Annotated in this window: 93 protein-coding genes, 3 tRNA genes and 1 pseudogene (1 of these 97 only partly in view); 30 read left to right on the plus strand and 67 right to left on the minus strand. The window is 65.9% G+C overall.

The genetic code is table 11. The features are described from left to right. On the minus strand, positions 1-2,017 hold the 5' portion of the coding sequence (locus G568_RS0107135) for a penicillin-binding protein 1A (protein WP_026757385.1). It extends 515 nt beyond the left edge of the window; only the first 2,017 of its 2,532 coding nucleotides appear in the window; the start codon lies at positions 2,015-2,017; the stop codon falls past the left edge of the window. 341 nt (positions 2,018-2,358) lie between these two features. Continuing rightward, on the minus strand, positions 2,359-3,588 hold the full coding sequence (locus tag G568_RS0107140) for an N-acetylmuramoyl-L-alanine amidase (protein WP_026757386.1): 1,230 nt from the start codon (positions 3,586-3,588) through the stop codon (positions 2,359-2,361). A gap of 194 nt (positions 3,589-3,782) precedes the next feature. Here G568_RS0107140 and G568_RS0107145 point away from each other — a divergent pair, with 194 nt between their 5' ends. Genes G568_RS0107145 through G568_RS0107155 form a run of 3 tightly spaced genes read left to right on the plus strand, consistent with a single transcriptional unit; the run spans position 3,783 to position 6,420 of the window. After that, positions 3,783-5,123 (plus strand): M48 family metalloprotease, encoded by a 1,341-nt coding sequence (locus tag G568_RS0107145; protein ID WP_026757387.1) that lies wholly within the window; start codon positions 3,783-3,785, stop codon positions 5,121-5,123. A 3-nt stretch (positions 5,124-5,126) separates the two neighbouring features. Beyond that, positions 5,127-5,876 (plus strand): DsbA family protein, encoded by a 750-nt coding sequence (locus G568_RS0107150; protein WP_026757388.1) that lies wholly within the window; start codon positions 5,127-5,129, stop codon positions 5,874-5,876. 4 nt (positions 5,877-5,880) lie between these two features. Then, positions 5,881-6,420 (plus strand): YbbN family protein, encoded by a 540-nt coding sequence (locus G568_RS0107155; protein ID WP_245582897.1) that lies wholly within the window; start codon positions 5,881-5,883, stop codon positions 6,418-6,420. A 174-nt stretch (positions 6,421-6,594) separates the two neighbouring features. Here the strand turns inward: G568_RS0107155 and ispG are convergent, their stop codons facing one another. From ispG to hemA, 3 genes are all read right to left on the minus strand, one after another. Next, positions 6,595-7,725: a flavodoxin-dependent (E)-4-hydroxy-3-methylbut-2-enyl-diphosphate synthase gene (gene ispG / locus G568_RS0107160; protein ID WP_026757390.1), complete on the minus strand. Its 1,131-nt coding sequence runs from the start codon at positions 7,723-7,725 to the stop codon at positions 6,595-6,597. Positions 7,726-7,806: 81 nt separating this feature from the next. Beyond that, entirely contained in the window at positions 7,807-9,063 is a 1,257-nt protein-coding gene (locus tag G568_RS0107165) for a helix-turn-helix domain-containing protein (protein WP_026757391.1), read from the minus strand. Positions 9,064-9,176: 113 nt separating this feature from the next. After that, on the minus strand, positions 9,177-10,400 hold the full coding sequence (gene hemA / locus G568_RS0107170) for a 5-aminolevulinate synthase (RefSeq protein WP_026757392.1): 1,224 nt from the start codon (positions 10,398-10,400) through the stop codon (positions 9,177-9,179). Positions 10,401-10,638: 238 nt separating this feature from the next. Between hemA and G568_RS0107180 the strand changes: the two genes are divergently transcribed. Then, positions 10,639-12,012: a M20/M25/M40 family metallo-hydrolase gene (locus G568_RS0107180; RefSeq protein ID WP_026757393.1), complete on the plus strand. Its 1,374-nt coding sequence runs from the start codon at positions 10,639-10,641 to the stop codon at positions 12,010-12,012. Next, entirely contained in the window at positions 12,009-12,893 is an 885-nt protein-coding gene (locus tag G568_RS0107185) for an alpha/beta fold hydrolase (protein WP_026757394.1), read from the plus strand. The genes G568_RS0107180 and G568_RS0107185 overlap by 4 nt, the downstream gene beginning before the upstream one ends. A gap of 244 nt (positions 12,894-13,137) precedes the next feature. Here G568_RS0107185 and G568_RS0107190 read toward each other — a convergent pair whose 3' ends face one another. The 12 genes from G568_RS0107190 to G568_RS0107245 form a co-directional block, all read right to left on the minus strand. Further along, positions 13,138-13,356 (minus strand): hypothetical protein, encoded by a 219-nt coding sequence (locus G568_RS0107190; RefSeq protein WP_026757395.1) that lies wholly within the window; start codon positions 13,354-13,356, stop codon positions 13,138-13,140. 31 nt (positions 13,357-13,387) lie between these two features. Beyond that, a tRNA-Asp gene (locus G568_RS0107195) sits at positions 13,388-13,464 on the minus strand. 261 nt (positions 13,465-13,725) lie between these two features. Beyond that, positions 13,726-13,802 (minus strand) — tRNA-Asp (locus tag G568_RS0107200). Between the two features lie 240 nt (positions 13,803-14,042). Further along, entirely contained in the window at positions 14,043-15,230 is a 1,188-nt protein-coding gene (locus tag G568_RS0107205) for a c-type cytochrome (protein WP_026757396.1), read from the minus strand. Next, positions 15,214-16,485, minus strand: coding sequence for a sulfite dehydrogenase (soxC, locus tag G568_RS0107210; protein WP_026757397.1), 1,272 nt, complete (start codon positions 16,483-16,485; stop codon positions 15,214-15,216). Before soxC ends, G568_RS0107205 begins: the two co-directional genes overlap by 17 nt. Before the next feature lie 122 nt (positions 16,486-16,607). Beyond that, on the minus strand, positions 16,608-18,305 hold the full coding sequence (soxB, locus tag G568_RS0107215) for a thiosulfohydrolase SoxB (protein WP_026757398.1): 1,698 nt from the start codon (positions 18,303-18,305) through the stop codon (positions 16,608-16,610). Between the two features lie 147 nt (positions 18,306-18,452). Next, complete coding sequence (soxA, locus tag G568_RS0107220; protein ID WP_026757399.1) at positions 18,453-19,304, minus strand: sulfur oxidation c-type cytochrome SoxA; 852 nt, start codon at positions 19,302-19,304, stop codon at positions 18,453-18,455. Between the two features lie 72 nt (positions 19,305-19,376). Further along, positions 19,377-19,706 (minus strand): thiosulfate oxidation carrier complex protein SoxZ, encoded by a 330-nt coding sequence (soxZ, locus tag G568_RS0107225; protein WP_026757400.1) that lies wholly within the window; start codon positions 19,704-19,706, stop codon positions 19,377-19,379. 16 nt (positions 19,707-19,722) lie between these two features. Continuing rightward, entirely contained in the window at positions 19,723-20,139 is a 417-nt protein-coding gene (gene soxY / locus G568_RS0107230; RefSeq protein WP_026757401.1) for a thiosulfate oxidation carrier protein SoxY, read from the minus strand. Positions 20,140-20,167: 28 nt separating this feature from the next. Beyond that, positions 20,168-20,644, minus strand: coding sequence for a sulfur oxidation c-type cytochrome SoxX (gene soxX / locus G568_RS0107235; protein ID WP_026757402.1), 477 nt, complete (start codon positions 20,642-20,644; stop codon positions 20,168-20,170). A 133-nt stretch (positions 20,645-20,777) separates the two neighbouring features. Continuing rightward, complete coding sequence (locus tag G568_RS0107240) at positions 20,778-21,335, minus strand: thioredoxin family protein (RefSeq protein WP_026757403.1); 558 nt, start codon at positions 21,333-21,335, stop codon at positions 20,778-20,780. A 34-nt stretch (positions 21,336-21,369) separates the two neighbouring features. Continuing rightward, positions 21,370-22,104, minus strand: a complete 735-nt coding sequence (locus tag G568_RS0107245; protein WP_026757404.1) for a cytochrome c biogenesis CcdA family protein — start codon at positions 22,102-22,104, stop codon at positions 21,370-21,372. 59 nt (positions 22,105-22,163) lie between these two features. Here G568_RS0107245 and G568_RS0107250 point away from each other — a divergent pair, with 59 nt between their 5' ends. The 3 genes from G568_RS0107250 (at position 22,164) to G568_RS0107260 (ending at position 24,204) form a co-directional block, all read left to right on the plus strand. Beyond that, positions 22,164-22,565: a thioredoxin domain-containing protein gene (locus G568_RS0107250; protein WP_037373823.1), complete on the plus strand. Its 402-nt coding sequence runs from the start codon at positions 22,164-22,166 to the stop codon at positions 22,563-22,565. Between the two features lie 175 nt (positions 22,566-22,740). Further along, the gene (locus G568_RS0107255; RefSeq protein ID WP_405050564.1) at positions 22,741-23,064 is read left to right on the plus strand and encodes an ArsR/SmtB family transcription factor; all 324 of its coding nucleotides are present in this window, start codon (positions 22,741-22,743) and stop codon (positions 23,062-23,064) included. An 81-nt stretch (positions 23,065-23,145) separates the two neighbouring features. Continuing rightward, positions 23,146-24,204, plus strand: a complete 1,059-nt coding sequence (locus G568_RS0107260; protein WP_026757407.1) for a YeeE/YedE family protein — start codon at positions 23,146-23,148, stop codon at positions 24,202-24,204. Between the two features lie 46 nt (positions 24,205-24,250). Here the strand turns inward: G568_RS0107260 and G568_RS0107265 are convergent, their stop codons facing one another. Continuing rightward, a complete protein-coding gene (locus G568_RS0107265; RefSeq protein WP_026757408.1) occupies positions 24,251-25,486 on the minus strand; it encodes an acyl-CoA dehydrogenase family protein in 1,236 nt (411 codons plus the stop codon). 221 nt (positions 25,487-25,707) lie between these two features. Here G568_RS0107265 and G568_RS0107270 point away from each other — a divergent pair, with 221 nt between their 5' ends. Both G568_RS0107270 and G568_RS18450 read left to right on the plus strand, forming a co-directional pair. Further along, positions 25,708-26,121 (plus strand): VOC family protein, encoded by a 414-nt coding sequence (locus G568_RS0107270; RefSeq protein WP_026757409.1) that lies wholly within the window; start codon positions 25,708-25,710, stop codon positions 26,119-26,121. A gap of 19 nt (positions 26,122-26,140) precedes the next feature. Continuing rightward, positions 26,141-26,782, plus strand: a complete 642-nt coding sequence (locus G568_RS18450) for a methyltransferase domain-containing protein (RefSeq protein ID WP_051202824.1) — start codon at positions 26,141-26,143, stop codon at positions 26,780-26,782. On the opposite strand, the gene G568_RS18455 is transcribed toward G568_RS18450, so the two are convergent. Continuing rightward, positions 26,768-27,223: a hypothetical protein gene (locus G568_RS18455; protein WP_051202826.1), complete on the minus strand. Its 456-nt coding sequence runs from the start codon at positions 27,221-27,223 to the stop codon at positions 26,768-26,770. The two genes, G568_RS18450 and G568_RS18455, sit on opposite strands and share 15 nt — an antisense overlap. Before the next feature lie 114 nt (positions 27,224-27,337). Between G568_RS18455 and moaA the strand changes: the two genes are divergently transcribed. The 5 genes from moaA to gyrA all read left to right on the plus strand — a co-directional run bounded on the left by moaA (position 27,338) and on the right by gyrA (position 33,928). Further along, positions 27,338-28,345: a GTP 3',8-cyclase MoaA gene (moaA, locus tag G568_RS0107285; protein ID WP_026757410.1), complete on the plus strand. Its 1,008-nt coding sequence runs from the start codon at positions 27,338-27,340 to the stop codon at positions 28,343-28,345. 46 nt (positions 28,346-28,391) lie between these two features. After that, complete coding sequence (locus G568_RS0107290; RefSeq protein WP_026757411.1) at positions 28,392-29,327, plus strand: aldo/keto reductase; 936 nt, start codon at positions 28,392-28,394, stop codon at positions 29,325-29,327. Then, positions 29,324-30,400, plus strand: a complete 1,077-nt coding sequence (locus G568_RS0107295) for an NAD(P)/FAD-dependent oxidoreductase (RefSeq protein ID WP_026757412.1) — start codon at positions 29,324-29,326, stop codon at positions 30,398-30,400. The genes G568_RS0107290 and G568_RS0107295 overlap by 4 nt, the downstream gene beginning before the upstream one ends. Position 30,401: 1 nt before the next feature. Further along, positions 30,402-31,061 carry a DUF938 domain-containing protein gene (locus tag G568_RS0107300; RefSeq protein WP_026757413.1) on the plus strand — a complete coding sequence of 220 codons (660 nt, stop codon included), beginning with the start codon at positions 30,402-30,404 and terminating at the stop codon, positions 31,059-31,061. Positions 31,062-31,171: 110 nt separating this feature from the next. Continuing rightward, positions 31,172-33,928 carry a DNA gyrase subunit A gene (gene gyrA, locus G568_RS18460; RefSeq protein WP_245582898.1) on the plus strand — a complete coding sequence of 919 codons (2,757 nt, stop codon included), beginning with the start codon at positions 31,172-31,174 and terminating at the stop codon, positions 33,926-33,928. A gap of 73 nt (positions 33,929-34,001) precedes the next feature. Here the strand turns inward: gyrA and G568_RS0107310 are convergent, their stop codons facing one another. From G568_RS0107310 to G568_RS0107325, 4 genes are all read right to left on the minus strand, one after another. Further along, the gene (locus G568_RS0107310; protein ID WP_026757414.1) at positions 34,002-35,486 is read right to left on the minus strand and encodes a carboxypeptidase M32; all 1,485 of its coding nucleotides are present in this window, start codon (positions 35,484-35,486) and stop codon (positions 34,002-34,004) included. Continuing rightward, positions 35,483-36,634, minus strand: a complete 1,152-nt coding sequence (gene ctaA / locus G568_RS0107315) for a heme A synthase (RefSeq protein ID WP_026757415.1) — start codon at positions 36,632-36,634, stop codon at positions 35,483-35,485. The genes G568_RS0107310 and ctaA overlap by 4 nt, the downstream gene beginning before the upstream one ends. A gap of 71 nt (positions 36,635-36,705) precedes the next feature. After that, positions 36,706-37,449: an RNA methyltransferase gene (locus G568_RS0107320; protein ID WP_026757416.1), complete on the minus strand. Its 744-nt coding sequence runs from the start codon at positions 37,447-37,449 to the stop codon at positions 36,706-36,708. Between the two features lie 90 nt (positions 37,450-37,539). Further along, positions 37,540-38,658: a DUF6456 domain-containing protein gene (locus G568_RS0107325; protein ID WP_051202830.1), complete on the minus strand. Its 1,119-nt coding sequence runs from the start codon at positions 38,656-38,658 to the stop codon at positions 37,540-37,542. A gap of 241 nt (positions 38,659-38,899) precedes the next feature. Between G568_RS0107325 and G568_RS0107330 the strand changes: the two genes are divergently transcribed. Further along, on the plus strand, positions 38,900-39,211 hold the full coding sequence (locus G568_RS0107330; RefSeq protein ID WP_026757418.1) for a DUF6477 family protein: 312 nt from the start codon (positions 38,900-38,902) through the stop codon (positions 39,209-39,211). Between the two features lie 57 nt (positions 39,212-39,268). Here the strand turns inward: G568_RS0107330 and G568_RS0107335 are convergent, their stop codons facing one another. Further along, the gene (locus G568_RS0107335; RefSeq protein WP_026757419.1) at positions 39,269-40,828 is read right to left on the minus strand and encodes a trimethylamine methyltransferase family protein; all 1,560 of its coding nucleotides are present in this window, start codon (positions 40,826-40,828) and stop codon (positions 39,269-39,271) included. A gap of 196 nt (positions 40,829-41,024) precedes the next feature. Here G568_RS0107335 and guaA point away from each other — a divergent pair, with 196 nt between their 5' ends. After that, positions 41,025-42,590, plus strand: a complete 1,566-nt coding sequence (guaA, locus tag G568_RS0107340) for a glutamine-hydrolyzing GMP synthase (protein WP_026757420.1) — start codon at positions 41,025-41,027, stop codon at positions 42,588-42,590. 137 nt (positions 42,591-42,727) lie between these two features. Here guaA and G568_RS0107345 read toward each other — a convergent pair whose 3' ends face one another. After that, positions 42,728-43,393, minus strand: coding sequence for an alpha/beta hydrolase (locus tag G568_RS0107345; protein WP_026757421.1), 666 nt, complete (start codon positions 43,391-43,393; stop codon positions 42,728-42,730). Further along, on the minus strand, positions 43,390-44,034 hold the full coding sequence (locus G568_RS0107350) for a DNA-3-methyladenine glycosylase family protein (protein ID WP_026757422.1): 645 nt from the start codon (positions 44,032-44,034) through the stop codon (positions 43,390-43,392). The genes G568_RS0107345 and G568_RS0107350 overlap by 4 nt, the downstream gene beginning before the upstream one ends. A 149-nt stretch (positions 44,035-44,183) precedes the next feature. Between G568_RS0107350 and G568_RS0107355 the strand changes: the two genes are divergently transcribed. Continuing rightward, positions 44,184-45,413: an MFS transporter gene (locus G568_RS0107355; RefSeq protein WP_026757423.1), complete on the plus strand. Its 1,230-nt coding sequence runs from the start codon at positions 44,184-44,186 to the stop codon at positions 45,411-45,413. A 7-nt stretch (positions 45,414-45,420) separates the two neighbouring features. On the opposite strand, the gene G568_RS0107360 is transcribed toward G568_RS0107355, so the two are convergent. The 8 genes from G568_RS0107360 to G568_RS0107395 form a co-directional block, all read right to left on the minus strand. Next, positions 45,421-46,242, minus strand: coding sequence for a squalene/phytoene synthase family protein (locus G568_RS0107360; RefSeq protein WP_051202832.1), 822 nt, complete (start codon positions 46,240-46,242; stop codon positions 45,421-45,423). Beyond that, positions 46,193-47,191, minus strand: coding sequence for an alpha/beta hydrolase (locus G568_RS0107365; protein ID WP_211222244.1), 999 nt, complete (start codon positions 47,189-47,191; stop codon positions 46,193-46,195). Before G568_RS0107365 ends, G568_RS0107360 begins: the two co-directional genes overlap by 50 nt. Before the next feature lies 1 nt (position 47,192). Further along, the gene (cimA, locus tag G568_RS0107370; RefSeq protein WP_026757426.1) at positions 47,193-48,812 is read right to left on the minus strand and encodes a citramalate synthase; all 1,620 of its coding nucleotides are present in this window, start codon (positions 48,810-48,812) and stop codon (positions 47,193-47,195) included. 265 nt (positions 48,813-49,077) lie between these two features. After that, the gene (cysS, locus tag G568_RS0107375) at positions 49,078-50,508 is read right to left on the minus strand and encodes a cysteine--tRNA ligase (RefSeq protein WP_026757427.1); all 1,431 of its coding nucleotides are present in this window, start codon (positions 50,506-50,508) and stop codon (positions 49,078-49,080) included. A gap of 388 nt (positions 50,509-50,896) precedes the next feature. Then, positions 50,897-51,895 carry a DUF3179 domain-containing protein gene (locus tag G568_RS0107380; RefSeq protein ID WP_037373846.1) on the minus strand — a complete coding sequence of 333 codons (999 nt, stop codon included), beginning with the start codon at positions 51,893-51,895 and terminating at the stop codon, positions 50,897-50,899. Positions 51,896-51,989: 94 nt separating this feature from the next. Continuing rightward, positions 51,990-52,727 (minus strand): DUF4336 domain-containing protein, encoded by a 738-nt coding sequence (locus tag G568_RS0107385; protein ID WP_026757429.1) that lies wholly within the window; start codon positions 52,725-52,727, stop codon positions 51,990-51,992. A gap of 4 nt (positions 52,728-52,731) precedes the next feature. Next, positions 52,732-53,301, minus strand: coding sequence for a peptidylprolyl isomerase (locus tag G568_RS0107390; RefSeq protein WP_037373827.1), 570 nt, complete (start codon positions 53,299-53,301; stop codon positions 52,732-52,734). After that, complete coding sequence (locus G568_RS0107395) at positions 53,294-53,800, minus strand: peptidylprolyl isomerase (RefSeq protein WP_026757431.1); 507 nt, start codon at positions 53,798-53,800, stop codon at positions 53,294-53,296. Before G568_RS0107395 ends, G568_RS0107390 begins: the two co-directional genes overlap by 8 nt. Positions 53,801-53,978: 178 nt before the next feature. Here G568_RS0107395 and G568_RS0107400 point away from each other — a divergent pair, with 178 nt between their 5' ends. Continuing rightward, positions 53,979-55,163: a phosphoglycerate kinase gene (locus tag G568_RS0107400; RefSeq protein ID WP_026757432.1), complete on the plus strand. Its 1,185-nt coding sequence runs from the start codon at positions 53,979-53,981 to the stop codon at positions 55,161-55,163. A gap of 217 nt (positions 55,164-55,380) precedes the next feature. Continuing rightward, positions 55,381-56,310, plus strand: a complete 930-nt coding sequence (locus tag G568_RS0107405; RefSeq protein WP_026757433.1) for a class I fructose-bisphosphate aldolase — start codon at positions 55,381-55,383, stop codon at positions 56,308-56,310. A gap of 162 nt (positions 56,311-56,472) precedes the next feature. On the opposite strand, the gene G568_RS0107410 is transcribed toward G568_RS0107405, so the two are convergent. Continuing rightward, on the minus strand, positions 56,473-58,122 hold the full coding sequence (locus tag G568_RS0107410) for an acyl-CoA dehydrogenase family protein (protein ID WP_026757434.1): 1,650 nt from the start codon (positions 58,120-58,122) through the stop codon (positions 56,473-56,475). Between the two features lie 160 nt (positions 58,123-58,282). On the opposite strand from G568_RS0107410, the gene G568_RS0107415 reads away from it, so the two are divergent. From G568_RS0107415 to G568_RS0107430, 4 genes are all read left to right on the plus strand, one after another. Next, positions 58,283-58,582: an FtsB family cell division protein gene (locus tag G568_RS0107415; RefSeq protein WP_026757435.1), complete on the plus strand. Its 300-nt coding sequence runs from the start codon at positions 58,283-58,285 to the stop codon at positions 58,580-58,582. A 138-nt stretch (positions 58,583-58,720) separates the two neighbouring features. Continuing rightward, on the plus strand, positions 58,721-59,731 hold the full coding sequence (gene pdhA, locus G568_RS0107420) for a pyruvate dehydrogenase (acetyl-transferring) E1 component subunit alpha (protein WP_026757436.1): 1,011 nt from the start codon (positions 58,721-58,723) through the stop codon (positions 59,729-59,731). A 14-nt stretch (positions 59,732-59,745) separates the two neighbouring features. Beyond that, a complete protein-coding gene (locus tag G568_RS0107425; RefSeq protein WP_026757437.1) occupies positions 59,746-61,152 on the plus strand; it encodes a pyruvate dehydrogenase complex E1 component subunit beta in 1,407 nt (468 codons plus the stop codon). 13 nt (positions 61,153-61,165) lie between these two features. Beyond that, positions 61,166-62,533 (plus strand): pyruvate dehydrogenase complex dihydrolipoamide acetyltransferase, encoded by a 1,368-nt coding sequence (locus G568_RS0107430; RefSeq protein ID WP_026757438.1) that lies wholly within the window; start codon positions 61,166-61,168, stop codon positions 62,531-62,533. A 48-nt stretch (positions 62,534-62,581) separates the two neighbouring features. On the opposite strand, the gene cysE is transcribed toward G568_RS0107430, so the two are convergent. The 20 genes and pseudogenes from cysE to lipA form a co-directional block, all read right to left on the minus strand. Further along, the gene (gene cysE / locus G568_RS0107435; RefSeq protein ID WP_026757439.1) at positions 62,582-63,391 is read right to left on the minus strand and encodes a serine O-acetyltransferase; all 810 of its coding nucleotides are present in this window, start codon (positions 63,389-63,391) and stop codon (positions 62,582-62,584) included. A gap of 259 nt (positions 63,392-63,650) precedes the next feature. After that, the gene (locus tag G568_RS0107445; protein WP_026757440.1) at positions 63,651-67,589 is read right to left on the minus strand and encodes a baseplate multidomain protein megatron; all 3,939 of its coding nucleotides are present in this window, start codon (positions 67,587-67,589) and stop codon (positions 63,651-63,653) included. Next, positions 67,589-68,032, minus strand: coding sequence for a C40 family peptidase (locus tag G568_RS0107450; protein ID WP_026757441.1), 444 nt, complete (start codon positions 68,030-68,032; stop codon positions 67,589-67,591). Before G568_RS0107450 ends, G568_RS0107445 begins: the two co-directional genes overlap by 1 nt. After that, a complete protein-coding gene (locus G568_RS0107455; RefSeq protein WP_026757442.1) occupies positions 68,029-68,910 on the minus strand; it encodes a DUF2163 domain-containing protein in 882 nt (293 codons plus the stop codon). Before G568_RS0107455 ends, G568_RS0107450 begins: the two co-directional genes overlap by 4 nt. Beyond that, the gene (locus tag G568_RS0107460; protein WP_026757443.1) at positions 68,907-69,539 is read right to left on the minus strand and encodes a DUF2460 domain-containing protein; all 633 of its coding nucleotides are present in this window, start codon (positions 69,537-69,539) and stop codon (positions 68,907-68,909) included. Before G568_RS0107460 ends, G568_RS0107455 begins: the two co-directional genes overlap by 4 nt. 153 nt (positions 69,540-69,692) lie before the next feature. After that, the gene (locus G568_RS0107465; RefSeq protein ID WP_026757444.1) at positions 69,693-70,358 is read right to left on the minus strand and encodes a phage tail tape measure protein; all 666 of its coding nucleotides are present in this window, start codon (positions 70,356-70,358) and stop codon (positions 69,693-69,695) included. Further along, a complete protein-coding gene (locus G568_RS0107470; protein WP_026757445.1) occupies positions 70,351-70,572 on the minus strand; it encodes a rcc01693 family protein in 222 nt (73 codons plus the stop codon). Before G568_RS0107470 ends, G568_RS0107465 begins: the two co-directional genes overlap by 8 nt. Further along, complete coding sequence (locus G568_RS0107475; protein WP_026757446.1) at positions 70,569-70,895, minus strand: gene transfer agent family protein; 327 nt, start codon at positions 70,893-70,895, stop codon at positions 70,569-70,571. The genes G568_RS0107470 and G568_RS0107475 overlap by 4 nt, the downstream gene beginning before the upstream one ends. Before the next feature lie 2 nt (positions 70,896-70,897). Continuing rightward, a complete protein-coding gene (locus tag G568_RS0107480; RefSeq protein WP_026757447.1) occupies positions 70,898-71,311 on the minus strand; it encodes a phage major tail protein, TP901-1 family in 414 nt (137 codons plus the stop codon). Between the two features lie 23 nt (positions 71,312-71,334). Beyond that, on the minus strand, positions 71,335-71,745 hold the full coding sequence (locus G568_RS0107485) for a DUF3168 domain-containing protein (protein WP_026757448.1): 411 nt from the start codon (positions 71,743-71,745) through the stop codon (positions 71,335-71,337). Continuing rightward, positions 71,742-72,002: a head-tail adaptor protein gene (locus G568_RS18465; RefSeq protein WP_051202834.1), complete on the minus strand. Its 261-nt coding sequence runs from the start codon at positions 72,000-72,002 to the stop codon at positions 71,742-71,744. The genes G568_RS0107485 and G568_RS18465 overlap by 4 nt, the downstream gene beginning before the upstream one ends. Beyond that, a pseudogene (locus G568_RS18470) lies at positions 71,999-72,597 on the minus strand (head-tail connector protein). Before G568_RS18470 ends, G568_RS18465 begins: the two are co-directional and overlap by 4 nt. Before the next feature lie 104 nt (positions 72,598-72,701). After that, on the minus strand, positions 72,702-73,889 hold the full coding sequence (locus G568_RS0107500; protein WP_026757449.1) for a phage major capsid protein: 1,188 nt from the start codon (positions 73,887-73,889) through the stop codon (positions 72,702-72,704). A 38-nt stretch (positions 73,890-73,927) separates the two neighbouring features. Continuing rightward, positions 73,928-74,482 carry an HK97 family phage prohead protease gene (locus tag G568_RS0107505; RefSeq protein WP_026757450.1) on the minus strand — a complete coding sequence of 185 codons (555 nt, stop codon included), beginning with the start codon at positions 74,480-74,482 and terminating at the stop codon, positions 73,928-73,930. A 26-nt stretch (positions 74,483-74,508) separates the two neighbouring features. Beyond that, positions 74,509-74,748 (minus strand): GTA head formation protein, RCAP_rcc01685 family, encoded by a 240-nt coding sequence (locus tag G568_RS0107510; protein ID WP_026757451.1) that lies wholly within the window; start codon positions 74,746-74,748, stop codon positions 74,509-74,511. Further along, positions 74,741-75,982: a phage portal protein gene (locus G568_RS0107515; RefSeq protein WP_026757452.1), complete on the minus strand. Its 1,242-nt coding sequence runs from the start codon at positions 75,980-75,982 to the stop codon at positions 74,741-74,743. Before G568_RS0107515 ends, G568_RS0107510 begins: the two co-directional genes overlap by 8 nt. A 91-nt stretch (positions 75,983-76,073) precedes the next feature. Further along, complete coding sequence (locus G568_RS0107520) at positions 76,074-77,429, minus strand: terminase large subunit domain-containing protein (RefSeq protein ID WP_084627357.1); 1,356 nt, start codon at positions 77,427-77,429, stop codon at positions 76,074-76,076. Then, a complete protein-coding gene (locus G568_RS20665) occupies positions 77,356-77,724 on the minus strand; it encodes an SGNH/GDSL hydrolase family protein (protein WP_245582899.1) in 369 nt (122 codons plus the stop codon). The genes G568_RS0107520 and G568_RS20665 overlap by 74 nt, the downstream gene beginning before the upstream one ends. 502 nt (positions 77,725-78,226) lie before the next feature. Further along, positions 78,227-79,024 carry a crotonase/enoyl-CoA hydratase family protein gene (locus G568_RS0107530; RefSeq protein ID WP_026757455.1) on the minus strand — a complete coding sequence of 266 codons (798 nt, stop codon included), beginning with the start codon at positions 79,022-79,024 and terminating at the stop codon, positions 78,227-78,229. A 44-nt stretch (positions 79,025-79,068) separates the two neighbouring features. Next, positions 79,069-80,019 (minus strand): lipoyl synthase, encoded by a 951-nt coding sequence (lipA, locus tag G568_RS0107535; RefSeq protein WP_037373829.1) that lies wholly within the window; start codon positions 80,017-80,019, stop codon positions 79,069-79,071. A gap of 188 nt (positions 80,020-80,207) precedes the next feature. Here lipA and G568_RS0107540 point away from each other — a divergent pair, with 188 nt between their 5' ends. Next, the gene (locus G568_RS0107540) at positions 80,208-80,846 is read left to right on the plus strand and encodes a thiamine phosphate synthase (RefSeq protein WP_026757457.1); all 639 of its coding nucleotides are present in this window, start codon (positions 80,208-80,210) and stop codon (positions 80,844-80,846) included. A 308-nt stretch (positions 80,847-81,154) separates the two neighbouring features. Here the strand turns inward: G568_RS0107540 and G568_RS0107545 are convergent, their stop codons facing one another. Next, positions 81,155-81,859, minus strand: a complete 705-nt coding sequence (locus G568_RS0107545; RefSeq protein ID WP_026757458.1) for a helix-turn-helix transcriptional regulator — start codon at positions 81,857-81,859, stop codon at positions 81,155-81,157. Positions 81,860-81,949: 90 nt separating this feature from the next. Between G568_RS0107545 and G568_RS0107550 the strand changes: the two genes are divergently transcribed. Beyond that, positions 81,950-82,360, plus strand: a complete 411-nt coding sequence (locus G568_RS0107550) for a GFA family protein (protein ID WP_026757459.1) — start codon at positions 81,950-81,952, stop codon at positions 82,358-82,360. Positions 82,361-82,483: 123 nt separating this feature from the next. After that, a complete protein-coding gene (locus G568_RS18475) occupies positions 82,484-82,819 on the plus strand; it encodes a DUF2867 domain-containing protein (RefSeq protein ID WP_037373831.1) in 336 nt (111 codons plus the stop codon). A 71-nt stretch (positions 82,820-82,890) separates the two neighbouring features. Here G568_RS18475 and olsA read toward each other — a convergent pair whose 3' ends face one another. From olsA to G568_RS0107570, 3 genes are all read right to left on the minus strand, one after another. Then, the gene (gene olsA / locus G568_RS0107560; RefSeq protein WP_051202838.1) at positions 82,891-83,730 is read right to left on the minus strand and encodes a lyso-ornithine lipid O-acyltransferase; all 840 of its coding nucleotides are present in this window, start codon (positions 83,728-83,730) and stop codon (positions 82,891-82,893) included. Beyond that, positions 83,730-84,506 (minus strand): L-ornithine N(alpha)-acyltransferase, encoded by a 777-nt coding sequence (gene olsB, locus G568_RS0107565; protein WP_026757461.1) that lies wholly within the window; start codon positions 84,504-84,506, stop codon positions 83,730-83,732. The genes olsA and olsB overlap by 1 nt, the downstream gene beginning before the upstream one ends. Before the next feature lie 123 nt (positions 84,507-84,629). Further along, positions 84,630-84,812 (minus strand): DUF3553 domain-containing protein, encoded by a 183-nt coding sequence (locus G568_RS0107570; RefSeq protein ID WP_026757462.1) that lies wholly within the window; start codon positions 84,810-84,812, stop codon positions 84,630-84,632. A gap of 59 nt (positions 84,813-84,871) precedes the next feature. On the opposite strand from G568_RS0107570, the gene G568_RS0107575 reads away from it, so the two are divergent. Then, positions 84,872-85,450, plus strand: coding sequence for a histidine phosphotransferase family protein (locus G568_RS0107575; RefSeq protein ID WP_037373848.1), 579 nt, complete (start codon positions 84,872-84,874; stop codon positions 85,448-85,450). A gap of 28 nt (positions 85,451-85,478) precedes the next feature. Here G568_RS0107575 and G568_RS0107580 read toward each other — a convergent pair whose 3' ends face one another. The 8 genes from G568_RS0107580 to G568_RS0107620 all read right to left on the minus strand — a co-directional run bounded on the left by G568_RS0107580 (position 85,479) and on the right by G568_RS0107620 (position 92,942). After that, a complete protein-coding gene (locus G568_RS0107580) occupies positions 85,479-86,747 on the minus strand; it encodes a glutamate-5-semialdehyde dehydrogenase (protein WP_026757464.1) in 1,269 nt (422 codons plus the stop codon). Positions 86,748-86,781: 34 nt separating this feature from the next. Next, entirely contained in the window at positions 86,782-87,936 is a 1,155-nt protein-coding gene (locus tag G568_RS0107585) for an iron-containing alcohol dehydrogenase (RefSeq protein WP_037373833.1), read from the minus strand. A 35-nt stretch (positions 87,937-87,971) separates the two neighbouring features. After that, the gene (proB, locus tag G568_RS0107590) at positions 87,972-89,078 is read right to left on the minus strand and encodes a glutamate 5-kinase (RefSeq protein WP_026757466.1); all 1,107 of its coding nucleotides are present in this window, start codon (positions 89,076-89,078) and stop codon (positions 87,972-87,974) included. After that, complete coding sequence (obgE, locus tag G568_RS0107595; RefSeq protein WP_026757467.1) at positions 89,066-90,103, minus strand: GTPase ObgE; 1,038 nt, start codon at positions 90,101-90,103, stop codon at positions 89,066-89,068. The genes proB and obgE overlap by 13 nt, the downstream gene beginning before the upstream one ends. Positions 90,104-90,148: 45 nt before the next feature. Beyond that, positions 90,149-90,688: a GNAT family N-acetyltransferase gene (locus G568_RS0107600; RefSeq protein WP_026757468.1), complete on the minus strand. Its 540-nt coding sequence runs from the start codon at positions 90,686-90,688 to the stop codon at positions 90,149-90,151. Positions 90,689-90,953: 265 nt separating this feature from the next. Beyond that, positions 90,954-91,223, minus strand: coding sequence for a 50S ribosomal protein L27 (gene rpmA / locus G568_RS0107610; protein WP_026757469.1), 270 nt, complete (start codon positions 91,221-91,223; stop codon positions 90,954-90,956). Positions 91,224-91,248: 25 nt separating this feature from the next. Next, positions 91,249-91,878 carry a 50S ribosomal protein L21 gene (locus G568_RS0107615; RefSeq protein WP_026757470.1) on the minus strand — a complete coding sequence of 210 codons (630 nt, stop codon included), beginning with the start codon at positions 91,876-91,878 and terminating at the stop codon, positions 91,249-91,251. A 200-nt stretch (positions 91,879-92,078) separates the two neighbouring features. After that, a complete protein-coding gene (locus G568_RS0107620; RefSeq protein WP_157084324.1) occupies positions 92,079-92,942 on the minus strand; it encodes a hypothetical protein in 864 nt (287 codons plus the stop codon). A gap of 132 nt (positions 92,943-93,074) precedes the next feature. Between G568_RS0107620 and G568_RS0107625 the strand changes: the two genes are divergently transcribed. Further along, positions 93,075-93,164, plus strand: a tRNA-Ser gene (locus G568_RS0107625). Positions 93,165-93,317: 153 nt separating this feature from the next. After that, positions 93,318-94,589: a DUF6538 domain-containing protein gene (locus tag G568_RS0107630; protein WP_026757472.1), complete on the plus strand. Its 1,272-nt coding sequence runs from the start codon at positions 93,318-93,320 to the stop codon at positions 94,587-94,589. Positions 94,590-94,681 lie beyond the last annotated feature (92 nt).

Genomic DNA, 94,681 nt, shown 5'->3' on the forward strand with positions numbered 1-94,681 from the left:
TGGCGCCGGCGGCGGTGCCGCGATCAACCACGCCCTTCATCATCGAGGTTAGCTGATAGGCGGTGATGGCGTTCATCACGCGCTCGCGGGTGGAGATCACGCGCGGGGGCTGTCCGGGGGGCAGATCGGGGTCGTCGCAATCGACGCAGGCGCGGCGATCGTGGCGGTAGACGGTGTTGCCGTAGCGGTCCTGCACGCGGTCCACCAGCGTGGGTTCGACCCGCTCGCCGCCATTGGCGAACATGGCGTAGGCCGCGACCATGTTATAAAGCGTCGTCTCTTCCGAGCCGAGCGCGTTGGCAAGGTAGGTATCCATGTCCTGGTAGACGCCGAACCGTTCGGCGTAATCGGCGATCACGTCCATGCCCACCTCTTGCGCGAGGCGGATCGTCATCAGGTTGCGCGAGTGCTCGATCCCGGTGCGCAGGGGCGTGGGGCCGTAGTACTTGTTGGACGAGTTGCGCGGCCGCCAGACACCATCGGGGGTATCGATCTCGATCGGGGCGTCGACGACGATGGTCGCGGGGGAATAGCCGCTATCGAGGGCCGAGGCGTAGACAAATGGCTTGAAGCTGGAACCGGGCTGCCGGCGGGCCTGCGTGGCGCGGTTGAACACCGAATCCTGGTAGCTGAAGCCGCCTTGCATGGCGATCACGCGGCCGGTGTTGACGTCCATCGCCATGAACCCGCCCTGCGCCTCGGGCACCTGCCGCACGGACCAGTTGGCGAAATTGCCCTCGTCGTCGGTGACGCGGCGCACATGCACGACCTCGCCCACCTCGAAGGTTTCAAAGAAATCGCCGGGCAGCCACGCGATATCCTTGCGCGGGATGACATGCGGCGTATCGGCGTCGGGCGCGACGCCCTCGATGCCGATGCGCATCTGCTGATCGGCGATGTCGAGGATGACGGCCGGGTACCATGTGCCGTCCAGGTCGATGTCGCGGGCCACGTCCGTCTCCGACAGCGCTGCGCGCCACGCCTCTTCGTCCTTTAGCGCCTCTTGCGGGATGGATTTGCCGGTGCCGCGCCATTTGCCCTTGTTGCGGTCGTATTCCTCAAGCCGGCTGCGCAGGGCATGGGTCGCGATGGTCTGCATCTCTGGATCCACGGTCGCGCGCACGCTCAGCCCGCCCGAGAAAAACTCTTCCTCGCCGAAATCGCGGCTCAGTTGGCGGCGGATCTCGTCGGTGAAATAGTCGCGCGGCGGCAGCTCGGCCTGGTAGCTTTGGAAATCGCCCTGCTGGACCGAGCGAACGGGCAGATCGGCCTCGGCCTTGTAGGTGGCCTCGGAGATATAGCCGTTCTCGTACATCTCGCGCAGGACGAAATTGCGCCGGTCGCGCAGGCGGGTCTTTTCGCGCACCGGGTGATAATCCGACGGAGCCTTGGGCATGGCGGCAAGGAAGGCCGCCTCGTGCGGGGCAAGCTCCGGCAGGGTCTTGTTGAAATAGGTCTGCGCGGCGGCGGTGACGCCGTACGAGTTCTGCCCGAGGAAAATCTCGTTGAGATACAGCTCGAGGATATCTTCCTTGCTCAGGGTTTCCTCGATGCGGGTGGCAAGGATGATTTCCTTGATCTTGCGCTCGATCCGGCGGTCGCCGCTGAGCAGGAAGTTCTTCATCACCTGCTGCGTGATGGTCGAGGCCCCGCGCACATTGCGCCCGCGCGAGCGGACGGCCTCGAATACGGCGCTGGCTATGCCGCGCGCGTCATAGCCGCTATGGGTGTAGAAATTCTTGTCCTCGGCCGAGATGAACGCCTGCTTGACCAGGTCGGGGATATCCTCGGCCGGGGTGAACAGGCGGCGTTCGCGGGCGAACTCGTCGATGATGCGGCCGCGGGCCGAATAGATGCGACTGATCGTTGGCGGGGTATATTGCGCAAGGCTCTGGTGGCTGGGCAGGTCACGCCCGTAAACCCAGAACACCGCGCCGATGCTGAGCGCGATGACAAGCACCGACAGCGTGATCAGCGTGAAGAGACCGCCGAAGAAAGAGAAAATGAATCGCAGCACCGATCGCCCCATACTGTTGCGCCCCTCATATAGGCCCCCAAGGCGGCAGCGTCAAAACAAGACGCGCGCAGGTATGGGCGGGATGTTGCTGTGGGTGGTCGTTGCGCAGCCGACCAAGGAGCCGCGCAGTGCCGGGCCGCGGTGCGGCGATCCTACGCCAGTGCGGGGCATTTTATGCCTGCCAAACCCGAAGAACCTTGGAGCGTTGCGCAGGTGTCAGCCAAATCGCCATGCCGCCACGCCGAAAGCGTGCCGATGATGGACGGCGCCCCTTTGGGGCGACGGGCGGCCCGGCGATGCGCGGCGGCCTCCGGCCGCTATTTCGCGCGCCTCTTGGGCCGCTACTGGCGCAAGGCAGCATCCTCGATCCGCCAGGCATCAAGTGCTGCGCGAATGCCGCTGGCCAGATCCGCGCGCCATGCCGCGTCGCGCAGGTTCTCGATATCGCGGTCACTGGTCAGAAACCCCATTTCCAGCAGCACCGAGGGGATGTCGGCGGCCTTGAGCACGGAAAACGCCGCGCGCCGGATCGGGTGCGCGTTGAGCGCGCCAACGCTCTCGCCCATCCCGTCCACCATCGCCTGCGCCAGCCGCCGCGCGCGCGGCCGCGTCTCCCGGCGCGCAAGGTCCAGCAAGATACCCGCCACCTGGTCATCCTGCCCGGTCAGGTCCACCCCGGCGAGGATATCATCGCGGTCGTGCCGCTCGGCCAAACGGGCGCTGGCGGCGTCGCTGGCGCTAGCTGACAACAGGTAGACGGCGGCGCCATGCGCCTGCCCCTGCACCAGCGTATCGGCATGCAGCGAGATGAACAGATCGGCCTGCATCTCATGCGCCAGCGCCACCCGCCGCTCAAGCGCGACGAAACGATCATCGCTGCGCGTCATCAGCACCTCGTAGCCGCCCGCGCGAACCAACTCCTCCTTCAGCTCACGCGCGAAGGTCAGGGTCAGGTTCTTTTCGCTGAGCCCGTCCCGCTCGGCGCCGGGATCTATGCCGCCATGACCGGGGTCCAGCATCACCCGAAGGGGACCCGCGCCCGAGCCCTCAGGCGCGCGCGCGGCGCGGGCGCGCACCGGCGGCATATCCCAGCGGGGATCGCGCGGGGCACCGGCACGCGCGGCGAACTCCTCACTGGTGGCGCTGCGCATCTCGGCGCGCAAGCGTGCCTTTCCCGTCTCGACATCGACGCGCATCGCCACCGTGTCGATCACCATCGGCGCGGCAAGATCCACCACCATCCGCGACCAACCGGGGCGAAACCCGCCAAAGCGCAGATCGCGCGCCCCATCGGCGTTCAGCATCACGGTGCGGTCCACGCCGGTCCAGTCCACCTCGCGGAAATCAAGCACAAGGCGGGGCGGCGCGGCCAGCGTGTAGGCACGGTACGGCACCCCCTGCGACAGCGCCAGATCAAGCCGTAGCCCGCCACCGCGCGTATCGGTCACCAGGCTGCCGGCCGGATCGACCCGCGCCAGCCCGCCAAGCCCCTGCTGCGCGCCCCCGCGCGGCACAAACGCCGCGCAGACCAATGCAAATGCCACAAATGCCAGTATCGGTGCCCTGCTCATGTCCTGCCCGTTCGTTGCAAGCAATGTTTCGGCGACAGTATCGCAAGCGGCGGGGCAATGCACGCCTCCCGCGCCATCGGCGGGAGATTGCCATCACAATCACGCCAACGGCGCAGGGCCTGCTTGAAGCGGGCCTTGGTTTGTTCCTATGCTGCGCGGGACGTTGCGATTTCCTGACCGCGAGGCCCCCTGCGATGCGCGCAATTCCAAGGCTCTGTGCCACGACCCTTGTCGCGGTGGCGCTGGCGTGGCCGGCGCAGGTTGCGCACGCGGTGACCCTGATCCGCGACGCAGGGATGGAACATGCCCTATCGAAGCTGGCGCGCCCGGTCCTCAACGCGGCAGGGCTGGCGCCGGGGCAGGTGCGGGTGCTGGTGATCCGCGATTCCTCGCTCAACGCGTTCGTGCTGGATAACCAGCATATCTTCATCCATTCGGGCATGCTGTTGCGGATGAAGGACGCTGCGATGCTGCAATCGGTGATCGCGCACGAGGCGGCGCATATCGCCAACGGCCACATCCTGCGGCGTGGCGTCAACGCGGGCATGGCCAGCACCGTAACCGGCCTTGGCATCGCGCTGGCGGCGGTGGCGGCGGCCTCCGGCGCGGCGGGCAGCGCGGCGGCGGGCCTTGGCATGGGCATGGCCGGATCGGCCGAGCGGGTGTTCATGTCGCACACCCGCGCCGAGGAAAGCGCCGCCGACACCTCGGGCCTGCGCTACATGTCCCGCGCGGGCGTCCCGCCCGAAGGGTTCACCCGCGTGATGGACCTGTTTCGCGGCCAGGAGGTGCTCAGCCAGGGGCGCCAGGATCCGTACGCGCGCACCCACCCCCTGACCCGCGACCGGCAGCGCGCGATCAAGGCACAGATCGCCGCGCTGGAGGGGCAAACCGCCACGCCCGACGACAGCGCCGAGTACTGGTTCGCGCGCGCCACCGGCAAGCTGTCGGCGTATCTGCGCGCGCCGGGCTGGACCCTGCCGCGCGTGGAGGGCAGCCGAACGCGCGACATCGCGTTGATGCGCAAGGCGGTCGCCTATCACCAGATGCCCGACACCGTGCGCGCCATCGCGGCGGCGGATGAATTGGCCGCGATGCGCCCGCAAGACCCGTTCGTACATGAATTGCGCGGCCAGATCCTGTTGGAAAGCCGCCGCATGGCCCCGGCGGTGCGCGCGTATGAACGTGCCGTCGAATTGGCGCCGGAAAACGCCATGGTGATGGCCGGGCTGGGCCGGGCGCTGTTGGCGGCGGACCGCCCCGATGAGGCGCGCGAGATCCTCGAGCGCGCCCGGCGGCGCGATTTCCGCAACCCGCGGATGCTGCGCGACCTGGCCACCGCCTATGCGCGCCTAAATCAGACCGGCATGGCATCGCTGGTCACCGCCGAGCGTTACGCCCTCGTGGGGCGGTTCAAGGATGCCGAGCTTAACGCCAGCCGCGCCGAAGGCCTACTGCCGCGCGGCTCCTCTGCTTGGCTTCGGGCGCAGGATGTGATCTCTGCGGCTGAGGCCGAACTTGATAAACGGAGATAACCCATGAAAGCCCTTTTAGCCGCAGCAGCCGCCGCGATCGCGCTTGCCGGTCCGGCCAGTGCCCTTGACCTGACCGACATGAACCAGAGCGAGCGCAGCGCGCTCCGCGAGGAAATCCGCGCCTACCTCCTGGACAACCCCGAGGTGATCATGGAGGCCGTCGCAATCCTTGAGCAGCGCCAGAACGCGCAAAAGGCGCAAAGCGACGCGCAGATGATCGCAACCAACGCCGAGGCCCTCTTTGAGGACGACGCGTCATGGGTGGGCGGCAACCCCGATGGCGATCTGACCCTGGTCGAGTTCATGGATTACCGCTGCGGCTACTGCCGCAAGGCGGCGCCCGAGGTGAGCGAGTTGATCGAAAGCGACGGCAACATCCGCATCATCGTCAAGGAATTCCCGATCCTGGGCGATCAATCGGTGATCGCCTCGCGCTTTGCGATCGCGGTGCTGCAGCTTGAAGGCGACGCGGCCTACGAGAAGGCGCATGACACCCTGATCAAGTTCAAGGGCGAGATCGGGCGCGATGCACTGACCCGTATCGCGGGCGACCTGGGGCTGGAGGCCGCGCCGATCCTGGAACGGATGGACAGTGACGCGGTGACCGAGGTGATCTCGCGCAACCACCAACTGGCCAGCCGGCTGCAGATCACCGGCACACCGACCTTCGTGATGGGCGAGCAGATGCTGCGCGGTTACGTGCCACTGGACAAGATGCGCCAGATCGCGGCGCAGATCCGAAAGGACCAGTAAGGCAATGCACGCGGGCGGCAAAACGTGCCGCGGCGCGGCGGCGGCGATGTGCCTGCTGGCCGCGCCTGCCGCCACGGCCGGTGCGCTCGATGACGCGTCACGCGAAATCCTGGGCGCCGAGATCGCGAAAGTGCTGACCGCTGAGCCCGAGATCGTCGCGCGTGCCCTGAACGCGCCGCCCGCCCCGGCAGACATCTACCGCGACGCGGTGGCGCGCGATCTCGATACCATCGCGGGGCTGTCCGCCCGGCTCTTTGCCCCCACGCAACAGGGCTTTGGCCCCGCCGGGCAACGCGCGACGATCGCGCTGTTCACGCGCGGCGGCTGCGCGCCCTGCAAGCAAGCCGAGGCAGAGCTGCGCAAGCTGACCAGCAAGACCGGGGTACGAGTGGCGCTCTTTGACATGGACGAACATGCCGAGCTGGCAGCAAAGCTCGGCCTCGACAGCGCGCCCTCCTACGTGATGCGCGACCGGATGCTGCGCGGGCACATGCCGGCGATCGTGCTCAAGCGCTACATCCGCGAGGCGCGCGCACAGGACTAACCCCTTGCGCATAGGCCCATAGGCCGGGAGCCTCCGGCGGGAGTATTTCGGGCAAGATGAAGCGCAAAGCGGCCTGCATGCATCTTCTGGCCTTAAATATCCCGGGGGAGGCGCCGCAGGCGACGGGGGCAGCGCCCCCAATCAACGCGTCCTGCGTGGCGCAGCCACTCCGCTTTATTCGGCGGCTTTCGGGGCGGCCTCGCCTGCCTCGATCTCGGCGGCGCGCTTCTCGACCTGCTCGACGATGTGGTCGATCATCTGATCGTTGGACATCTTGTGGCTTTGCGCGCCCGCGAGGTAGACCATGCCGGCCCCTGCCCCGCCGCCGGTAAAGCCGACATCGGTCATCAGGGCCTCGCCCGGCCCGTTCACGACGCAGCCGATGATCGACAGGCTCATCGGGGTCTTGATGTGCTCAAGCCGCTGTTCAAGGGTCTCGACCGTCTTGATCACGTCGAACCCCTGCCGCGCGCAGGACGGGCACGAGATGATGTTGACGCCGCGGTGGCGCAGCCCGAGGGATTTCAGGATCTCGTAACCAACCTTGACCTCCTCCACCGGATCGGCGCTGAGGCTGACGCGGACGGTATCGCCGATCCCCATCCACAGCAGGTTGCCCAGACCGATCGCGCTCTTGATCGTGCCGGAGGTCAGGCCGCCCGCCTCGGTGATGCCAAGGTGAATGGGGGCATCCGTGGCCTCGGCCAACCCCTGGTAGGCGGCGGCGGCCATGAACACATCCGACGCCTTGACCGAGATCTTGAACTCGTGAAAGTCGTTATCCTGCAGGATGCGAATATGCTCAAGCCCGGATTCGATCATCGCGTCGGGGCAAGGTTCACCATATTTTTCAAGAAGATGACGCTCAAGGCTGCCGGCGTTGACACCGATGCGGATCGAACAGCCGTGATCGCGGGCGGCGGATATCACCTCGCGCACGCGGTCGGGGCTGCCGATATTGCCGGGGTTGATCCGCAGGCAGGCGGCGCCAGCCTCGGCCGCCTCGATCCCGCGTCTGTAGTGAAAGTGGATGTCGGCGACGATGGGCACCGGGCTTTCGCGCACGATGTCCTTCAGGGCGCGGGCGCTGGCCTCATCCGGGACCGAGACGCGCACGATATCCGCCCCCACATCCGCGGCGGCCTGCACCTGCGCCACGGTTGCGGCCACGTCGCGGGTGTCGGTGTTGGTCATGGTCTGCACCGAGATCGGCGCATCCCCCCCCACGGGCACGTTGCCGACCTGGATCTGGCGGCTTTTACGGCGGTAGATGTTGCGCCACGGGCGCACCGGATTGAGCGACATGGGTGTTCCCTTCGCGTGAAAACTGGCAACTGTCAGGGGAACAGATAGACCTCTGCGCAGGTGCCCGCAACGGGGGTGCGATCACTCTTGCGCGGGGGCGGCGTCGTCTTCCGCGCGCAGCTCGGCCACCATGCGGGCAAGATCGCGGTCCTGCGCGGGGTCCGCGCGATCATAGCGGTCCGTCAGGGTGTCTGCGGCCAGCGCCAGGTTCTTGGTGATGGTGCCGCTTTCGCCGGCGGGGCCGTAGTGCTCGCCGTTCACGGCGAAGTAAATCGCGCCGGATTCGCCGACCCTGAGGCTGGGCGCCTGTTCGGTCGCGGGCACGGTGTAGCGGTCGCCGGCGTTCATGATGCCCTCGAAGACAACCGTGCCATCGCTGGAGCGCACCCTGACCCAGGCGGGGCGAACGGCGACCATTTCGATCTTCGGCGCCGGATCTTCGACGACCTTGGGGCTGGGCGGCTGGCCCGCGCCGGGGGCAATGTCGGCCTTTTTCAGGGCCTCGGCGACGGCAAGCTGCATCCGCGCCGGGTCCGAGGCGGGCCCGGACTCGAGTTGTGTGAAGTTGCCGCGCGCGCCGGGCTCCAGCGTGGCGATGGGGCCATCGCGCGCCACCATCACCGGCACATCAAGCGCCTGCGGCCGGTACAGCCGATCAAGCGCCTCGTCCTTGTCCGAGCGACCGCTATCGGCCATCTTCTTCATGTCCGGCTGCGCGGGACCGGCGGTATCCTGCTGCTCTTGCAGCGGGTCGAGATCGGCCAGAACCTCGGGGCTGTTTTCGACCGGTTCGATCTGGACGCGCTGAACCTCTTGCACGACGCTCCAGCCGCCATAGCCAAGCGTGGCGATCAGGCCGACCAGCACCAGCAGGGAGCCGATCGCGCGCGGCTCGATCCGGCCGATCATCGAATCGCTGACATGGGCGAAAGGCGTGGCGCCATCGGCGAAGGGGTCACGCTCAGCCGCCAAACGGGTCGAGATCGGCGCCTTGCGCACGGTCGATGCCTCGGACGACATGCCATGCGCGGTGGTGAACCCGCTTTCGGCGCAGAACGCGTCAAAAGCCCGTTCCGGATCCATTTCCAGGTAGCGCGCATAAGAGCGCACGTAGCCTGCGATAAACCCGGGCGTATCAAAAGCGGAAGGGTCGGCGTTCTCGATCGCGGCGATATAGGCGGCCTTGATCCGCAATTCGCGTTGGACATCCAGCAGCGATTTACCCATCGTGGCGCGTTCGCCGCGCATGACGTCCCCGAGGCGAAGTTCGAATGCGTCGAAGCCTTTAGGCTCAACGAAATCTTCCTGCGTCTTGCGGGAAAACCTTCGACGGATCATGCTCGCTGCCCCATTCTGCCCTAAGACGCGCCAATTCAACGAAGATTCGCTACGTCCCGTGATTTGTTGTCAGATTAACACAGCGTAATTTTTTTTCACAGCCCCCTAAAGGCTTAGCCGGCCAATTCGGCACGATTCAGCGCACATTGGCCCCAAAGTTCATCCATAGCGCGTACGAGCTTGTCCATCTCGTTGGGCCCATGCACCGGCGAGGGCGTGAAGCGCAGCCGCTCGGTTCCGCGCGGGACGGTGGGGTAGTTGATGGGCTGCACGTAGATGCCGTAATCGTCCAAGAGCATATCCGACAACTGCTTGGTATGGACCGGATTTCCGACGATCACCGGCACGATATGCGAGCCGTGATCGATGATCGGAAGGCCCATCCCCTTGAGCCGTGTCTTGAGGATCTTCGCCTGCGTCTGGTGCTGATCGCGGCGATCCTGGTCGCGCTTGAGATGCGCAACACTGGCCGCGGCCCCGGCGGCGACGGCCGGCGGGATCGACGTGGTAAAGATGAAGCCTGGCGCATAAGACCTTATGGCGTCGCACATTTTCGCGCTGGCCGCTATGTAGCCGCCATGCACGCCATAGGCCTTGGCAAGGGTGCCGTTGATGATGTCGATCCGGTGCGCAAGGCGGTCGCGTTCCGTCACACCGCCGCCGCGCGGGCCGTACATGCCCACGGCGTGCACCTCGTCGATATAGGTCAGCGCGCCAAACTCGTCGGCCAGATCGCAAATTTGCTCGATGGGGCCGAAATCGCCATCCATGGAATAGACGGATTCGAACGCGATCAGCTTCGGCGCGTCGGGATCGTCGGCGGCCAACAGCTCGCGCAGGTGCTCCACGTCGTTGTGGCGGAAGATCCGCTTGGCCCCACCATTGCGGCGCACCCCTTCGATCATCGACGCGTGGTTGAGCGCGTCGGAATAGATGATCAGCCCCGGAAACAGCTTGGGCAGGGTCGAGAGGGTGGCATCGTTGGCGATATAGGCCGAGGTGAACAGCAGCGCCGCCTCCTTGCCATGCAGATCGGCCAACTCGGCCTCAAGCTGCTTGTGATAGATCGTGGTGCCGGAGATATTGCGCGTGCCGCCCGACCCTGCGCCGGTGGCCTCCAGCGCGGCATGCATCGCCTCAAGGACGACCGGATGCTGCCCCATGCCGAGGTAGTCGTTGCCGCACCACACGGTGATCTGCCGCTCACCGCCATCGGGGTGCAGCCAACGGGCATGCGGGTAGCTGCCATTGCGGCGCTCGATATCGATAAAGGTGCGATAGCGCCCTTCTTCATGAAGCTGGTCGATCGCTTGGTCCAGCTTGGCCGAATAGTCCATGCGCGTATCCTTTTCCTCTCTTCCCGCAGTCGTTTCTACACCAAACAACCCCCACGCGGAAACACCTTCAGGTGCATACATTCAAATTTTTACGGATATACGTTTCATATCCAATATATACCACGTTACAAATTGCCGCTGCCGCTGACCTTGACCCATGTCAACATCGCGACGGCGGGCTGGACAGTGGCGGCGGCACTGCTACGCTTGGGGGGAAACATTGAAAAGGAATCCCGCCTTGTCACTCGACGACGTTCTTGCCCGAATCGATGCAGATCTGCCCGACGCGACCGACCGGTTGATGGAGTTGCTGCGCATCCCGTCGGTATCGACCGATCCCGCCTACAAGGCGGATTGCGATGCCGCGGCCGACTGGTTGGTGAAAGACCTGCAAACCCTTGGGATCAAAGCGGAAAAGCGCCCTACCCCAGGTCACCCCATGGTGGTGGGACATATCGATGGCGACGGGCCGCACGTCCTGTTCTATGGGCATTACGACGTGCAGCCGGTCGATCCGCTGGAGCTGTGGGATCGCGACCCGTTCGATCCGGCGGTGGAAGAGACCGACAAGGGCCGCGTGATCCGCGGGCGCGGCGCGTCGGACGACAAGGGGCAGTTGATGACCTTTGTCGAGGCCTGCCGCGCGTGGCAAGCGGTGCATGGCACCCTGCCCTGCCGGATCACGTTCTTCCTTGAGGGCGAGGAGGAATCGGGCTCGCCTTCGCTGGTGCCGTTCATGCGCGAAAACGCGGAAGAGTTGAAATCGGATATCGCGCTGATCTGTGACACGGGCCTTTATGATCACAACACGCCGTCGATCGCGACTCAGTTGCGGGGGCTGCTGGCCGAGGAAATCGTCATCACCGGCCCCAGCAAGGATTTGCACTCGGGCCTCTATGGCGGGCTGGCGATGAACCCGATCCGTGTCCTGTCTAGGATCATCACGGGGCTGCATGACGTCACCGGCCGCATCACCCTGCCGGGGTTCTACGACGATGTGCCCGAGCTGCCCGAGGAAGTGCGCGCACAGTGGGACGGCCTGGGATTCAACCACGCCGAATTCCTGGGCGCTGTCGGGCTGAGCCTGCCGGCGGGCGAACAGGCCCGCACGCCGCTGGAAATGCTTTGGTCGCGCCCGACCTGCGATGTCAACGGCATCTGGGGCGGCTATACCGGCGACGGGTTCAAGACGGTCCTGCCCTCGCAGGCCTCCGCCAAGATCAGCTTTCGCTTGGTAGGACAGCAAGACCCCGACAAGATCCACCGCACCTTCGTGGACTACGTGCACTCACAGCTGCCGGACGATTGCACTGTCGAATTCCCCAACGGCAAGGGATCGCCAGCCAGCCAGATGTCGATCGACCACCCCGCGTTCGAGCAGGCTCGCCAGGCGCTGAGCGCGGAATGGCCCAACGAGGCGGTGTTCGCCGGCATGGGCGGATCAATCCCGATCGCGGGGTATTTCAAGGACATCCTGGGCACCGACGCATTGCTGATCGGCTTCGGCAAGGATGATGACCAGATCCATTCGCCGAACGAGAAATACGACATGCGCAGCTTTCACAAGGGCATCCGAAGCTGGGCGCGCATCCTGGACGCGATCACCGGATGATCGACGGGTTCACCCACGGCGTCGCGCGCCCGGTGGGCGGCGATGTGGCCTATAGCATCGCCGGCACCGGGCCGCCCGTCCTGCTGCTGCACGGGTTCCCGCAAACCCGCGCGATGTGGGCCCGGATCGCGCCGGCGCTGCTGGCGGCGGGGCGCACCGTGGTGTGCGCCGATCTGCGCGGCTACGGCGCATCGTGGAAGCCAAGCGCAGTCGCCGATTACAGCTTTCGCCGGATGGGCGAGGAAATGCTGACGCTGATGCGTGATCTGGGGTTCGAGCGGTTCGACCTGGTCGGCCACGATCGCGGTGCCCGCTGCTCGCACCGGATGGCGCTGGATGCGCCGGGGCGGGTGCGCACCCTCACGGTGATGGATATCGTGCCCACGCACCTGCTGCTGTCGGACCTGACGCAGGAGGTGGCAACCGCCTATTACCACTGGTTTTTCCTGGCCCAGCCAGAGCCGTTTCCCGAAACCCTGATCGCGGCGGACCCGGATTATTTCTACGAATCCTGCCTGCTGGGTTGGGGCGCGGCGGCGCTGTCGGATTTCGATCCGCGTCAGCTGTCGGCTTACCGCGCGGCATGGCGCGACCGGGATACGATCCGGGGCATGTGCAACGATTACCGCGCGGCGCTGGTGCATGACATGGCCGACGACGGCGCCGACCTCAAGGCAAAGGTGCACTGCCCGGCGCTGGCGCTTTACGGCGCGGACGGGGTGATGGCGCGGGCCTACGACATGAACGCGACATGGGCCGAGCGATGCACGGACGTGCGCACGCAGGCGATCCCGGGCGGCCATTTCTTCCCCGACAGCGCGCCCGAGGAAACAACGGCCGCGCTTCTGGATTTCCTGGGCGGGCAGTCGTCCGCCGCATGAGGCACATAACGCCCGCTGGCGATCTGGCCTGTTGCTACCGTTGAAGGAGCCGCGCATCGCCGGGGCGTGGTGCGGCGATCTCACGCTGGTGTGGGGCATTTTATGCCTGCCAAACCCGAACAACCTCGGCGCATAGCGCAGGTGTCAACCAAATCGCCGCGCCGGTCGGGCGGCCCGGCGATGCGCGGCGGCCTGCGGCCTTGATTCCGCGCGCGGCGCTATATGAGATAACCGCTCAACACCATCACCCGCGCCACGTCCGCACGCCCTTGGCCGCCAAAAGGGCAAAGGGCGCAGCGTGCAGGACCAAATCGAAAACGTCGATCGCACGGCGCAACTCGCCGCCAATCAGCATCCCCAGCTTTTCCCAGATATGCGGAGCCGGCACGAACGGCGCGAGGCCAAGCGTCGCGCAAAGCAGCAGCACGATCAGCCATGGAATATCGTCCAGCGCCTTGCCCATCTGTCACCCTTGGACATTGTCGGAAAGTGAATGGCGCGGTTGACGGGGCTCGAACCCGCGACCTCCGGCGTGACAGGCCGGCACTCTAACCAGCTGAGCTACAACCGCGTACCGCGCCTCTTAAGCCAGCCCGCGCATGCCGTCAATCGAGAAATGGCAAGGGCTTGCCCCCGCCCCAGGCCCCCACCGCGCGGTGCGTTCATCCCGCGCGGGGCCAGATCGGGCACCGACGCGATACCGACGCTATACCGCCGTAGGGCCGATATCGAATAAGTCAACGAATCCCGACCGTTAACCCGCGATTCGCACGTTGGAACGTATCCGGTGGATTTCATGGGGTTTTGTCAGTGGATTTTGTCTGTGCAGCGATGGCGCGGTTGACGGGGCTCGAACCCGCGACCTCCGGCGTGACAGGCCGGCACTCTAACCAACTGAGCTACAACCGCCCGCTGCACGAACCGGGTCGCCCCGGCCGTGAAGGGTGTTTAGGCGCGCGGCGGGACGCCGTCAAGCACAGGATCGGGCAAAACGACACCGCCCGGGAACTTTTTTCGATGCATCGGATCGGACCTGCGGGCACGGCGAAAACAAAGGGGCGCACCGGCCATGCGGCGCGCCCCGGGGTACTGGTTTTTAAGGCCAGTGTCGCGCGGGAGGCCGGTTTCCCCGGCCCCGCCGCCTTTGGTTTATTGCGAAAACGACTTGAGGTACTCGGTCACGGCCGCGATGTCGTCGTCCTTGCGCAGGCCGGGGAAGGCCATCTTGGTGCCCTTCACGTAATCGCGCGGCTTGGCGAGGAAGGCGGCGAGCGCCTCTTCATCCCAGGCTTGGCCGGCCTCGCCCATGTCCTCCAGCGTCGCGGAGTAGCGGAACCCATCGACCGCAGCCATCTGCCGCCCCATCACGCCATTGAGCTGCGGGCCGGTGCGGTTCTTGGCGCCCTCGCCGACCATGTGGCAGGCCTTGCACTTGCGGAACACCTTCTCGCCCTCGGCGACCAGGTCGGGGTCGAGCGCGGCCTCCTCAGCAGGGGCCTCGTCTGCGGCATCCGTCTCCGCGGCGGCCTCGTCCGTGGCCTCGTCCGTGGCGGGTGCGGTGGCCTCTTCCTCGCTCGTGGCGCCCTCTTCTTCGGGGGTCACGTCCAGAACCGCGGCGCGCATGGTTATCTCGACCTCGTCCTTGCAGTTTTCCATGCAAGGCTCCTCCGAGAAACGCCCGTATTCCGTCTCGGGGCGGTCATCGATGATGAAGCCGTCGGCATTGGGCATCTCGACCTCGAGGAAGTTCTCGTTCGACAGAACGAAGTCGTCCTCGACGATGTAGTTCGAGTAGAGGATGTAGGCGACGATGGCATAGACCTCGTCCGTCTCCAGCGACTGCGCGTTTCCATAGGGCATCGAGCGATGCACATAATCCCACGCGGTGGACAGGTGCGGCCAGTAAGAGCCGACTGTTTTCACCGGGTCCTTGTCGGCCAGCGTCCCTTCGCCCCCGGCAAGCGCGGGCCAGTTGCCGACACCTTCGGCGAAATCGCCATGGCAGACCGCGCAGTTTTCGACGAACAATTCCTCGCCGGTCATCACGTCGCCCGACCCTTCGGGAAGGCCGGTGCCATCGGGGCTGACATCAAGGTTCCATGCCGCGATCTCTTCAGGGAGCGCGGGACGGCCCAGGCCGAACGCACCATCAGCCTTGGCATCGCTGGCATGGGCCGCAGCGATCAGCATCGAGTCGATGTTCCCCTCGGCCTGCACCAGGGTGTCGGCGCCTTCGGGCATGGGAACGACGTTGCGATCGGCGAAGTTGTAGGCGCCGGTCAGCATGGCCACCGCCGCGACGGTGAGCGTGCCGTATAGCTTAAGAGATTTCGACATTTTCGGCCTCCCCGTCGGACTTGACCCACCAGGTCTGAATGCAGTTGTTGTGATAGATCGAGTTTTCGCCGCGCACGTCGCGCAGGGCGTCCTTGGTCGGCTGAACGTAGCCGGTTTCATCCATAGCGCGCGACTGGAGCAGCATTTCCTCGCCATTCCAGACGTGGTCGAGGTAGAAACGCGTCACCGCCTTGTCCTGCGGATCGGCGGCAAGGCGCGCCTGCTGCCAGGTCTTGCCGCCATCGACGGTCACGTCGACGCGGGTGATCTTTCCGTGGCCGGACCAGGCCAGCCCGGTGATCACCAGCGGCCCGTGGCCGTGCGTGATGGGCGATTGCGGCGAGGGCGAGGTGACGACCGATTTGGCGTCCATCACCCATGTCCACTTGCGCGAGGTGCCATCGGCCAGGGTGTCGGTGTACTTGCTGGTTTCCTCGCGGCTTTCCACGGGGCCATCGGTAACCTCGACCCGGCGGAGCCACTTGACCCACATGTTGCCTTCCCAGCCCGGCACGACCAGGCGCACGGGGTATCCGTGTTCCTTGCGCAGGGCCTCGCCGTTGGCCTTGAACGCCACGAGCACGTCTTCCATCGCCTTTTCCAGCGGGATCGAGCGCCCGTTCGACGACGCATCGGCGCCCTCGACATAGACCCATTTGCCCTCGGTCTGAACGCCGGCCTCTTTCAGCAGGGTGCCAAGGGGGACGCCGGAATATTCCATGTTGTGGATCATTCCGTGGGTGAACTGCGCGCCGTTAAGCTGCGCGCCGGCCCATTCCATGCCGGTGTTGGCCGCGCATTCGCAGAAATGCACGCGGTTGACGCGCGGGAACCGCTCCAGGTCCTCGTAGGTAAAGACCAGCGGCGTATCGACCAGCCCGTTGATCATCAGGCGGTAATCTTCCTTGCGTAGCTCGATCGCGCCGGAGTGGTGCCGTTCGAACGCGCAGCCCTGCGGCGTGATGGTGCCATCAAGCGCGTGGATCGGCGTGAAGTTGATCGAGCTGATCGTGTCGGCGGTGAGCCATTCCACGTTGCGCCGCACCACGTCCGATTCAAACCGGATCGGCAGGCCGTAGGGCGTGGCATCCACCCCCTCGCCCAGGCCCTGCGCCCAGGGCTGCGTTTGCGTAATCAGCGGATCGGGGCCCGCGGCCCGTGCCATGGTGGCCCCGGCCACCGCGCCCCCCGCTGCCAGCGCCCCCTTGAGCACGGCGCGCCGCGAGGGCTTTTTGCCATTGAAGCTGACCGTCATCTGTCTTTGCCTCCTATCAGATCATCAAATTCGTTTACATGAATTTGATGGGTCGAGCAATTCCCATCCGGACCAGAGCACAAGGCCCCTTACCGGGGTTCAAAACGGGCGGCCGCCCGCGATTACGTGCCTGACACCTTGACACTGTCGTTCGGTGCGACCGAAACGGTACCCTGCTTGCGGATATGGCTTTCGACCACATCCCAGATCTGCGGCCCTTCGGTGCCTTCATTGACGCTGGCCCAGCCGGCGACGACGTAGTTCTTCGACGGGTCGATCTGTTCACCGGTGCTCAGCAGGGTCAGGTCGCTGATGCGCTCTCCCTGCTTTTTGGAAATGTCGATCCGGTAGCCCAGACCGCCGACGCGCACCATATCGCCGCCCTGCTGGTAGTAGGGGTCGGGGTTGAACAGGTTGTCGCCCACGTCCTCGAGCACGACCTTGATGAATTCGCCGGTCATCTCGGTGCGGTACGCCTTGCCGTAGGTCATCGAGGTGACGTTGAAGATATCCTCGCGGGTGATGTCCTGCCCCGGCAGGATGCTGGGGCCCCAACGGACGCCGGGGGACATGGCGATATCCGCCTCGCGCTCGGAAATCAGGGCATCACAGATCAGGTCATCCCAGGTGCCGTTGAAGTTGCCCCTGCGGTACAGAAGGCTGTCGGTCTTGCCGATCACCTCTTCCAGTTCGGCCTTGAAGGGTGCGCGCTGTGCGTCGATCACGGCGGTGACGTCCTTGTCCGGCTCGATCACGTCCGAGAAGATCGGGATCAGCTTGTGGCGGAAGCCCATCATCTGCCCGTCGCGCACGTCCAGATCGACGCGGCTGACGAATTTGCCGTTGGAGCCGCTGGCGACGATGATGGTGTCGCCCACCAGCACCGGCTCGGGCAGGGCATCGTGGGTGTGGCCGGACAGGATCACGTCGATGCCGGACACGATACCGGCCATCTTCTTGTCCACGTCAAAGCCGTTATGGCTAAGGCACACGACCAGCTCTGCGCCCTTTGAGCGGACCTCGTCCACGATCGCTTGCATGTTCTCGTCGCGGATGCCGAAACTGTAGTCGGGGAACATCCAGCCGGGATTGGCGATCGGCATGTAGGGAAACGCCTGCCCGATCACGGCGATCTTGGTGCCGCCGCGTTCAAAGAACTTGTAGGGGGGGAACTCGGCCGCGGGCTCGTCCCACATCTTGTCAAAGATGTTCTGGCCAAGCGCGGCGAAAGGCAGGTCGGCCACGATGTCGCGCACGCGGTCCTGCCCGAGGGTGAACTCCCAATGGAAGGTCATCGCGTCTGGCTTGAGCGCGTTCATCACGTTGACCATGTCCTGCCCTTCGGTCTTGTAGCAGGTATAGGAGCCGTGCCAGGTATCGCCACCATCCAGCAGCAGCGCATCGGGGCGGTCTGCGCGGATCGCGTTGATCACGGTCGCCACGCGGTCCAGCCCGCCAACCCGGCCATATTCGCGCGCCAGGGCGGTGAAGTCATTGTAGGTCAGCGCGTAATGCGAGGGGCTGCCGTCGTCGATACCGTAGAGCCGGCGGAAATCGGCGCCGGTGACGTGGGGCACTTCGCCCTTGTTGGGGCCGACACCGAGGTTGATCTCGGGCTCGCGGAAATAGATCGGCTTGAGCTGCGCGTGGATGTCGGTGATGTGGATCAGCGAGACATTTCCGAAGGTATCGAAATCCAGCAATTGATCCTGCGTCAGCTTCTGTTGCGCGGCCAAGCGCCCCCACTGGCCGAACCCGGAGGCGCCATAAAGGGCGGAAGCCGCCATGCTGACCTGAAGAAAATCGCGGCGTGAGATCATGTCTCGTGCTCCAACTAGTATAGCAGATTATCGACAGTCCCTGCCCCGGCGTCACATCGCGGCGCCTTGGAAGGGCTTTTGTAACGCCGCGCGCCACGTTGCGCCGGCGGAATGCCGGGGGCAGCGACCCGCCCCCAGCGAATGGTATCAGTTACGCACCGACGGCCCTTCGACCGACAGGCCGTTGCCGCGGCTTGCGACATAAAGCTCAAGCGCGACGAACTCGTCGCTGCCGGGTTTGAAGGTTTCCGCCCGCGTGTCGCGCACGCAGCCCTTGAAACGCGCATGAACGGTGTTCAGCTTGGCGTTCTTGAGGCGGTAGGTCGGGAAGCCGTTGATCTGCCCCTGGCTGAGGTGGTCGGCGCGGATCATGTTGCCATAGTTCTGCTCGTGGCAGTTGGCGCAGGACAGCTCGAGCTGACCGGTCCGGGTATAATAGAGCTCTTTGCCCTTTTCCCAGGTTTCGCGCGCCGGGCCATCGATGGCCACGTCCACGGGCATGCCGCGCGATTGCACGGCGATCAAGGCCTCCATGTTCGCCATCTTGCCGCTGGTATAGCCATACGGCTCGGCGCCCATGTTGTTTTCACGGCAATCGTTGATCTGCATCGCGAGGGTCTGCACTTCGCCGGCGTCCTCGTCCCACTTGGGATAGGAGGCGCGCACGCCTTTCATGCTGGACGGATCTTCGTGGCAGGTGGCACAGGATTTTTCCTCGGAGCCTTCGACCGTATTCCATTGGGCCATGCCTTCATCGACGAAGATCATGCCGGAATTGTCGAAATCGTCCATCTGCAGCGCCTGGGTTTCGTCCGAGCGAAAGTGCCAGCCCGACATGATCTCGGGCAGCGCGCCGTCCAAATGGGCGGGCGGCTCGGCCTTGGTGGTCATCTCGATCTCGCCATTGATGACGAGGTTGTCATCATCAGGATCAGCAGCCACCAACCCGGGAACCGAGAAAAGCACTGCGGCTATTGCCGTCATTGCATTGAATTTCATTTAGTTTCCTCCCTTGGGTCGCCCGGCCCCGCAGAGATACGGGGCACGGGTGCCTTGTGATTATATACCCGATCAGGCCATCGCCACGGACTTGGTCTCGGTGTAGACATCGCCGTCGTCGTCATACCAGGTAAAGACCATGTCACCCGCTTCGGGGATCTTTGCTTCGAACTCGAAGTAGGGGTTGGTCGAAATCGCCGGCTGCATTTCAACGTCGATGACGCTGGTGCCGTTGAATTCGCAGGTAAAGCGATGGATGATCGAGCGCGGGATGACGTTGCCGTCGCTATCCTTGCGCTGTCCCGATTCCATCTTGTGGCTGATCAGCGTCTTGATGGTCACCACTTCGCCGGCTTCTGCCGAGCGGGGCGCCTTGACGCGGGGTCGAACTCCAGATGCCATTTGGTATCTCCTTTGATTAGCCGCCGCAGCCGCCGATTGTCACTTTCACTTCCGAGCTGGCACGCGCGAAGCTGCCATCGGCCATCTTGGCGATTGCAACGACTTCCTGGGTGCCGGCAAGGCGGATGCGGGTCGATGCGGTTTGCGAGCCGGCCAGTTCACCGAAGTTGAACGTGGCAACGCCCGGCGTCGGGTTGCCCATTGCCAGAACCATGATCGCGCTTGCGCCTTCCGCGCCGACCGAGATCGGAACGGTGTTACCGTTCTCGGCGATCTCGGGCGCAGTCAGATCTACGCCGCCCTCGGTCACGTCTGCACCGCCGGTGAAGGCCGTGATTGCATCGTCGGACGCCGCGTTGACCCGGAAAGGCAGCACGGTCATCGCCGCAGCCCCCAGCCCAAGCGCCAGCGTGTCGCGTCTTGAGAATTCCATATTCGTCTCCTTGCTCATGTTGGTCGGATCACTCTTCCTTGAGCGTTGTCAGGAAGGCGACCACATCCTCGATCTGCTGCGCCGAAAGCAGCGGGTCCAGCGGCCCATCGGGCGCCTTGCCGGTGTAGGCATTGCCGGGGCGAACGAAGCCTTCGGTCTTGTAGTAGGCCGGCATCACGGTACCCGGATAGGTTTTCTTGGCGTTGCTCACGATGCCGCGCAGCTCTGCCTTGTTCCAGCGATCGCCGACGCCATCGAGGGTCGGGCCCACTTCGCCATGGAAGGGCGCGTCGTTGAGGGCCGTCACCTTGTGGCACGAAATGCAGTTGCCCAGTGATTTGGTCTTCATGATCTTGGCGCCGTTCTCGGGATCGCCCGGCTGGCCGGACAGAGATTGCGTCACCGCGCCGTAATCATCGAATGTCACATCTGCGGGCGCAACCGGGTTGGCCAGCGCCGCGCCGGCAACGACAGTCGCTGCCAGTGTCAGTGTTGAAAGCTTCATGTTTCCTCCCATGGCTAACGTTTCTTGCTGTGGTTAGCTTTGTATACAGTAGTTCACGGTGGCTCGTTAACGCAACAACAAATTCACGTAAATGAATTTCAAAATCCGTCAGCGCCCCGTCGGCGAGGCCGCGCTATTCGGTCACCATCCGCGCGACATATTTCTGAAACGGCTCATCCCCCTCATATCGCTTCTCTTTTACCCAACGCAGCATGGCCATGGTGGTGCCCTGTCCGAAGGCGCCCGGCATCACGGCGACGGCCGCGTCGGCGGCGGTCTGGCCCTCTTCAACCTCTTCGGGGAAGAACATGAAGGTGGGCGTGAACATCAGGGACCACTTCCGCGCCATCTGTTTTTCGGGCAGGGATTCGCCATCGAAATCGGTGACCTCCACGTCGCCGAACATGTTCATTTGTACCACGAAAAAATTCTCGCGGATATAGGCGTCGATCTCGGGTTCGGGGAACACCTCCTGGTGCATCTTGCGGCAGTAGATGCAGCCGCGCTGCTCGACGATGATCGCCAGGCGCTTGCCCTCGGCGTTGGCCTCGGCCAGGTCCTCGCGCAGGTCCTTGAAGGTGTTGCGCATCCAATCGGTCTTGTGCAGGCCATCGTCGCCCAACGTGGCCTCGGCCGCCGCCGGCAGCGCCAGCGTCATCAACATGGCAATCGCTGCAACCAGTCGTTTCATGTCTTGATCCTCCCTTTGTCTTGAATGTCTTTCGTCAAATTGCGCTGAATGCCGGGAACGTCTCCAACAGCCAGTAGGCGATCTCATTGACGCGGTTCGTGACCAGCAGGACGGCGAACACGATCAGCAACAGCCCCATTGCCTTTTCGACCTTGGGCAAATGCCGCCGGAACCGCGAGACAAAGCGCATGAACGGCTTGATGAACACCGCCGCCACCACGAAAGGCAGCGTCAGCCCCACCCCGAACACCAGCAACAGGCCAAGTCCCTGCATCGCCGTTTCCTCAAAACTGGCGGTCATCACCACCGCGGTTAGCACCCCGCCGACACAGGGCGTCCACCCCGCGGCAAAGGCCAGCCCCACCACGTAGGAGCCGAGCACCGACATGTTGGCGGTATCGCCCGCCTCCATCTGGAACTGCCGGTTGAGAAACCCGAGGCGGATCACCCCAAGGAAATGCAGCCCCATCAGCGCGATAATCGCCGCCGCGGCAAGGCGGAACTCGTCCTGGTAGGCGCGGAACGCCTGGCTGACGGAAAACGCCGCCGCCCCCAAGAGCACGAAGACGGTTATGATACCCAGCGAGAACATCACCGCCGAAAGCACCGCGCGGCGCCGGATGTCGGCGGGTAACTCGCCCGCCTCATTGAGCGCGGCCATGCCCGACCCGGCCATGTAGCTTAGGTAGAATGGCACGATCGGCAGGATGCAGGGTGAAAAGAACACGATCAGCCCCCCGGCGAACGCACTCCAGAGTGATACGTCCATTCAGCTCTCCTTGAAACATTAACATATTCATATTAGGTTTTGCGAAAGTGATACGTCAAATGGAATCCCGGATGAAAGCAAGCGCCTCACTCCGCCGCGTTGCCGCGGCCTTGGTCATCGGTCTTGGCCTGCTGGCGCTGCCTCGCATGGCGCAGGCCGTGGAATTGATCATGGTCGAGCAGCAAGGATGCCAGTATTGCATCGCGTGGAAGGAAAAGCTTGGCCCGATCTACCCCAAGACGGAGGCCGGCAAGTTCGCGCCGCTGACAATGGTGGATATAACCGAGGGCGCCCCCGAGGGGGTCTCCTTTGACGGGCCGGTGGTCTACACGCCGACCTTCATCCTGATCGAGGGGGGCCAAGAGCTGGCCCGTATAGAGGGATACCCCGGCGAGGATTTCTTCTGGGCACTGCTGGAAAAGATGTTGACCGAAAAAGCCGGGTTTCCCGGCGCGAGCTGAGATGCGAAAGGTTCCACCTTACATTTCTTGATATTTTCGCGCTATAACCCGCTGAACGGATCGAAAGAACAGCTTCACCGTCCATGCGAGTGGACCGGAAGAAGCGAGCGATTGCAAGACGGGGAAAGCGCCAGTGACACTGCCGGTATTCACTGAATCCATAACGTCCGAAGAAATGGACAAGATCGTTGACAACGCAACGACGGCATCCAATTTCCTCAAGGCGGTCAGCCACGAAGGCCGGCTGATGATCCTGTGCCACCTGATCACCGGCGAGAAATCCGTGACCGAGCTGGAAGAGCTGCTATCGGCGCGCCAGGCCGCTGTCAGCCAGCAATTGTCGCGGCTGCGCCTGGAGGGGCTGGTGATCCCCCGGCGCGAAGGCAAGACGATCTATTACCGTTTGGCCGACGACCGCCCCAAGCGTATACTGGAGCTGGTCTACGACCTGTTTTGCACCGAGGCACAGGGGCATGAACAGATGGAGACACGAAACTGACCGCGCGGGGCCGCAAGATACTAACCGCGCGGGGCCGCAAGATACTAACCGCGCGGGGCCGCGCGACGGGGGGAGAGTGCGATGTTTGACTGGATTGGCGACAACACGCTGGTGGCTCTGATCGGACTGCTGAGCGGCATGGCCCTGGGGCTGGCCGCGCGTCTGGGGCGCTTCTGCACCATGGGTGCGATCGAAGATATGCTTTACGGCAACTCGGACATCCGGATGCGCATGTGGATTCTGGCGATCGGCCTGTCGGTGATCGGGGCGTTCTCCCTGATGGCGACGGGGCTGCTGGAGCCGGAAATGTCGTTCTACCTGTCGATCCGGTGGATGCCGCTGGTGTCGATCATCGGCGGCCTGATGTTCGGCTATGGCATGGCGCTGGCGGGCAATTGCGGGCTGGGCCATATCGCACGGTTGGGCGGGGGCGACATGCGCTCGTTCGTGATCGTTCTGGTGATGGGCGTGGCGGCCTATTTCGTCATGTCGGGCCCGCTGGCCGCGTTGCGCGCAACGCTGATCGTACAGCAGGACGTGATCAACGAAACGCCGCCGGGTTTCGCCCACATGATCGCGGATTTCACGGGCGGCTCGGTGCCGATGATCGGCATCGTGCTGGGGGCACTTATCACGATTGGCGCGCTGGCATCGCGCGGTCTGCTGGCGCAGCCGGGCGCGATTGCGTGGTCGGCGGTGGTGGCGCTTGGCATCACGACAGGCTGGGCCGGGAGCTACTGGGTGGCGACGACCGGATTTACCGAGATGCCCGTCGTCTCGCACAGCTTCTCCGCCCCAGTGGGCGAGTCGCTGCTTTACCTGATGACCGGGTCGGCGCGTGAGCCGTCATTCGCGGTGGGATCGGTCGTCGGGGTCGCGTTCGGGGCGTTCGTCGGCTCGTTGTTCAAGGGCCATTTCCGGTGGGAAGCCTGCGAAGACCCGCGCGAATTGCGCCGGCAGATCAGCGGCGCGGCCCTGATGGGCGTGGGCGCGGTCCTCGCGCTTGGCTGCACCATCGGGCAGGGCGTGAGCGCGTTCTCGGTGCTGGCGTTCTCGGCGCCCGTGACGTTCGTCGCGATCGTTGTGGGGGCGGCATTCGGGCTGCGCCAATTGATCGAAGGCTTCCAACCGGCGGAATGACCCGGGCCATGTGCGGCCCGGCGAGATCCGCCGGGCCATCCAAGGCTCAGACCTTCATCTGCGTGTGCTTCTTCAACTCGGTGCGCGCGACCTGCCGGCGGTGCACCGCATCGGGGCCATCGGCAAGGCGCAGGGTGCGCACGTGCGTCCATTTCTGCGCCAGCGGGGTATCTTGGCTGATCCCCTGCCCGCCGAACATTTGCACGGCCTCGTCGATCACCTTGAGCGCGACGCGCGGCGCGACCACCTTGATCTGGCTGATCCACGGCGCGGCGGCGCGGGCATCGCCCTGATCCATCATCCACGCGGCCTTGAGGCACAGAAGGCGGGCCTGCTCGATCTCCATCCGGCATTCGGCTATGATGTCATAGTTGGCGCCAAGCTGCGCCAGCGGCTTGCCGAACGCCTCGCGCTCAAGGCTGCGCTTGCACATCAGGTCGAGCGCGGATTCGGCCTGTCCGATGGCGCGCATGCAGTGGTGAATGCGGCCGGGCCCAAGGCGCCCTTGCGCGATCTCAAACCCGCGCCCCTCGCCCAGCAGTAGGTTCCCGGCCGGCACTCGCACGTCCGAGAAGCGGATATGCATATGCCCATGCGGCGCGTCATCATGGCCGTACACCTCCATCGGGCGCAGCACCTCGATGCCGGGGGTTTCGGCGGGCACCACGATCATCGAATGGCGCTGGTGCTTTGGCATGTCGTCGTCGCCGGTTTTGACCATCACGACATACACCTTGCAGCGCGGATCCCCTGCCCCGCTGGCCCACCATTTCTCGCCGTTGAGCACGTAGTCGTCGCCGTCGCGCACGCAGGACATCGACACGTTGGTCGCGTCCGACGAGGCCACGTCGGGTTCGGTCATGAGGTAGGCCGACCGGATCTGCCCATCGAGCAACGGCATGAGCCACTCATCCTTGAGCTTTTGCGTGCCGTAGCGCTCGAACACCTCCATGTTGCCGGTATCGGGCGCGGAGCAGTTGAATACCTCGGCGCCAAGGGGCGTCTTGCCCATTTCCTCGGCCAGGTAGGCGTATTCAACGGTGGTCAGGCCAAAGCCCTTGTCGCTGTCGGTCAGCCAGAAATTCCACAGCCCCTCGGCCTTGGCGCGGGCCTTGAGCCCCTCGAGGATCTCGGTCTGCCGATCGGTGTATTGCCAGCGGTCGCCGGTGGCTATCTCTGCCGCGTATTCCTCTTCCAGCGGCATGATCTCGTCGCGCACCATCGCCGCCACCCGCGCCAGCAGCTTGCGGTTTTCCTCGCGCATTCCGAAGTTCATGTCCATGGGATCTTTCCTCTGTGCGAAATTACATTCCACAGATATAACAGCACGTCGGCGCAGCGATGAAAAGCCACGAATCCGAATTCGGACGAGATGACACGTACGCGAACTGCACTGCGAAATCCAAAGGGGGCCGCTCCGTCGGCGCGCTGCCGTGCCAGGACCCGCCGCACCGCGCATTCAGGGGGCTGGAGATCAGGGCCATTTGCAGGCATCATCGGGGTATGCCGGAACCTACAGGAATACTCGAAACCGTTCTTTATACCGACGACCTGGATCGCGCCAAGACGTTCTACGAGGCGGTCATGGGCCTTTCGCCGGTGTTTTCCGATGCGCGGATGGCGGCCTTTGACGTCGCAGCGCGCGGGATGCTGCTGATATTCCGGCGCGGCGAAACGCTTGCACCGGTCGAGACCCCCTTCGGGGTGATCCCCCCGCATGACGGGACCGGGCCGCTGCATATCGCGTTCTCGATCGCCAAGGCCGATCTGGAGACGTGGCGCGAAACGCTGGCGGCGCATGGGATCGAGATCGAGTCGGTGGTGAACTGGCCGCGCGGGGGGCAGTCGCTTTATTTCCGGGACCCGGACGGGCATTGCCTGGAACTGGCGACGCCCGGCCTGTGGCCGGGGCACTAAGCATGCCCCGCGCCCGCGCATGACCAGTTGGCTGCACGAGGAACGCTTGCAGGCGGTCGAAGCGGCGCTGCGCGATTGCGGCGCGCGCCGGGTGCTTGATCTGGGCTGCGGCGAGGGCGATCTGTTCGTGCGGCTGGCGCGGCAAGAGCGCTTTGACACGCTGATCGGCATAGACATCTGCGCGGCATCACTGGCACGGCTGCGCGACAGGCTGGCCCATGCGGACGTGCGCGCAGGCCACATCGATTTGCGCATCGCGTCGATGGTGCAGCCGCCGCCGGACCTGCGCGGTTTCGACTGCGCCCTGCTGGTCGAAACGATCGAGCACACTGACCCGGCGCACCTCTCGCGGCTAAAGCGCGCGCTGTTTCACGAGTTGCGCCCGGAACGCGTGGTGATCACGACGCCGAATGCCGAGTTCAATACGCTATTGGGCGTCCCCGCCGACAGGATGCGCCGCTCGGACCATCGCTTTGAATGGACGCGCGCCGAGTTTCAGGCGTGGTGCGGCCATGCCGCGCAGGGGGCAGGCTATCGCGTCATGTTTTCAGACGTTGGCGGGGCGCACCCCGACCTTGGCGCCGCCAGTCAAATGGCCGTATTCGACCTTGCCCACGCTTGGCAGGACGGGAACGAAGGCACCAAATCAGGGACCAAATAGCTCGACCTCGGCCAGCGCGCTCAGCGGTAGCCCGAGGGCGCGCATCGCGGCCGGGGACATGCGGCTGCCACCAGTGCCGGGCGCCGGGATCAGGCCCAGGTCCACGCCCTGCCCGCCATCAGCCAGCACGGCGCGTCCGCGCGTTCGGGTGTCGGTCAGCGGGGTCTCGACCCACAGGCCCGGCCGGGACGGATCCCCCAGCGTCGCCACCGATGTGCCAAGGCTGCGCAGCGCGGCGGTATCTACGGATGCTGCCGCACCCTCCTCCTGCGTGCCCGGGCGGCTTTGTGGGCGGGTTGCATCCTGCGCGTCGCCGTCGGCCACCGGCGCAGAGACCGTCGCCTGCGTCCTGTCATTGAACGGCCAAAGCGCATCCAGCCGGGCGCACCCCGTCGTCAACAACGCCGCGCACAGGGCCAAAGGGATCGGGTGTACTTTCATGGACCTATGCTAGACCGGAGCGCGGTGATTTGTGAATGCATTTTTCCCTGCCGAGATAAACCCAATAAGTAGATCACACTTGCCCCGGCAAAGCGGGCGTCCTAGGTATGAAGCATGACAGCGCCTCTTATTGACCCGTTCCAACGCGCGATTTCCTACCTGCGCGTATCCGTCACCGACAGGTGCGATTTCCGCTGCGTTTATTGCATGTCGGAAAACATGACTTTCCTGCCGAAGAAAGAACTTCTGACGCTGGAAGAGCTGGACAGGATGTGCAGCGCCTTCATCACGATGGGGGTTGAAAAGCTGCGCATCACGGGCGGTGAGCCGTTGGTGCGCAAGGGCATCATGACCTTTTTCAATTCCATGACCCGCCACCTCGATAGCGGGGCGCTGCGCGAATTGACCCTGACCACCAATGGTAGCCAGTTGGAGCGTTTCGCCGATGACCTGTACGCGGCGGGCGTGCGACGGGTGAATATCTCGCTCGACACGCTGGACGAAAAGAAATTCGCCGACATCACCCGTTGGGGCCGCCTGCCGCAGGTGATCAAGGGCATCGACGCGGCACAGCGCGCGGGCCTCAGGGTCAAGATCAACACGGTCGCCCTCAAGGACTTCAACGAGGACGAGTTGTTCTCGCTTGTGGAGTGGTGCAGATCGCGCGACATGGACCTGACCTTTATCGAGGTCATGCCAATGGGCGATATCGGCAACGAGGACCGGATCGACCAGTATTGGAAACTGTCGGACCTGCGCGCACGGCTGGCCGAGGAGTATACCCTGACCGATCTGGCCGAGCGCACCGGCGGCCCGGCCCGCTATGTGCAGCTTGAGGAAACCGGCCAGAAGATCGGGTTCATCACGCCGCTGAGCCATAATTTCTGCGAAAGCTGCAACCGCGTGCGCCTGACCTGCACCGGCGAGTTGTTCATGTGCCTCGGCCAGGACGACATGGCCGACCTGCGCCCCGCCCTGCGCAACAACCCCGGCGACGACGCCCCGCTGCGCGAGGCGATCCGCGACGCCATTTCGCACAAGCCCAAGGGCCATGATTTCGACTATTCCCGCCAGGACGTTTCAGGCCGCGTAACCCGCCACATGAGCCATACCGGCGGCTAACGGGTGGCCCTTCCACTCGGCGTGCGGGCATGGCACTGTGCGCCGCATGACGCAGCTTCTGACTTCCCCCGATGGCACCCCTGCCAGCCGCCTTGCCTTTGGCACCATGCAATTCGGCGGCCGTGCCGATGCCGATCAGGCCGCCGAGATGGTGCGCGATTGCCTTGACGCGGGCCTGACCCATTTCGATACCGCCCATGTCTATAACGACGGCGCGTCCGAGCAGATCACGGGCCGCCTGCTCAGGCCACATCGCGAGCGGGTTATCATCGCCACCAAGGCCGGGTTCAAGGGCGGCGCGGGGCGCGACAACATCCTGCGACAGTTCGATGAATCGCGCCGGAGGCTGGATATGGACATGGTCGATATCCTGTATCTGCACCGCTTTGATCCCGACACCGATCTGGCCGAAACGATGGAAACCTTCGCCGCACTGCGCGATCGCGGCCAGATCCGCCATGTGGGCCTGTCGAATTTCGCGGCATGGCAGGTGATGAAGGCGCAATGGGTCGCGGCGCGGTTCGATCTGCGCATCTCCATCCTGCAACCGATGTACAATCTCGTCAAACGGCAGGCCGAGGTCGAGATTCTGCCGATGTGCACCGACCAATCCATCGCCGTAGCCCCCTATTCGCCGCTTGGCGGCGGGTTGCTGACGGGTAAGTACGCGCGCGGCGAGACCGGCCGGCTGAGCGAGGATCAGGGGTATGCAGACCGTTACGCGCCCGAATGGATGCACCGGGCCGCGCAGGAGCTAACCGCCATCGCGGCGGAACATGGCACCGATCCGGCGACCCTTGCGGTGGCGTGGGTCGCGGCGCACCCGACCGGCCCCACGCCGATCATCTCGGCGCGCACATCGGCGCAGCTGGCGCCATCTCTGGCTGCGCTTTCGCATGACATGAGCGCGGATCTCAGGGCGCGCCTATCGGCGCTGACGCCGCAGCCGCCCCCCGCCACCGACCGACTGGAGGAAGCATGAGCGATATCATCATCATAGGCGGCGGCGTCGCGGGCGTCTCGGCCGCTGCCTGCCTGGCCCCACACGCGCAAGTGACCCTTTTGGAGACCGAGAAATCGCTTGCCTATCATGCCTCGGGGCGCTCGGCGGCGATGTTCATCCGCGACTATGGCAACGCCAGCGTCAAGGCCCTGAACGCGGCCAGCGCCGATCACCACCACAACGCCGATGGCGGGGTGTTGTCGCGGCGGGGCATGATGCTGGTGGCGCGCGCCGATCAGGGCGCGGCGTTCCGCGCGGATGCCTCCGACCTGGGGCTAGATGAGATCACGCTGGACGAGGCGGCGGCGCTCTGGCCGATCCTGAACCCCGACACCGTCGGCCATGCCGCATACCGGCCCGATGCCTATGACCTCGACACCGATCTGCTGATCCAGAACTATGCACGCCGCGCGCGCGCCGCCGGGGCGGGTTTTGTCACCGGCGCCGCCGTGTCGGCGATCACACGGGACGGCGCGCGCTGGCGCGTCACCGCCGGCGGGCAGAATTACAGCGCCGACATCATCGTCAACGCCGCCGGGGCATGGGCCGACGACATCGCGCGCATGGCCGGGGTCGCGCCGATCGGAATCATCCCCTACCGCCGGTCGATGGCGCGCATCGCCGCGCCGGGGGGCCTGGACACGTCGAAATGGCCCTTTGTCGATGGCGTCGAGGAAAGCTGGTACGCCAAGCCGGACGCCGGCGCACTGATCGTGTCTCCGTCCGAAGAGGACCCCGCTGATCCGCATGACGCATGGGCCGACGACATGGTGCTGGCCGAGGGGCTGGCCCGCTACGAGGAAATGGTCACGCATCCAGTGACCCGCATGCTGGCCAACTGGGCGGGCCTGCGCAGCTTTGCCCCCGACCGCACCCTTGTCATCGGGCCCGACGCGCACACGCCCGGCTTTCACTGGTTGGCCGGACAGGGTGGCTACGGGTTCCAAACCGCCCCGGCCGCCAGCCAACTGGCCGCCGATCTGATCACCGGCGCGGCGCCCGCGCTGGACGCTGCCACCATCACCGCGCTCAGCCCCGCGAGGTTTGCCTGATATGCCCCGGCGCCTGAACCTACCCGACAGCGCCTCGGTCGCCGATGCGGGCACAGGGGGGCGCATGCATGCGCCCTCGGCCGCGCGCAACATCCCGCATATACGCGATCTGCTGACGCAATACGCGCCCGCCACGGGTCGCGCGCTGGAGCTGGCGTCGGGGACGGGAGAGCATGCCGTCGCACTGGCCTGCGCCCTTCCCGGCCTTGAATGGCAGCCCACGGATGTGGACGAGGCGCGCCTGCGCTCGATCGACGCGCACGCGGGCGATGCCGGACTGGCCAACCTGCGCCCAGCTATCACGCTGGATGCGACCGCGCCGGGTTGGAGCGGCCCGCATGGCGGGCAGGACCTGATCGTGCTGGTCAACCTGCTGCACCTGATCAGCACGCCCGAGGCGCGCACCCTGCTGTCCGAGGCCGCCGCCGCGCTCGCCCCCGACGGAATGCTGTTTGTCTACGGCCCCTTCCTGCGCGACGGCGCGGCCACGTCGGACGGCGACGCCCGTTTCGATGCCAGCCTGCGCGCGCAAGATCCCGAGGTCGGGTTCAAGGACGATTGGGACGTGATCGACTGGCTGCATAACGCGTGGCTTGAGCTGATCGCGGTGGTCGAAATGCCCGCCAACAACCTGTCGATCTTGGCGCGCAAACCCGCCTGAACGGCCCCTGATCACCCCGGCGCATGGCACGGCCATTGCACCCTGTGTCATGGCTCTGTTATAGATTATCAGACAAATTTCAGGCACCCAAGACAGAGCGGTTCAAAAACGTGAGCGACACGCCCCAACCCCCTGACGACAAAGACGAAAACACACCTGAGCGCCCCGCCTACGAGGGGCCGAGCGTGTCGATCACACAAGAGATGCGCATGTCCTACCTGGACTATGCGATGTCGGTGATCGTCAGTCGGGCGATTCCGGACCTGCGCGACGGGTTGAAACCGGTGCATCGGCGCATCCTTTACGCGATGCACGAGGTCGGAAACACCCACGACAAGCCCTACCGAAAATCCGCCCGCCCGGTTGGCGACGTGATGGGGAAATACCACCCCCACGGCGACAGCGCGATCTATGACGCGCTGGTGCGGATGGCGCAGGATTTCTCGATGTCGCTGCCGCTTCTGGATGGCCAGGGCAACTTCGGCTCGATGGACGGGGATAACCCGGCCGCGATGCGCTATACCGAGGTGCGCATGGACAAACCCGCCGGCGCCCTGCTGGCCGATATCGACAAGGACACCGTCGATTTCCAGGACAACTACGACGGCAAGGACCGCGAACCATCGGTTCTGCCCGCGCGCTTTCCCAACATGCTGGTCAATGGCGCGGGCGGCATTGCCGTGGGGATGGCCACCAACATCCCGCCGCATAACCTGGGCGAGGTGATCGACGCCACGCAGGCGCTGATCCAAGACCCCGACCTGTCGAGCGAGGATTTGATTGCATACGTCCCAGGCCCCGATTTCCCCACCGGCGGGATCATGCTGGGCCGCTCGGGCGCGCGCAAGGCGTACCTTGAGGGGCGCGGCAGCGTCGTCATCCGCGCCCGCTCGCGCATCGAGGAGCTGCGCAAGGATCGCTTCGCCATCGTGATCGACGAAATCCCCTACCAGGTGAACAAATCCTCGATGATCGAAAAGATCGCCGAGCAGGTGCGCGAGAAAAAGATCGACGGCATAACCCATGTGCAGGACGAATCCGACCGCAACGGCGTGCGCGTGGTGATCGAGTTGAAGCGCGACGCGGTTCCCGACGTGGTGCTCAATCAGCTTTACCGCTTCACCCCGATGCAGACCTATTTCGGCTGCAACATGCTGGCGCTGAACGGCGGCAAGCCCGAGCAATTGACGCTGCGCCGGTTCCTGACCTCCTTCATCGACTTCCGCGAGGATGTTGTCGCGCGGCGCACCGCGTACCTTTTGCGCAAGGCGCGTGAGCGTAGCCATATCCTGTGCGGGCTGGCCGTGGCGGTCAGCAACGTGGACGAGGTGGTGGCCACGATCCGCTCCAGCGCCGATGCCGGCGAGGCCCGCGAAAAGCTGATGACGCGCCGCTGGCCGGCCGCGTCGATCGCCGAGTATATCCGCCTGATCGACGATCCGACCCATACGATGAACGACGACGGCACCTATAACCTCAGCGAGGCGCAGGCGCGCGCGATACTGGAGCTGCGCCTGCAACGCCTGACGCAACTGGGCGTGCAGGAAGTCACGGACGAGCTGCGGGAGCTGGCCGCCAAGATCAAGGAATACCTCGAAATCCTTGGCTCGCGCGAACGGATCATGGGGATCATCTCGGACGAGTTGCGCGAGGTGCGCGAGCAGTTCGCCGTGCCCCGCCGCACCGAGATCGTGGATTGGTCCGGCGACATGGACGACGAGGACCTGATCGCGCGCGAGGACATGGTCGTGACGATCACGCAGTCGGGCTATATCAAGCGCACGCCGCTGGCCGACTACCGCGCCCAGAAACGCGGCGGCAAGGGCCTGTCGGGGATGTCGACCAAGGATGACGACGTGGTCACCACGCTGTTCGTGGCCAACACGCACACGCCGCTTTTGTTCTTCACCGCCGAAGGGATGGTCTACAAGCTCAAGACATGGCGCTTGCCGCTTGGCGGGCGCACCTCGAAAGGCAAGGCGATCGTCAATATCCTGCCGATCCCGACAGGCACCTCGATCGCCGCGATCCTGCCGGTGGACCGCCCCGAGGATCAGTGGGACGATCTGCAAATCGTGTTCGCGACCTCGGCCGGCGACGTGCGGCGCAACCAGTTGTCGGATTTCACCAACGTGATGCGCAACGGCAAGATCGCGATGGACCTGCCCGAAGGGGTAGAGATGGTCAACGCGCGGATCTGCTCGGAAGACGAAGACGTGATGCTGGTCACCGACTCGGGCCGCGCGATCCGCTTCCCGACCACCGATGTGCGGGTGTTCAAGGGCCGCAAATCCACCGGGGTGCGCGGCATCCGCCTGACCGGCGACGACCGCGTCGTGTCGATGTCGGTTCTGCGCCATTTCGAGGCCACCGCGGGAGAGCGGACCGCCTACCTCAAGATGCGCCGCGCGATGGCCGGATTGACCGACGATGCCGATAGCACCGAGGAAGAGGCAATCGCCGATCCCGAGTTCTCGAACGCGCGCTATGTCGAGATGTCGGCGGCCGAGAACCTGATCCTGACGATCAGCGCCAAGGGCACGGGCAAGCTCAGCTCAAGCCACGACTACCCGGTTCGCGGCCGTGGCGGCATGGGCGTGGCGGCCTCCGACAAGGCAATGCGCGGCGGTGCCGTGGTCGCCTCGTTCCCGGTCGACCTGGATGATCAGATCATGCTGGCCACGTCGCGCGGTCAATCCATTCGCGTGCCGGTCGAGGGCATCTCGTTCCGCTCACGCAGCGCCGGCGGGGTCAAGATATTCGACACCCGCAAGGACGAGTTCGTCGTCTCGGTCGCCCGCGTCGCCGACCAGGGCGAAGACGAAACCGACGGCGATACGTCGCTGGATGCACCGGACGCGCCCTGACGCCGGTGTTTCTTCTGGCGGGAAATATCCTCGGGGGGTTTGGGGGGGGCAGACAGCCCCCTACCTCGGCGGCTCACAGCCCGTATAGCAGGCCGAATTTCTCTTCCAGGTAGTCCAGCAGCGGCGCCTCGCTGATCGGCTTGCCGACTGCGGTCTCAATCACGTCGCGCGGCTCATAGAGGCCACCGTGGCGCTGAACAGACTCGCGCAGCCATCCCGTCGCCCGGTCCAGGCTACCCTCGGCCAGGTCCGCATCCAGATCGGGCAGCGCCGCGCGCATCGCCTTGTGCAGCCCCCCGGCATAGACATTGCCCAAGGCATAGGTCGGGAAATACCCGAACAGGCCCACGGACCAGTGCACATCCTGCAAGCACCCGTTCGATGGCTTGTCCACGGCAACCCCGAAATCGGCCTCGAACCTGTCATTCCACGCGCCCTCCAGGTCGGCAACGGCCAGGTCACCGGAGATCAGCGCGCGCTCAAGGTCAAACCGCAGCATGATATGCAGGTTGTACTGCACCTCGTCGGCCTCGGTGCGGATATACCCCTGCCGCAAACGGTTGACCGCGCGATAGAAGGCGTCCGCATCGGACACGCCAAGATCGCCAAAGCTTTCGCGCATACGATCGAACAGCCAGCCGGAAAACGCGCGCGAGCGGCCAAGCTGGTTCTCGTAGATGCGGCTTTGGCTTTCGTGCACGCCCATCGACGCGCCCTGCCCCAACGGCGATAGCGCATAGGCCGGTTCGATCGCCTGTTCATAGCAACCATGCCCGACCTCGTGGATGGTGGAATACAGGCAGTTGAACGGGTCTTGCGCGTCGGTGCGCGTGGTAATGCGCACATCCGCGCCCGAGCCGGACGAGAACGGATGCACCGCCTTGTCCACTCGCCCGCGCGCCATGTCATAGCCGAATGCCTTGGCCAGTCGCCGCGCCAGCCGCATCTGCGCGGCCTCGTCGAATTGCCCCGATAGCCCGTCGGGCGCCGGCCGCTCCAGGCAAGCGGCGCGCAGGGCCACGAGGCGCGGCCGCATGGCGGCGAACATGCGCTCCAGGTCGGCGGCGCTTGTGCCCGGCTCGAACCCGTCAAGCAGCGCGTCGTAGACCGCGCCGGCATCTTGGGTCTGTGCGATGGCCGCGCCTTCTTCGCGTTTGAGCGCGACGATCTTCTCAAGCACCGGGGCGAAGGCGGCGAAATCATCGTTGGCGCGCGCCTCGGCCCACAGGCCCTGTGCGCGGCTGGTAAGGCGCGCGATTTTGGTGGCCAGCGCCTCGGGCACGCGGGTGGCGCGTTCAACGTCGCGGCGGATGTGGCGCATCTGCGCACGTCCCACCGGATCAAGCGCGGCGTCGTCTATCACAGCCAGCCAGTCCTGCACGCGCGGATCGGTGCGGCGGGCATGCAGCACCGCCTCGATCGCGGCGAATTCCTCGGCCCGCTGATCGGCCGCGCCGCGCGGCATCACGGTTTCCTGATCCCAACCCAGCCTGCCCGCGATCTGCGCCAGCGCCTCGGTCTGGTGCTGGAACGCCATCAATTCATCGAACGCACTCATGCGGCGGTCCCTCTTTGTATCGAACTGGCCACCGGATACGCCGCGGCAAAGCGGGCGCGCAGGATCATCACCCATGTGATAACGCCCAGGACCTGGTGCGAGATCGCCATCTGCCACGGCGCAATAGTGATCACCGTCGCGATCCCCAGCACCACCTGCGCCAACAGCGCGGCAAAGGCCAACCCAAAGGCCCGGCGCGTGGCGGTATTGGGCGACCGGCGTGCAGCCAGAAGCGCCATGCCCCCGTAGATCAACAGGCCATAGCCCACGAGGCGGTGAATGAACTGCACCGTGCCGGGATTTTCAAAGAAATTGCGCCACCACGGCGTCAGCTCCATCATATCCGGCGGCAGCAGTCCGCCCGCCATCCACGGCCAGTCGGTATAGCTACGGCCCGCGTCAATGCCAGCCACCAGCGCACCCAGCAGAATTTGCAGGAACGCGAAGTGCATCCAGCCCGTGCCAAGCGAAAACAGCTTGCGCTCGCGGCTGCGCCGGGCCTGGATCAGGTCCCGCTCAGGGCGCGCCAGCAGCATGGCAAACCACGCGATCAGGCCCAGGATGACAAATGCCAGCCCCAGATGCGTGGCAAGCCGGTAGCTGGCGACCGCGATCATGCCCTCGCCCAGGCCCGAGGACACCATCCACCACCCGATCGCCCCCTGCGCGCCGCCCAAGGCGCCCAGCAGAAGGAGCCGCCCGGACCATCCCGGCGGAACGCGCCGCGCCAGCAGGAACCCGAAAAACCCAAGCGCCCAAACCAGCCCGATCACGCGGCCCAACTGCCGGTGGCCCCATTCCCACCAGTAAATGGATTTGAAATCATCCAGTTCCATCCAGCTGTGCTGCAACTCGAACTGCGGGATACTCTTGTACTTTTCGAACTCTGACTGCCATTCAGCTTCGCTCATCGGGGGCAGCGCGCCGGTGACCGGGCGCCATTCCGTGATGCTCAGCCCGCTATCGGTCAGCCGGGTCAGCCCGCCAACCGCGATCATCACCACGACCAGCGCGAACAGCATCATCAGCCACAGTCGAATACCGCGCCGCGCGCCGCGCTGACCTCGGTCGATCAGCCCGCCCTGTGGCGCGTTCTGCTCGCGCGATTGCGTGCCCACCTCTTCGAAAATCTGCCTGTTGCCGCCCATTGCCAGCCTCCCGCCAATCTGGCCGTCAAACTAGGCCGCGCGCGCGGGCGCTTCAAGCGAATAGCCGCCGATTAGCCGCGGTCCTTCCAACGCACCATTTGACGCAGGATACCGTGCAGCATCTGCACGTCCGCCCGGGTCAGGGGCATGCGGCTCCACAGGTTGCGCAGGTTGGTTTTCATGCCCGCCGCTTTGGTTTCGGGAAAGAAGAAGCCCGCCTGCTCCAACCGCTCCTCGTAGTGGTCCGCAAGGCGCGCCACGTCGCCCGCACTGGCCCATTCGCCGCGCGCAATCGGCGTGGTGCGGCCAACCACCTCGGCGGTCGCGCGGCGCCATTCATAACCCGTAAGAAGCACGCATTGCGCAAGGTTGAGCGAGGGAAAGTCAGGGTTCACCGGCACCGAGATGACGGCGTTGGCGCGCGCGACATCCTCGTTTTCCAACCCGGCGCGCTCGGGCCCGAACAGCACCGCAACACGGCCGCCTTCGGCGATCCGCTGCGCGGCGTCGGCCATCGCGGCCTCGGGGCTGAATACCGGTTTGGTCAGTCCGCGTGCCCGTGCGGTGGCCGCGTAGACATAAGTGGCATCGGCCACCGCGCCGCCCAGATCGTCGTGCAATTGCGCCTCGTCCAGAAGGCGCCCCGCGCCGCTGGCCATGGCAACGGCACGCGGGTTGGGCCAGCCATCTCGCGGCGCCACCACGCGCATCCGGTCCAACCCGAAATTCCACATCGCCCGAGCCGCAGCGCCGATGTTTTCCCCCATCTGAGGGCGCACCAGGACAAAGCTGGGCTGGGGCGTGTCGGTGGGCATCGGGGGAACCTCGTGTCAAAGGGGGCGCGGGCGGTGATAGGACAAGCCATCGCGCAGGGGAACCCCCAAATGCCAATCCGCGTCAGCCAATCAGCCCCCCCCCGCGGGCCCAAGCGAATCGTAATGCGACTTGAGCCGTTGCAGCGCGATCCGCAGCACCACCTTGGTCGACCGGGCCGACCATCCAAGCCGCTTTTCCGCTGTCTCCAGCCCCTCCAGGTAACAGCAGCAGCGCAGCGCGATATCGCCCAAGCCCGGCCCCAGATCACGCAGGGCCGCCGCCACCCGGGTCCGCGCGGGCGAGATACCGCCGCGCGCACCGACCGTTGGTGCATCGGGCGTAATCGCCAACCGCTCCCACCCGCCGCCACGCGGATCGGCCATCTCGGCCAGCTCGAAATCCTCGCGAAGGCGCTCTGCCGCGTTGACCAGCCCACTGCCCAGGAACGGCTTGCCATCCTTGTCGCGGCGGCGCGCCAGCGCGACAACCGGCGATTCGACTGCCCCGTACCGCACCCGCCCGGGGGCCACATCGTCATGCGCGGGGCGCTCGGAATGCCCGGGAGCGGGAGAAAACAGCGCTTGTGCCTCTTCAAAACCCCGGCAGGCGCGGTTCTCGACCTCAGCCAACGCGTGCCGGCAGGCCTCGCGACCCGCTGCCGTTATGTGATAGCGCGACACCCGTCCCGGCGCCGGGCAATCGATCCACCCCTTCAGGGCCATCGCCTGCGCCACCGGCCTGTCAACGACAGCCATACGCTTCGTTTCGCCCTGCGGTGTGTCGCGGACGACGACGGCCTTATCCATATCGCGGGCCACCGCAAGAACCGTGGCAGGTGCGCAAAGCTGGCTCAGGACCGGAGCCGCATCCCGTTTCAGGTTGTCTTCGTTGAGGCTGATCTCGGGGGCTATCACGTGCTGCATTTCCTGTCGCTCCTCGCTGCTGAACCGTTTCGTACCACCGCGCATGAAGACGGATTTCCCGCCTCCAAGACAGCGCAATGCTTCGTCCACCAACAGGTCGTCGCGCCGGCTCTCGATATTGCGAATCTGACGCAGGACCGTAGACGCATGACAGCCCGCCTTCCGGGCAAGCTCCCGGATCGGCTGCCCCTGCTCGGTATGGGCAAGGTAGCGGCGCGCCTCCACTGGAACCCAACAGGGCACATGCGCCTCGGCAGGTCTGGTTGAGATGGGAGCACGCGGCATGGATGCCTCCTATTATGTCAGATTCACTGTCTAACCTATCCCCGAGTTATCCCCAGAGTTACTCATAGTTGTGGCGTGACATGGTTACCTGTTGGTTAAATGTTTCCGATTTCTCAATGTTTGTTTCGCAAACGTAAACAGTTTCGAAACATGCCGCGCGCCGGATCGCGCTCTCACGCAACACCCTGATTTCCGTGATTATCTACCTGCCTCAGGTGCTTATCAGGCCAAGGAAACAGACATGAATGACGTTCTGGCACATCTCGATACACTTCGCCGGCCCCGGCTGCTGATCCGTGCGGCGCGGATCGGGCTGCAGGAGTACCGCCGCGACCTTCACCTGCGCCGCCTACTGTCCTGTAGCGGGACATGGCACAGCGGCAAGGCTCTGCATGCCCTTATCGAACTGGAGGAGACACTGAACCTGCAACGCCGCGAGGGCGCCGCGGCCTACAGCGCCTGCCGGCATGTTGATATCCTGATCGCGATGATGGCAGAGGCACGTTTGCTGCGCTCGACCGAAGTCGCCGACGCTGCGGAGCCGGCGCCCTAGGAACCGGCCGCACTACGTGCAGTGCGGCCGCGGTTGTGCATCAAGGACGCAATGCGCTCAGGAAAAGGCGTCGGGCACGGCGGCCTTTTTCTGGGCCACGTAGCCGGCCAGCGCCTCGGCAATACCGGGGTCCATCGCGGGCTGCTGGTAGGTTTCGAGCAGATGCTCGACACGTGCCGCGGCCAGCGCCTGCGTGTCTCGCGCGCCCTCTTCGTGCCAGGTTTCAAACGGCTTGTAGTCGAACACGTCTGACCGCCAGAACGCCGATTTGAAATTGGCTTGGGTATGCGCGCACCCGAGGTAGTGCCCCCCCGGCCCAACTTCGCGGATGGCATCCATCGCTTGCGCGTTCTCATCAACGCTGACGCCTTGCGCGAACTTGTGCAATGCGCCCAACTGATCGGCATCCATCACGAACTTCTCGAACGAGGCGACCAGCCCGCCTTCCAGCCAACCACAGGAATGCAACATGAAGTTCACCCCCGACAGCAACCCCATGTTCAGCGAATTCGCCGTCTCGTAAGCGGCCTGCGCATCAGGCAGCTTGGAGCCGCAGAACGACCCCGCCGACCGGTACGGCAATCCCAGCCGCCGCGCCAGTTGTCCGGCGCCATACGTGATATGGCTGGCCTCGGGCGTGCCGAAGGTCGGCGCGCCGCTGTTCATGTCGATGGATGTCACGAAGGCGCCGAAAATCACCGGCGCACCGGGGCGAATGAGCTGGCTATACGCCACGCCCGTCATCACCTCGGCCAGTACCTGCGTCAGGGTTCCGGCCACCGACACCGGCGCCATGGCCCCGCCAACGATGAACGGCGACAGAATGCAGGCCTGATTGGATTCGGCATATACCTCCAGCGCGCCCATCATCACGTCGTCAAAGGTCAACGGCGAGTTGATATTGATCAGCGACGTCATCACCGTGTTGTCGCGCACGAAATCCTCGCCGAACAGAAGGCCGGCCATCTCGACGCTGTCGCGCGCGCGATCGGGGTCCGTGACCGACCCCATGAACGGCTTGTCCGACAATGTCATGTGGGCATGCAGCATATCCAGGTGGCGCTTGTTCACCGCCACATCCGTCGGCTCGCAAACGGTGCCGCCGGAATGGTGCAGCCACTTGGACATGTAGCCCAGTTTCACGAACTTGTGGAAATCGTCCATCGTGGCATATCGGCGCCCGGTCTGGATATCGTGCACGAAGGGCGGGCCATAGATCGGCGCACACACCATGTTGCGCCCGCCGATCTCGACATTGCGCTCGGGGTTGCGAGCGTGCTGCGTGAAGCGCGACGGCGCCGTCTCGCACAATTTCCGCGCCAGACCGCGCGGAATGCGCACGCGCTCCCCCTCGATCAGCGCCCCCGCCTCGCGCCACCGCTCCAGCGCCTTGGGGTTGTTGACGAAGTTGACGCCAACTTCCTCCAGCAGCGTCTCGGCATTTGCCTCGATAATCTCCAGCGCCTCTTCGTTGAGTACCTCGAAGTTGGGTATGTTCCTCTCGATATACTTGGCCGTCTCGAAGGAAACGGCACCGCGTTCAGCCCGCCGCGCCGCACCGCCGCCGCCACGTCCTCTGCGCCCTGCCCGAGCCGGTGATTCCCGCGTATCTGCCATATCGAACGCTCCTGCCTGTCCTGTCACGGCCGATTGCCGACCTTTCGCGCCTATCAGGGTTTTAAAGCCTTGCCAGAGGCATGCAGCGAAAATATGCGCCGCAATAGGCCTCATCAGCGACATTGCCTGCGATCACTCACCGGCTTGCGTCATTGGCCCTCTTGCGCAAATCGGCGCCTGCAACTACTAGGCTGACATGATCCAGACATCCGAACATGACCGCCTTCTCATCATCGACTTCGGCAGCCAGGTCACGCAGCTTATCGCGCGCCGCCTGCGCGAGCTGAATGTCTATTGCGAAATTCACCCCTTTCAGGCCGTCACCGACGACTTGCTGAACTCCATGGCGCCGCGCGCGGTGATCCTGTCGGGCGGCCCCGCCAGCGTGACGCAGGCCGATGCCCCCCGCCCGCCCGCCAAGGTGTTCGAGCTGGGCGTTCCAGTGCTTGGCATCTGCTATGGTCAGCAGGTTATGATGGACATGCTGGGCGGCTGCGTGGAATCGGGCGACGGCACGTCGGAATTCGGACGCGCCTGGGTTAGCCCCTCGGAAGACAAGACAACCCTGCTGAACGGTTGGTTCGAGGAGGGCCGCGAACAGGTCTGGATGAGCCACGGCGATCACGTCTCGCGCCTGGCGCCCGGGTTTGCCGTCTATGGCACCTCGCCCGGCGCCCCCTTCGCGATCACCGCCGATGTCGCCCGGCGCTTCTACGCGGTGCAGTTCCACCCCGAAGTGCACCACACCCCCGCCGGGCGCAAGCTGTTGGAGAACTTCGTGAACGAGGCGGGCTTCACCGGCGACTGGACAATGCGCGCCTACCGCGACGAGGCGATCGCGCGCATTCGCGAACAAGTCGGCGATCGCCGCGTGATCTGCGGCCTTTCGGGCGGGGTGGACAGCTCCGTCACCGCCGTGCTGCTGCACGAGGCGATCGGCGATCAGTTGACCTGCGTCTTCGTCGATCACGGCCTGCTGCGCATGGGCGAGGCGGACGAGGTCGTGACCATGTTCCGCGACCACTACAACATGCACCTCATCCATGCAGATGAAACCGAGCTATTTCTCGGACAGCTTGACGGTGTTTCCGATCCCGAAACAAAGCGCAAGACAATAGGCAAACTGTTCATCGATGTGTTCCAGAAATACGCCGACGGGATCGAGGGCGCCGAGTTCCTCGCGCAGGGCACGCTCTATCCCGACGTCATCGAATCGGTCAGCTTCTCGGGCGGCCCCTCGGTCACGATCAAGAGCCACCACAACGTTGGCGGGCTGCCTGAGAAAATGGGCATGAAACTGGTCGAGCCGCTGCGCGAGCTGTTCAAGGACGAGGTTCGCGCGCTTGGCCAGGAGTTGGGCCTGCCGAAATCGTTCATCGGGCGGCACCCCTTCCCCGGCCCCGGCCTGGCCATCCGCTGCCCCGGAGAGATCACCCGGCAAAAGCTCGAGATCCTGCGCAAGGCGGATGCCGTCTATATCGACCAGATCCGCAAGCACGGGCTATATGACGAGATCTGGCAGGCCTTCGTCGCGATCCTGCCGGTGCGCACCGTCGGCGTGATGGGCGACGGGCGCACCTATGACTACGCCTGCGCGCTGCGCGCGGTCACCTCCGTCGATGGCATGACCGCCGACTACTACCCGTTCAGCCACGATTTCCTGGGCGAAACGGCGACGCGCATCATAAACGAGGTCAAGGGCATCAACCGCGTCACCTACGACGTAACCTCGAAACCGCCCGGCACTATCGAGTGGGAGTAATCGGGCGCGCGCGCCGCTCCCTTCATCTTGCCCAAAATACTCTCGGGGGTGAATTGGCCATCGGCCAAGAGGGGGCGGATAGCCCCCTTGCCCCGCTCGCCGCAGGCGTTGGCGTCACGGCATTGCCGTGACCGCCCTCACAGGCTCAGTTTGTCGCGCATGAAGGCCAGCGCCACGTTCAATCCGTCGGGCGCAATGCCGTGGCCGGTGCCCTTCTGGATATGCGCGTAAACCTGGTCAAAGCCCGCATCCTGCAATCCCTGCGCCGCCTCGGGCAACGATTGCACCGGCACCACCTCGTCCTGGTCACCATGCACCAGCAGCACTGGCGGCTTGTGCGCGGCCTCGTCCTTCAACACCTCGGGCGCCAGCAACCGGCCCGAGAACGCCACCACGCCCGAAATCTCGTCCTCGCGGCGCGGCGCGACGTGCAGCGCCATCATCGAACCTTGCGAGAATCCGAACAGAACCAACTGTTCGGGCAGCATGTCCTCGTCCACCAACAGCGCATCGAGAAACGCGTTCAGGTCCTCGACCGCGCGCTGCATGCCCTGCTCGGCAGCCTCGTCGGACGCACCATCGATCCACGGGATCGGAAACCACTGGTAGCCCATCGGCGCGCCGGCGCAGTCCTCGGGCGCGTCGGGCGCCACGAACAACGTATCGGGCAGATGCTCGCCCAGGACATCGGCGAGGCCCAGCAGGTCCGCCCCATTGGCGCCATAGCCGTGCAGGAACACGACAACAGAGTGCGCACTGCCGGAAATAGGCGCCCGGCGCTCTGCGTTCAATACCCGTGTCATCTGATCCCTTCCCTCTTTTTTTCAACGTGGTAGTAGGCCCAAAGCAGCCGCGCCGCAACCGCCCGCCATGGGCTCCAGCGCATCGACATGGCGCGCAACTCCCGCTCGCTCGGGCGGTCCTCCATCGCATATAGCAGCCGCGCCGCCTCTTGCAGGGCCAGGTCACCGGGGGCGAACACATCGGCACGGCCAAGGCTGAACATGGTGTAAATCTCCGCCGTCCAGACGCCGATTCCGGTGACCCCGGTCAATTCCTTGACCACGTCGGCCGTGGGGCGGTGATGCAGGGCGTCGAAATCTATTCCCGCCTCGGCCAACGCCCTTGCATAGCGCGCCTTCTGACGGCTCAGCCCGTTTGCGCGCAATGTCTCGTCGTCGCTTTGCCGGATCGCGTCCGCGCCGGTCAGGCCCGCCGCCTCCAACCGCGCCCATATCGCGTTCGCCGAGGCGACGCTGACCTGCTGACTGACGATCGCGCTCAGCAGTTGCGAAAACCCCGCCGGCCGCCGCCGCAGCGGCAGCGGCCCAGTCTGCGCATAGGCCTGTGCCATGCGACTGTCCTGCTCGGCCAGCCACGCCGCGCCCTCGGCCACGCAATCGGGCGTCTCGATGATCCGCCCCACATTGCCCTGATCGCTCATCGCCCCATCCTTTCAGCCACCCCGGCCCCTTGCCGCGGCCCGGGGGCAGACCCGACTATAGACACGGCCACAGGCCCGGTGCAATCAACCCACCTGCGCATCAACAAGATGCGCTTGCAGCCCCTCGTTCGGCGGTCTAGCAACGTCGCATGACAGAAACCGAATATACCGCCGATATCGGCACCGATGACCGCCGCGCCCGGCGCAACGTGACCGTTCTGGTGCTGGCGCAGGCAATTCTCGGCTCCCAGATGCCGATGATCTTCACCATCGGCGGCTTGGCCGGGCAATCGTTGGCCAGCAACGTGTGCTTTGCCACGCTGCCGATCTCGCTGATCGTGCTCGGCTCGATGCTGGCGGCGACGCCCGTTTCGCACATGATGCAGAAATACGGTCGCCGCGTCGGGTTCCTGATCGGCACCTCGTCGGGGGCGCTTGGCGGGGCTGTGGGGGCTTACGGCCTTTATCATGCGTCGTTCCCGATCTTTCTGATCGGCAGCCTGATCACCGGGGTCTACATGTCGGCGCAGGGGTTCTACCGCTTTGCCGCCGCCGATACCGCCTCAGATACGTTCCGGCCCAAGGCGATTTCCTACGTCATGGCGGGCGGCCTGGCCGCCGCCGTGATCGGTCCGCAACTGGTCAAACTGACCAGCCAATCGCTGGTGATTCCGTTCATGGGCACCTACCTGGCGGTGATCGGCGTGAACGTGGTCGGCTCGGTCCTGTTCTTCTTTCTCGACATTCCCAAGCCCCCCGTTCCCAGCGAGGACGCGCCCAAGGGCCGCTCCCGCTGGGAGCTGATCACCACGCCGCGCATCGCGGTGGCGGTGATCTGCGCGATGGTGTCCTATGCGTTGATGAACCTCGTGATGACCTCGACGCCGCTGGCGGTGGTCGGCTGCGGCTTTGACGAGGGCACCGCTGCCGACGTGGTCACCGCGCATGTGCTGGCGATGTATATCCCATCGTTCTTTACCGGGCACCTGATCGCCCGCTTTGGCGTGGAAAAGATCGTGGCGACGGGCCTTGTGATCCTCGCGGGCGCCGGGGCGGTTGCGCTTCAGGGGGTGGATTTGGAGAACTTCTTCATCGCCCTGGTCCTGCTCGGGCTCGGCTGGAATTTCGGCTTTATCGGCGCGACCACGATGCTGGCCGGCGCGCATGAGCCGCATGAGCGGGGGCGCATGCAGGGTTTGAACGACCTGCTGGTGTTCGGCGGGGTCACGGTGGCCTCGCTGGCCTCGGGCGGATTGATGAACTGCTCGGGCGGTACGGCGCAGGTTGGCTGGACCTCCGTCAACCTGGCGATGGCGCCGTTCCTGATGCTGGCGGGGGGCGCGCTGATCTGGCTGGCCTTCCGGCCCAAGGACGCCTGAGCCGCCGCTACCACCGCCTCGTCGCGGCGCGCAGCATCAGCGCCGCGCGCTTGCCCACGCCCGATGGCTCTACCCGCCCATCGGCCACACGCCCCGGCTTTGCCGCCGCACGCCGCAGGATCGGACCGGCCTGCCATGCCGCATAAAGCACCGGCGCCACCGCGCGCGGCACCGCATCGCGCCGCGCCCGTGCATCCCTGAGCCGGCGCAGCCCGTCGTGGGCCAGATCGCGCACCGCCTCGCCGCGCCCGTCCGGCAATGGCTTGCGGCCCGCGGCCTCCAGCGCCGGGATCGCGCGGAACCAGTTGGCCAGCCCGGTGGCATACCCCGCCTGCCCGATCACCTCGGCCGCGCGCGCATCCACCGGCGCGGCGGCCCGCGCAGCAACCAGGATCAAGTGCCCCGAGGTGCGATTTATGTATTCCTCGAAATGCGCCGCATCCTCGAACGGGTCACGGTAGATATCCCACCGGCGCGCGGCCACCAACTGATCCAGCATCTCGGCCCCATCCGCATCCAGCAGCCCCGACAAGGGCGTCGCCACCTCGTGCGGGCGCGGCGCGCGGCCCTGCCGGATCTCGTCCAGAACGTCGCGCCACCATTGCAGGCGCATCTCGGCGATCATCGGCTCCTGCGTGACCCAGGGCGCGCGCGATACCTCGACGTTGAACGCGTAGATCGGGAACAGCACCGCGCGCAAGGCGGGCGGCGCGGCCATCACCGCCAGCAGGCGATCGGGATCGGCGCGCGCCACCAGGTCGGCGCAGGCGGTTAGCTTGTCAGAGGGCACCGAGAGCCTCCCGTATAAGCGTTTCGGTTTGCGGCGCATCGACCACGCCAAGATGCCCCACGCCCGGCAGGACATGATAGCGCCCCTTGTCGGTCACGCCAGACATCAGCGGCTCATACTCATCGGCGCGGAAACTCTCATCATCCGCCCCCGCAATCAGCACGAAAGGCGGCAGCGCCGCGATATCGGCCCTGTAGTCGCGGCGCGGCGCGTAGGATAGGTTCAACCGCCAGCTATAGGCGGGGGTCGCGGTGTGGCCAAGCGGGCCGTCCAGCACCTTCTTTGGCATGGCGAAATGTATCGCCGTCAGATGGTCCAACTCGTGAATGCCCACCATGTTCAACATCGACAGCCCTATGATCCGCCGCGTCAGCGGACGCGCCCAACCGCCGGCATCCGTGCGCGTTGTCGGCGCGTTGTGCTTGAGGAACGGCGCCAGAAGGATCGCGGCGTCGATCATCCCGCCATGCGGCCCGCCCGCGAACCGCACCACCAGCCCGCCGCCCGATGAGTGGCCCAGCATCACCACCTTGCGCCCCGGCGCGACGTCGCCGATGGCGCTTGCCAGGTCATCCTCAAGCTGGCCGATGTAATCCACGTCGCCCCGGCGCACCGGATCGGCGCCGTGCCCGCGCAGCGTGACCGCGCGCAACTCGGCCACGTCACGCAAGGCCCATGCCAGCCGGTCAAACTGCTGCGCGTGCCAGCCCGACCCGTGGATCATCACCACGACTGGCAGGTCCGCGTTCGCCGCCGGGTCCTGCACCACAGTCATCGGCAGATCGGTACCATCGGGCGCGGTATAGCTGCCGCGCCGAAACCGGGCATCGCCCTGTGGCGGACGGAAGCGATCGGCGATCAACCCGGCGAAATCCAGCCCCGCCGCGCCCTGCACCGGCGCGGGGCGCTCGGACACGATCAAACCCAAGGCACCACCGAGGTAGATCAGTGCCGCGCCGGCAAGCGCCGCTATGGCCCGCCATGGCATCTCAGGCAGCCCCCTGCTCGCGCAGCAGCTTCCAATTGATCGCGTCCAGCAGCGCCTCGAAACTGGCATCCACGATGTTGGGACTGACCCCCACCGTGGACCAGCGCCGGCCCTGCCCGTCTTCGCTGTCGATGACGACGCGGGTCACGGCCTCGGTTCCGCCCTGGGTTATCCGCACCTTGAAATCCACCAGCCGCATGTCGTCGATCGCGCCCTGGTAGCGGCCCAGGTCCTTGGCCAGCGCCTTGGCCAGCGCGTTGACGGGGCCGCGGTCGCTACCGGCCTCGTCCATCGACTCGCTGACCGACAGCTTCTTCTCTCCGTCCACCTTCACCACCACGACCGCCTCGGACAGGCTCACCATGTGGTCATACTTGTTCTTGCGCCGCTCGACCGTGACCTTGTAGCGCTTCACCTCGAAAAAGCGCGGCCTCTGGCCCAGCTCATCGCGGGCCAGCATTTCGAAGCTGGCCTGCGCCGTGTCGTAGGAATACCCCTCGTCCTCGCGCGCCTTGATCCGCTCAAGGATGCGGCCCAGGGCCGGGTCGCCGGGGGCGACCTCGATACCCGCTTCGGTCAGCCTGCGGCGCAGGTTGGATTGCCCCGCCTGGTTCGACATAGGGATGATCCGCTCGTTTCCGACGGCCTCGGGGGGGATGTGTTCGTAGGTGTCGGGGGCCTTGAGGATCGCGCTGGCATGCAGCCCGGCCTTGTGGGCAAAGGCCGACCCGCCCACATAGGCCGCCTGCCGCATCGGCACCCGGTTGAGGATATCATCAAGCCGCCGGCTGCTGCGGGTCAGCCGGGTCAGCGCCTCGCGACTGACGCCGGTCTGGTAGCGGCTGGCATAGGGCTCCTTCAGCAGCAGCGTCGGGATCAGCGCCGTCAGGTTGGCGTTGCCGCAGCGCTCGCCCAGCCCGTTGAGGGTGCCCTGCACCTGCCTCGCGCCGGCCTCGACCGCGGCCAGCGATCCGGCGACGGCGGTTTCGGTGTCGTTGTGGGTATGAATGCCCAGCCGGTCGCCGGGGATGCCGGCCTCGATCACCTCGGCGACGATGCGGCCCACTTCGGCCGGCAGGGTGCCGCCATTGGTGTCGCACAGCACGATCCAGCGCGCCCCTGCCTCATGGGCGGCCATCAGGCAGGCCAGCGCGTAGTCGCGATTGGCGGTCCATCCGTCGAAGAAATGCTCGGCGTCGAACAGGGCCTCGCGGCCCGAGGCAACCATGTGGGCGACCGACTGCGAGATCGCCTCGACGTTCTCCTGCAACGTGATCCCGAGGGCCGCCTCGACGTGGTAATCATGGGTCTTGCCGACCAGGCAGACCGACGCGGTGCCGGCGTTCATCACCGCTGCCAGCACGTCATCATTGGCGGCCGAGCGGCCCGCCCGCTTGGTCATCCCGAAGGCGGTGAGGCGGGCCGATGTGGCGGGCGCTGCATCGAAAAAGGCGCTGTCGGTGGGGTTGGCGCCGGGCCAGCCGCCCTCGATGTAATCGACGCCCAGCTCGTCCAGAAGGCCGGCGATCTCGACCTTCTCGGAGGTGGAAAACTGCACCCCTTGCGTCTGCTGTCCGTCGCGCAGGGTGGTGTCGTAGAGATAGAGGCGTTCGCGGGTCATGGAGCAATCTCCGCCGGTCTGGCCGCTTTTTGGCACGTCGGTATCACATCGGTATTTGGTCGGTATCGCGTCGGTGCGATGAAAGCGGCTTGCCGCGGGCAGCGCCCGACCCGCGCGGGGCGGCTAAGGGCGGAGCGCGACGGCGCCTCAAAGACCATGCGGCGCGCCTGCAAGGCAACCTTCGCCACAAGCGCCCGCCCCGTAGGGGGGCGGGTCGGGCGCTGCCCGGGGCAAGCCCGGGCGGAGCGACTGAACCCGGCGCACATCATTTGAGGGCCTCTAGTTTGGCCGGGTCGAAATTGTCCATTGCCTCTGCTTGAACCGCGCCTTTCAACACGCGCAACTCAAGACCTGCTTCAGTAGCTTTAGCTTTAAGGCTGTCGGCCGCAGCGAAGTCCTTGGCTTCTCGATACCGTTGCCATTTTTCCGCAATTGATCGGGCCAAACCACCGTGGGTTTCATCGCCGAAGCCGACGAACTGGAACACACCTTCGGATGACTCCCGTTTTTGCCAATCCCAGTTTCCCAACTCTTCTCCCAATAGTCCCAACAACTCTGCCGACGCCCGAAGTGCCCCCACATCACCAGCGGCACTCAGGCGATGGAGCTCAGCAAGCGCACCTGCCGTGTTGAGATCATCTGCCAAAGCGCTCAGAACCTTGCGATCCGCCTGCGTAGCCTGAACGCCTTCTGTCATCTGTCGCCACTTCCGCAACGTCTTCTTCGCCTCGCGCGCCTTCTCCGCAGTCCAATCCATCGGCTTGCGGTAATGCGTGGACAGAAACACGAAACGGATCACCTCGCCCGGCACCTTCCAGCCGCCGTCCCAGTTGCCATCCAGCAAATCGCGCACGGTAAAGAAATTGCCAAGGCTCTTGGACATCTTCTTGCCCTCGACCTGCAGCATCTCGTTGTGCATCCAGACGCGGGCGAAATCGCCCTCGGGGTGGGCGCAGCAGCTTTGCGCGATCTCGTTTTCGTGGTGCGGAAACATCAGGTCGTTGCCGCCGCCGTGGATGTCAAAGCTCTCTCCCAGCAGCTCATAGCTCATTGCCGAGCATTCGATGTGCCAGCCCGGACGCCCCCGGCCCCAGGGACTGTCCCAACCCGGTTCGCCCTCAAGCGCGGGTTTCCACAGGACGAAATCCATCGGGTTGCGCTTGTAGGGGGCGACCTCGACCCGGGCGCCGGCGATCATGTCATCGACGCTGCGGCCCGACAGCGCGCCGTAGTGTTCCCTCCAGCTATCGACGGCAAAGAGGACGTGCCCCTCGGCAGCATAAGCGTGGCCCTTGGCGATCAGATCCTCGATCATCGTCACCATCTGCGGGATGTATTGCGTGGCGCGCGGCATGTGATCGGGTTGTAGCGCGCCCAGCTCGCCCATGTCGTCGAGGAACCATTGCGTGGTCTCGGCGGTGATCTTGTCGATCGCCTGCCCGGTCTCGTCGGCGCGCTTGATGATCTTGTCGTCCACGTCGGTGAAATTGCGCACGTAGGTGACGTGATCGGGCCCATAGACGTGGCGCAGCAGCCGGTACAGCACGTCAAACACCACCACGGGCCGCGCGTTACCCAGGTGCGCGCGGTCATAGACCGTCGGCCCGCAGACATACATGCGCACGTTTTGCGGGTCGATCGGGGCGAAGGGGGCCTTCGCGCGGGTGGCAGTGTTGTAAAGTGTGATCGTGGTCATCGTCTTCCTCGCACGCGGGTGGACCGGGGCCTGCGCGGCGGGCTTAACAACTTCGATCAGTGTTTGGAATGCAAAAGCACGGCCCGCCGGAGAACTCTCAGCAGATTATAATGCAGCAGATGGGGGCGGTGCAGGTGCTCATGGGGCAAGATTTACGCCTTTGGCAACGCGGGCGCAACGGAAAATGCGCGTGGGAGGCACAAGCCGGGCGAGCGTCTGCCCGTGGGATGGCGCAGCGACGACCGCGCCAGTCACTTTATCCCCGCCACACACCTCCCAAAGATCAATGGCAGTGCCACACCGCAAACGCGCCAGCCCGCTCGAACGGGCAGGCGCTCGCCCGGCGCCTGTCGGCGCCATTCGGGCGGGGTGCCCAGCGTGGCCCGGCTCAGTCGGCGCTGGCCGCGCCGTCCTTGCCCAGCATCCATTCGCCATCGGGCCAGAAGGCGTGGAACGCGAAGGCGAACATCAGGTCATGGGCGACATCGCGGCCGTGCCCGTCGCGCACGCGTACGTTGCCCACGTCGCGCCCCTGCCCGATACTGGCGGTATCCAGCGCCGAGGCCTGGCCGGACTGCCACGTGATGGTCAGCCCCGCCTCGGTGATGCGCCCTTCCTCGCGCAGGCGGGTCAGCGGCCAGGCCCGCCCCCCCACGCGCAGCACGCGCACCAGCGGATCGATCCCGTGGGGCGGGTCCTCGCCGTCATAAAGGAACGGTTCGCGGGCGCTGTCGTAGTTGCGGTAAGGGTTTTGCCCATAGGCGCGCGAATAGGATGGCTCGTCCATCACCAGGCCGTCTGGATGCGCGGTGCGGAACGCCTTCCAGCTTTCCATCCATGTGGGCAGCGATTTCAGCTCGACCCCGGTCATGCGCCCGACGATGCCGCGCCCAACCGCCTGTTGCCACCAGCTCTGGGTCTGGCGGTCGTACATAATCATGTCGGAATTGCGCAGCTTGCCCGACACCCCGAACCACAGCACCCGGTCGCCGACGCGCCGGTCGAAGGTCATGCCGGAGTTGCACAGCGGGCAGAAGGTGACGGCGATCGGGATATCGGCGACCTCGTCGTTTACGATCTCGTGCCACATCAGGTAGCGGATCGGGTAAGCGCGCGGGCGGGCGCCGTCGATGGTGACGGTGATCACCGGTTCGCGCGGCGACAGGCGGGTTTCGGCATCCGCGGGCAGGAACTCGGGATCGCTCAGCGCCGGGATGCCATCCTTGGGCGGGCCACCCGAGATGATCTCGGACCAGTCATCGATGGCGGATTTGTCGAAATCGGTGCGCGGCCATTCGTCCTCCCACATGGCGGGATAGGCTGTCGCGGCAGGCGCGGCTGACAGCGCCAGCGTGGCGGCAAGGGCGGCAAGTATCAGGCGGGGCATCGCATTGCTCCTTTTGCAAGGGAACCCCAAGGATGCCGCGAATTGCGCCACCGCGACAGCCCCCCGCACGCGGTTGTGACGCGCCGTGTGCGCCTCAGACCCGGCGGCGCAGGGTGCGGCGAAACGCGCGGCGCAGCTCTGCCGCGCCATCGCCCTGGTACCAGCGCCCGTGCGCCAGGACGATCCGCTCGGGCGCCCAGGCGATCATCGTCTCGACCGCCTCTGCCAGCGCCGCCTTGTCGCGAAAGCTGAATGCCATGTCGGGGGGCATCTTGCCATCACCATCGGTGATCCCCGCCAGCCAGACCAGCGGCCGCATCCACAGCGGTATCTTGGACGGCTCGAAATTTTCGATCAGGTCGGTCAGGATCAGGGTGCGGCTGGCGATGTGAAAAAACACCGCCTCGCGGTGCACGGCGCTGCCCTCGACGATGATCTGCTCGATCTGACCGGCCCAGGGCGCCGCGGCCTGCGGCCCCAGATCATGATCGAAACGCAGCTCCATCCCCTTGCTGGCCGCCCGCGCGGCCACGCCCGGCGCGGCCCAGGCCTGTGCACCGGGAAACGCGGCCTGCCAATCGGCGATATGGGCGTAGTGTATCCAGTTGGGCGCGATCAGGTGGCGCACCGGGCCCTGCGCCACAAGCTCGGCCTTGAGCGCCTCGGTCATCCGGGTGGGCGAATGCACCCACAGGTCCCCGTTTTCCAGCCGCACCACCGTGGCGCGGGTGGAAAAGGGCAGGCCATAGAACCTGATGGCCGGCCCGTCGATAAGCCAGATCCCCTCGCCCACGGGTTTGAGCGTGTTGAGGGGCTCGTAGCCGGTGGGCATGGCGCTACTCCGTGACCGTGACCGTGCTCATCGCGTCCGGGCGGCCGATCACCGAGCCATTCTGCCCCTTGCCGCGCTTGATAGCGTCGATCACCTCCATGCCGTCTGTGACACGGCCCACGGCGGTGTATTGCCCATTGAGGAAATGCCCCGCCTTGAACATGATGAAGAACTGCGAGTTGGCCGAATCCGGGTCCTGCGATCGGGCCATGCCTACCACGCCCCGATCGAACGGTACGTCCGAGAACTCGGCCTCAAGGTTGGGCAGGTCCGAGCCGCCCATGCCCGCGCGGGACATGTCGCCACCTTCAACCTTGCCGAATTGCACATCGCCGGTTTGGGCCATGAACCCGTCGATCACCCGGTGAAAGGCAACGCCGTCATAGGCGCCGCGCGCGGCCAGGGTGGTCAGGCGCTCAGCGTGGTTGGGGGCGACATCCTCGAACAGATCGATGGTGACGGTGCCGTTCGCGCCCTCGCCCGCGATCTCGATCTCCAGGCCGGCGGCGATGGCGGCCGCGGGGCCGGCGATCAGGGCCAGCGCAGCCAGCGGGGCAAGAAATGGCTTAAGCATCGGCGGCCACCTTCATGCTGATCATGCGGTCGGGGTTCGCGGGCGGCTCGCCTCGGGTGATGGCATCGACATGCTCCATCCCCGAAATCACGCGGCCATAGACGGTGTATTGCCCGTTGAGGAAATGGTTGTCGGAAAAGCTGATGAAGAATTGCGAGTTGGCCGAATTGGGGTTGGCCGAGCGTGCCGCGCCAAGGGTGCCGCGATCATGCGGGATGCGCGAGAATTCCGCCGGAAGATCGGGCAGATCCGAGCCGCCGGTGCCGGCGCGACCAGGGTTGTAATCCTTTTCCATGTTGGCATGGCGCACATCGCCGGTCTGGGCCATGAAGCCTTCGATCACGCGGTGAAAGGCGACGTTATCGTAGGCGCCCGCGCGGGCCAGCTCCTTGATCCGCTCGCAATGCTGCGGGGCGACATCGGGCAACAGCTCGATCGTGACGGTGCCGTCCTTCAGCTCGATCAGGATGGTGTTCTCGGGGTCTTTGATCTCGGCCATGCGTGGGCCTCCTTGGGGTTGGGTGCGTTGCGCTCGATACCTAGTCTGCGCGCGCACGATTGCCAAGGGCACCATAGCGAGACAGCGGCGCCGCGCCGGCATGCGGCATCGGGGGCGGTTGACCTGCGCGCCGCGACAGGCCAAGACAAGCGCCGATCAAGCCGACAAGGAGAGCAGCATGCGCTGGAAAACCCTCGACGACATGGACCTGGCCGGAAAGCGCGTTCTGGTGCGCGTCGACATCAACGTGCCGGTCGAGAACGGGCGCGTGAGCGACACCACCCGGATTGAGCGCATCGTGCCGACGGTGCGCGACATCCTTGCCGCCGGGGCGCAGCCGATCCTGTGCGCGCATTTCGACCGGCCCCAGGGCCGCGTGGTGGATGCCATGAGCCTGCGCGTCGTGGTGCCCGCGCTGGAAAAGGCGCTGGGCACGAAAGTGGTGCTGATCGCGACGCTGGACGCCGCCGAGGCCCGCCCCGACGAGGCCCGCGAGGCCGGCGTTGTCCTTCTGGAGAACATACGCTTTCACCCCGGCGAAGAGACCAACGACGACGGCCTGGCGCGGCGGCTGGCGGGGCTGGCGGATATCTATTGCAACGATGCCTTTTCGGCGGCGCACCGCGCCCATGCCAGCACCGAGGGCGTGGCGCATCACCTGCCCTCCTGCGCCGGACGCCTGATGGAGGCCGAGCTGCGCGCGCTTGAGGCGGCGCTGGGCGATCCGCAGCGGCCGGTCGCGGCGGTGGTCGGCGGCGCCAAGGTATCGACCAAGCTGGACCTGCTGGGCAATCTGGTGGGGCGGGTCGATCACCTGATCATCGGCGGCGGCATGGCCAACACCTTTCTCGCGGCGCAGGGCATCGACGTGGGCAAATCCTTGTGCGAACACGACATGACCGAAACCGCCCGCGCGATCATGGCCAAGGCGCAAGGCGCTGGCTGCGAGATCATCCTGCCGGTCGACGTAGTGGTCGCGCGCGAGTTTGCGGCGGGCGCCCCGCACGAGGTGGTGCCGGCCACCGAATGCCCCGAGGACGCGATGATCCTCGACGCAGGCCCGCAAAGCGTGGCGCGCGTGAACACGGCCCTGGACGGGGCACGCACGCTGATATGGAACGGCCCGCTGGGCGCGTTCGAAATCGCCCCCTTCGACACCGCCACCAACGCCGCCGCCGCCCATGCCGCCGAACTCAGCCGCGCCGGCAAGCTGGTCTCGGTCGCAGGCGGCGGCGATACCGTCGCCGCGCTCAACAAGGCCGGAGCCGCCGAGGCATTCACCTATATCAGCACCGCCGGCGGCGCGTTCCTGGAATGGATGGAGGGAAAGACCCTGCCGGGGGTCGCCGCGTTGGAAGGCTGATCCGCCCCGCACCTCCCCCGCTTCATCTTGCCCCAAATACTCTCGGGCCGAAGGCCCCGCTTGCGCCTTTTCCGCCAGGAAAAGCGCAAGCTTGCCAAGCGCGCCCGGGCACCGGGCGCTCCTTTGGGCCCGCCCCTGTTCGCGCAAACAATTTGCATGCGGGGCCGTGCGAAAATACACCTGCCCAAAGCATTTTGGCACAAGAGGTATTCAAGGGATGAAAACGACACGTCGCGTGCAGCGCATACTGGCCAATTACGAGGGCGAAACACCGGGCGTGAAGGCGCAGCTCAACCGCCTGCTGATGACCGGAAAGCTGGCCGGGACGGGGCGGATGATCATCCTGCCAGTCGACCAGGGGTTCGAACATGGCCCCGCGCGCAGTTTCGCCCCCAACCCCGACGGCTATGATCCGCATTACCATTACCGGCTGGCAATCGACGCGGGCCTGAGCGCCTACGCCGCGCCGCTGGGCATGCTCGAGGCGGGCGCGGACACATTCGCCGGGCAGATACCCACGATCCTGAAATGCAACAGCGCCAATTCCCTGATGAGCGATGGCTGCGGCAAGAACCAGGCGGTGACCGCCAGCGTCGATGACGCCCTGCGGCTGGGCGCGGCGGCGATCGGGTTCACGATCTATCCCGGCTCGGATTGCGCGCTGGAGATGTTCGAGGAGATCGTGGAGATGCGCCGCGAGGCCGCCGCGAAGGGCGTGGCGACGGTGATCTGGTCCTACCCGCGCGGCGAGGGCATCACCAAGCCCGGCGAAACCGCCATCGACGTGGCCGCCTATGCCGCACAGATCGCGGCGCAGATCGGGGCGCATGTCATCAAGATCAAGCTAAGCAGCGATCACGTCATGCTCCCCGAGGCACGGGACGTCTACGAGGCGCAGGGCATCGACATCGCCAGCCAGGCCGCGCGTGTGCGTCATTGCATGCAGGCGGCCTTTGGCGGACGGCGGATCGTGGTGTTCTCGGGCGGTGCCAAGAAGGACGAGAGCAGCGTCTACGACGACGCCCGCGCGGTCCGCGACGGCGGCGGCAACGGCTCGATCATCGGACGCAACACGTTCCAACGCCCGCGCGGCGAGGCGCTGGAGATGCTGGCGAAGCTGGCCGACATCTACAAGGATCGCGCCTAAGGGCGGGCCGGGGATAAGGGCGCACCGGGCGCCAGCCCTTTTCAATTCGTGGCGCAAGTCTAGGCGCGGGGAGACGGGCGGCCCGGCGATGCGCGGCGGGCTTCGCCCTTGATTCAGCGCGGAGCGCGATTTGAGTATTTTTGGCAAGATGAAGGGGCGGTCCTACTCGGGGGCGGTGCCGATGCGGGCGAGGATGGCGTCGAAATCGAGGCCCGAGACCGCGCCGATGGTGGCGCCGCGCTGCCCGGCGAGGCGGGTGGCGATGTAGCCGTCGGCGACGGCGCCCGGGGCCTCGGCGATCAGGTGGGATGCCGCCAGGAGCTGCGCCAGAGAGTCGGTGAACCAGCGCGCCTCGGACTCGGGCGGCAGGGCGGGCCAGCGCTTGAAATGCGCATCCAGCGCCGCGTCGTAGCGCGGATCGGTGTCCCGCACCGAGGCCAGTTGCGCGCGCAGCGCGTGCACGGCCAACGGCGCCTTTGCCAGGGTGCGCAGGATATCGAGGCAGATAACGTTGCCCGAGCCCTCCCATATGCCGTTGAGCGGCGCCTCGCGGTAGAGCATGGGCATCGGCGTTTCCTCGATATAGCCCATGCCGCCGAGGGCCTCGAGCGCCTCGTAGATCATCACCGGGGCGCGTTTGTTGTTGAGGTACTTGGCCAGTGCCACGGCGATGCGGGAATAGGCGCGGCCGACGGCGCAATCATCATCGAAGGCGCGCGCGGCGCCCATGGCCAGCGCCAGCGCGCTCTCCCATTCCAACGTCAGGTCGGCCATCACCGCGCGCATCAGAGGCTGATCGATCAGGCGCCGCTGAAACGCCGAGCGTCCGGACACCCACCATGACGCCTCGGACAGGGCGGCGCGCATCAGGCCGGCGGGCGCGATGGCGGTATCCAGGCGGGTGTGGTGGACCATCTCGATGATCGTCTTGACGCCTGCGCCCTCTTCGCCCAGGCGCCAGGCGCGGGTGTTGTCATACTCGATTTCGCACGAGGCATTGGCGCGGTTGCCCAGTTTATCCTTGAGGCGCTGCACATATAGCCGGTTGCGCCCCTCCTCGAGCCAGCGGGGCACGAGAAAGCAGGTCAGCCCGCCATCCGCCTGCGCCAGTGTCAGGAAGGCGTCCGACATCGGCGCCGAGCAGAACCACTTGTGCCCGGTCAGGCGGTAATGGGCACCCCCGTCCTGCACGGCGCGGGTGGAGTTGGCGCGCACGTCCGAGCCGCCCTGTTTCTCGGTCATTGCCATGCCGATGGTGGCGCCGCGTTTTTGCGCCACGGGGGCGATCGCAGGGTCATAGTCGTGCGACAGCAGCGCCGGGCGCCACTGTGACGACAGCCCGGGATCGGCGGCCAGCGCGGGCACGCCGGCATAGGTCATGGTGAGCGGGCAGCAGGTGCCGGGCTCGACCTGGCTGAGCATGTAGCACAGGGCGGCGTGGGTGGCGTGGCCGGCGGGGCGGGCGCCGCCCGTGGGGTGCCAGGCACTGGCAGCGTAGCCGTGGCGCAGGCCCAGATCCATCATCGCGTGGTAGCCGGCGTTGAAATGCACCTCGTCGATGCGGCGCCCGGCGCGATCATGGGGCAGCAGTCGAGGCGGATCGCGGCGGGCCTCGGCGGCGTTGTGGCGGGCCTCATCGCTGCCGAAGGCATCGCCGGCAGCCTCGATCGCGGCGGCATCGGCGCCCGCGCGCGCGACGTGATCGTGCAGCACTGGATCGTTTTGCCAGAGGGACAAATCGCCGGTGCGCGGGACGGGTTGGTTCTCGACCTCGTGGGTGGCCAGATCCGAAATCGGCGCGGGGTGTGTCATGTAAGCCTCCGTTGTCGCGGCACAATGCCAGCGGGGTGCGCGCCGATCCAGCATACTGCAGCGACACGGTGGCACGAAGAACGGGGATTCACAAAGCGATTCGGGTGTGCCATTGTTACACGCAGGCCGGGGGAAACCGGCGTATCGACGAGGCAGAGCAATGGGATCGCGCAGAAATCCGGCGATAGGGATGCTGGTCTTCATGGCGTTGGCCGTGATGGTGGGCAGCTATTTCACCTTCGCCGCCGTGCGCGGGGATTACGGCCTGTTTCGCCGCGCCGAGGTGCAGGCGCATGCCGACACGCTGCGCACCGAGCTGTCCCGCCTGCAAGCCGAGGTGGCGCGGATGGAAAACCTGACGCGGCGGCTGTCGGACGATTACCTTGACCTGGATCTGCTGGACGAGCAGGCGCGCGACGTGCTGGGCATGATCCGCGCCGATGAGATCGTCGTGCGGTAGCGGGGTGCCGCGGCCCGGCGCGGCGCCGGGCGACACCCTATCCCACCCCACCATGCACTTTGCTCTCGCACCCGCGCGCATGATAGGGTATGCATAGTTTAACGCTAAACTATTGATCCTTCCGGGAGGTGAAGCCGCATGGCAGCCAGAAAAACCCAAAAGAAACCAAACGTTTCCGCCGACGAGCTGAAGCAGTATTATCGCGACATGCTGCTGATCCGGCGATTCGAGGAGAAAGCCGGTCAGCTTTACGGGATGGGTCTGATCGGCGGGTTCTGTCACCTCTATATCGGGCAGGAGGCGGTCGTTGTCGGCCTTGAGGCCGCAGCCGAGGACGGCGACAAGCGCATCACCACCTACCGCGATCACGGTCATATGCTGGCATGCGGGATGAACCCCGACGGCGTCATGGCCGAGCTGACCGGCCGCAGCGACGGCTATTCCGCCGGCAAGGGCGGCTCGATGCACATGTTCTCGAAAGACAAGCATTTCTACGGCGGGCACGGCATCGTGGGGGCCAACGTGCCGCTGGGCGCGGGGCTGGCGTTTTCCGACAAGTACCGCGGCAACGACCGGGTGACATTCACCTATTTCGGCGATGGCGCGGCCAACCAGGGGCAGGTGTACGAGACGTTCAACATGGCCGCGCTGTGGGACTTGCCGGTGGTGTTCGTGATCGAGAACAACCAGTACGCCATGGGCACATCGCAAAAGCGGTCCACCTCGACCCCCGACATCTATACCCGCGGCGAGGCGTTCGGCATCCCCGGCGAGGCGGTCGATGGCATGGACGTGCTGGCCGTCAAGGAAGCGGGCGACAAGGCGGTTGCGCACTGCCGCTCGGGCAAGGGGCCGTATATCCTTGAGATCAAGACATACCGCTATCGCGGTCATTCGATGTCGGACCCGGCGAAATACCGCACCCGCGAGGAAGTGCAGAAGATGCGCGAAGAAAAAGACGCCATCGAGCATGTCCGCGAATTGCTGCTGTCGGGCAAGCACGCCACCGAGGAGGATCTCAAGGCGATCGACAAGGAGATCAAGGGCATCGTCAATGCCAGCGCCGAGTTCGCCAAGGACAGCCCCGAGCCGGACGAGGCCGAGCTGTGGACCGACATCTACGCCACCGAAATTCCGCAGGAAGCGTGAGGGAGAAACCGACAATGCCAACCGAGATTCTCATGCCCGCGCTGTCGCCCACCATGGAGGAGGGCACGCTTGCGAAATGGCTAGTGAAAGAGGGCGATAGCGTCGCCTCGGGCGATCTCCTGGCCGAGATCGAGACCGACAAGGCCACGATGGAGTTCGAGGCCGTGGACGAAGGCACCATCGGCAAGATCCTGATCGAGGCCGGCAGCGAAGGGGTCAAGGTGAACACCCCCATCGCCGTGCTGCTGGAGGAAGGCGAAAGCGCCGACGACATCGACAGCGCCGCATCCGCGCCCAAGGCCAAGGCCGACGACAACGATGACGGTGAGGGCGACGAAGGCGGCGAGGACACGCCAAAGGCCCCTGCCCGCGCCGCCGCGCCCGAGCCAGAGCCAGAGCCGCAAGCCGAGCAAGAACCAGACTGGCCCGAGGGCACACAGATGAAATCCATGACCGTGCGCGAGGCCCTGAACGCCGCCATCGCCGAGGAAATGGAGCGCGACGAAGACGTGTTCCTGATGGGCGAGGAAGTTGCCGAATATGAGGGCGCCTACAAGATCACGCAAGGGCTGCTGGACCGTTTCGGCGCCAAGCGCGTGATCGACACCCCGATCACCGAGCATGGCTTTGCCGGGATCGGCGTCGGCGCGGCGTTTGGCGGGCTCAAGCCCATCGTCGAGTTCATGACCTTCAACTTCGCCATGCAGGCGATCGACCAGATCATCAACTCGGCGGCCAAGACCCTTTACATGTCCGGTGGCCAGATGGGCGCGCCGATGGTGTTCCGCGGCCCCAACGGCGCAGCCGCGCGCGTCGGCGCACAGCACAGCCAGTGCTACGGCGCATGGTATGCGCATATCCCCGGCCTGAAGGTGGTGACGCCCTATTCGGCGGCCGATGCCAAGGGCCTGCTGAAGACCGCCATTCGCGATGCCAACCCGGTGGTGTTCCTTGAAAACGAGATCCTTTACGGCAAAAGCTTCGATGTGCCGGATATCGACGATTTCACCCTGCCCTTTGGCAAGGCCCGGATCGAGCGGGCCGGCGATGACGTAACGATCGTGTCGTTCGGCATCGGCATGACCTATGCGCTGGAAGCGGCCGAGAAACTGGCCGAGGACGGCATATCCGCCGAGGTGATCAACCTGCGCACATTGCGCCCGCTGGACACCGAAACGGTGCTGGCAAGCGTGCGCAAGACCAACCGCTGCGTCACCGTCGAAGAGGGGTTCCCGGTGGCCAGCATCGGCAACCACATCACGTCGGTGATCATGGAACAGGCGTTCGACCACCTGGACGCGCCGGTGATCAACTGCGCCGGCAAGGATGTGCCCATGCCCTACGCCGCCAACCTTGAAAAGCTGGCGCTGGTGACCACCGACGAGGTGATCGACGCCGTGCGCAAAGTGACCTACCGGTAAGGAGACATCCGCGATGCCAACCGAAATACTCATGCCCGCGCTGTCCCCGACGATGGAAGAGGGCACGCTTGCGAAATGGCTGGTCAAGGAGGGCGATAGCGTCGCCTCGGGCGATCTTTTGGCCGAGATCGAGACCGACAAGGCCACGATGGAATTCGAGGCCGTGGACGAAGGCACCATCGGCAAGATCCTGATCGAGGCCGGCAGCGAAGGGGTCAAGGTCAACACCCCCATCGCGGTGCTTTTGGAAGAAGGCGAAAGCGCTGACGATATCGACAGCGCCGCATCCGCGCCCGCGCCCAAGGCTGATGAGAAGTCCGACGAGAAGGCCAGCAACGCCAAGCCCGCGGGCAACGGCAACGGCGGCGGGGCCAAGCCCGCAACGGGCGGCGGCGCCTCGGACGCGGCGCCGGCCAAGGCGCCCGCCGCGCCGACCGACGACAAGGGCAACCGCGTATTCGCCTCGCCTCTGGCGCGCCGGATCGCGGCGCAAAAGGGGTTGGATCTGTCGCAGATCACCGGATCGGGGCCAAGGGGCCGGATCGTCAAGGCCGATGTCGAGGCCGCGAAACCCACCGAGACCGCCGCCCCCGCCGCTGCAAAAGAGCAGGCGAAGGAGCAGCCCGCCAAATCCGCTGCGATGCCAACGGGCGCGTCCGCCGACACCGTCGCCGCCATGTACGAGGGGCGCGAGTATGACGAGGTCAAGCTGGACGGCATGCGCAAGACCGTAGCCGCGCGCCTGACCGAGGCCAAGCAGACGATCCCGCATTTCTACCTGCGCCGCGAGATCCGCATGGACGCGCTGATGAAGTTCCGCGCCGACCTGAACAAGCAACTGGAGGCGCGCGGCGTCAAGCTCAGCGTCAACGATTTCATCATCAAGGCCTGCGCGCTGGCGCTACAGGCGGTGCCGGACGCCAACGCCGTCTGGGCCGGCGACCGCATCTTGCGGCTCAGGCCGTCGGACGTGGCGGTTGCCGTGGCCATCGAGGGCGGGCTGTTCACGCCGGTCCTGAAGGACGCCGAGATGAAATCCCTCTCGGCCCTGTCGGCCGAAATGAAGGATCTCGCCACCCGCGCCCGCGACCGCAAGCTGTCACCTGGCGAATACCAGGGCGGCAGCTTTGCCATCTCCAACCTCGGGATGTACGGGATCGATAATTTCGACGCGGTCATCAACCCGCCGCACGGCGCCATCCTGGCCGTGGGCGCAGGCGTGAAGAAACCCGTCGTGGGCGCCGATGGCGAGCTGACCACCGCCACGGTGATTTCGGTCACGCTCAGCGTCGATCACCGCGTCATCGACGGCGCACTCGGTGCCGAGCTGCTGCAGAAAATCGTGGAGAACCTGGAAAACCCGATGGTGATGCTGGCCTGATGGGCGTGGGCACCGGGCGCGCCTGCGCGCCCCGGCGGCCCGCGACGATCAGCTCTTTGTGCCCAGAAGCTGATCCATGGTGACCGAGGGCTGCGCGCAGCCCGCCTCGCCCACCACCTTGGCGGGCACCCCCGCGACGGTGGATTTCTCTGGCACGTCATGCAGCACCACCGAGCCGGCCGCGATGCGCGAGCAGCAGCCTATGCTGATATTGCCCAGCACCTTGGCACCCGCACCGATCAGAACGCCATCGCCGATCTTGGGGTGGCGATCCTCTTCTTCCTTGCCGGTCCCGCCCAGCGTGACGGAATGCAGCATCGACACGTTATCCCCGACCACAGCCGTCTCGCCGATGACGATGGAATGGGCGTGGTCGATCATGATGCCCTTGCCGATCCTTGCTGCGGGGTGGATATCCACGCCAAAGGTTTCGGACACGCGCATCTGGAAGAAATACGCCATGTCGCGCCGCCCCTGCCGCCACAGCCAATTCGCCACGCGGTACGCCTGCACCGCCTGGAATCCCTTGAAAAACAGCAGCGGCTGCAAGAACCGGTGGCAGGCCGGATCGCGCTCGTACACGGCCACGATATCGGCCCGCCCGGCCAGCGCCAAAGACGGATCGGCGGCATAGGCCTCGTCGCAAATCTCGCGGATCAACTGTTCGCTCATCTCGCCCGAGGCCAGCTTCATCGCGTTGCGATACGCCAGCGCGCATTCAAACGTGCTGTGGTGCAGGATGCACGAATGGATCATCCCGCCCAGAAGCGGCTCGTCGGCGACGGCCTGCTTGGCTTCCTGGCTGATCCGATCCCAAACCGGATCGACTTCGGAAAGTTGTGCGCGTGTCTGTGCCATGGCGGTGCCTGATCCCGAATGCTACGTCGTCTCAATGTAACAGATAGGCCACCCGGACAAAATCGCCAAGCTGTGATAACAGGAATTTCAACTGTGAATGACCAATTCGCCCCCGGCTTCGCAGGCTGAAACGCCGAACGCCTCCGGCGGGAGTATTTCGGGCAAGATGAAGAACAGCATAGCGCGCCCCTGCATCTTCTGGCCCAAAATGTCCCGGGGGAGGCGCCGAAGGCGGCGGGGGCAGCGCCCCCAAGCCACGCTAGTCGCCGATGTCCAGGCCCGCGAAATACCCCGGCCCGACCCTTGCCGAGAGCTGCGCCACCTCGATGCGGAACGGCGCGCTACCCACTCCGGTGCCATCCTCGCCGCGCGCGGCGGCGTCGTAGGTCCAGTTCGGCGCGGCTAGGTCCACCTCGCGCAGCAGCGCACCATCGCGCGTGATGCGCAGCAGGTAGCGCTCGCTTTCCTCGGCCAGCGGCACGTCTGGGGCATCCCAGCTATCGCCGCCCTCGCGCGTGCGACGCACCCATGACAGCGCCAGCGCGCCGCCGCTTTCTGCCCGTGCGCGCAGATGCGCCGGGCGATAGGGGCGCAGGCCTACCCCCGCAAAGGCGCGCGACAGGTGGCTGTAGCTGGGATCGTCGTAGCCAAGCCGCGCCGGGCCGATGCGGTAGTGGCGCGCGAGGCCGCGCTGCGCCTCGGGCAAATCGATCTGCTCGGACGCACCATCGAGCAGCACCAGGTACGCACCGGCGGGCCATTGCGCGGGCATTGCGCCGTCGCTGCCGGCCTGCCCGCGCAAGAGCCCGCGCAGGATGTAGGTGTCAGCGGTGATCAGCTCGGCCTCGGCGAACTGGATCACCTCCCAGTCGCCCTCGCCGCCGCCTCCGATCGCCGCGAGGTTGCGGCCGGCCAGCAGCGCCTGCATGTCGACCCCGTCCAGCGCGCCGCTTTGCATCCGCACCATCAGATCCGCCCCCCGGTTCAGTAGACCGGGCCGGGCTGCCGCCAGCGCCGATTGCGTCACGCCAAGGCTCGCGGGCCGCTCAAGTACCGTGTTCAGCACGTAATCGGCATCGCTGGCCGAAGCGTAAACCGCAACGCGGCCCGGCCAGGGCTGCGCCACCGCCGCCAGATGCGGCGCATGCGGCACCTCGTCGCCGCGCAACAGAGGCAGGTCCATGAACAGCGGCAGAACCGGCACCGGCGCGGCAAAGGCGGTGGTCCGCGCCGGCACATCGTCGGCCGGGGCGGCGCCATAGACCGACGGGTCGATGCGCACTGCCTCGATCAGTTGCGCGGCACCCTGCTCGACCCGGTCCACCCGGTAGTGCCCCGCCTGCCCCTCGAGGCGCAGCACGTCACCCGCCCCCACCGCCAGCCGCGAGAGTGGCAGCGACAGGCGCAGCCCGTCGCGCGCCAGCTCCGCCTCGGCCAGCCACCGCTCGGTGATGCTGCGCGCCTCGGCGCGGGTCAGGGCCATCGGCACCTCGGTTGCGGCCACGGCGTGGCTTTCGTCTTGTGGCAGGATTGCCTCTTCAGCGGCAACCTCGTGATCGCCTCCCGCCTCGACAAAGGTCAGGCGCACGCGGCCGGCGATCTCGGCCTCGGCCGCGCGGCTATGCTCCAGCGGCGCGTCCATCTCGTCGCTTTGCACCAGGTCCGCCGCCGGCAAGTCCCAGTTCACCGCGCCGCTGCGCACTGTGAACCGCAAGGCGCCGCCGCGCTCGACCGCGTCGAACCCATGCGCCAGCATCAGCGGCTGCAGCGCCGCGCGCGCATCGCTCACGTGATCGACGCCATAGCCCCGCACAACCCCGTGCAAGTTCGACACATCGACCCCCTCAAGCAGCCCCGCATCGCGGCAGATCTCGTCAACCACACCGTCCAGCGCGCGGTGCGACAGCCGCCCCGTCACCCAGTGCCCGCGTGCGTAATTCTCCGCGTCGCTCCATAGCTCGGCGCGCGCCGGAAACGCCGGGTAGGGCCGAGCGTCCCACGCCCAGACGAAGGCGCGGCGCATGTCCACCATCGGCCCGCCATACTCATCCGATACCGGGTTGTTGCCCGGCTCCAGCCAGTAGCTCAGCATCGCGCGCAGGTATTGCATCTGGATCAACTCGTCGCGCCTCCCGTCCGAATGGTACGGCAGGCCCGATTCCGACGATTTCGAATCGAAAAAGCGGTTCGGCTGATTGGTGCCCTTGTCCACCGCCGCGCAGCCCAGCTCGGTAAACCAGATCGGTTTGGACCCGGGCACCCACGCGGTCGGGACCGCCTGCCACGCGCCGTCAACGCGCGGATAGTGGTGCCGTCCCCACCAACTGCGAATGTCCTTCACCCGCCAGATCCACGGCTCGTCATGGGCGCCATCTGTGATCGGCGTGCGGATCTGCGCCGCGCGCGCCTCGGGCGAATGGTAGTACCACGCATGGCCCTCGCCACCCTCGATATTGGATTTCAGGTAGTCCAGATCGTTGATCGACGGCCAGTCTTGCGCATCAAGGTGGTCCAACCCTTCGCGCCAATCGCTCAGCGGCATGTAATTGTCGATCCCGACGAAATCGATGGTGTCATCGGCCCAAAGCGGGTCCAGCGGGTAGTACCGATCACCGCTGCCATCGCCGGGGCCGTAGCCGCCATATTCGGTCCAGTCGGCGGCGTAGCCGATGCGCACATCCGGCCCCAGAAGGGCACGCACCTCGGCTGCCAGCGCGATCAGCGCGTCAACCGCCGGAAAGCTGCCGCCGGGCCCGCGCACCCGCGTCAGCGCCCGCATTTCCGAGCCGATGCAGAACGCGTCGACCCCTCCCGCCGCCGCACACAGCGCCGCCTGGTGCAGGATAAAGCGGCGATAGCGCCATTCGCCCGGGCCGCTATAGGCCACTGCCCCGCCCATGACGGTGAAATCCGCCGCCACCGCAGTGCCAAAGAACGCCGCGACCTGCTCTGCGGCCTCGGCGGTGCCGTCGGGGCTGCCGTCGCGGCCCGGCGCGATCGCGGTGGTGATACGGCCGCGCCACGGCAGGCGCGGCTGATCGGGCGCGTCGCTCCAAGGATCGGGCAGGCCGTTGCCCGCCATCTGCTCCATCAGGATAAAGGGATAGATCATCACCGCCTTCCCCTGCGCGCGCAAGTGCGTCAGTGCCTCGATCACCGAGGCATCGGCGGGCGTACCGCCGTAAACCGGGCGATTGTCGGCGTCCCGTGCCACCATATCGGCGCTCGCGCGTCCCACGCCCGCCACGCGCCACGGCATTTCGGCGCCGTCCGCGTCGCGATGCTCGACCTTCGGACGCACGCGGCACTGACCGCAGCGCAGATCGTCCCCGAACCAGCCCAGCACCAGCGACACCGCCTCGCAGCCCGGCGCCTCGGCCCCCAGTTGCGCCACCGAGGCGGCGAAATCGGTTTGCCCGGCGGGGGTGTGCACATTGGCGCTGGCGCGCTTGCCGGGGCCGTGGTCATAGCTGACCGGTGTCGTCGCCAGCGCGTATTCCCCGGTGCCCGGTATCATCGCCACCGCCCGTACCAACGCGCCGGGGCCGGGCACCGCGCCGGGCCGCACCGCGCCGTGGCGCAGCACCTCGAAGGAAAACTGTGGCACCCGGTCGCCAAACTGCGCCAGCGGCAAATCCTCCATCACCACGTAGGCCGTTCCGCGATAGGCGGGCACCGCGCCCGCGCCCTCTACCGCCTCGATCGCCGGGTCGGGGGCCTGATCGCGGCTGCCCGTGTAGACGCGCATGTTCAGATCTGCCGCCGACACCTCGACGCCATTGGCCCAGACGCGCGTAACGCCCCCGATCGGCCCTTCGCATAGCGCCACGGCAAGGCTGACGGAATAGCTGTAGCTGCGCGTGACGGGGCGCGGTGCGGTGCCCTTGCCGCTGCCGCCGCCTCCACTCACGTGCACCGCCTCGCTAAAGCGGCTGGCCCAGATCACCTGCCCGCCCAACCGCATCCGGCCATGCAGGCGGGGGATCGCATCGCCCTCGCCCGCGCCGGTCAGGCGAAACCGCGACACGCGGCCGGTCTCAACCGGCTCCGCCCCCGCGCCCAACAGACGCTGATCCAGCGCCCGGCCCAGCGTTGCCCCCACGAACCGGCCCACCGCCGTCATCGACAGGCCCAACACCGTGCCGCCCACCGACCCGCCCAGCGCGGCCCCCGCCGCCGAAAATACGATCGTCGCCATCAGCCGACCTCCTCAGGAAAAGTGAACCGCGCAACGACGCGGCGCCGCCATGGCGCGCTTAGCGGGCTTTCGACCACGCCATGCCCACTATAGGCGTGAATAAAACTTGGCGCCGCGCCCGCATTTCCAAGCACGCCCAGATGCTTGGCCACCGCACCGTCGCGCATCCGAAAGAGCAGGACATCGCCCGGCGCATCCGCCGCGCCCATGGGCCGCGCCACCAAGGCCCGCGCCGCCGCACGCCACAATCGCTCGTCGCCCTGCGGCTCGGACCAGTCGCGGCTGTAGCGCGGCACCGCCATCGGCTCGGGGCCGATGACTTCGCGCCAAATGCCACGCAGCAGGCCAAGGCAATCCGCCCCCGCCCCCTTGCACGAGGCCTGATGCCGGTAGGGCGTGCCGATCCAGCCGCGCGCCGCAAGTACTACCCGCGCGCCGGTCATCGGCGGCTCCCGCCGCCGGTATCGCCACGGCTTGCGGGTACGGCGGCCATCCAGTCGGAGCCAGGGATGTCCGGGAACCCTCGGAAATTCAGGGCGTTACCAAACTTGTACCGGCAGGTGCCGAACCGCTTGTCGCAACCCGCGCTTACGCGCACCCGGTCGCCCGCCGCCGGTGCCGCGCCCAGGGGCGCCCACAGCGCGATCTCGCGCCCGTCGCCGGACCGGTCCCGCTTGATCACGCCCTGCAACCCCGCCGCCGCGCCGTCCAGCACCGTCAGTGCCCCGCGCGCGAACCAGCCCGGCGAGAACCCCGGCAACGCCGGCAGATGCAGCACCCGCGCATCCCCGGTTCCCAGCAAGGCCGCCTCGGCCGAATACCCCGGCGCCGACAGGTCCACGCCGCAGGCCGCATCGCCCAGAACCGCGCCGCAGGGCGCCTGGTAGATGCGCCCCTGCGGCCGGTTCAGCGCCTCGGTCAGCCCCCGCAGTTCGGCGGTGAACGCGCCGCCCGCGCGCCGCAACTCGCCCAGATGGCCGCGAAACTGCAACACGCGCTCTTCGGGCGCGGCCCAATTGACAAGCCATGCCCGCAGCTCCGCCCCGTCATAGCGGCCCGCCTCGATGTCGTCGGCCCGGATCGCCGCATCGCTGAGCGCGCCCATCGCCTCGGCGTTGTCCACCGCAAGGCCCGTGCCCTGCATCAGCCGCGACGTGCTTAGCCCCGCCGCCGCACTGAACGTGATCCCGCCGAACGTCAGCGGCAGATCGTGGTCGGTGAACCCCAGCACCGCGCCATCCGTACGCGTGATCGCCCAGGCGCGGCACAGGCTCGTGCCGCCGCCATCGAGATGCGGCTGCAGCGCCGCGATCCCGGTCATATCCGCAGCTCCACCACCGGCACGTCTGGCACCTCGCCGGCCTGGAAGCCGGCGACGCTGGTGGCGATGCGGTCGGTGTCAAAGCGCACCGGCACGTCAAATTCGTACCCCGCCGTCACCTGCCGCCCGTCGCCCGGCGGCGCGTCAAAGGTGATCAGGCCGCGCACCGTGTCCACGGTGTAATGCACGCCCTCGTGCATCTCGTCGCCCTCAACGCCGACGCGCACCGTGCCCAATACCGGCTTGGTGATCGGGCGCGCATAGCTCTGCTCGCCCGAGCGGTAGGTCTTGATGATCGCAAACTCGCGCCGTACCCCGTCGCCATCGGCGATGACCTGATCGTCATAGGCCGGCACGCCCGACGGCGCGCAGGATTTGTAATCCGCCCAATCCTTCCAGCGAAAGCCGTAGATCTGCCCACGCCGCGCCTCGAAAAACGCGATCAGCTCGGCCACATCGTCCAATGATCGCATGCCCAGCCCCGCATCATAGCGCCGCCGCGAATGCGCCCAGGGCGTGTTGCGCTGCTCGTATCCATTGGCCAGCGTCACCACATCGGTGCGCCGCTCGGGCCCGCCGACCGAGCCAAAGCTCAGGCTCGCGGGAAACCGGACCTCGTGAAAATCCATCGCTTTGCCCTTTCCTTCAGTGCCTTTGTTCGCTCTTCAAAACGCGTTCAGCCATTCCCTGTCGCGCCAGCGACGGGACGCGGCCCCCTCGGGGCCGGGCGCGAACCAGCCGGTGTGCCCGTGTTCAATGCCCCACGCGCCCGCCTCCGGCACTTACCTATTGCGCTGCCCGCGCGTCATCGCGCGGCCCATATGCGCGGCGATCTGGCTTTGCGAGCGGCGAAAGCCCTCAACGTCCGGCGTCGAGATGTTCATCACCACCTGCACCGGGCGCGCGCCGCCTCCGCCTGCCCGCACGCCCAGCTTGCCATCGGCCCCGCGTGCCAGCGGCATGATCGCCTCCGGTCCCGCCTCGCCCATCAGGCCCGTCGCGCCGCCGCGCATCGGGAAACTCATCGGCCCGCTGACCACGCCACCACTGGCAAAGGGCATCACCCGCCCCTGCGCGAACCCGGCGCCATCCGCGAACGGCAGCAGCCCGCCCACCGCCTGCCCGACGCCGTCCGCCAGCAGCCCGCCAAGATGCCGCGTCACCGGGCGCACGGCCGCAGAATAGGCGGTGTCGGCCATGCTCTGCGCCACATCGCGCAGCGCATCCGACAGCTTCACACCGTCGAACATCACCCCGTCGAAGGCGCGCCGCAAACCGCGACTGAGCCCGCGCTCTAGCGTCGCCAGGTCGCGCCCCGTGTCGGCCAGCGCCCCGCGCATGCGCCGCAATTCGCCGTCGAACACGCTTGCCACGTTGGCCGCCGCGCCCATGGATATCTCCAGCGCATCAACCTGCGCCTCCAGATCGCCGATCTCGTCCTCAGCCATGATCGCCCCTTTCCCGGTTCCCCGCGCCGCCGCCCGCATCGGGCCACTCGCGCAGCATTTCCTCCAGCCGCGAGCGCCCCAGCGGCGCCGCCGCCCCGCCATGCCCCAGCAGCAGCATCAGCTCCGCCGGGGTCAGCGCCCAGAACTCCGCAGGGCGCAGGCCCAGCCCCCTCAGCCCCGCACGCATCAGCACCGGCCAGTCGATCGCGCTCATACGATGCCCTCGTCCGGCAGGCTGAACGCCCGCGCCAGCAACTCCGCCGCCGCGCGCGCCGCCGCCATCGGGCCGCCCGCCACCTCGGCGCAGGCCAGGTCGGCCGCCGTCCCGCGCCAGCCGCCCCCGCGCAGGCCCGCCACCAACACCGCGATGATGTCGCGGCTGCAAAACCGGCCCGCCTCGAACCGCTCGGTCAGCGCCACCAGCGTGTCCACCCGCAGCGCCGCCTCAAGCTCAGCCAACGCGCCCAGCGTCAGCTTCAGCACCTGCCGCTCGCCATCCACGATCAGCGCCACCTCGCCTGCATAGGGGTTGGCCATGCTCACACCGCCGTAAAGCTCAGCGCCCCGGCCGAGGCCATCGACAACTCGTAACTGGCCTCGCCGTTATGGCTGCCGGCGTATTCGATCGCGGTGATCTGGAACGGCCCCTCGATGATGCCAAAATCGGGGATCACCACCTGGAAACCGGGCACCTCCCCGTCAAAGAAGATCTGCCGCGCGCACTCGTCCGTGTCGGCGTCCCGAAACACGCCCGAGCCACTAATCTCGGCCGATTTCACCCCCGCGCCGGCCAGCAACTCGCGCCAGCCTCCCGCCGATTCCAGGCTGGTCACATCCACCCGCTCGGCGTTGAAGCTGATCCGCGTTGCCCGCAGGCCCGCCACCGTCTGAAACTGTCCGCCGCCGGTCAGGTCCACCTTGATCAACAGATCCTTGCCATTCTGCGTTGCCATGTCGTCACTCCGATCTTGAGAATTCAGTTGTCATCGACCCGCGCCCGGAACCGCAAATCGATCCGCCTTAGCCGTCCGCGCGCCGCCCGTGCCGCCTTTGCCCGCAGGAACGACAGGCCCACCAGCCGCCCCCGCACCAACGCCAGGTCCGCCCCAAGCAGCGCATCGCTCACTGCCCCGGCCAGCGCTTTTGCCGCGTCGAAACCGCCCGCCTCGGTCACCACCGACACGGTGAAATCATGCGCCGCCCCGCGCCCCGTCTTGTCGGATCGATCCCGCACCAGCTCGGGGCCAAGGCTGACGTAGAGCGGCGGCAGCGCGCCCTCGGGCGGGGCGTCGAAAATCGCGCCCCCCACCAGCGCCGCCACCTGCGTATCCGCCGCAAGATGCTCATAAACCGCGCGTTGCAGCGCCGCCGACACGCCATAACTCATGTCGCCTCCTCCTCTTGCGCGAAACACTCGAGATAGCGCGCCCGCGCATCATGCTCGGGCGCCGCGCGCAGCACGATCCGGTAGCGCATCAACGCCAGTGCCGCGCCCTCGCCGCCCGCGTCGCGCCCGGTGCGCGGCTCCAGCGCCGCCCACACCGTGCCCAGCGCCGTCCAACCGGCGACGTATCCCCCCGCCCCGTCGGGCTGCCGCGCCGGTGTCTCCAGCAGCAGCGCGCGGCTCAGAACCGGCACGCTCATCGTCCATGCCCCGTCAGCAGGCGCACCGTGCGGTACCGCTCGATCAGCGAGGAGACCCCGAACGGCATGCACCCCTGGCTCAGCGAGACCTCGTCGCGATACTCGTAGTAATGCGCCGCCAGCAGCAGCACCGCCTGCGCCAGATCTGCCGGTATATCCGCCCAACCCGCGCCGAACCCCGCTCGAAACATCAGTCGCGCCGAGCCGCCGCGCGGCACACCGGCAGGCACGCGCCTGCCGCCACCAGACGCGGCCGCTGCATGTCCACCTCCAGCCGGTATTGCGCGGCCGCCAGCACCGTCTCACCGCCCAGCCGGTCGGTGATCAGCACCTCCTGCACCTGCGTCACCGGCGCCACCGGAAGTGCCTGCGCCACCGGATCGCGCCAATCGGCCAGCACCCACGAGAAATCCCGCTCGATCAAAATCTTGCCGGTTCGCGCCTCGATCGCGGCCAGTGCCGCGCGCAGGAAACTGCGCAACAGCCCGTCCTGGACCGCATCCTCGGCAAAACCGGTGCCAAGCCGCAGATGGGCTTTGAATTCCGCCACCGGTAGCGCCGCGTCGGGCACGGTGGTCTCTTCGACTAACATCATGGATCAACTCCGAAGTTTCCGTCCCCGTCGCCGCGCGCCCAACGCCCGGCGCGCACGCGCCTGCCGGCCTGCCCCCGCCATGGGGCAGGCCACCGCCGCATCCCTTAGGAAACAGCGAATTTCAGCAGCTTGATCGCAGCGAAATCGCTCACGTCGCCGCCTACGCGCTTGGTCGCGTAGAACAGGACATGCGGCTTGGCGCTGAACGGATCGCGCAGCACCCGCAGGTCCGGGCGTTCGGCCACGGTATAGCCGCTGGCGAAATCGCCGAACGCGACCGCCGCCGCGCCGCTGGCGATGTCGGGCATGTCCTCGGCGATCAGCACCTTGTAGCCTATTAGCCGCGCAGGCTCGCCCGCCGCCAGGCCATCGGTCCACAGGAACCGTCCCTCGGCATCCTTCATTTTCCGGATCTGCCCCGCGGTTTTCGAGTTCATGACGAACACCGCCGCCGCCCGGTATTGCGCGCCCAGCGCATAAACCAGGTCGATGATCGCATCGGGGCCGTCAAACGCGCCGTCCGCCCCCGTCGGCACATAGCCCAGGTTGCCCCAGGTCCAGACATCGTTGTCCACCTGCGCATGGGTCAAAAAGCCCTTGGGCTTGTCCACCCCGTCGCCGCCGACGAACGCCGCCGCCTCGGCGCGGGTAAACCGGTCTGCGATCCGCTCGGCCAGCCAGTTTTCCACGTCAAATGCGCTATCATCCAGCAACCGCTGGCTGGCCTTGGGCATCGCGCTCAGTTCGTGCAGCGGGATGCTGATGCGGTCGATCACGGGTGTTGTGCTTTCGCTCACGCCGGCGCTTTCGGTGCTCCAGCCGTGGCCGACATCCGAATGGTCGACCAGCACGTCATACGAGGTCGCCTCGACACCCACCACGTTGGCCACGCTGCGCAGCGACGCGGTCGAGTTCAGAACCCCGCGCACCGTGTCGGCGGTCTGCGGGTCCACAAGATAGCCGCCCTCGCCGGCCACGGCGGTAGACATCGCCTTGCTCTCAACCGGCAGACCGCGCAGCGCGTCATCGTCGCCGCTGCGCAGGTAGGCGCCGAATGCCTTCTGGTGCGGCACTTCGGCCTCGGCCGTGATCGACAGCGCCGGGCGGGTCGCGGCATTGGTTCGGGTTTTCTTGTCCAGCATGGTCAGTCGCTCTTCATGTTGTTGCAGCCTGTCGTCGAAATCGTCTTGAAAGCTTTTGAAATCGCTCACGAAACCCGCCACCGCGGATTTCAGCTCGGACATCGGGGGCACATCTTCCCCGGCCCGCGCCCTTGGCTCGGTCTTGCTCATGTCGTCCCTCTCAAAGGTTTCAGATGCCTGTGCCCGCGTCAGTCGCGCGCCAGCTCGCGGCGGGCGTCGCCAAACACCGCCGCCATTTCACGCAGGGCGTCCGGGGTCAGGCTATCGCCCTTGGCCCCCACCCGCGCACTGGGCAGCATCGGGAACGTCACCAGCGACACCTCCCAAAGCTCCAGTTCCTTGAGCAACCGCCGGCCCCCCTCGCCGCGCGTCGCGCGCAGCGTGCGATACCCGATCGACAGCCCCTCGATCGCGCCTGCCGCGATCAGCGCGGCCGCCTCGCGGCCCTTTTCCACGCTGTCCAGAAGTCGCCCCTTCACGTAAAGGCCGCGCGCGTCCTCAAACACCTCGTCCCAGATGCCGATCGGCGCGCCCGGGTCGTGCTGCCACAGCATCTTGACCCGCCGACCCTCGCCGCCCAGCCGCTTAAGGGACGCGCCATAGGCGCCCGGCTCGACCACGTCGCCGCCCTGATCGGTGGCGCCGAACAGGCTGGCATAGCCCGCGACCCCGGTCCCGTCCGTGACCGTCAACTCCTTGTCGAAGCGGCAGAATTTGCGCTCCAATCCGGTTTCGCTCTGCATCTCGTGCATCCTCGCTTTGATCTCGTTCATGGGGCAGCGCTCAGGATCGACTGGAACGCCTGCGCCAGGATCACGCCCAGCACGCCATACACCGTCAGCCACAGACGGCGCTCCAGCTTCTCCATCGCCTCTTCCAATTTCCGGGCGCGCTCCTGCACCGCCTCGATGTGCAGCTTCGACACCCGCTCATGCGCCTCCAGCCGCAGCGCCGGCGCGCAATCGAACGCCTCGAACCCATAGGGCCGGGGCTGGCGCGTCTCACGCATCGGGCGCACCGTCCTCCTCGCCCGCCTCTGTCGCGGGGATCGGCGGCAAGCCCAGCATCTGGCGCTTTTCCGCCGCCGTCAGGAAATCCGCCTGCGTCACCCGGCGCCACTGCGACTCGCGCTCGGCGGCCAGGGCCGGAACCTGATCGAGGTCGGGAAACACCCGCAGCCCCGCCTCAAGGGTGAACCCCGTCAGCCACTCGGCCAGCGCCGCCAGAACCCGCATGCACATCGGCAAGACCGTCTGCCGGTAGAACGCGCGGTTGGCCTCCTGGTAGTTGGCATAGGTCGCATCGCCCGGTATCCCCAGCAGCATCGGCGGCACCCCGAAAGCCAGCGCAATCTCGCGCGCGGCCGCCTCCTTTGTCTTCTGGAACTCCATGTCGGCGGGTGAAAACCCCATCGGTTTCCAATCCAGCCCCCCTTCAAGCAGCATCGGCCGACCCGCGTTGCGCGCGCCCTGGTGATAGTTTTCCATCTCGGCCACAAGGCGGTCATATTGGTCCGCGCCCAGAGTACCCTGCCCCTCGCCGCCCTTGTAGATGATCGCCCCCGACGGTCGCGCCGCGTTGTCCAAAAGCGCCTTGGACCACCGGCTTGCCGCGTTATGCACGTCCAGCGCCTGCGCCGCCGCCTGCATCGGCGACAGGCCGTAATGGTCGTCCTGCGGGTGGAAACTGCGGATGTGGCACACCTGCGGCACCGGCCCGCGCACGTCAAATCGGTGCTTGCGCGCGCCGACCGTGTAATCATACGCCACCGGCCAGCCATCCGCGCCGGGCAGCAGGCTCATCCGGTCCGAGCGCAGCACATGCAGCTCCCCCGGCAGAGCGCTGCCCGCCTCGCCGCCCACCGCCTCGATATAGCCGTCGCCGCTCAGCAATAGCTGACCGTAAAGCGCCTCCAGCAGATCGGCCTTGCCCTGCGCCGGGTTGGGCCGCGCCAGCAGCGCCAGAAGCGGATGCACCTCGTAGCGCGCGCCGCCGTCCTGCACCCCCAGTGGCAGCGCCGCCGCCGCCTCGGCGATCATCTTGACGCAGCGGTAAACCACCGGGTTGCCCAGGTAGCCGCTGCGCGTCAGGGTGCGGGTGTCGCGCGGGCTCCATGCCACGCGGCCCGAGCCGCCCTGCCACGCCACCACGCGGGCGGTGGCGCTGGCCTTGCGCTCGCCGGGGGCGTTGCCCGCCGTGTCCGCCGGTGCTGCCGTGCCGCGCCGAAACATCTCCAATACCATGCGTTTCTCGCTCCTCGCTGTTGCCTTGGTGCCACCTGCGACAGTGGCGGCTTGCCCGTCACTCTGCGGGCAAGCCGTTAACAACGCCCAATCACAGCGTGCGCACCCTCGGGTCGCGCCATTTTGAAGCTGGCGCGACCATCACCTCGTGCAACGCCCACACCAGCGCATCCACCCGGTCGTGGCTGCCTCGCCCCTCGAACCCCTGCGCCGTCATCGCGCACATCTCGTCCTCCAGTGCCGCCAGATCCGCGCCGCCCGAATGCCGCACGCGCCCCTGCTCATAAAGCGCCGCCACCGGTTCGGCCCTCGCCACCTTGCCCTGGCGCGCATGCACCTTGGTGACGGGCGCCAGCGGCGCAACCTGGCGGATCACCTCCTCGACCAGGTTGCCGCCCTGGTTGACCTCGGCCACCAGCCGCCCCGCGCCCCAGCGCTCCATCGCGGAGACCGCGCGCTCGGCCCATTCGGTGGGGCGCGCGCCGCGAACGCTGGCATCCTCCAGCACCCAGGCGCGCCAGTCCTGTACGGGCCCGCGCGTGCGCGCGCCCACCACCACGATGCCGCAGGCGTCCGATCCGGCGTGCCCGCTCACCGGCGGGTCCACCGCCACCACGATGCGATCCATCTCGGCCACATCGGGCGCCTCGCAGCGCCCCCCGTCCAGCATCGAGGGACGCCACAGCGCCCCCTCCGCCTCGTCGATCAGGATCCCGTCCAGTTCCTGCCGACCGGTGCGCGTGCCGGCATAGCGCGCCCGCACCTCATCCAGGAAGCTCTCGGCCAGGTTGGCGCGGTTGGCCTCGGTCGGGGCCTGCGTCAAAACCGTGCTATTCATCTGCAGGATATCCTTCAACACGCCTACGTTGCGCGGCGTCGTGGTCACGCACACCCGCGGCCGCGTCCCGATGCGCAGCCCGAATTGCAGCATGTCCCACGTCGCGCTCGCACGCTTCCACTTGGCCATCTCATCGACCCAGGCCGCATCGAATTGCGGCCCCCGCAGCCCCTCAGGGTCATGCGCCGAAAACACCTGCGCCGTGGCACCGTTGGGCCACAGCAAACGCTTACGCCCCGCCTGCCAGACCGGCCGCCGATCGGGCGGCGCACAAGCCAGGATGCCGCTTTCGCCGAACACCATCACCTCGCGCACCTGGTCCACCGTTTCGCCCACCAGCGCGACGCGACTGCACGCGCCGGCATCCATCGGCCGCGCGCCCTCGACCTGCGCGCGCACCCATTCGGCGCCTGCGCGGGTTTTGCCCGCGCCGCGCCCGCCCATCACGACCCAAGTGCGCCACGCGCCCTCGGGCGGTAATTGATGGTCCATTGCCCAGAACTCAAACAGGTAGGGCAGTGCCATCAACTCCCCTTTACTCAGGCTGTTCAGGAACTTCTGCTGAACCTTGCGCGGTGCGCAGACGAGCCAGCCGGCTCCCGATCTGATCGCGGGCTTCCTCGAAGTCGATGGCGTATTGATTGACGATTCCGTCATGCTGTTTGCGGCGTTCTTCAAGTCTGATCTCCGTTTCCAATGCGAGTTTCAGCCATTGGCGTATCTCTCGCGTGACCTTGGTACCGTCCTTGAGCGCATCGAAATCGCCCGAGGTGATCCTGCGTTGCAGGCTCAAAAGGTCGGCCTTCATGTCGGCCAGTTGCTGCTCCACCATCTCGATGGCCAGACCCAGCGACGATTGTCCCGTGTCGGGGGTGGTCAAAATCATCTGGTTGCTCTGCCTCATGCGCTGTTTGTTATGGTGCTTTTGCATGCCCCACGCGCCGCGCGACATCCGGGCACGAGGCGTCAGGCATGGCCCACGAATCTACGCGCCCGAGCGCCGCGCAGTCAAATCGGGAAGCCGCGCAACCGCCCGTATTTGTTATACTTTTTTAAGGATTGGGTGATCTTGGAGGCGCGCAGGACGCTATATCTAACGGCAACATCAGGCCATTGCCCCCACGGATTCTATGGCTTCAAAGCTCGCATCATTGAAACCCGGCAACACCGCTAGGTTCGCGCCCGGCCCCGGAGGTGGGCGCGGCTGTGCGGAGATGTCCCGCCCGGTGGCACCGCCGGGCATCGCCTGCTTGCCCCGTCACGCCATAGGCGTGCCTTCGACACGACGGCAGGTGCTGCCTTCTTTTCGCATCCCGACCGGAGCTGTGCCCATGCCCGGCATCAAGGCTAGCCGATTGACGAGCCGGGGATGCACGCGGGGGCACACCGCCCCACGCCCCCATGCCTCACTCAGGCCGGACGCGCGCGCCGGTTTTGTTGGCGAAGGCCTCCAGCCGCTCGTTCGAGGCCGCTTGCGTGTTCACGATCCCCGCCAGCACGGATTCGGCATAGGACGCATCCAGCGCCGACATGTTCTGCATGTGGCTGATCCCCGAACAGATCGCGAAATTCGACAGCGGCGGGTTGGCGGCGGCGGTGCGTGCCAGCTCCATCGCCTTGGCCTCGCTATCCTCGACCAAGTATTGGCACAGGCCCACCTGTACCGCCTCGTCGCGCTGGTAGATGCGGCCGGTCAGCATCATGTCGATCATCCGCGCCTTGCCTACCAGATCCGCCACGCGGATGGTGGCGCCACCGCCGGTGAACAGGCCCCGCTGCCCCTCGGGCAGCGCGAAATAGGTACCCTGATCGGCCACCCGCACATGCGCCGACGAGGCCAGTTCCAGACCCCCGCCCACGACCGCGCCCTTGAGCGCGGCAATGATCGGAACGCCGCCGTATTCCATCTTGTTGAACGCCTCGTGCCAACGCAGGCATAGATGCATGAAATCCTCGGGCCGGCGCTGTTCGCTGTGGTGCTCGACCAGGTCCAGCCCGGCGCAAAAATGCGTACCATCGGCGCGCAACACCACCGCGCGTGCCCCCGCCCGCGGCAGCCGCGAGAACACCTCAATCAGCTCCTCAACCGTCTCGGCATTGAGCGTGTTGCGCTTGGCCGCGCGCGCCAGGGTCACGACGGCGATACCGTCCTCGTCCATTTCAAGCCGCAGGTTTTCCAGCGCCAAGTCTTTGAGAAGGTCCATGGGTGCTCTCGTCTCGTTGGTGTTTCAGGGGGGGCGCGGGCCGCTTAGCCCAGCTTGGCCAGACGGGCCGCGCGCAGCCGCGCGAAATCGTCACCGGCGTGGTAGCTGGAGCGCGTCAGCGGCGTTGCCGACACCATCAGGAACCCCTTGCCATAGGCCGATTTCTCGTATCCGGCGAATTCCTCGGGCGTGACGAAACGCTCCACCGCGTGGTGCTTGGGCGTGGGCTGCAGGTATTGCCCGATGGTCAGGAAATCGACATCGGCGGCGCGCATGTCGTCCATCACCTGCCGCACCTGCGGCGCCTCTTCGCCAAGGCCGACCATGATGCCGGACTTGGTGAACATGGTGGGGTCCAGCTCCTTCACCCGCTGCAGAAGGCGCAGGGAATGGAAGTAGCGCGCGCCGGGGCGCACCTCGGGGTAAAGGCCCGGCACCGTCTCAAGGTTGTGGTTGAACACGTCCGGCTTCGCCGTCACCACCACGTCCAGAACCTCGGGCGCGCATTTCAGGAAATCGGGCGTCAGGATCTCGATCGTGGTGCCGGGGCTGCGGTGGCGGATCGCACGGATCGTCTGCGCGAAATGCTCGGCGCCGCCATCCTCCAGGTCGTCGCGGTCCACGCTGGTGATCACCACGTGGTTAAGGCCCAGCTTCTGCACCGCATCGGCCACGCGCCCTGGCTCGAACACATCGAGCGCATCAGGCCGCCCCGTAGCGATATTGCAAAACGTGCAGCCGCGCGTGCAGATATCGCCCATGATCATCATCGTGGCGTGCCCCGCGCTCCAGCATTCGCCGGCATTGGGGCATCCCGCCTCTTCACACACCGTGGTCAGGTTGTTCTCGCGCATGATGCGGTGCGTTTCGGCATATCCCTTGCCGCCCGGCGCCTTGACCCTGATCCAGTCGGGTTTCTTGGGCTGGGCGTTGTCGGGGCGATGCGCCTTCTCGGGGTGTCGCTGTTCCGGGATTTTCAGATCTCGCGGTGCCATGAACGCTCCTCCGTGGGCTATAGCCCGTACATAACCGGATTGCGCGCGGGTTCCAACATCGCTTGCACAGAAAATCATTGCGACCTTGCGGCACAGTCGCCGCGCGGCGCCCTTGCATCGCGCGCGCACGGATGGTCAAACCGCCGCAGCCGCGCTATAGCGGGGCCAGCCAACCACAGGACACAGCCATGGCCCAGACCGACACCGACACCGCGCCCGAAGCGCCGCAGATCTACCTGATCACCCCGCCCCAGATCGACCTTAACACTTTCCCCGATCTGCTGGCGCGGATGCTGGACACGCACGAGGTCGCCTGCCTGCGCTTGGCCCTATCGAGCACCGACGAGGCCCACATCGCGCGCGCCGGCGACGCCCTGCGCGAGGTGGCGCATGCCCGCGACGTGGCGATCGTGATCGACACGCACCTTCTGATGGTCGAGCGACTGGGCCTCGACGGTGTGCACCTGCCCGACGGCGCCCGCTCGGTCCGCAAAAGCCGCAAGGAGCTGGGCAACGAGGCCATCGTCGGCGCGTTTTGCGGCGCTTCGCGGCATGACGGCCTGAACGCGGGCGAGGCGGGCGCCGATTACATCGCCTTCGGCCCCATCGGGCAAACGCCCCTCGGCGACGGCACCTGCGCCGAGGCCGATCTGTTCGACTGGTGGTCGCAGGTGGTCGAGCTGCCAGTGGTGGCTGAGGGCGCCCTAGACGCCGAGCTGATCCGCGCCCTCGCCCCGATCACCGACTTCTTCGCCCTCGGCGCCGAGGTCTGGCAAAACGACGACCCGGTCGCGGAATTGGGCCACCTGATCGCCGCCATGGAGTAGGCCCGACGGGCGGCGAAGAGATGCATTGCGGGACGGAGAGATCGTTCAGAATAGCGCCCTGCGCGAAATAGCGCCCGCAGGGCGCCGCGCATCGCCCCCCCGGAACGGCGATTTGGCTGGCCTGGGCGCATAGCTCATATGTCTTTCGGATTTGGCTGGCATAAGGCACCACCCCACCAACGGAAGGTCGCCACACAGCGGCCCGCCGATGCGCGGCTTGTCAGCCGTTCGCCCAAGGGCCGCTCAAGGCCATACACTGCCAACACTCGCATGTAATATTGAACCTGTCACACCGGCTCCCCGCCCGGCTAGCTGGACGGCCTCCCATACCCAGATTTCATTTGCTGCGCTTTCCACTTCGAAATCAGGCGGCTCCGGCGTTCGGGGTACACCTCCTCCAACCTGTCCAGAGATTGCACCCTATCGGTTCTGAAGTGACGAAAGTCCTGCCGCGTCTCGCACCACGCAACAATGATGCGCACTTCGTCCATGTAGGCAATGAAGAGCGGCCAGACGACCCGAGCGCTCCTGCGCCCCTCCCCGTCCTTGTAGACAATGGCAAGCTTTACTCCATCCCGGATTGCGCTGCGCAGGTTTTCGCCCTCGAACGTCTCGTGGATTCGGGGCTTGAAAGACACCGGCCGCAGGCCAGCATCAAGGATGATCGGGCGTAGCTCCGGCGGGATCGCCGATGATATCTTGGCAACCAGGTCCCGCGCCCCGCGCGCAAGCGACGGGTCGCCCTGCGCCGCGACCCACGCAGCCCCGAGCGCCGCCGCCTCCAGTTCGTCCGCCGTCAGCATCAGCGGCGGCATGTCGTACCCCGCGTCCAGTATATAACCCGTCCCGGCCTCGCCCCTCACCGGAACGCGCTGCGCCGCAAGCTCGGCCATGTCGCGGTATAGCGTGCGCAGCGATATCTCCAGCTCATCCGCCAGCGCACGACCCGTTACCGGCGCCCGGCGCGACCTCAATATCTGTATGATCTGGAACAGGCGTTCGGTGCGCCGCATCTTTTCATCCTCCGCCGCCACACTGCTGCCATAACGCTGTCAGCAGGGCAAATCTATCAGGGGCCAAGCACGTGGAATCAGGAGAGAGCGATGAAAAGAACCGGTGGATGCGCCTGCGGTGCAATTCGTTTTGAGATCACCCAAGACCTTTTGGGCATTGGCAGTTGCCACTGTTCCGACTGTCAAAAGGCGTCAGGCGGCGGGCCGAACTACGTCGCGCTTGCCGCGCAGGACGCGCTGACCCTGTTGTCGGGAAGCCCCAAGCTGTACCATCGCACCGGCGGCAGCGGCGCCACCGTCGCGCGCGCCTTTTGCGGCGATTGCGGCTGCCCCTTGTGGAGCCTCCCCGCACATGAGCCCTTCATCCCGGTCAAGATCGGAGCGCTTGACGCGTATGAAGACCTGGCACCCCAAATGCAGATATATGTCGCCTCGGCCCCGCCATGGCACACGATAAGAGACGACATCCCGGCGTTCGAGCAGATGCCGCCCAAAAGCTAGGCACGCCAAATGTCGAGCCATGAACGGCCCTTGCTCTACCGACCCAAGAGCCGCGCAGCAAAGGCCGCTTGCCCCCTTACCAACCATTCACGCGCGCGCCGGGCGTATGCTAGGATACTCTGCATGAGCAACGACGGGAAACCGAAACTACTGTCCGGCGGCAACCCGCAGATCCCCAAAGGCTACGGCGACGGACCCGTGCAGAGTGTCAAGTGCGGCGACCGGTTGGATTTCTTCCTGGTGGAACACACCGATGAAAACACCCTGTTCCTGACCGAACGCGATAAGCATCTCGACGTCATGACCTGCGCGCCAACCAACGGCGCCAAGGTGAGTGTGACGTCATCCTATTTCGCGCAGGGCGCTATATCAAATGTCCACAACAGGCCAAACGCTTCCAACCCTGGCATGCGATATTGCTCTTGTCCCTCCGACACGCCCCGTCAATTTACCACTTAAGATCCACAGCTTAACTCTAAAGTTTCACTGTGGGGGGAGCCCACCGACCCCACTCACGCGGCAAGCCCGCCCTACCCCTCGGATCGCCCCTGCCGGTCCACCGGCATCCCGGCCCGCACCGCCGCCTCGGCATGACCCGCCAGCGCCTTGCGGCCCTCGAAATCGGCCACCCGAACCGGCGGGTGATAGATCAGCTCGACACTGCCCTGCCGGCGCGCCGCCAGCACCTTCAGCAGGTGACGCCCGAAATCCATGTCGCCCCACCAGCCATAGAACCGCGGATCGCCTCCCTCCGGCGCCCGGTAGATCACCGTCACGGGCTGCACATGCAGGCGCTCGCGCAGGTCCTCGGCAAAGAATGCCTGAAACAGCGTCGGCTTGAACGAGAGCACCCGCATCCCGTCGGTCGAGGTGCCCTCGGGAAAGAACAGTAGCTTGTGCCCGGCCAGCAGCCGCGCCTCGAAAACGGCGGTCTGATCGCGCGCGGCGCGCGGGTCGCGGTCGATGAACACCGTCCCCGTCGCCCGCGCCAGCCAGCCGATCAAAGGCCAGCGCGACACCTCGGATTTCGAGACGAAATAGATCCGCTTGCGCGCGTTCAGCGCGAAAATATCAAGCCACGAGGCGTGATTGGCCACCACCGCGCCGCGATGCTCCATCCGCGCGCCCTGCGTGTGATATCCGATCCCCAGGATCACGAAGGCCAGCCGGCACACCGATTGCGTGATATGCGGCGTCAGCGGCCGGTGCAGCCCGTAGAGCGGCCGCTCGATCAGCCGCAACAGCAGCAGCACCGCCAGCCCGCCGAACACCACCCCTCCTAGGGCGCCCCCGCGCGCCAGCACCCTGAGCCACCCCGCCGGCCGGATCGGCGGCGTGGGCGGCTCCGGCGGCATGTCCCAGGCGGGCATCACACGCCGCCTCCGCCGCGCAGATACATATCGCGCCGAGCGCCGTTCATGCGGGCCGCATCCAGCACCAGGCAAATATCGGTCGTATTGAAGGCGTGGTCCACATAGGCCCCCTGCCCGACGCAGCCGCCAAGCCGCAGATAGGCCTTGATCAGTGACGGCACCTGCATCATCGCCGCCTTGCGATCAAGCTGATCCTCGGGAATCAGGGCCATATCGGCCGCCCCGGGCGGACGCGCCCGCACCCTCAGATCCGGCGGCGCGAGGTGCCTGTGGTGCAAGAGCGACAGCGGCTGTGCCAGCGCCTGCACATCGATCCCGTGAAAACTGGCCACGCCGAACATGATCTCGATGCCCCGCTCGGTCACTTGATCGGCCAGCGCCGACCACATCAGGTGCATGCCCGCCCCGCCGCGATAGTCGCGGTGCAGGCAGGAACGCCCCAGCTCCAGCAGGCGCCGGCCACTATCCCGCAGGGGCGACAGATCGTACTCATCCTCGGAATAGAACTGCCCCGCCGCCCGCGCGCCCGCCTCATCCAGCAGGCGATAGACTCCGACCACCTGCGCGCCCTCGGGGCGGGCCGCGTCCATCAGGATCAGGTGCTCGAAATAGTTATCGAAACGGTCCCGCTCCAGCCGCGCCTCGTGATCCACCATCGGGCCGGTGCCGCCCAGCTCGGCGACGAACACCTCGTAGCGCAGGCGCTGCGCGGCGCGCAGCTCCGCCTCGGATGTCGCCAGCCTGACGTGAAATTGCGGCGCCTCGCGGCTCATGACAGCAGGTCCGTCCCATTGCTTTGCGGCGCTTGTACGCAAGCAGCGCCGCGCTGGCAACATGCCGCACCCGCATGCGGCTTGCCCATCTGCGGGCATGTGGTAAACATTTCTTAAGACTGCTCAGTCATCAAATACCGGCAGTAGTGCGACGCGGGATCCTTCTATGACAACCTTGCCGGCATCGGGAAAATTAACAGTGATCCGCCCACCGATGTTGGATTGCACTTGCCCCACGCCCCAGTCGGGGCAATCGGGGTGGCGCACGCGCATCCCCGGTTCAAGCATTGCGTTCAAGTCATTCATCCACTTTTTTCCATCTGCCGGAGCACAACTTGCCAAAGGATAATGTCGATTTTGCCGCGATGATAGGGTCGCGAATCTGCCATGACCTGATCAGCCCCATCGGCGCGATCATGAACGGACTGGAAATGATGCATCTGAGCGAGGTGCCGCCCTCGCCCGAGATTGACCTGATTGACGAGTGCGCGACGCACGCCTCGGCGCGCATCCGCTTTTTCCGCCTGGCCTACGGGGAGACGAACACCGATTATTCCATATCCGGCACCGAGATCCGCGACATACTGGACGCCATGACCCTCAATGGCCGGGTCAGCTATGATTGGCAAGTGAATGGGGATGTCAAACGTCACGAGGCGCGCATCGCGTTCCTGGGGTTGCAATGCCTTGAAGCGGTGTTGCCGCGCGGCGGGCGGATCACCGTCAAGCGCCCGCATACCGGCATCTGGCAACTGGTGGCCGAAGGACACAACATGAACATGTCCGCCGATCTGGCGGGTATGCTGCGCGCTGGTCCGAAGGCCGACGCGCTATGCGCGGCAAATGTGCACTTCGCGATGCTCTCCGGGGTGTTGCGCGGCGCGGGGCGCAAGCCGGAACTCGAGGGCACGGCGGATACCGGCACGGTGACCCTGCGGTTTTGACGCCCTCGAGTCACACACAGCAGATGGCTCAACCGTCGCGCGTGGCGCCATCGCTGGTGACGAGGTATTTGAAACTGGTCAGTTGCGCCGCGCCCACAGGGCCGCGCGCGTGCATCTTGCCTGTGGCGATGCCGATTTCCGCGCCCATGCCGAACTCGCCGCCATCGGCGAACTGGGTCGAGCTGTTGCGCATCAGGATCGCGCTGTCGAGACGCTCGAAGAAATGCGCGGCGGCGGCATCGTCCTCGGTCACAATACAATCTGTGTGGCCCGAGCCATAGCGGCGGACATGCGCGATCGCGCCGTCGATGTCATCGACCACGCGCGCCGCGATGATCATGTCGAGATACTCGCGCCCCCAGTCATCCTTGTCTGCCGCGACGGTGCCGGCGACGGATTGCAGGGCGGTATCGGCGCGCACCTCGACGCCCGCGTCGATCAGGGCGCGGATCACCCCCTGCCCTATGGTGTCGGCCACGTCTGTATGGATTAGCAGGCATTCCGCCGCGCCGCAGATGCCCGGCCGCCGGGTCTTTGCGTTCAACACGACGCGCAGCGCCTTTTCGGGGTCTGCGGCCTTGTCGACATAGATATGCACGATCCCCTCGAGATGGGCAAAGACGGGCACGCGCGCCTCGGCCTGAACCAGGCTGACAAGGCCCTTGCCGCCGCGGGGCACGATCACGTCGATGGTATTGATCATGGTCAACATCTCGCTGACGGCGGCGCGGTCGCGGGTGGGCACGAGTTGCACCGCGTCCTCTGGAAGGCCGGCGGCGCGCAGCCCCTCGAGCAGGCAAGCGTGGATCTCCTGCGAGGAATGAAAGCTTTCCGAGCCGCCGCGCAGGATCACCGCGTTGCCCGACTTCAGGCATAGCGCGCCGGCATCGGCGGTGACGTTAGGACGGCTCTCATAGATCACGCCGACCACGCCCAAGGGGGTGCGCACCCGCTGAATATGCAGGCCGGTGGGGCGATCCCATTCGGCGATCACCTCGCCCACGGGATCATCCTGCGCGGCCACGGCGCGCAGGCCCTTGGCGATATCCGCAAGCCGCCCTTCGTCAAGCGTCAGCCGGTCCAGCATCGCCGTGCTCAGCCCCTTTTCGCGCGCATATTCAAGATCGCGGGCGTTGGCCTCCATGATCTCATTCTTGCGGGAAATGACGCAATCGGCGGCGGTGGTCAGCGCGGCGCGCTTTTCTTCGGGCTTGGCATGGGCAAGGCGAGCCGCCGCACGTTTGGCGCGGGCGCCGATATCGGCCATCAATGCGGGGATGTCTTCGTAGTTTGTCATGGTCCATCCTTGTCAAACCGGCGCGGGGCGCGGTTTACATCGCGTGTTCCAGTATCTCTTGCAGGGTTTCGGCGGTCAATTCCACCGGATTTGCGCGCATCGACGATGATCCGGCCGCCGCGGCGGCGATCGCGGGCAAATCGGCGCGGGCAACATCCATCGCGCCAAGGCGGGGCAACCCCTGCGCCGATGACCAGCGCGCCAGCGCCGCAAACGCATCGTCCGCGTCGCAGCCCAAGGCGGCGGCGATCCAGCCGCGCACCTCTTGCAGGCGCGCATCGAGAACCGACCCGGGCACCGCCGCGCCCGCGTTGGCCGATAGCACCCCCGGCAGCAACGCGCCGCAAACCGCGCCGTGGGGCGCGTGGCTCATCCCGCCGACGGGGCCGGCCAGCCCATGCACCGCACCAAGGCCGGCGTTCGACAGGGCCAGCCCGCCGCACAGGCTGATCCAGGCCATGTCGTCGCGGGCCTGCGCGTCCGTGCCATCCGCCATGACACTGCACAGCGCCCGCAGGCCGCGCGGGATTGCGTCACGGCACAGCGCATCGGTCATCAGGTTAGCGCGGCGGCTCAGGTACGGCTCAATCACCTGCGTCACCGCGTCCAAACCACTGGCTAGGGTCTGCGCGGCGGGCAGGGCATCGGTCAGTTCCGGATCGACCAGCGCCAGATCCGGCAGCATCCGAGGATCGCGCAGCGACACCTTGCGCCGCGCGTGCGGCACGTCGATCACGGCGTTGCGGGTCACCTCTGCACCGGTTCCCGCGGTGGTAGGCAGCGCCGCGAACGGCAGCGGCGCATGATCCAGCGGCAGGCCCTGCCCGACCACTTCGAGGTGGTCCACGATCGGCCGATCCGCCGGGATCAGCGCGGCAACCGCCTTGCCGGTGTCCAGCGCCGCGCCGCCGCCCAGTGCGACGACCACGCCCGCGCCCGCGTCGCGGCCAAGTGTCACGCCCGCCTCGATCAGCGCCAAGTCAGGCTCGCGCGGGCAGGCCAGCGCGGTCACGGTGCAGCCCGAGTCGCGCAAGGCGCTGTTCAACCAATCCGCGCGCGCGGCCCGGGCGCCATGCACCAGCAGCACCCGCCGCCCTAACGCCGCCACGCGCGCCGCCGCATCGGCGGCGCCCCCCCGGCCAAAGCGGATCTCGCCGGCGGTCAGGAAGCTGAAGGCGTCGTGGGGCATGGGGCGGCTTTCGTCATTAGGCGTCGTGCGGGCGGTCAAAGGGCCATGTCATCGCGGTGGATCAGGGCGGCGCGGCCCGGATAGCCAAGCAGCCCCTCGATCTGATCGCTACGGTGGCCACGGATCACGCGCGCCTCCTCCGAGGTATAGCGCGACAGGCCCTGGCCCAGCTTGTGGCCAGCCTCGTCCTCGATCGCGACCGGATCGCCGCGGCCAAAAGGCCCCGTAACCGCCGTCACGCCGGCGGGCAAAAGGCTCTTGCCGCTCTTGAGGGCGCGGGCGGCGCCAGTGTCCACCGTCAGCGCGCCGCGCGGCTTCATCGCCGCGATCCAGCGCTTGCGCGCGACGTGCGGGTCGTCCTGCGCGGTGAACCACGTGGCGCGCGCACCATCGTAAAGGCCCCGCAGCGGATGCAAAACCGACCCTTCGGTGATGGCCATGTTGCACCCAGCCGCCGTTGCCATGCGGCCCGCCATCAGCTTGGTGCGCATGCCGCCCTTGGACAGGCCCGAACCGGCATCGCCGGCCTGTTGCTCCATCTCGGGGGTGATATGCGCGACCACCGGATAGTGCTGCGCGCCCGGGTCGGTCTGCGGGTTGGCGGAATAAAAGCCGTCCACGTCCGACAGCAGGATCAGTTGATCGGCCCCCACCGTCACCGCCACTTGCGCGGCCAGCCTGTCGTTGTCGCCATAGCGGATCTCGTCGGTGGCGATGGTGTCGTTTTCGTTCACGATGGGCACCACGCCCAGCCCCAGAAGCTGCGCCATGGTCGCGCGCGAGTTGAGGTAGCGGCGGCGATCGGTGCTGTCCTCCAGCGTCACCAGAACCTGCCCTGTGGTGATGCCATGCGGCGCCAGTGCTTCCTCGTAGGCGCGGGCAAGGCGGATCTGACCGACCGCGGCGGCGGCCTGGCTTTGCTCCAGCGACAGATCGGTGCCGGGCAGGCCCAACACCCCGCGGCCAAGCGCGATGGACCCCGACGAAACCAGCGCCACGTCCTTGCCCAACGACTTGAGCCAAGCCACGTCATCGGCCAGCGCGGTCAGCCAATCACGCCGCAAATCGCCGCTGCCCCGGTCCACCAGCAGGGCAGAGCCGATCTTGATCACGATGCGTCGGGCGTCGGTCAGGGTTGCCACGGCTCGGGCTCTTCCTGCGCCTTGGTCGTTCTCAAACGGTCCTCGGCGATCTGCGCCCGCACCGCGCGCAGCACATCGGCAAGCCCCTCGCCAGTGACGGCCGACAGCATGAACACCGGCCCGCCCGCCGCCTGCTCCAGCTCGGCCTTCGCCTCGGCTCGCATCTCGTCATCCAGCGCATCGACCTTGTTCAGGGCGGTCACGCGGGGCTTTTCCGCAAGGTGCCCGCCATAGGCCTCAAGCTCGTCGATGATGGTGCGGTAATCGCCCGCCACGTCCTCGGACGTGGCATCGACCAGATGCAGCAGGACCGAGCACCGCTCGACATGGCCAAGAAACCGGTCGCCAATGCCGCGCCCCTCGTGCGCGCCGGCGATCAGGCCGGGAATATCGGCCATCACGAACTCCGCCCCATCGACGCCGACAACGCCCAGGTTGGGATGCAGCGTAGTAAACGGGTAATCGGCGATCTTTGGCCGCGCATTGGACGAGGCCGCAAGGAAGGTGGACTTGCCTGCATTGGGCAGCCCCAGCAGCCCCGCATCGGCGATCAGCTTGAGCCGGAGCCACAAAGTGCGCTCGACCCCCTCCTGCCCCGGATTGGCGCGGCGCGGGGCCTGGTTGGTGGAGGTCTTGAAATGCAGGTTGCCCCAGCCGCCATTGCCGCCCTTTGCCAGCAGGACCCGAGTGCCGACCTCGGTCAGGTCGGCGAGCACGGTTTCCTCGTCCTCGTCAAGGATTTCGGTGCCGACGGGCACGCGCAGCACGATATCCTCGCCGTCGCGGCCGGTGCGCTGCTGCCCGCGGCCGGGCTGACCGTTCTGGGCAAAGAAATGCTGCTGATAGCGAAAGTCGATCAGCGTGTTGAGCCCATCGACCACCTCGGCCCAAACCGATCCGCCGCCGCCGCCATCGCCGCCGTCCGGGCCGCCAAACTCGATATATTTCTCGCGGCGAAAACTGACACAGCCCGCACCGCCTGCGCCGGACCGGATATGAACCTTTGCAAGGTCTAGAAATTTCATGCCCGACTCCTTTTGGCGGCTCTTACAGCAAAGGCCGGGCTTTGCTCAATCCAGTTTCCGGCTATAGGTCCACGTGGGCACCTTCGCAGCGCGCGCCACGCAATAGGTTTCGGCATCGCCCAGATACTCGAACCCGCAATTCGTCAGCACCCGCGCCGAGGCGGGATTGTCCTGGAACACCTCGGCGAACAGGGTCTCGCACTTCTGCGGGTTCGCCTCAAGCAGCGCCCGCACCGCCGCCGAGGCCACGCCGGTGTTCCAATAGGCCGGCGCCACCCAATAGCTGATCTCGGACTGGTTGCGATCCATCCGCGCCAGCGTGATCAGGCCCATGACCTCGGATGCACCCGCCTTGCTGCCATCCATGACCCAGACATCCTCGCTCCTGTCGGGCTGCTGCGCGCGCCTGATATACGCCTCGATCGCGCCGGGCGGCAAGGGGTGCGGGATGGTGCTGGTGTTGGACGCCACGCGCGCATCGCCGCAATACATCTCGACAAGCCCCAGATCCGAGCCACGCACCGGGCGCAAATCGAACGCCTCTGCCGCGATAACGGGCTGATCGGTAATCTTTTCCAGCTTCATGCGCTTTTTCCTCCAAAAATGCATGAACAGTTCCGCGGGAAACCCCTAGACGCACACGGACAAGGCCAGCGTGCGCCACAGCTCACAGGTCACCATCCCTGCCCCGAATTGCAAGATGCGGGGGCCGAAATGCTCTGCTTTGTCATCCCGCGTGAGCACCGGTTTCGCGGCGCTGCACGTGTCCATCCCTCGATCCGTCGTCAAATGAAAAAGGGGACCGGCCTTGATGCCGATCCCCTGAATGTCTCAAACCTTCGAGGTCGGCTTATTCAGCGGCCTCCGCCACCGGAAGAACCGATACGAAGGTGCGGCCCTTGAGGCCCTTGTGGAAGGTCACCTTGCCCTCTTCGGTCGCGAAGATGGTGTGATCCTTGCCCATACCAACGCCCTGCCCGGGCCACCACTTGGTGCCGCGCTGACGGCAGATGATGTTGCCGGGAATGGCCGTCTGGCCACCATAGAGCTTCACGCCAAGGCGACGACCTGCAGAGTCGCGCCCGTTACGGGATGAACCGCCTGCTTTCTTGTGTGCCATATCCGTATTCTCCTATCTCGCCGAACTATTTAGCCAGCTCTTTGGCCTGTTCAACCCATTCGGGTTTGACCTTCACCGCCTCGAACGCATCCACGTCCACCGCCGCCAGCTCCGCATAGGAGGTAATGCCGGCCTCGTTCAGTTTTTTCGCGGCAGCCGGTCCGATGCCAGTAATGGCCGTCAGATCGTCGGCAGCAGGCGCTTTCGCCTTGGCCTTGGGCGCTGCTTTCTTTTCGGCTTTCGCGGCCGGCTTTTCGGCCTTGGCGGCAGGTTTCGCGGCTGCGACGGCATCCGATACGCCGGCGGCGCCGATGGCGGCCTTGACGCCGGTCTTGCCGGCCCCGTTGGGCAGGATGTCGGTCACGCGCAGCAGCGTCAGCTTCTGACGGTGGCCGACCGTGCGCTTGGAGCTGTGCTTGCGGCGGCGCTTGACGAACTTGATGACCTTGTCGGCCTTCACCTGGTCGACCACTTCGGCCTGCACGGCGGCATCCGCAACCAGCGGCGCGCCCAGAACGGTCTTGTCACCGCCCAGCATCAGAACATCGTTGAATTGAACTTTTTCACCCGCGTCAGCCGCCAGTTTCTCAACCCGGAGCACATCCCCGGCCTGAACCCTGTACTGCTTGCCACCGGTCTTGATGACCGCAAACATATGCAAATCCTTCATCCTTACCGCGTTCTGTGGTCCCCTTGCGGGCGTTTGGGCCAATGCCCACCTCGAACAGCGCGCCCTTTCCCGGGCGACATTACATTACGCACGCAAAGGGATCACCCCTTGCGAGATGCGCGCTTATCCTAGGAAGCGGCGTCCGAGTCAAGTGGCCGCCGGGCCTTTTTGCGCCGCTCGCCCCGCTACAAGTCCTGCGCCGCCATTTCCGCCGCCAGGGCCCGGCCCAGGGCATGGCTCACCTCCCGGTACATCGCGCCGAACGCGGCGAACAGGGTGCCGTTCAACGCCCGCCCCTCGGGCGTGGCGGCCAGCGCGGCATAGTCTCGGATCTGCGCCACGCTCAGCGGGTCCTGGGCCAGCAGGACATAGCTATAGACCCATTCTCTGGTGCGTCTGCGGACATCACCCGCGTCGGCGCGGACACTGCGGATCGCCTGCTCGCGCGACATGCTAAGCGCGCCGCCCTCGATCAGCCCGAACATGAAGCTCATGTTGGCATTGAGCGCGCCCGTCACGTTCCGCTCAATCAGGTCATTGGCCCGCACGTAGGCGCGGGTCGCCTCAAGGCGGACGTCCTGCGACGCCTCGCCGACAAGCGCACGATAACGGGCGCGCGCGGCCTCCTCGGTCTCAGGGTCGAGCATGGCCACCCGCGCCGCAAATTCCAGCTCGATGATCTCGCGACCTTCGGCAGAGGTGAAAAACGCCACCAGCGGCGCGGTATCGACGCCGCTCAGCCCCGCCGCAAAGCGCGCCCGCACCATCCGCGCCAATCGGCCCGGCTCGTGGATGTCCTCGACCCGGTCGCGCAAATACGCCGATCCGCCATCGGGCAGCATCTCTTCGGCAAGCTCACGACTATGGCTCAACCCCTCTCGGCGCATGACGCCGATCATTCGCTCCATCCGCAGGGCATCCCAAAGCGCGCCCGTCGCGTCATCCAGCGCCTTCTCGGCCCTCAGCGCCCCCGCGGTGGCAACGCACCACAGCCCGGCCACCAGCAGCGCCCCGCGCATCAGCCTCGGAAAAGCCACCATATCGCGCACTGAACGCCCCCTCGCATGCCTGCCGCAGCCGCTGATGCGGCCCATTGCGCCAAAGACTAGGACATTTCATGCCTTCAACCAACCAAAACCCCCTTGCCACCCGCGCCCATAGCCATTACATCGCGGCCTCACGGAGAGGTGCCGGAGCGGTCGAACGGGGCGGTCTCGAAAACCGTTGACCCTTTACGGGGTCCCAGGGTTCGAATCCCTGTCTCTCCGCCAGATCACACTGCGTTGATTTCAGATAAGGCATTGTAATTAAAGACGAATTTTAAGTCACGACGCCTGCATCCATTCTGATTGCGCCGTCCTTGCTATACAAAACGCTATACAGATTGCTATACTCTCCTCTGCAAGCGAGAGGAGACTCTGGATATGGCCATCAAGAAGCGCGGCAAGACATTGTCGCTGTATAGGCGTGTCCCAAAACGGTATGCGTCGATTGAGCCGCGCAAGTTCATATGGCTGGCTCTTCATACCGACAGCCCATCAACTGCCGAACGCAAGGCCGGGCCGGCCTGGGATGCACTCATAGCGGCATGGGAAGCCAAGCTTGCTGGCGATACCTCGGATGCCGAACAACGCTTCGCTGCGGCGCGTGAGTTGGCGGCAGCGCGAGGTTTCCGATATCTGCGTGCAGATCAAGTAGCCAAGCTTCCCAGGGATGAACTGCTAGATCGGATCGCGGCTGTCGGCGGCACCGACACCGAACCAGACGTTCGTGATGCCGAGGCGCTGTTGGGGGCCTCACCAGAGCCGCAGATAACCGTCAGTCGTGCGCTTGAATTGTATTGGGGACTTACAGCCGATCAACTGCGCGGCAAGAACAACGATCAAGTGCGCCGCTGGAAGAACCCGAGAATCAAGGCGATCAACAATTTCGTCGCTGTGGTCGGCGACAAGGCGCTCGCCGATATCACCGGTGACGACATGCTGGACTTTCGCGGATGGTGGTTGGAAAAGATCGAAGCTCAAGGCCTCTCGCCGAACTCGGCAAACAAAGACCTTATCCACCTGGGCAATGTGCTGAAGACCGTAAACAAGATGAAGCGGCTGAATCTCGTCCTGCCCCTCTCGGATCTCTCGTTCAAAGAGGGCGACGCGAAACAGCGGCCACCTTTCTCAGATGCCTGGATACGCGACAAGTTGCTCGCGCCCGGTGCACTGGACGGGCTGAACGATGAAGCGCGGGCTATCTTGCTTGCGATGATCAATACGGGGGCGCGACCATCTGAGCTTGCATCACTCACAGCTGAGCAGATCATTCTTGGTAGCAACGTGCCACACATAAAGATTGAGCCAAACGGCCGTCAACTAAAGAGCAAGAACGCGCGGCGTGTTATCCCGCTGGTCGGCGTGTCCCTTGAGGCGATGCGCAACCATCCAGAAGGCTTTCCCAGGTATCGCGCCTCTTCAGCAGGCCTTAGCGCCACCATCAACAAATATCTCCGAGCGCACGGCCTGCTGGAGACGCCGGAGCATACCCTTTATGGATTGCGACATTCGTTTGAAGACCGGCAGCTTGCGGCGAGTGTTGACGAAAGGGTGCGGCGTGATCTTATGGGGCACTCTCTAGATCGAGTGCGCTATGGAAAGGGGGGCGCGCTGGAACACTTGCAATCGATACTTCAACTTACCTGCTTATGAAGGTCAGCAACGACACGGGCGCGGCTGATCGCATCGCGCTGATCACTCAATAGCGCAATCTCCTTTTCGATGCGCTCAAAGATCGGCAAATA

This window comes from Sediminimonas qiaohouensis DSM 21189 (genome assembly GCF_000423645.1).
GTDB classification, from domain to species: domain Bacteria; phylum Pseudomonadota; class Alphaproteobacteria; order Rhodobacterales; family Rhodobacteraceae; genus Sediminimonas; species Sediminimonas qiaohouensis.

Excerpts from the sequence above, each read along its gene's own strand:
- pdhA (WP_026757436.1), top strand. The coding sequence starts at position 58,721 with ATGGCAGCCAGAAAAACCCAAAAGAAACCAAACGTTTCCGCCGACGAG.
- G568_RS0107600 (WP_026757468.1), bottom strand. The coding sequence starts at position 90,688 with ATGAAGCTGGAAAAGATTACCGATCAGCCCGTTATCGCGGCAGAGGCG.
- ctaA (WP_026757415.1), bottom strand. The coding sequence starts at position 36,634 with ATGGGCGGCAACAGGCAGATTTTCGAAGAGGTGGGCACGCAATCGCGC.
- G568_RS0107545 (WP_026757458.1), bottom strand. The coding sequence starts at position 81,859 with ATGCGGCGCACCGAACGCCTGTTCCAGATCATACAGATATTGAGGTCG.
- G568_RS18450 (WP_051202824.1), top strand. The coding sequence starts at position 26,141 with ATGACCAGTTGGCTGCACGAGGAACGCTTGCAGGCGGTCGAAGCGGCG.
- guaA (WP_026757420.1), top strand. The coding sequence starts at position 41,025 with ATGATCCAGACATCCGAACATGACCGCCTTCTCATCATCGACTTCGGC.
- G568_RS0107470 (WP_026757445.1), bottom strand. The coding sequence starts at position 70,572 with ATGAGCGCGATCGACTGGCCGGTGCTGATGCGTGCGGGGCTGAGGGGG.
- hemA (WP_026757392.1), bottom strand. The coding sequence starts at position 10,400 with ATGGACTATTCGGCCAAGCTGGACCAAGCGATCGACCAGCTTCATGAA.
- G568_RS0107205 (WP_026757396.1), bottom strand. The coding sequence starts at position 15,230 with ATGTCGAAATCTCTTAAGCTATACGGCACGCTCACCGTCGCGGCGGTG.
- G568_RS20665 (WP_245582899.1), bottom strand. The coding sequence starts at position 77,724 with ATGAGGCAGAGCAACCAGATGATTTTGACCACCCCCGACACGGGACAA.
- cimA (WP_026757426.1), bottom strand. The coding sequence starts at position 48,812 with ATGACCCGCGAACGCCTCTATCTCTACGACACCACCCTGCGCGACGGA.
- G568_RS0107345 (WP_026757421.1), bottom strand. The coding sequence starts at position 43,393 with ATGACACGGGTATTGAACGCAGAGCGCCGGGCGCCTATTTCCGGCAGT.
- G568_RS0107185 (WP_026757394.1), top strand. The coding sequence starts at position 12,009 with ATGATCGACGGGTTCACCCACGGCGTCGCGCGCCCGGTGGGCGGCGAT.
- G568_RS0107515 (WP_026757452.1), bottom strand. The coding sequence starts at position 75,982 with ATGGTATTGGAGATGTTTCGGCGCGGCACGGCAGCACCGGCGGACACG.
- G568_RS0107365 (WP_211222244.1), bottom strand. The coding sequence starts at position 47,191 with ATGCCATGGCGGGCCATAGCGGCGCTTGCCGGCGCGGCACTGATCTAC.
- G568_RS18465 (WP_051202834.1), bottom strand. The coding sequence starts at position 72,002 with ATGAGCGTGCCGGTTCTGAGCCGCGCGCTGCTGCTGGAGACACCGGCG.
- G568_RS0107355 (WP_026757423.1), top strand. The coding sequence starts at position 44,184 with ATGACAGAAACCGAATATACCGCCGATATCGGCACCGATGACCGCCGC.
- G568_RS0107255 (WP_405050564.1), top strand. The coding sequence starts at position 22,741 with ATGGACAAGATCGTTGACAACGCAACGACGGCATCCAATTTCCTCAAG.
- olsB (WP_026757461.1), bottom strand. The coding sequence starts at position 84,506 with ATGAGCCGCGAGGCGCCGCAATTTCACGTCAGGCTGGCGACATCCGAG.
- G568_RS0107465 (WP_026757444.1), bottom strand. The coding sequence starts at position 70,358 with ATGGCTGAGGACGAGATCGGCGATCTGGAGGCGCAGGTTGATGCGCTG.
- moaA (WP_026757410.1), top strand. The coding sequence starts at position 27,338 with ATGACAGCGCCTCTTATTGACCCGTTCCAACGCGCGATTTCCTACCTG.
- cysS (WP_026757427.1), bottom strand. The coding sequence starts at position 50,508 with ATGACCACGATCACACTTTACAACACTGCCACCCGCGCGAAGGCCCCC.
- G568_RS0107400 (WP_026757432.1), top strand. The coding sequence starts at position 53,979 with ATGCGCTGGAAAACCCTCGACGACATGGACCTGGCCGGAAAGCGCGTT.
- G568_RS0107325 (WP_051202830.1), bottom strand. The coding sequence starts at position 38,658 with ATGCCGCGTGCTCCCATCTCAACCAGACCTGCCGAGGCGCATGTGCCC.
- G568_RS0107150 (WP_026757388.1), top strand. The coding sequence starts at position 5,127 with ATGAAAGCCCTTTTAGCCGCAGCAGCCGCCGCGATCGCGCTTGCCGGT.
- G568_RS0107405 (WP_026757433.1), top strand. The coding sequence starts at position 55,381 with ATGAAAACGACACGTCGCGTGCAGCGCATACTGGCCAATTACGAGGGC.
- G568_RS0107550 (WP_026757459.1), top strand. The coding sequence starts at position 81,950 with ATGAAAAGAACCGGTGGATGCGCCTGCGGTGCAATTCGTTTTGAGATC.
- G568_RS0107480 (WP_026757447.1), bottom strand. The coding sequence starts at position 71,311 with ATGGCAACGCAGAATGGCAAGGATCTGTTGATCAAGGTGGACCTGACC.
- soxZ (WP_026757400.1), bottom strand. The coding sequence starts at position 19,706 with ATGGCATCTGGAGTTCGACCCCGCGTCAAGGCGCCCCGCTCGGCAGAA.
- G568_RS0107300 (WP_026757413.1), top strand. The coding sequence starts at position 30,402 with ATGCCCCGGCGCCTGAACCTACCCGACAGCGCCTCGGTCGCCGATGCG.
- obgE (WP_026757467.1), bottom strand. The coding sequence starts at position 90,103 with ATGAAATTTCTAGACCTTGCAAAGGTTCATATCCGGTCCGGCGCAGGC.
- G568_RS0107460 (WP_026757443.1), bottom strand. The coding sequence starts at position 69,539 with ATGGATTTTCACGAGGTCCGGTTTCCCGCGAGCCTGAGCTTTGGCTCG.
- G568_RS0107240 (WP_026757403.1), bottom strand. The coding sequence starts at position 21,335 with ATGAAACGACTGGTTGCAGCGATTGCCATGTTGATGACGCTGGCGCTG.
- G568_RS0107310 (WP_026757414.1), bottom strand. The coding sequence starts at position 35,486 with ATGAGTGCGTTCGATGAATTGATGGCGTTCCAGCACCAGACCGAGGCG.
- G568_RS0107395 (WP_026757431.1), bottom strand. The coding sequence starts at position 53,800 with ATGGCCGAGATCAAAGACCCCGAGAACACCATCCTGATCGAGCTGAAG.
- soxC (WP_026757397.1), bottom strand. The coding sequence starts at position 16,485 with ATGACGGTCAGCTTCAATGGCAAAAAGCCCTCGCGGCGCGCCGTGCTC.
- G568_RS0107575 (WP_037373848.1), top strand. The coding sequence starts at position 84,872 with ATGATAGGGTCGCGAATCTGCCATGACCTGATCAGCCCCATCGGCGCG.
- lipA (WP_037373829.1), bottom strand. The coding sequence starts at position 80,019 with ATGGCACCGCGAGATCTGAAAATCCCGGAACAGCGACACCCCGAGAAG.
- G568_RS0107615 (WP_026757470.1), bottom strand. The coding sequence starts at position 91,878 with ATGTTTGCGGTCATCAAGACCGGTGGCAAGCAGTACAGGGTTCAGGCC.
- G568_RS0107245 (WP_026757404.1), bottom strand. The coding sequence starts at position 22,104 with ATGGACGTATCACTCTGGAGTGCGTTCGCCGGGGGGCTGATCGTGTTC.
- G568_RS0107585 (WP_037373833.1), bottom strand. The coding sequence starts at position 87,936 with ATGCCCCACGACGCCTTCAGCTTCCTGACCGCCGGCGAGATCCGCTTT.
- G568_RS0107155 (WP_245582897.1), top strand. The coding sequence starts at position 5,881 with ATGCACGCGGGCGGCAAAACGTGCCGCGGCGCGGCGGCGGCGATGTGC.
- G568_RS0107485 (WP_026757448.1), bottom strand. The coding sequence starts at position 71,745 with ATGAGTTATGGCGTGTCGGCGGCGCTGCAACGCGCGGTTTATGAGCAT.
- G568_RS0107260 (WP_026757407.1), top strand. The coding sequence starts at position 23,146 with ATGTTTGACTGGATTGGCGACAACACGCTGGTGGCTCTGATCGGACTG.
- G568_RS0107270 (WP_026757409.1), top strand. The coding sequence starts at position 25,708 with ATGCCGGAACCTACAGGAATACTCGAAACCGTTCTTTATACCGACGAC.
- G568_RS0107335 (WP_026757419.1), bottom strand. The coding sequence starts at position 40,828 with ATGGCAGATACGCGGGAATCACCGGCTCGGGCAGGGCGCAGAGGACGT.
- G568_RS0107385 (WP_026757429.1), bottom strand. The coding sequence starts at position 52,727 with ATGCCCACCGGCTACGAGCCCCTCAACACGCTCAAACCCGTGGGCGAG.
- G568_RS0107145 (WP_026757387.1), top strand. The coding sequence starts at position 3,783 with ATGCGCGCAATTCCAAGGCTCTGTGCCACGACCCTTGTCGCGGTGGCG.
- G568_RS0107380 (WP_037373846.1), bottom strand. The coding sequence starts at position 51,895 with ATGCCCCGCCTGATACTTGCCGCCCTTGCCGCCACGCTGGCGCTGTCA.
- G568_RS0107530 (WP_026757455.1), bottom strand. The coding sequence starts at position 79,024 with ATGGACCTTCTCAAAGACTTGGCGCTGGAAAACCTGCGGCTTGAAATG.
- G568_RS0107580 (WP_026757464.1), bottom strand. The coding sequence starts at position 86,747 with ATGACAAACTACGAAGACATCCCCGCATTGATGGCCGATATCGGCGCC.
- G568_RS18475 (WP_037373831.1), top strand. The coding sequence starts at position 82,484 with ATGAGCAACGACGGGAAACCGAAACTACTGTCCGGCGGCAACCCGCAG.
- G568_RS0107265 (WP_026757408.1), bottom strand. The coding sequence starts at position 25,486 with ATGGACATGAACTTCGGAATGCGCGAGGAAAACCGCAAGCTGCTGGCG.
- G568_RS0107330 (WP_026757418.1), top strand. The coding sequence starts at position 38,900 with ATGAATGACGTTCTGGCACATCTCGATACACTTCGCCGGCCCCGGCTG.
- G568_RS0107425 (WP_026757437.1), top strand. The coding sequence starts at position 59,746 with ATGCCAACCGAGATTCTCATGCCCGCGCTGTCGCCCACCATGGAGGAG.
- G568_RS0107295 (WP_026757412.1), top strand. The coding sequence starts at position 29,324 with ATGAGCGATATCATCATCATAGGCGGCGGCGTCGCGGGCGTCTCGGCC.
- G568_RS0107190 (WP_026757395.1), bottom strand. The coding sequence starts at position 13,356 with ATGGGCAAGGCGCTGGACGATATTCCATGGCTGATCGTGCTGCTGCTT.
- G568_RS0107250 (WP_037373823.1), top strand. The coding sequence starts at position 22,164 with ATGGAATCCCGGATGAAAGCAAGCGCCTCACTCCGCCGCGTTGCCGCG.
- G568_RS18455 (WP_051202826.1), bottom strand. The coding sequence starts at position 27,223 with ATGAAAGTACACCCGATCCCTTTGGCCCTGTGCGCGGCGTTGTTGACG.
- G568_RS0107140 (WP_026757386.1), bottom strand. The coding sequence starts at position 3,588 with ATGAGCAGGGCACCGATACTGGCATTTGTGGCATTTGCATTGGTCTGC.
- G568_RS0107360 (WP_051202832.1), bottom strand. The coding sequence starts at position 46,242 with ATGCGCCGCAAACCGAAACGCTTATACGGGAGGCTCTCGGTGCCCTCT.
- G568_RS0107630 (WP_026757472.1), top strand. The coding sequence starts at position 93,318 with ATGGCCATCAAGAAGCGCGGCAAGACATTGTCGCTGTATAGGCGTGTC.
- G568_RS0107320 (WP_026757416.1), bottom strand. The coding sequence starts at position 37,449 with ATGCCCACCGACACGCCCCAGCCCAGCTTTGTCCTGGTGCGCCCTCAG.
- G568_RS0107410 (WP_026757434.1), bottom strand. The coding sequence starts at position 58,122 with ATGACACACCCCGCGCCGATTTCGGATCTGGCCACCCACGAGGTCGAG.
- G568_RS0107505 (WP_026757450.1), bottom strand. The coding sequence starts at position 74,482 with ATGCAGAGCGAAACCGGATTGGAGCGCAAATTCTGCCGCTTCGACAAG.
- G568_RS0107430 (WP_026757438.1), top strand. The coding sequence starts at position 61,166 with ATGCCAACCGAAATACTCATGCCCGCGCTGTCCCCGACGATGGAAGAG.
- soxB (WP_026757398.1), bottom strand. The coding sequence starts at position 18,305 with ATGATCTCACGCCGCGATTTTCTTCAGGTCAGCATGGCGGCTTCCGCC.
- G568_RS0107540 (WP_026757457.1), top strand. The coding sequence starts at position 80,208 with ATGGCCCAGACCGACACCGACACCGCGCCCGAAGCGCCGCAGATCTAC.
- soxA (WP_026757399.1), bottom strand. The coding sequence starts at position 19,304 with ATGAAATTCAATGCAATGACGGCAATAGCCGCAGTGCTTTTCTCGGTT.
- cysE (WP_026757439.1), bottom strand. The coding sequence starts at position 63,391 with ATGGCACAGACACGCGCACAACTTTCCGAAGTCGATCCGGTTTGGGAT.
- G568_RS0107290 (WP_026757411.1), top strand. The coding sequence starts at position 28,392 with ATGACGCAGCTTCTGACTTCCCCCGATGGCACCCCTGCCAGCCGCCTT.
- G568_RS0107500 (WP_026757449.1), bottom strand. The coding sequence starts at position 73,889 with ATGAGCAAGACCGAGCCAAGGGCGCGGGCCGGGGAAGATGTGCCCCCG.
- G568_RS0107450 (WP_026757441.1), bottom strand. The coding sequence starts at position 68,032 with ATGACCGGCGCGCGGGTAGTACTTGCGGCGCGCGGCTGGATCGGCACG.
- G568_RS0107445 (WP_026757440.1), bottom strand. The coding sequence starts at position 67,589 with ATGGCGACGATCGTATTTTCGGCGGCGGGGGCCGCGCTGGGCGGGTCG.
- G568_RS0107350 (WP_026757422.1), bottom strand. The coding sequence starts at position 44,034 with ATGAGCGATCAGGGCAATGTGGGGCGGATCATCGAGACGCCCGATTGC.
- G568_RS0107390 (WP_037373827.1), bottom strand. The coding sequence starts at position 53,301 with ATGCTTAAGCCATTTCTTGCCCCGCTGGCTGCGCTGGCCCTGATCGCC.
- olsA (WP_051202838.1), bottom strand. The coding sequence starts at position 83,730 with ATGCCCGCCTGGGACATGCCGCCGGAGCCGCCCACGCCGCCGATCCGG.
- G568_RS0107570 (WP_026757462.1), bottom strand. The coding sequence starts at position 84,812 with ATGAATGACTTGAACGCAATGCTTGAACCGGGGATGCGCGTGCGCCAC.
- G568_RS0107415 (WP_026757435.1), top strand. The coding sequence starts at position 58,283 with ATGGGATCGCGCAGAAATCCGGCGATAGGGATGCTGGTCTTCATGGCG.
- soxY (WP_026757401.1), bottom strand. The coding sequence starts at position 20,139 with ATGGAATTCTCAAGACGCGACACGCTGGCGCTTGGGCTGGGGGCTGCG.
- ispG (WP_026757390.1), bottom strand. The coding sequence starts at position 7,725 with ATGTCGCTCAATCCGGTGCGCCCGTGGCGCAACATCTACCGCCGTAAA.
- rpmA (WP_026757469.1), bottom strand. The coding sequence starts at position 91,223 with ATGGCACACAAGAAAGCAGGCGGTTCATCCCGTAACGGGCGCGACTCT.
- G568_RS0107475 (WP_026757446.1), bottom strand. The coding sequence starts at position 70,895 with ATGGCCAACCCCTATGCAGGCGAGGTGGCGCTGATCGTGGATGGCGAG.
- G568_RS0107455 (WP_026757442.1), bottom strand. The coding sequence starts at position 68,910 with ATGACCGGGATCGCGGCGCTGCAGCCGCATCTCGATGGCGGCGGCACG.
- G568_RS0107165 (WP_026757391.1), bottom strand. The coding sequence starts at position 9,063 with ATGATCCGTCGAAGGTTTTCCCGCAAGACGCAGGAAGATTTCGTTGAG.
- soxX (WP_026757402.1), bottom strand. The coding sequence starts at position 20,644 with ATGAAGCTTTCAACACTGACACTGGCAGCGACTGTCGTTGCCGGCGCG.
- G568_RS0107510 (WP_026757451.1), bottom strand. The coding sequence starts at position 74,748 with ATGCGTGAGACGCGCCAGCCCCGGCCCTATGGGTTCGAGGCGTTCGAT.